The sequence below is a fragment of the Staphylococcus caprae genome, from assembly GCF_003966625.1.
In the GTDB taxonomy this organism is placed as follows: domain Bacteria; phylum Bacillota; class Bacilli; order Staphylococcales; family Staphylococcaceae; genus Staphylococcus; species Staphylococcus caprae.
Genome location: NZ_AP018587.1, coordinates 1,672,473 through 1,787,815 on the forward strand (window position 1 = coordinate 1,672,473; position 115,343 = coordinate 1,787,815).

Here is a 115,343-nt window from a genome sequence, read left to right on the forward strand (position 1 = left end):
TAGACATAACCGATTCTTCAATCGTAATATCATCCGATCCAAAGTAATATTCTCCTATTCGATTAAGGATTTCCTTCTTAATAGGTTGGATGAGTTTCTCACATTCTGTTTGCGTATCTGCGTTAGCTGTTAATCTAATGTATACTTCGTGTGTCCCTGCTAAAGGTGCGATAGTTGGGTTTGACTGATTGTCTATAAGATCCATCAATATCGTTTCAACTTTAGATTCACCAATACCTGCAAATCTTAATAATTCTGAAAAGATAACCCTGTCATCATCTAATAAGTAAGGCAATAGCTCATTTTTAGCCATGGGTTTCATTTCTTTAGGTGGACCAGGTAATAGCACAACTTTTTTCTCTTCTTTTTCTACTAACATACCTGGTGCCATACCTGTTTTATTAGGTAATACTTTAGAACCTTCAATGACTAAAGCTTGTTGTTTATTATTTGGAGTCATCTCCTGACCTTGTTCTCTAAAATAACTTTCAATGTAACTTAAAGATGATTCATCAGTAACTAATTCTCTGCCCAATACTTTCGCTACAGTATGTTTTGTTAAATCATCTTTTGTAGGACCTAATCCTCCAGTTAAAACAAGTGTATCAAAACGCTCTAGACCTTGTTTGATAACATATTCTAATCTTTTAGGATTATCACCAATAACTGTATGCTCAACAACACTTTTACCAATACTATTGAAAAGTTTAGAAAGATATTGACCATTTGTATTAGCAATTTGGCCTAAAAGTAATTCAGATCCTACAGCAATTATTGAAATTTTCATTGAACTTTTACCCCTTTATCTATCGATTTCCACAATAAATTCATTATATATTTTTTAGAGTTATAAATCTAAAATAAGCGTTTAAAAAGTGCACGTGCAATTCAGATATCTACTTCTAATATATTAAAAAAGGCTGAGATAACTAACGATATCTCAACCTCAAATCTAAACATATTAAATTATAATTATTTTGATTGTTTAAAGACGTCTCTACCTTTATAAAAATACTCAATACCAGAAAGAATAGTAAAGAATACACCAATATATAATAAAGTAACGCCTAATGGGAAATGAATAAAGTGTACAAGTGGATCACCTAATAATATCCAGATAATTGCAACCATTGTCACAGCAGTTTTAATCTTACCTAATTGACCTGCAGCACTTACAAATCCTTGTTCAATTTGTAACAAACGGAGTCCTGTCACAGCAAATTCACGTGCAATAATAATGATTGCAACTACTGAGTTTGTAAAACCTAATTGAACCATTACTATCAACGCACTTGCAACAAGTAATTTATCTGCAAGAGGGTCTAAAAATTTCCCCATATTCGTTACAAGTTGCCACTTACGTGCTAAATAACCATCCGCAAAATCACTCAACGAAGCAATAATAAAGATGATTGCACTGATTAAAATTTCAATTCTAATATGATAACCGCCAAGGAAGGAAACTTGTCCAAATCCGAAGTCTACTAACGCAAATAGAATAAAAACGGGTATCAATATAACTCTAAATACCGTAATCTGATTCGGTATGTTCATTTTAAATCCTCATTTCTAAAACTTTATTTATTTACAAAATTAATACTGCAAGTATCCAAATAATTAAAGATACAATAACAATCATACCTATTAACATGACAAGTTGAATGGTTTCTTTCGACTTGCTGCGATAAGAAGGTACTTGACCATTAGAAAAAGTTGTCATCAATTGATCCATTTGATGCTGATTGCTAGGTATTTCATCTCGATGTGCTTCAATCAGTTGATTAGGTTCAATATTAACAACATTGGCATATTTTCTAATAAATCCCTCTGTGTAATCTTTTTTGGCTAATAGGTCAAAATCATTATTTTCAATATGTATCAAAGTCTGACGCTTAAGCTGAGTTCGTTGCTCTAATTCATTTAACGTCATACCCAATCTTTCACGTCTACCTTTTAACGCTTCACCAACCGTTTTCACACAAAGTCCTCCTCACACTTATTCAAAGAAACCAAATCCCCCACCGAATGGGTCTCCAAATTCTAAACTATTTTTACTTTGAACCGTTTGTTTCTTCATTTCATCATAATGTATTTCTTGGTTCTCATTTTCTCTCAATTCTATAATATAGTCAAAATCATCCATACTGTAGTTACATGCTTCAACGAATAAATCCGGATGCTCTACGACCTTGATGGATGGCAATGTCATCACTTCTCTAACTAGGTCCTGATGTTTAGGGTTAGACTCACGAGCTGTCACAGCTCCATCAATAATATAGACATGGTTTGACTCATATTCACCCTTGATAAGTGAACTCCTTACCGTCTGTTTAATTAAAGTAGAACTTATGAATAACCATCTTTTATGTGCACAAACGCTTCCTGCTACAATAGATTCTGTTTTACCAACTCGAGGCATGCCTCGAATACCTATTAATTTGTGACCTTCCTCTTTGAAAAGTTCAGCCAAAAAGTCTACAAGTAAACCTAGGTCTTCTCTTTCAAATTTAAATGTTTTCTTGTCATCTGCATCTTGCTCTATGTATCTACCATGTCTAACCGCAAGTCGATCTCTAAGTTCAGGAATTCTTAATTTAGTAATATCAATTTCATTGATTTCTTTGACAATCTGTTCAAAACGTTCAACTTTCTCAAGTTTATCGGTTTTGATAAGTAGACCCCTTTTACCTTGATCAACACCATTGATTGTTACAATACTAATTCCTAGCATACCTAGTAAACTTGAAATATCACCGAGTAATCCAGCTCGATTGATAGTAATTTCATATTCTAAGTACCACTCTTTTCTTTCTGCAACTGTCATGATTCGACCACCCCTTGTTTACAATCACGCACTTGAAAGCTATTCAAAGTTTGATTTAATCACATTATAACATCGTTTATGAGAATCGCACTTAATAATTGTATTAATTTTCTTATAAAAATAAACAAGAATGATTAATCAAAGACAATAAATAGAAAGCTTCTATCCCGTAAGAGTAGCTAACTTATAAATACCAACCGCCATTAACTTTTTGAACGGTACCTGTAATGCTTCTAGACATTGGATGGCATAAATACGCACAAACGTGAGCAACTTCGTATGGTTCAATCATTCTGTTTTGAGGCAATTCTACTACAATAGATTCCATTTCTTCTTTAGACCACGCATTGCTCATGTTACCAGAGACAAAGCCAGGTGCAATTGCATTTACTGTCACTGAAGTGAGTGCCAATTCTTGGCTAAGTGCTTTAACGAAACCAATCTGAGCACTCTTCATTGCAGAATAAATTGATTCCATACTAGCACCTGTTTCTCCCCATATTGAAGAAATCACAATGATACGTCCATTATTACTTTTTCTTAAAGTATCAACAAAATATCTAGATAAACGAATAAATTGTCTTACATGAAGGGCATAACTATAGTCTATGTCTTCATCACTCATATCTTGCAACATACCATATAAGGCAGTTCCACTCGTATATATGAGGCAGTCTATATCATTGAGATGCCCGAAATATTCCGATAATGTTATATCTTGAGCTAAATCACATTGGATAAATTCTACATTATTATTTTTATACTTTTCTTTTAATGAAGTTAAATCCGCAGTGTTGTAATGAATAATCACTTCATAACCTTCATCTAATAAGCGGTCTACAATTGCAGTGCCGATACTACCTGAACCACCAATTACTAGCGCTTTCATTACTCTTTCAGCTCCAAACGACTATCAACAAGATGATCAAAGTCAAGGAATAGCTTAGATGTTTCATTTACACTTTCTAAAGTAATATTTTCAACAATCTCTAACATATCGAAGACACTCACGCCTTCGAAATATAACTTTGCATATTGATTCGCAATATACTCAGGGGAGTTTAAACTAGAAATAAATTCGCCGATAAATTGTTTTTTCAATAAATCAAACGCTTCTTGATCCGCTAAATGTCCTCTGTATTTCTTAAGTTCATTAATTAATAATTCTTTCAACTCGTCGGGGTGTTGTGTCGCACTCGTAATAATAGAAAAACTGTAACTTGGTTCTAATACAAATTGGTAACCAAACGTTTCATCGATAAGATCTTTGTTTAACAAATCTTGATAAAAATCTGTTTCCTCGCCGAAAATCAACTCATAGAAAAATGTCATTTCTAAGTCTCTTTGAACGTATTTTTCTGAGCTTTCATTGAGTGGTTGATTTTTAAATCCTAGCATGAGTCGTGGCGATTGTAATTTCATCTTTTCAGTTACAGTATGTGTATTGACTTCTTCCGGTTCTTTAATTTGTGCACGCTCTATCTGAGGTTGATTAGTCTTGTTGCGTTGCTTTTCATGATTATCGACTAAATCAACGATACTTTGAGGATCAACATCGCCTACGACGAAGAGAACCATATTGGATGGATGGTAAAACGTTTCGTAACATAAATATAAATCGTCTTTAGTTATGTCATAAATACTGTCTACACTTCCAGCAATATCAACTCGGATAGGATGTTTAGAGTACATAGCTCTAAGCGTATTAAACATCAATTTATAACCAGGTTGTTCTTGATACATTTTAATTTCTTCAGCGATAATGCCCTTTTCCTTATTTACAGTTTCTTCAGTAAAATACGGTGTTTCAACCATGGTTAATAAACGCTTAATATTACTTTCGAGGTGATTTGTAGCACTAAATAAGTAACTTGTACGATCAAAGCTAGTGAAAGCATTTGCCTGTGCATTTTCTTCAGCAAATGCTGTAAATAAATCTTCTTCTTCTTTTTCAAAAAGTTTATGTTCTAAAAAATGAGCTACGCCGTCTGGAACCTTTACAAATTCATTACTACCAAGAGGTTTAAAGTGATTATCTAACGAACCAAATTGTGTTGTATAAGTTACAAATGTTTTTTGAAATCCTGGCTTAGGTATAATAAACAGTTTTAGTCCATTATCAAGTTCATGTTCAAAAACCTTTTCATCAATAAGTTCATAATTATGTACTTTCATTATTCACTTTGACCTCCCTTCGTTAAAACATAAATGGTATCAAGGACAGCTTCGTTAGCTAACTCAATTACATCTTCTTTTGTAACCTGATTAATTGCTTTAATAAAGTCTTCATCAGATTGATATTCGTCTAATAATAGTTGATTATGTAGCAATTCAATCATGCTTTTAGGTCTATCAGTAGATTCATGTCTGTGTGAAATAATAATTTTTTTAGCTAATTCTAATTTAGTTTCATCAAATTCACCATTTTTTAATTTATCGAATTCTTCTAAAATGGTATCTTTCGCGCGTTCATATTTATCAGCAGATACGCCACTTAAGACAAATAAGAATCCATTTTTACCATCAATTTGAGAATGGATTGAATAAGCTAAACTTTGCTTTTCACGAACTTCATTGAACAATACTGAAGAGGGATCTCCACCAAACATCATATTAAACACGACAAACGCATAATAATTTTGTTTACCATAGTAGGTTGGGAATCGATAACCAAGATTAAGTTTTGCTTGGTCCACTTCATCTTCTTCAATAATAACCTTTGGCGAACCAATATGATTTATTTGTGTTAATGGTGAACCCTTTTCTAACTCAAACGGTTTGATTTCAAAGTTATTTTGGATTAAATTTCTCGTTTCTTGTTCGTTAACATTTCCTACTACGTAAATTGCACATTCATCATTATGTATCATGGATTTATATGTATCATACAAGTTTTGAGCAGTCACTTGTGGTATTTGTTCCAATTGACCCGTAGCAATATATTTATAAGGTTCATCTTTAAACATATAATTCATTAATTTTAAAAATGAATATTGCGCCTTATTATCTGTCATTGCTTCAATTTTCTTAGTAAGGAGAGATTTCTCTTGAGCCACATATTTTTCATTGAATTGTTCATCTTCAATTAAAGGGTTCCATATTAACTCTTTCAGCATTTCTAATCCCTTTTCAAATAGAGGCGTAGAATCCTTCAAGTAACGCTCATTCACAATTTCTAGAGAAATAGTAATGACATGTTTATCTTTAAATTTAGTTACAAAACTATTGATATAAGCCCCATATAAGTTTGACAAATGTCTATTTAACGCTTTGTCGTTAGGCCATTTTTGAGTAGCACGTACTAATACTTTACTTAGAATGGAACGAGATGTAATCGTTTCATAATCTAATGGTGCCATGAATTTAAATGTCACCATCGTTGTTTTAAATTTTTCAGTTGGTAAAACATTGATATGTATATTTGAATGGTCATGGTTCATTGTCTCCAAATGCCATACCTCCCTTTTCTGTAAAAACATTTACTATTTAATTTTTATTAACTTTAAACTTAACTAAACTACTTTTAAGATAGTTTAAAGAGTATAAGATGGGTTGTCCATTTTCATCATAATGTACAACTTTCAATAACATTAAACCTTCGTGTGGCGACGCGTTGAGCACTTCAGAAATGTGTGGTTCGTAACTAATCGCTTCTAAGTCCATTTCAGCATGAGTCACTTCGTGTCCTGTGGCATCTTTAATGGCTCTTAACATTGATCCGTTACTTTTCTGATAATCTAAACAAGTTAAGTATTGTTTCGCAATTTTATCTAAACAATAAACGACAGGTTTATGGTCAGCAGTTCTCAATCTCTCAATGATAGTGACTGGTTGCTTGGTTTCTATTCCTAAATGTTCTGCATCTAAGATTGTTGCTGGTTGTTCATCAAAATTTAGATACTCTATACCTGCTTTATACCCAGCTTCTTCAATCATAGTACTAATACTTATTAATTTGTCTAATGGATAAAAGAAGGGAGGTTGTGCTTTAACGCTTGTCCCCTCTTCAAAATTATCCGTGACTATTTGTTCTGTGATTAATTCACCAATGCCGTCATAAACATCATCAGTTTTAACATTTAATGCACGTGCAATTGATAAATTACTAGGTAACTTACCACCGTTTTCTAGCTCACCATTTTTAATCATATTTAAAATATATTGTTTTACTCTATATATAGCATTCATTTCCGACATTTTTACACCTCATCATTATCTAAATCAACTAGAATTTGTCTAGGCTTGCTCCCTTTTTGTGGGCCTATGACCTGATTACGTTCTAAATCGTCCATTAATCTTGAAGCACGATTATACCCAATTCTAAATTGTCTTTGTAATAAAGATGTACTAGCCTTCTGTTGTTCTATAACAAATAAATAGGCTTCATCGTATAAAGAATCTTCACTTTTCATCTCTGATTTATCGACTGGTGCATCTGGTTCCATTTCTTTCACATAATTCGCTTGTTGTTGTTCTACAACATAATTGACTACGTCTTGAACTTCTTTGTCACTCAAGAAAGCACCTTGAATACGTGTTTGCGTAGACTCTCCGTTACCTATATATAACATGTCACCTTTACCTAGTAATTTTTCAGCACCGCCAGAACCAATAATTGTTCTAGAGTCTGTTTGTGAACTTACCGCAAAGGCAATTCTTGATGGAATATTATTCTTGATAATACCTGTAATGACATCAACTGATGGTCTTTGAGTGGCTACAATTAAATGAATTCCAGCAGCTCGGGCCATTTGAGTAATACGTTGAATCGCATTTTCAACTTCTTTTCCTGCAACCATCATTAAATCTGCTAACTCATCTACAATTACAACAATGTAAGGTAATTCGGATTGTTTCTCTTCAAGTTCTTCATTTTGTTTACGAATATATTGGTTATAACCTTCAATATTACGTGTAGAAGAATGTTGGAAAAGATCGTAACGACGTTCCATTTCAGCAACTACTTTTTCTAGAGCCTGAGATGCTTTATGTGGGTTCGTAACAACTGGTATAAGTAAATGTGGTATACCATTATATACGTTTAATTCTACCATTTTAGGGTCAATTAACATAAGTTTTACTTCATGAGGCTTTGCGTTAAGTAAAATACTTGTGATGATACCGTTAATACAAACTGATTTACCACTACCTGTTGAACCTGCAACAAGTAAGTGTGGCATTTCATTTAATTGGATAGATACAGGTTCACCAGAAATATCTCGGCCTAAGCCGACTTCTAACTTATGTTGTGAAGGGAATTTCTCTTCTAACACTTCTTTTAAAGATACTAATGAAATCTTATCATTTGGTACTTCAATCCCCACTGCAGAACGACCGGGTATAGGCGCTTCAATACGTACATCTTTAGCAGCTAATGCTAAAGCAATGTCGTTGTGTAAGTTAACGATTTTACTTACTTTAACACCTTGGGCTGGTTGGATTTCATATTGAGTTACTGCAGGACCGATTTTAATTTGTGTGACTTTCGCATTGACACCAAAGTTTTTCATCGTTGACTCTAATACTTGACCTTTGCGCTGAACTTCAGCTTTAGAAGTTGATTGTTGTTTCACAGGTTGATTAAGTAAAGTTAAAGGTGGCACAGTATATTCGACATTAGCCACTTCTCCGGCTTCTGAAATAGAACTTTCCCCGTCGTTGTTATTATTGATTTCCTGTTCTGAATTCGTCGAAACATCTTTTTTATGATTATTTTCTTGTGAATTTGATGTTGTTTCGCTGCTTTTAGCTTCATTGTCAAAGATTCGTTTTTTACGCTTATTCGGTTGACTATTGACTTGATCCTCTTGTTCGTTATGTCCATATATAGGTATATCATTCGTTTGTCCTACTTCTGGTAAATCACTTACATCTTTAACTTGTTCGTGTTGTAATCTCTCTTGATTTTTAGTACGTTTCTTTTCTTCAGCACGTTTAGCTTTTAATTGTGCGCGTTCTTCTTTTTTAGCTTTATTTTGTTCCCTTTTTTCTTTAAAAGACTCTGAAGCATTTTCACTTGAAGACTTCATATTTTCAAATAAATTTTTAGTCACATCTCTATGTCTTAAGTTCATTAAAAGAATAATACTTGATGCCACTAATAAAATCGTAATAATAATAACTCCTACAATAGAGATGAGCGGAATAAACAACTTAAGTAAGTAAAAACCAATGAGTCCTCCACCAAAATTTGGAAAATGCGTATGTTCATATGATCGATATACATATGAAAGTACTGGTTCTCTTTCAGATGAGATACCTTTTGTAAAATGATAATAAAGTTGTGCTATAAATAATAAAGCTAATTGTAAGATAATTGCCCCAACACTACGACGCGTTTTAGGAATCTTTTTAGAGTATGTAATAAAACCTGTTGCTAGGATTACTAAAATATATGTTAAAAATCTACTCATTCCAAATAAATAATTAAAGAAACTATCAATCATTCGACCAACTATGCCTAATTGAAAAGCTCCTAAAACGACAAGAATGACAATGGAAATAGCAATTAAATAGCGTAACGGACTTTCATTTTGTTTTCTTCTCTTAGAGTTTTTACGCGTAGCATTACTTTTCTTTCTAGTCGTTGTTTTTTTCTTTGCTTGTGGCAAGATTTTACACCTTCTTTTTTAATCTTTCACAGTTCTCCATTAGGTCTTATGACACCTATTTCTTATGTATATATTTAATAAGATGAAAGAGGCAGGAACAATTTAAATGTTTAAAGTTAATTTTAATCGTCCATATCTTTTGTTTCGATATAAAGTGAACAAAATTAAAATAACCTAAATGTAGAACATCATCATCTTTATGTTACAAAGTGATTGTGTTTTACTAAATTGTCCCAACCTCTTTAAAATATTTTTTATTTGGATTATATCTCAGAAATAACTGGAATAATCATTGGACGTCGTTTCGTACTTTCGAATAATAGTTTACTAATTTGATCTCGCATATTTTGCTTTATTTCAGACCATTCAATACGTTTTTCTTGTAAACCTGCTTCTACAATTGTACGCACTTTTTCTTCCGCTTCATTTAATAATTCTTCGCTTTCTCTAACATAAACAAAGCCTCTTGATTGTATTTCAGGACCTGCTGCAATTCGTCTGTTTTTAGGATCTAACGTTACCACAGCAATGAATATTCCATCTTCTGCTAATAAATGACGGTCTCTTAATACGATGTTACCTACGTCGCCAACACCAATACCATCAATAAGTACATTTCCTGAATTTACTTTTTCATTTAGAATCATATCTTTACCGTCATAATTAATAACGTCGCCTTTTTCTACTAAAAAGATTTTTTCAGGAGCAACACCTGACTCAGCAGCTAATTTAGCGTGTGCAATTTGCATTTTAAATTCACCTTGCACAGGGATAAAATATTCCGGTTTCATGATATTTAACATCATTTTTAATTCTTCCATACAACCGTGACTTGAAGCATGAATCTTCTTATTGTTAGGAATGATGTGGGCACCGGCGCGTACCAATTCATTTAAAGTATCCGCAATGATGACTTCCATATTCGCTGAAGCTGTAATTGCTAAGAAGACAGAATCGCCATCTTCGATATTCATAATTTTATGTTTCTTTTGAGCCATTTGACTTAAAGCTTCGACAGGTTCTCCTTGCATGCCTGTGGCAATGATAATGACTTCATTCTTAGGATAATTATCAACTTCATTAATAGGTATTAATAAGTCTTTAGGTATATCGAAATATCCCATCTTGCGGGCGATATTAAATGAACTTTCAAGTGAACGACCTAAGAATGATACTTTACGATTCAATTGACTCGCAATATTTAATACTTGTTGGATACGTATAAAATTAGACGCATAGCAAGAGACGATAAGTCTTCCTTTTACTTTAGCAAATGCATCATACATATGGTGTTCGATGACATTTTCAGGTGTATTGTAGCCAGGCTTTTCAGCTTCAGTAGAATCACTGATTAATGCAAATACTCCTTCATCACCAATTTCAGCCATTCGTTTCATATCAGGTGCATACTGACCATGTAAACTTTGATCAAATTTAAATTCACCTGTATATACGATAGAACCATATGATGTGTGAATACAAATACCTAAACTATCAGGAATGCTATGTGTAGTATTAAAGAAACTCACGTTTACATTTTTAAATCTCATTACTGAATCATGATTAACTGTATAGTAACGCACTTTCTTTTTAATATTACGGGCCTTCATGTTTTCTTTAATAAGTGCGATTGTCAACTTAGAACCATACACTGGTGCATCAATTTGTTCTAACACATAACTCACTGCACCAATCGCGTGTTCATGACCATGAGAAAGGAAAATGCCTTTTAACTTATCTTTATTTTCAATGACATATTGAATGTCAGGAATAACAATATCTACGCCTAGCATTTCATCTTCGGGGAACATTAATCCCGCATCTAACATAAACATTTCATCGTCTACTTCAACGATGTACATATTTTTAGCGATTTCGCCTACACCACCGAGTGGTATGATGCGAATATCTTTATTTTTTTTCTTTATTAAACTCAAAATGTTACCTCCTATAAATAGTGACCCGTCCATATATAAACTCATCATTTATTATAAGTTAAAATAGGCGTGATGTACACTATTAAAGCACGGTTGACCATCTTGAAGATTTAAATTTTATTTTTCTTATACGCTTAATCAACCTTTGTAAATTGGCACGATTCATTTTTAATAGCCCAAAATATGTAAAATAAAAAGATTGAGTACTCCATTAAGAATACTCAATCTTAACCATTCACTTTATTCTTGTGTTAAAGCTTTATGAGAAGCATTTACTCTGCCTTGCTTGTCTATTTCAGTAATTTTTACTTCAATCGTATCACCAATATTTAATACATCTTCAACTTTATTGATTCTATCTTTAGAAATTTGAGAAATATGAAGTAACGCATCTTTACCTGGGAATAACTCTACGAAAGCACCATATTTTTCGATACGTTTAACTTTAGCATGATATACTTGGCCAACTTCAGCTTCACGTGTAATTTCTTCGATAATTTCTTTCGCACGATCAATCATTTCTTGGTCTACAGCACCGATAAAGATTGTTCCATCTTGCTCGATATCAAGTTTAACGCCTGTTTCATCAATAATTTCATTGATTTTTTTGCCGCCAGGTCCAATGACATCTCTGATTTTGTCAGGTTTGATGTGCATTGTAACAACTTTTGGAGCATAAGCACTTAATTCTTTACGTGGTGCATCGATTGTTTGAAGCATGTGATCCATAATAGCTAAGCGTCCTTGACGAGCTTGTTCAAGTGCTTCTTCAATTACTTCTCGTGTTAAACCATCAATTTTGATATCCATTTGAATAGCAGTAATACCTTCTTTAGTACCCGCTACTTTAAAGTCCATGTCACCAAGTGCATCTTCCATACCTTGAATGTCAGTTAAAATTGTATAGCTATCATCACGTGTAACGAGGCCCATGGCTATACCTGCTACAGGTGCTTTAATTGGTACACCAGCATCCATTAACGCAAGTGTAGAACCACAAATTGATGCTTGTGAAGAAGAACCGTTTGATTCTAATACTTCACTTACAATACGGATTGTATATGGAAAATCAGTTGTATCAGGGATGATATAGCGTAAAGCTCTTTCACCTAATGCACCATGACCAATTTCACGACGTCCAGGCGCACGAACAGGGCCTGTTTCACCAACAGAGAAGTTAGGGAAATTATAATGATGCATGAAGCGTTTTTCTACTTCTGGTCCTAGACCATCGATGAGTTGATAATCTCCTAATGCGCCTAATGTTAAAACAGATAGTGCTTGTGTTTGTCCACGTGTAAATAATCCTGAACCATGAGCTCTCGGTAAGAGTCCAACTTCTGAGTCAAGTGGACGTATTTCATCTACTTTACGACCATCCGGACGAATTTTTTCATCAGCAATTAAGCGTCTTACTTCTTCTTTTACGAGATCATTCAAGATTGAGTACACTTCATTGATAAGAGATTCATTGTCTGGATCTTCTTCATCTATAAAATGTTCTACGACTTCTTCTTTAAGTGCATCTAAATTTTCATCACGTTGTTGTTTATCAAATGTTAATACTGTATCTTTTAAACCTTTTTCTTCAGTTAATGCTTTTACTTTTTCAACTAGCGCTTCGTCACGTTCAACAGGAATAAATTCTTGTTTTACTGGTTGAATATGATCAATAATTTCTTGTTGGAATGCAACTAAACGTTTAATTTCTTCATGTCCGAAGAAGATTGCCTCAAGCATTTCGCTTTCAGTGATTTCACTAGCCCCTGCTTCTACCATGTTTACAGCATCTTTATGACCAGCCACTTCTAAGTCTAATCTAGAAACTTCCTTTTCAGAAACTGAAGGGTTGATGACATAATTACCGTCAACATAACCTACATTGACACCTGCAATAGGTCCTTGGAAAGGAATGTCTGACACACTTAAAGCCATTGAAGAACCAATCATTGCAGCCATTTCAGGTGAACAATCTGGATCAGCACTTAGAACAATGTTCATAATTTGAACATCATGTCTGTAACCTTTTGGGAATAATGGACGAATAGGTCTGTCGATTAATCGTGCAGTTAGTGTCGCTTCATCTCCAGGACGTCCTTCTCTTTTTTTGAATCCACCAGGAATTTTACCTGCCGCATACATTTTTTCTTCATAATTGACTGTTAATGGGAAAAAGTCACCATCTCTAGGTTCCTTTGAAGCAGTAGCAGTTGATAACACAACTGTATCTCCATAACGTACTAAAACAGCACCATTAGCTTGCTTTGCTAATTGACCTGTCTCAATAGTTAAAGAACGACCAGCCCATTCAGTTTTGAAAACTTTCTTCTCTTGAGACATTATGAATCTCCTCTCTTAATTCTATTATTTACATCATATCATTTATTTACTCAATTTTATATTTTTTATTATGTGTGATAATAAAAAAAGGAAAGTACCATCCAACTGGTGCTTTCCTCTGACTGTAGACAAACCCTTTCACTCTTTGTCGTCTTATGCATGCCTAGCTCATTTACTATTAGTAAAATCCCGTCGTTATGCATTTCGACTCCTCGATTGAAAAGGGCTTTCTATCAGTCATCTTAATTAAATTTATTTTGCCGTAAAATATACAAAAGTACCATCCAACTGGTGCTTTCCTAATTCTATATTAAGATTAACGACGGATACCTAATGATTTAATTAATTCACGGTAACGTTGAATATCTTTACTACGTAAGTAGTTTAATAAGTGTCTACGACGACCTACCATTTTTAATAATCCACGACGAGAATGGTGGTCTTTTTTGTGTTCACGTAAGTGTTCGTTTAACGCAGCGATTTCTGCAGTTAAAACAGCGATTTGTACTTCTGGTGAACCAGTATCTGTTTCGTGTACACGGTATTCTTTAATTAATTCATCTTTACGTTCTTGTGAAATTGCCATAATCAATTTCCTCCTTAAAATTTTTTACTCCTTAATCTGAGTTAGGCGTCGGAGACTCGACCTACTAAGAAAAAGGTATCTTAGAAGTGAGTTCGGGACAAAAGTGTTTAAGGTTTAAGCAGAACCGAACGATGAGCAAAATTGTTTCTCAAATTTTGCCGGGTTGTGAAAGTTACTGCCGAAAATCCTGCTTTTGGGACGCCGTTAATCGGTTCCCCAGAGCATAAACTTTAAATTCCCTACTCTTTTCTTCCTCAACTTTAAATATTATACGATATATCATCACCGAAATCAACAGATAATAAATATTTCGCTTTAGCTTTATCTTCATTCATCTGTTCAACTAATGGATCTATGCCCTCAAATTTAACTTCTGGTCTTAAGAAGTGATGCCAATAAACTGTAACCCTTTCACCATAAATATTTTCATCAAAGTCAAAAATATTTACTTCAATCACTACTTCAGCTTTAGCTGGATCATGGAATGTAGGTTTTACTCCCACATTGGCTACCCCTCTATACAATTTACTCTCTGGACCTATCTCCATACTCACGGCATAGACACCTTTTTTAGGTAGCACGTAATCATCGTTCGGTTGTACATTAGCTGTAGGGAAACCAATCGTTCTGCCACGTTTTTCTCCTTGCACAACTGTGCCTTTAATTCTATATAAGTAACCTAACGCTTCATTTGCTTTTCTTAAATTACCTTCAGTTAATGCCTCTCTAATAGCTGTTGTAGATATCTTTTCAGAACCCATTTCTTGCTTACCTACAATGGTAGTATTGAATTCTTCAGATTCTTGTAAAACAGTCATATTCCCTTTACCAAATTTACCAAAAGTAAAGTCGAAACCTGCAATCACTTCTTTAACATGATTATTAATCACATATTCTTGAATAAATGCTTCGGAAGTTACATTTGCAAATCTTGAAGAAAAGTTAATGACAATACAATAATCAATATCATGTTGCGCAATCATTTCCAATTTATCTGAAAGTGGTGTTAAATATGTTGTACGTTTACGCTCGGGATTTAGCACTACTGATGGATGAGGGTCAAACGTCATTACAGCTTTTTTCAAATTACTTTCTTTGGCTTTACGGTCTAAAGTTTGAAAAACTTTGTCATGACCTCTATGCATACCATCAAAGAAACCAAACGCCATCGCTACATCTTCATTGATTAACTGTTCCTTTTGAATAGGATGGGTTACTTCTATCACTTTCATAAATAAATTGCTCCTTTAGTTAAAAACTTTTTTCGGTTTAATTTCGTGCGCTTTTTCCGGATGAATCATATATATAGCAAGCGCTTTATTTGTGTGGTTATCGATAAACACAAATTGCTCCTCAAATTCATACTGAAATTCATGACTATTGAATTTCTGACCATTTAAGATCCGCTTCTTGAGTTCATCATCACTGACTTCAATGTGTTGTAATCCTTTCAAACCATATTCTATAGGAAACAACTTTTCTTGTAATGAATCATGCTCATGCAATACTTTAATTTGATCAAGTGTTAAACTGGCCTCTTGCTTAAAACCGCCTGAAGCGATGCGAGTTAAAAGTGACATATGCGCAGGAAAGCCAAGACTGGCACCAATATCAGTAGCTAAAGTTCTAATATACGTACCCTTACCACATGTAACTTCAATATCGAAATGACACTGTTCACCTTCGAAGGTTAGTTCAGAAATTCTTTGAATAGATTTGATATAGACGTGCCTGATTGGTCTTTCTACTTCCTCATTATTTCGAGCATATTCGTATAGCTTTTTACCTTTAACCTTCACTGAAGAATACATAGGGGGAATTTGTTTTATAAGACCTAAAAATTGCTCAAGCGTATGATCTATGTCTTGTTCTGAAACATCTTCTGCTTTAATACGCTTAGTTTCTAATATATCCCCTGTTTGATCTTCAGTAGTCGTACTCATGCCTAGTGTGACAGTTGCTTTATACGTTTTACCCATATCCATCACGTAATCACTGATCCTCGTAGCATGACCTAAACAAATTGGAAGTACACCATTTACTTCAGGATCAAGTGTACCCGTATGTCCAATTTTCTTCATTTTTAAAATCTTTCTTAGTTTAAAAACAACATCGTGGCTTGTTAAACCTCTTTCTTTAAATACAGGTAATATACCGTTATACATTTTGTCACACCTTTTACTCAACGTTACTTTAACCTTAATTATTATAACATCTCTTAAACTCTATTTGACTGAAAATAATACATAAAAATAGTAGGTAGTCATTCAACAATTTCTTTTGTGAATACGCGTACCTACTTTCATAAAAGATTATTTATCTTCTTTGTGTAAATCTTGAATCATACGTTCAATTTTATTACCGTATTCGATTGATTCATCATATTCAAATGTTAAATCAGGAATAATTCTTAAACGCATTCTTGAACCTAACTCGGATTTAATAAAGCCTTTCGCTTTTTCAAGTGCCTTAAATGTATTATCGACTTCTTTTTCGTTTCCTAATACAGTTAAATAAACTTTTGCTTGCGATAGGTCATTCGTTAATTCAACATCTGTAATCGTAAGAAATCCAACTCTAGGATCTTTTACTTTAGTGTTTACAATATCCATAATTTCTTGCTTCATTTGTTCGCCAACACGTTCAGCTCTCATATTACTCATCTTCATTTCACCTCTTTTAATATATTTATTTTTTAAAATTATCCACGCTCAAGTAGATTATATTTTATTAAATAATGCGCTTTTTAGCAATGTGATTGATTCAAAAATCTCCTCCCTATTTGTGTTTAATAGCGAGGAGATTGGAATGATATTCTAATTCATTATCTTTGGATTTCAACCATTTCAAATGCTTCGATAATGTCGCCTTCTTTAAGGTCGTTATATTTTTCGATGGTAATACCACATTCATAACCTTGAGCTACTTCTTTAGCGTCATCTTTGAAACGTTTAAGTGTATCTAACTCACCTTCGAATAAGACAATACCATCTCTTATAACACGTACACCTGCGTTACGTGTGATTTTACCTTCTGTTACATAACTACCTGCAATTGTACCAATTTTAGATACTTTGAATGTTTGACGTACCTCTGCTTGTCCGATAACTTGTTCTTCGTATTCTGGGTCAAGTAAACCTTTCATAGCAGATTCGATTTCTTCGATAACATTATAGATAACACGGTGTAATCTCATATCAACATTTTCCGCTTCAGCAGCACGTTTTGCACCTGCATCTGGACGAACGTTAAATCCGATAATAATACCGTTAGAAGCATTTGCCAATGTCACGTCAGATTCATTGATTGCACCGACAGCTGTATGAATAATGCGTACATTAACGCCTTCAACATCAATTTTCATTAATGAAGCTGCTAATGCTTCTACAGAACCTTGAACGTCACCTTTGATGATTACGTTAAGGTCTTTCATTTCGCCTTGTTTCATTTGTTCAAATAAGTTATCTAATGAAACATTTTTACTTTCTTGACGTTGCTGAATTACACTTGCTTCATGACGTGCTTCACCAATACGGCGTGCTTGTTTTTCATCACTAAATACAACGAAACGATCACCCGCAAGTGGCACATCATTGATACCAGTAATTTCGACCGGCGTAGATGGGCCAGCTGATTTAATACGTTTACCTAAATCATTTACCATAGCACGAATACGACCATACGTATTACCGACTACAATTGAATCTCCAACATTTAAAGTACCATTTTGTACTAATAATGATGCAGCAGGCCCACGTGATTTATCAAGTTCTGCTTCAATAACCGTACCGACAGCACGTTTTTCAGGATTTGCTTTTAATTCTTGAACTTCTGCTACTAAGCCAATCATTTCAAGTAAATCTTCAATACCGTCTCCACTTAAGGCTGAAAGTGGTACGAAAATTGTATCGCCACCCCAGTCTTCAGGGATTAAACCGTATTCAGTTAATTCTTGCATAACACGATCTGGATTAGCTGTCGGTTTATCAATTTTATTTACTGCAACGATTGTCGGTACTTCTGCTTCTTTCGCGTGATTAATCGCTTCGATAGTTTGTGGCATTACGCCATCATCTGCTGCTACAACTAGAATAGTAATATCAGTGACTTGTGCCCCACGTGCACGCATTGTTGTAAATGCAGCGTGTCCTGGTGTATCTAAGAAAGTAATTTTCTTACCAGCATTTTCAATTTGATAAGCACCGATATGTTGAGTAATACCGCCTGCTTCTCCTTCAGTTACTTTAGTATGACGAATAGAATCTAATAAAGTTGTTTTACCATGGTCAACGTGTCCCATGATTGTAACTACAGCTGGTCTTTCAATTGCATCTGGATCTTCGCTTTCATCATCGAAATAAATCGATAAATCTTCCTCATCAATGACAACTTCTTGTTCGATTTCTACACCATAGTCTTCAGCAATTAATTCTAATGTTTCTTCATCTAATGATTGGTTAATATTAGCCATGATACCTAGTAAGAATAATTTCTTAATAATGCCTGAAGATTCAACATTTAATTTTTCAGCTAATTCGCCAACTGTAATTCCTTCTTGGTAAGTGATTTTAGAAGGCATTTCTTTTGGTTCTGAAGTTTGGTTTTGTTGTTTATTATTCTTGTTGTTCTTATTATTTTTATTGTTTTTATTATTCTTATTTTGTTGCTTGCCTTTGTTGTTTTGTCCGTTTTTCTTGTTTTGATTAGATTGTTGGTTACCTTTTTGTTGTTGGTTATTTTTGTTTTGTTGTTTGCCTTTATTGTTTTGATTTTGTTTGCTATTAGATTTTTGGTGATTATCTTGAGTATTTTGTTTGTTGTCATTATTTTGTTCTTTTTTGAACTTTTTGTCTAAAGCTTTAATTTGGTCGTCTTCTAAAGCTTGCATATGGTTAGACACTTCAACATTCATACTTTTTAACTCATCTATAATCTCTTTACTCTTTAGATTCAATTCTTTCGCATATTCGTAAATTCTTTTTTTACTCATATAATCACTCCTTACGATATTCATCTATCATTGATAACAATTTTTTTGCAAAACCATTATCGGTTACACCAATATTTACTCTCTCGCCTTTACCAAGTGCTATCCCTAATTCAACTCTCGTTCCAAAACTTCTTAGTGGAATTTGATTGCTCTCGCTCTTATTTTTCATAACTTTTAATGTGTTATCAGAGGCATCAGTTGCAACAATGACGAGTTTAATTTTATTAGTTTTAATGTCGCTTAGAATTACAGATTCTCCACTTTTTATTTTGCCTGCTCTCATTGCTAAACCAAGAAAATTAAATATTTGATCTTTCGTCATTTAGGAATCTCTTCTCTATAGATTAAACGAATAATTTCTTTATATACTGGTTCAAGTGTTTCTTTAGAAGCATTGAAATATTTTTCAAGCAATTCTTTTTGTTGTGCCTTTTCAACTAAAGGAACATCTTTAGAAACATATGCGCCACGACCTTGTTTCTTACCAGTCGCATCGGCAAATATTTCACCTTCTTTATTGATGACTACACGAATCATATCTTTCTTAGGATGCATTTCGTTAGATATAATACATTTTCTCATTGGAATTTTTTTCTTCTTCATAAGTAGTCACTCCAATCTATTCTTCTGTATTCTTATCTTCTTCTGTTTCTTCATCCGTTTCTGCAGCTAATTCTGCCGTAGTTAAGTTAGATTCTTCTAAATTAACATCATCAAATTCTACATCTTCATCGCCAGTGTTAACAATTTCATCTGCTACTTCTTCTGACTCAATGATTGGGTAAATACCTGCTTCACGTGCATCTGTTTCAGATTTAATATCAATCTTCCAGCCTGTTAACTTAGCAGCTAAACGAGCATTTTGACCACGTTTACCAATTGCTAAAGATAATTGATAATCTGGAACTACAACAACTGTTGATTGATTGTCTTCGTCTACAATCACTTCTAAAACTTGTGATGGACTTAAAGCATTTCTTACGAATACTTTCGGATCTTCATTCCATTGCACAATGTCAATTTTCTCTCCACCAAGTTCTTCTACTACCGCTTCAACACGTGCACCTTTAGAACCTACACATGCGCCAACAGCATCAATGTCAGGATTTTCTGAATATACACTGATTTTAGAACGGTCACCTGCTTCACGAGCAACAGATTTAACAATCACTGTTCCATCATAAATTTCTGGAACTTCTTGTTCGAATAAACGTTTTAATAAACCTGGATGGCTTCTTGAAACATAAATTTGAGGACCTTTAGTCGTTTGTTCAACTTTGTTTACATAAACTTTAATTCGTTCATTAGGAATATAACTTTCATTAGGGCTTCTTTCCGCTTCTGATAATACCGCTTCAATACGACCTAAGTTTACGTATACATAACGGTGGTCAACACGGTCAATTACACCTGTTAAGATATCTTCCTCTTTATCAATAAATTCATCGTATAAGATTTCTCTTTCAGCATCTCTTAATCTTTGCATCACTGCCTGTTTAGCTGCTTGCGCACCTACACGACCAAAGTCTTTTGGTGTTACATCTTCTTCGTAAATATCTCCAACTTCATAAGCAGGATTTTTTACTAAAGCTGTACTTAAGTCTACTTCTTCTCTATCATCAAAAACTTCTTCTACTACTTCTTTACGTGCAATAACTCTAAATGAACCTTCGTCCATATTTAATTCAACTCTAACATTTCTTGCACTGTCGTAATTTTTCTTATAAGCAGTAATTAATGCTGCTTCAATTGCATCGATAAGTACTTCTCTAGGAATTTTCTTTTCCTTTTCCAAATATTCAGTAGCTAATAATAATTCATTACTTGACACAGTTTTTCCTCCTCATCACGTTAAATCATAACAGCGTGACGTGCTTTTGCTATTTTATTTCTTGGTATTTCAATTTGTTTTGTTTTAGATTTTTCTTTTACTTCCATAACAATATTGTCATCATCAACAGATTGTAAAATGCCTAACCATTCTTTCTCGCCTTCAATTGGAGCATAAAGTGAGATAAACACCGGTTGAGTTACCGCATTGTGAAAATCTTTATCTTTTTTAATAGGTCTTTCTGCTCCTGGAGAAGCCACATCAAGATAATACATTTCAGGGATAGGGTCATTTTCATCCATAGCTTCACTAATTTTTTCAGAAGCTAGCGTACAATCGTTTAAATCTACACCGCCTTCTTTATCAATGGAAATTCTTAGAAAACGGTCTTTACCTTCTTTAACATATTCAATTTCAACAAGTTCAAATTTTAAGTCGTCTAAGATAGGTTGAATGATTGATTCTACTTGTTCAGTAACTTTACTCATACAGGCCTCCTTTTTTGGCAAATAGAAAAGAGCGGGTATATGCCCACTCTTCTGCCTGAGTTTAATCATTTTTTACGCAATTTAAGTATATCATAACTATTGATACTAAACAAATTTCATCAGATGTAAATAGATGTGTTGTACTTTATTTGTATTTGAAAAAATCTTTTTCATTAAATCATTACATATCAAAGATTGAAAGTTGTGCTTTATCTGGTAAGTCAGGTAATGAGCCCATTTCATCTAAGTAATCAATAACTTTTTGAGATAAACCGGCCTTCTTATTTAAATCTTCTTTAGATAAGAATGGTCCTTCCTCACGTGCTTCTACAATTCGTTTGGCAACATTTTCACCTAGTCCTGGAACTGCCACGAATGGTGGGATAAGCGTATCTCCTTCAATAATGAAGTCAAACGCCTGACTTTTTTCTAGACTGATGGGTTGCATACGATAACCACGATGTGCCATCTCATTCATAATCTCAAGTACAGTTAACACGTCTTTTTCTTTTTTACCTAAATCCATATATCTTGAATACATGTCTTTAACTGTATTACGAATACTTGTTTTATCTTTAATCATAGTAATGAGATCAAAGTCAGAGGCTCTGATCGTAAAGTATGCTGCATAGTAATATAATGGATGATGAACTTTGAAATAAGCAATTCTAACCGCCATAAGTACATAAGCAGCCGCGTGTGCTTTCGGGAACATGTATTTAATCTTACGACAAGAATCTAAATACCAGTCTGGCACATCATTTGCCTTCATCGCTTCAACCATTTCATCAGTTAAACCACGACCTTTACGCACAAATTCCATCGTTTTAAATGCCATTGATGGCTCTAAACCAGCATACATAAGATAAACCATGATATCGTCACGACAGCCTATAACGCTTGATAAGTCACAAATACCTTGTCTTATTAACTCTTGCGCATTTCCAAGCCATACGTCAGTACCGTGAGATAATCCTGATATTTGAACAAGTTCTGAAAATGTCGTTGGCTTTGTATCTTCCAACATTTGTCTAACAAACCCTGTACCAAATTCAGGAACACCAAAAGTTCCTGTCTTACATAAAATTTCATCTTCCGTAACACCTAGACTTTCAGGGCCACTGAAAATTTGCATCGTGTCTTTATCATCAACTGGAATTGTTTTAGGATCTATGCCAGACAAGTCTTGAAGCATACGAATCATCGTTGGATCATCGTGTCCAAGTATATCGAGTTTAAGTACATTATCATGGATAGAGTGGAAGTCAAAGTGTGTTGTCATCCAAGCCGCACTTTGGTCATCCGCCGGGAATTGAATCGGTGTGAAATCATAAATATCCATGTAATCTGGTACTACGATAATCCCCCCTGGATGCTGACCTGTTGTACGTTTTACGCCTGTACATCCTTTGACTAATCTATCAATTTCTGCACCACGCTTATGAATGCCTTGGTCGTTCAAGTAGCCTTTGACAAATCCGAATGCTGTTTTTTCTGCTACTGTACCTATCGTTCCAGCACGGAATACTTTGTCTTCACCAAATAGTACTTTCGTATAGTTATGTGCATTCGGTTGATATTCACCACTAAAGTTTAAGTCAATATCAGGTACTTTGTCCCCTTTGAATCCTAAGAATGTCTCGAAGGGAATATCCTGTCCTTCCTTAATTAAATCATTTCCACATGTTGGACATTTTTTATCGGGAAGGTCAAACCCTGAACCTACGGAACCATCATCGAAGAACTCACTTGTCTTACAATGAGAACAGATATAGTGCGGTGGCAATGGATTAACCTCAGTGATTTCAGTCATCGTTGCTACGAAACTTGAACCTACGGAACCACGAGAGCCTACTAAATATCCATCATCGAGTGATTTCTTAACCAAACGTTGGGAAATTAAATAGATAACTGAGAATCCGTTACCGATAATACTTGCCAATTCCTTCTCTAATCTATCTATAACAATTTGTGGTAAGTCTTCACCATATAATTTTTTAGCATTAGAATAGCTTAACTCACGAATTTCATCATTCGCGCCTTCCATTCTCGGAGTGAACAATTTATCTTTAATTGGCACGACTCTCTCAATACGATCAGCTAACTCGTTTGTATTTTTTACAACAATCTCGTGCGCTTTTTCCTCTCCTAAAAAGTGAAACTCATCTAACATTTCATCAGTTGTTCTAAAATGAGCTTCTGGTAATGTAGAACGATTCAATGGATTACCTGGTTGAGAAGCGATTAATATTTTTCTCGCTATCGCATCATGTTCATATAAATAATGCGCATTACCTGTTGCAATAACGGGGATGTTGGCACTTTCGCCAGCTTCAATTAATCGCTTATAAATCTCAATCAATGTTTCTTTATCTCTAATCAATTCTCTATCCATTAAATCTTGATAAAGGGCTGGCGGTTGAACTTCGATAAAGTCATAATACTTTGCAATTTTTTCAACTTCTGATTGATCTTTCTGCATTACTGCAGTAAATAACTCACCTTCGTCACATGCTGTTCCCACTAATATTCCTTCTCTATATTCATTTAAAAGTGAACGAGGAATTCGTGGAGTACGATAATAATATTGAACTAAAGAGGCACTAACAATCTTAAATAAGTTTTTAAGTCCTTCTTGGTTTTGAACGATTAATGTGACATGTGATGGTCGAGCTCTTTTATATGCATCTTCATTCGTAAGTTTTTTATTAATTTCGTTATGGTTGTTAACACCTAGCTCCTTCATTTGTTGAACCATTTTAATGAAAATGTAGGCCGTAGCCTCTGTATCATAAATGGCTCTATGGTGTTGTGTGAGTTCGACGCCATACTTTTTAGCAAGGAAATTCAAACCATGTTTACCATACTCTGTATTAATCGTACGAGAAAGTTCGAGTGTATCAATGACACCGTTTGTTGATGGACCGAAACCTAAACGTTCATAACCTGTATCGATGAAGCCCATATCGAATGACGCATTATGCGCTACAAAAATGGCGTCTCCAACCCATTCTTTAAATTCAGTTAATACTTCTTCAATTTCCGGCGCATCTGTCAGCATATCATCAGTAATATGCGTCAAATTAATGATTGTTTCTGACAAACGTTCATGTGGATTACTAAAACGTTCAAATTTATCAATAATTTCACCATCATGTACTTTAACTGCTGCTAATTCAATAATTTTATCGTACTGATTGGATAGACCCGTTGTTTCAACGTCGAACACGACATACGTCGCATCTTTTAAATTACGATCAGTTGGTTTGTATGCAATAGGAACGCCATCATCAACAAGCATGCCTTCCATACCATAAATCATTTTCAAGCCGTGTTTCTCAGCAGCATTATGCGCATCTGGAAAGGCTTGTACAACATTGTGATCCGTGACCGCAATCGCAGAATGTCCCCATTCCGCAGCTTGTTCTACATATGAACTTATATTTGGAATACCATCCATTTGACTCATCGCTGTATGTAAATGAAATTCAACACGTTTTTCGTCTGCTTTATCTCTTTTCGGAGTTTTCTTGATTTCCTCAATGTCAGACATCATCATCACTAAATCACGAACGAATGAATCTTCTTCAATTCGACCTTGAGCTCTTACCCATTTACCTACACTAAGTGCTTTGAAATGATCTAAATCATCTTTATTTTTACGTGTAAACATTTTTAAAACTAGAGAATCCGTATAGTCTGTAACTTTGAGTTCTACAATATGACGTCCGCTTTTTAATTCTTTTAAGTTAATATCGAAGATAACGCCCTCAATGGCTACTTTAAATTCTTCTTCAATGATAGACTCAATTGAACGCAGATTTTCAACTTGGATAGGCTTACCAATTTGACATTTATCAACAGTACTTTCGTTGTTGTCCTGTTGTTTGGCTTTTTCAGCTTTCATTTTTTCTAATTTCTCAGTTGCTTCTCTAGCGCTTTGTTCATCTTCTTGTTGAATATGCGCTTCTAAAGATGCTAAATCATCATCATGGTTTGACGTATCCGTTTCAAATACAACTTTATCGATATTGAAACCGCATTTTTGGAATGCTTTTACTAAGCTGCCGTTACACCCTTTATCGAAGTGATTACGTTCAATATCATTAGAAACTAAAACTTTAATGACGTTGCCAGACATAATCAACTTCTTCTGTTTAAGTTGACCTTTCACTTTAGGTGATAATCCAGTTTGATCAATACAATGGGCAAAATATTTTAATGCGTGTTCATCTTGGTTATGCGTGTCTTTAATTGAGAAATGTATTGTAACCGTGGCTATTTCTTTGAATTCTTCTTCAATTGCATGAGTAAATAAAAGATAATCTTCATGAGAGAGAAAGCGTGGTAATGAAATTTGAAACTCCCATGTTCTGTTTTTGTTGGAAACATCAATGCGAGTCAGCTCTCCTTCTTGAAGAATGTCAGACTCTAATTGATTTGATATTTTAATTTGATCGGCAAGTACTTTGAATTTTTCTTGATTTGTCATTGCCAAAATAATAACCACCTTAAATATTTAATACTTTTACTAAAAATAATTTAACGTATGCTTTGTTTGGAAATATTTCGATTTTTATGCAAAAGTGTTAAAGCAAATTTGATTCATATTATACTACTCATTGAGTTAATTTTCATGAGAAATTGATTGAAATTTAAACAATAAAGAAGAGCAGGTTAGAATCCTTATTTAAGAATTCGTCATCCTGCCCTATTTAAGTTATTACAATCATTTCATCATTGCTTATTTTAAATTTTCATATAAACTTTTTAAATAGTTTTCTAAATCATCAATATGGACGTCTTCACTTTCACCGTTTAAGCGTTGTTTAACTTCCACGATGCCTTCACCAGCTCTTTTACCGACAACAACACGGAGTGGTAGACCAATTAGATCGGCATCATTGAATTTCACGCCTGCTCTTTCTTGTCTGTCATCGTAAAGAACATCGTATCGTCCATTCAGTTGAGAATAGAGTTGATTACCTAATTCACGTTGCTCATCCTTTTTAGGATTAATCGTAATAAGGTGTAATTCAAAAGGTGTCACTGATTTAGGCCAAATAATACCATTCTCATCGTTATTTTGTTCAACAATTGCACTAAGTGTTCTAGAGATACCAATACCATAACAACCCATAATTAATGGTTGCGCTTTACCTTGGTTGTCTAAGAAAGTCGCATTCATAGCTTCTGAATATTTTGTTCCTAATTTGAACACTTGCCCTACTTCGATTCCTTCAGCAAATTGAGCTTCTCCAGAACCATCGCTTAGCATTTCGCCTTCTAAAATAAATCTAAAATCACCATATTGATCAATTTCAAAATCTCTTCCAACATTCGCATTCACATAATGATAACCGTCTTCATTAGCACCTACGACAAGATTATTTAAGTCTTGAACATAATTGTCTGCATAAATTTTAATTTCTTTATTATGGATAGGGCCAAGAGAACCTGGATTTGCGCCTACAAGATTTACAATTTCATCTTGAGTAGCCATTTCTACATGGTCTGTTCCAAAAAATGATTTTAATTTAACATCATTTAATTCATGATGGCCTCTAATAAGAACCATGATGAATTCGCCATCCACTTTGAATATCATTGTCTTAACAATTTCATCTAGCGGACGATTTAAGAAATCTGCTAATTCTTGTGCAGTTTTAACATGAGGTGTTTCAATTTTTGTTAGTTCTGCTGTTTCGGTATGTTTTTTAGAAGGATGATAAACGACTTCTGCCTTTTCAATATTAGCAGCGTATTCACTTTCATTACTATAAACAATCGTATCTTCACCGATTTCACTTAATGCCATAAATTCGTGTGTGTGATTCCCACCAATCGCTCCGGAATCAGCAACGACTGGACGTGCATTAATACCAACACGTTTAAAGATTCTGCTATATGCATTATACATGTCTTGATAAGTCGCATCTAAAGAAGCTTCATCTGCGTGGAAAGAATAAGCATCTTTCATAATGAACTCACGACCTCTAAGCAAACCAAAACGTGGTCTCTTTTCATCACGGAATTTAGATTGGATTTGGAATAATGTAAGAGGTAATCGTTTATATGATTTTAACTCATCTCTAACTAGAGATGTTACAACTTCTTCATGTGTAGGTCCTAATGCGAATTCTCGTCCATTTCTATCTTTTAAGCGCATCAATTCAGGACCGTATGCTCCCCAACGTCCAGATTCTTCCCATAATTCTGCTTGTTGTAATGCAGGCATCAGTATCTCTACCGCGTCTATACTTTCCATTTCTTCACGCACAATTTTAGAAATATTATTTAAAACGCGTGTTGCAAGTGGTAAATAACTATATATTCCACTTGTACTTTGTTTAATTAACCCTGCTTTAAGCAATAATCTATGGCTTAATGCTTCAGCTTCAGCAGGAACTTCTCTCATCGTTGGTATAAATACTTTAGATTGCTTCATTCTCTATTTTCCTCCCTAATTATAAGAAATACCGTTGTATGTCATTCCACGTCACTATTATCATAATGATAACTACAAATAGTGCACCTGTTGCAATAATTGCAGTTTCAGCTTTTTTATTTATTGGCTTTCTGAAAATGGCCTCATATAATACAAATAAGATTCGACCACCGTCTAACGCTGGTATAGGTAATAAATTCATGATACCTAGGTTTACACTCAATAGCGCTGTATAGCCTATTAAGTTTATAATACCAGACTTAACTACTGAGTCCACGTTATGGTAAATACCTACAGGTCCATTGAGCATGTCGAATGAGAATCCACCTGTAAAGATGCTCGCAATCATACCAACAACCGCTGTAAAAATTAATTTACCTTTATCAAAGAAATTATAAATTCCATAGCTAATTGGCTTGAATATGCTATGTTCCGTCTTAGGTGCAAAACCAATTTGATAGCTCGTTTGACTCTTATTCTTGCTAATTTTAGTATTTACTTTTTTAGGTTCCAGTTGCATCGTTTTTGTATGATGATCTCTTTGAACTTTAATTGTTGTTTTAGATGTTTTGTTTTCATCTAAAACTTTTTTGATTTCACTAAAATCTTTAATTTTATGGCTACCGATTTGAACTATTTTATCACCTTTATGTAGTCCAGCTTCATCGGCAGGTGAATGCTTCACTACTTCTCCAATTGTATTCGTAGGCGTCCCTTGATAATATGCTAAACCTATAAATAGAACCAATGCTAAGATAAAGTTGAATAGCGGTCCTGCAAATAATGTTAAAAACTTAGGGAGTGGTTTCTTATGTGCAAATTGTCTATCTCGTGGTGCAATTTGAATAAGACTACCATTCTCTACGAAATATGCTTTTTTAGCTATAGGATAGTGATGTCTTTCATCGTCGTACGACGTAATTCCTTCAATATATAAATCATCTTTGAAGTCACATTTTTTAACTTCTATTGCTTCGATTTGTTGGAATTTATGTTGGTCATCTAAGATGATATGCGTAATTTCATCATTATCGTTTAATTTTATCTTCACGTTCATACCTGGTTGAACGGGTGGTTCTTCTAGACCATCACCAGCCATTCTGACATAACCACCTACAGGTAATAATCGTATCGTATATAATGTTTCATCTTTTCTAAAACTAAAAATTTTAGGCCCCATGCCGATAGCAAATTCGGGACACATGATACCTGATCTCTTCGCAAAGAACATATGACCGTATTCGTGTACAGTTACGAGCACGCCAAATACGATGATAAATGCAACTACTGTTATTAAAATGCTCATGCGCTACACCTCTATTGATATTGTGTTTTAATTTTTAAAAATAATCTAAGCATTGTAATAAATTGGCAATATAAAACATTATAATACGCTTAGATTCATTCTCAAATTGATATGTATAGTTGTCGTTTGAAATTTAAAAATGTGGTAGTGATTAAAAGGAGTTAAGAAATATTGATTACGCCTCAATATCTCAATAACTCCTTTATTATAACATCTATTTTATTTTATAGACTGTGCGATTTAAATTTGAATTAATAAAATATTTAACAGTGGTAAAACAAACATGAAACTATCAAATCTGTCTAGAATACCACCATGCCCTGGAAGAATACGACCTGAATCTTTCACACCAAAATGACGTTTAAATCCAGATTCAACTAAATCACCTAATTGGCCAAACATACTCAATATGACTGTGATAAGTAATAAAAGCCAAATATTTAATTGGAAATTAACGAAGAATTGCATAATTAAAGGGACTAGCAAACTACAAATAATTCCTCCGATAAATCCTTCGATTGTTTTGTTCGGACTAATGACTGGCCAAAGTTTATGTTTACCCATTAAACGACCAAAAATATATGCCCCTGTGTCAGTTAACCAAACGATTAAGAATGCAAATAATATGTAATGTAAACCTTCTGAACGAGTTTCATAGAAATACATAAATCCAATACCTACATATGCTACTGTCATTAAACAAAATGCTGAATCCATGAAACTAAATCTATTTTTAGATAATACAGTATAACTTAGCAGTATAAAACTCATAGCAATTAAACTTTTGAGTTGAATCGTTTGAACCCATTCTCCCGCATCTTGAGGTAACATGATAATAATCAATGCGAGTGCACTGATCAGTCCTGGTATAGATAAGAATTTGATCATATTCATGTTTAATAATTCTTTTAAAGCAATTAATGCTAACAAGTAAGCAAATAGCATTAATACCATGCCACCTTTAAGAAGGATAGGCAAGAATATTAATAAGGCTATAATTGCAGTTAATGTTCTTACTTTCATACTCTACTCCTCACTTAATCCCCCAAAACGTCTTTGGCGTGATTGATAAATTTTTATACATTCTTTCAATTCATTCTCATCGAAATCTGGCCATAACTTTTCATTGAATATAAATTCACTGTATGAAGCTTGCCAAATTAAAAAGTTACTAATTCTCTGCTCACCAGAGGTACGAATTAATAATTCTGGATCAGGATAATTGTGAGTCATTAAATGCTTATTAAATAATTCTTCATCTATAGCATTAGCACTTTGATTATTGGTTTGTAATTCTTCATAAATCTCTTTCATACTCTGAATAATTTCTGCACGTCCACCATAATTTATAGCAAAAACAAGTGTTAGGCCTGTATTATGTTTTGTCTTGTCTTTGGCATAATCAATTGCTTCAATTGTGGATTTAGGTAATCCATTATTAAACCCAATCGTTTCGACTTTAACATTTTTCTCAATTAATTCTGGTAAAAATGTCTTAAGGAAATTAACAGGCAAATTCATAATATAATTAACTTCGCTTTCAGGTCTAGACCAATTCTCAGTAGAGAAAGCATAAAGTGTTAAGTACTTAATACCAATATTACTCGCTTCTCGAGTAATTTTCTTGATTGTTTGCATCCCTTCATAATGGCCTTTAATACGTGGCATTTTACGTTTTTTAGCCCATCGACCATTTCCATCCATAATGATAGCAACATGTTCAGGTATATTATGTAAATCTAAATCATTGTCTAGATTATTCTCAGTTTTATTTTTATTTTTTAGCTTTTTAAACATGGTCTTTCCTCCGAGCCTGATCATCTCTGTTTTATTCTATACGTTAATTAAACAATCATCTATCATTTTATCATACTCATTTATTCCATTGAATAAGCAAATAAAAAAACTGTACCAAAGTCCTACTCGGTACAGTTTAGACTAAAAAGATTATTGGTGTCTAGAGGAATAGTTATAAAAACAACTATACATTTAAATCAATTGATATGATTTTATTATTATGACCATATAAGGTGTCCTATGACATCAATATCTTAAATATTTTATTTTTGAAATTATGTGATTAAACAGACATAATATCTTTTTCTTTGTCATCTACTAATTGGTCAATTTCTTTAATTGAATTATCAGTAGCTTTTTGAACATCATCAGTTTGACTTCTTAAATCATCTTCAGTGATGTCTCCATTTTTCTCTTGTTTTTTAAGATGATCATTGATGTCGCGACGAATGTTTCTAATTGAAACTTTTGCATCCTCACCAATTTTTTTAACATCTTTAACTAATTCTTTACGTCTTTCTTCAGTAAGAGCAGGAACTGAAATACGAATTACTTCGCCATCACTAGTTGGATTGACACCTAAATTTGCTGCGATAATCGCTTTTTCGATGTCATCTACAGAAGTTTTATCGTATGGTGAAATCACTAACAAACGTGCTTCTGGCACACTAATACTTGCTAGTTGTTGAACAGGCGTTGGCGCGCCATAGTAATCAACAGTTACACCGTTTAATAAGTTTGAATTTGCTCTACCTGCACTAATATTAGCTAATTCACGTGATAAGTTGTCGATAGATTTTTGCATTCTAGCTTTTGTATCTTTAATTATGTCACTCATTTTTTACACCTCTAGATTATTTTGTAATCAACGTTCCGATTTTTTCACCCATTACGGCACGTTTAATATTTCCTTCTTCCATAATTGAGAATACATTTAATGGAATATTATTGTCCATACAGAATGATGAAGCTGTTGAATCCATTACTTGTAATCCTTCTTGTAACATTTGTATATGTGTTAAATGTTCATATTTAACGGCATTTTCATCAACTTTAGGATCTGCTGAATATACGCCATCTACATTATTTTTACCCATTAAAATTACATCTGCTTCTACTTCAGCCGCACGTAAAGCTGCTGTTGTATCTGTTGAGAAGTAAGGGTTGCCAATACCAGCTGCAAAGATAACAACGCGTTTTTTCTCTAAGTGTCGAATTGCACGACGACGAATATATGGTTCAGCAACTTGTTTCATTTCAATAGAAGTTAAAACACGTGTATCACAATCTAACTGTTCTAAGCTATCTTGTAAAGCTAAAGCATTCATCACAGTCGCTAACATACCCATATAGTCAGCTGTACCGCGATCCATACCTAAGTCACTACCTGTTTTACCTCTCCAAATATTTCCGCCACCAACGATGACTGCGATTTCACAGTCCATTTTAGCAACTTCAGCAACTTGTTTTGCTACACTTTTAATGATGATTGGATTAATACCAAATCCTTTATCACCTGCTAATGCTTCACCACTCAATTTCAAGACTACACGTTTATATTTAGAAGTTTGAGCCATTTTCTTATCCTCTCTATAGTAAAAATATGTAAAAATATATAAGTAAAGAAGACACGGATGGCTTCTTTCTATAGCTATGCAACTAATAGAAAGGAAACGTAATAGGTGTCTTCTTCCTTGTTAAACTTTATGACAGATTATTTCATTTGTCCTTTAACTTCTTCAGCGAAGTTTTCTTCGCGTTTTTCCATTCCTTCGCCTACTTCATAGCGAACGAAGTCAGCAAGTTGACCACCTTTTGATTTTAAGAATGCTTCAACTGTTTCATCTGGGTTTTTAACGAAGTTTTGATCTACAGCACAAATTTCTTGTAAATATTTACGTAAACGACCTTCAACCATTTTTTCAACGATATTTTCTGGTTTACCTTCGTTTAATGCTTGTTGTTTTAATACTTCTCTTTCGTGGTTGATTTCTTCTTCGCTTACTTGATCAGAAGAAACATATTTAGGGTTGATTGCAGCAATGTGCATAGCTACATCTTTAGCAGCTTCTTCATCAGTAGAACCTTCAACAACAGTTAATACACCGATGCGTCCACCCATGTGTAAGTATGCACCAAATGCATCATTGTCAGTTTTAGTTCTGATAGCAAAACGACGAATGCTTAATTTTTCACCAATTGTAGAGATAGCCTCTTTCATTCTTTCATCAACAGTTTTACCATTAGATAATTTAGTTTCCATTAAAGCATCAACTGTTTCAGCTTTACTATCAAGAATTTGGTTAGCAATTTCTTTAACTAATTCTTGGAAACCTTCATTACGAGCAACGAAGTCAGTTTCAGAGTTGATTTCAACGATTGCTGCTTCGTTTCCTTTAACTTCTACGTGTACAAGACCTTCAGCTGCGATACGGTCAGCTTTTTTAGCTGCTTTAGCAATACCTTTTTCACGTAAGTAGTCGATTGCTTTATCGATGTCTCCATCAGTTTCAGTTAGCGCTTTTTTACAATCCATCATACCTGCGCCTGTTTTTTCACGTAATTCTTTAACAAGTTTTGCTGAAATTGCCATTAATTATTCCTCCAATGTATATAATTGTATTTATTGATATACCCAAATTTTACCATTATTTTAGGTTATATTTCCAATACTCTATAATTATTTATTTTACTTTTAAAAAAAGGTGATAAGCATTAGTATCTTATCACCCATTTAAACTATATCTTAGTTTGACTCAACAGAAGTGTTGTCTTCAGTTGTTTCTGCTTGTTCAGATTCTTCTTTTTCATCTAAATTGATGTTTTGTTCTGCAGCTACTTCTTCATTAGATACACCTTGTTGACCTTCTAAGATAGCATCTGCCATTTTACCAGTTAATAATTTAACGGCACGGATAGCATCATCGTTTGCTGGGATAACGTAATCGATTTCATCTGGATCACAGTTAGTGTCAACAATACCTACGATAGGAATATTTAATTTACGTGCTTCAGCAATAGCGTTGCGCTCTTTACGAGGGTCAACAACGAATAATGCTTGAGGCATTGATTTCATATCACGAATACCGCCTAAGAATTTAATTAAACGGTCATATTCTTTTTTAAGTTCAACAACTTCTTTTTTAGGTAATACTTCGAATAAACCGTCTTCTTCCATTTTCTCGATTTCAGAAATACGTTTAATTCGTTTAGAGATTGTTTTGTAGTTAGTTAAGATTCCACCTAACCATCTTTGGTTAACGTAGAATTGACCAGCACGTTCTGCTTCAGCTTTAACTGATTCTTGTGCTTGTTTTTTAGTACCTACGAATAAGACTTTACCGCCATCTTCAGATACTTGTTTGATGAAGTTATAAGCTTCTTCAACTTTTTTCACTGTTTTTTGTAAATCAATGATATAGATACCATTTCTTTCAGTGAAGATATATTTTTTCATTTTTGGGTTCCAACGGCGTGTTTGGTGACCGAAGTGAACACCGGCTTCTAGTAATTGTTTCATTGAAATTACTGCCATTTTAAAATTCCTCCTATTGGTTATTTACCTCCATAACTAACTCATATAAAGACAAATAGATTGATTTGCACCCTCTATATTTTAATTAATTATGTGTGTATTGGCTTTATAGCCGTCATTTAATATATCATAACTCACCTTGAAACGCAATGACTTTCTAACAAGATCATCACAATGAATTTATGAACAAATTAAAAGAGTATCGCTTTTCAATTGCTGACACTCTTTTAAACTTCTCATATCTAATTCGCTTATTTTGTTCTTTCTAATTCATCAAGGAATTTTTCTTTTTTAACTTTAATGAAAGTACCTTTCATACCTAGTGAGCGTGATTCGATGACGCCGGCACTTTCTAATTTACGTAATGCATTGACAATAACAGATCTAGTGATTCCAACACGATCAGCTACTTTAGATGCAATAAGCAATCCTTCATTTCCACCTAATTCTTCAAAGATATGTTCGATTGCTTCTTTCTCAGAATAAGAAAGCGAATTAATCGCCATTGTGATTGCAGCTTTATCACGAGCTTCTTTTTCAACTTCATTATGTTTCTCACGTAAGATTTCCATACCTATTACAGTTGCAGCGTATTCACCTAAAACTAGGTCGTTCTCATTGAAATCGTCTTGAACGCGACCTAAAACTAATGTTCCAAGTCTTTCTCCTCCACCTAAAATTGGGAAGATTGTTGTTCTACTATTTTCAAATACGTCTCTATTTTCAGGAGGGAAAACAGTTAACACATTATCAATATCAATGTTAGATTGCGTTTGTTTTACGTCCATAAGTTGTTCAGTATATTCAGTTGGAATATGTCTTTCTTCTAACATATTTATGATTCGGTCACTCTTTAATAATTCGTTAAGACTCGACCCTAAAATTTTACCTCTTCTCGAAACGATAAATACATTTGTTACGGTAACACTACTAATAGTTTGGGCAACATCCTTGAAATCTACTGCAATGCCTTTATGTTTTTGTAATAACGTGTTTAATTCTCTAGTTTTAGATAATAAGCTCATAATTTTTCTCCTTCTATTTATATTATAAAATAAATGCACTTAAATCCTTATTCGTTGAGATTGTTTTTAGTTTATCGTCAACATATTGTGGTGTTATGTCTACAACAGCATGTGGCATGTTTGGTGCTTCAAATGATAAATCTTCAAGCATTTTCTCTAAAATTGTGTGTAATCTACGCGCACCGATGTTGTCAGTATCTTGATTGACTTGGTACGCAATTTCAGCTAATCGTTTAACAGCTTCTTCAGAGAAGTTGACTGTCACTTCTTCTGTTTGAAGCAATGCTTCATACTGCTTGATTAAAGACAATTTAGGTTCAGTTAGAATTCGAACAAAGTCATCAACTGAAAGGCTTTCCAGTTCCACTCTAATTGGGAAACGACCTTGCAATTCTGGAATCAAATCACTAGGTTTTGATACGTGGAATGCACCAGCGCCAATAAATAGCATGTGTTCAGTATTTACAGTACCATACTTCGTTTGTATCATGCTACCTTCAAGAATTGGTAAAATATCACGTTGAACCCCTTGTCTAGAAACATCTTGACCACTATTTTGATTATTTGTCGCAACTTTATCGATTTCATCAATGAAAATGATACCCATCTGTTCTGCAAGCTCTAGTGCCTCTTGATTTGCAGTTTCTTGATCAATAAGTTCGTCAGCATAGTCATCAGCAAGTATTTTTCTAGCAGTTTCAACTGAAACTTCACGTTCTACCTTTTTCTTAGGCATCAATTGGTTCATCATATCTTGCATTTGTTGATTTTGATTCGTGCCTAACATGCCCATAGCTGCTGGATCTTGTTCTACTTTAATTCTTACTTTTTCTTTTTCAAGTTTACCTTCATCTAATTGCTTTTTAATTTCAGAACGTTTAGTTTTAATCTCTTCAGTAGGTGGTTCTTCCTCTTCTTCATTATTTTGTCCGAAGTTTGGAATCGCACCTCCAAAAAGATTCTCTAGAGGGTTATTACCTTGAGAAGCTTTTTTCTTCATACTTGGAACTAATAATTTAACAAGTTTGTCGTTAGCTTTTGAAATAGCTTCATCTTTAACTAAAGCTTTCTTCTCTTCTTTAACCAAGCGCACTGCTACGTCTACTAAATCTCTGACCATACTTTCAACATCTCGACCTACATAGCCTACTTCAGTAAATTTAGTGGCTTCAACTTTGATGAATGGTGCACCAACAATTTTCGCCATACGACGAGCTATTTCGGTTTTACCTACACCTGTTGGCCCTATCATCAGAATATTTTTCGGAGCAATTTCTTGTTTAGCTTCTTCGTCTAATAAACTTCTTCTATAACGATTTCTTAACGCAATTGCAACTTTTCTTTTAGCATCATCTTGTCCTACTATATATTCATTTAATTTAGATACGATATCTTTTGGAGTTAATTTAATTCCATTAGTATCCATGTTTTACATTCCTCCATCTTGCTACTTTGTATCAGTCATTCATTTCCATTAGTTCTTAAAATTAAACTACAACATTAACCGATACTACAACGTTTCAACAATAATGTTATCATTCGTAAACACACAAATGTCGGCTGCGACTTTTAAACTTTCATAAGCCATTTCCTTAGCAGAAAGTTGTGACGCATGACGTTTAAGTGCACGGCCTGCACTCAACGCATAATTACCTCCTGAACCGATTGCGATTAAGTCATCATCTGGTGCAATCACTTCGCCTGTACCACTTACAACGAGAATAGCGTCTTTATTCATTACGATAAGCATCGCTTCTAATTGACGTAATTGTTTATCTCCACGCCATTCTTGTGCTAATTCAACTGCTGCTCTTTCAAGATTACCGCTAAATTGTTGAAGTTTTGTTTCAAACTTTTCGAATAACGTAAATGCATCAGCAACGCTTCCAGCAAAGCCAGCTAACACTTTACCTTCATAGAGGCGTCTCACCTTTCTAGCAGTTTGTTTCATAATAACTTGCTGACCTAATGTGACTTGACCATCACCTGCCATAGCCGCTTCACCATTATGACGGACAGCATATATTGTTGTTGCATGTAAAGAATTACTCATAAATTACTCTCCTTTTTTTGCTCGAGGATGTGCGTTTAAATATACCTTACGAAGTTGTTGGTTTGAAACATGGGTATAACGTCCAGTTGTTGATAAGTTTACGTGTCCTAAGAGGGATTGTACTGTTCTTAAATCAGCACCTTGATTTAACAAATGCGTCGCGAATGTGTGTCTAAGCTTATGTGGATGAATATCAGTCACTCCCGCAGTACGTTTGACAACATCGTTGAGTACGTATCTCACACCACGTTCAGTTATCGGTTCGCCTTTCATATTAACAATTAAATATTCATGATCTACCGCTTTTCGTGGCTGAAATTCATCTAAGTATCTCTCAATACTTTGCTTACAAAATTCGCCAAATGGGATAAAACGTTCTTTATTACCTTTACCTAATACCTTGACACCAGGCAAATTCATATCTATATCTTTAATTTTTATATTAACTAATTCAGACACACGTATACCTGTTGCATATAACAACTCGATAATAACCCTGTCTCGCATGCCCTTAGTACGATCTTGCTCTACAGTTCGAAATAGTGCTTCCATTTCCTCTTCGTAAAAGAATTGAGGAAGATACTGTTCTTTCTTAGGGTGTACAAGTTGAACAAAGGGGTTTACTACAGATTCATCTTGAGTCATCCAATATTCATAGAAAGTACGTAATGTTGAAATTTTTCTTGAAACAGTAGTCCTTTTTAAATTATTTGAATATAAATAAGACAAATAATTTCTAGCATCTTTATATTCAAAAGTAGTTAACTCTAAATGTTCACTATTTAAAAATTCATTAAACTGAACTAAATCATCATGATATGATTTCAAAGTATATTCAGAAAAATTTCTTTCTACCTTTAACATATATAAAAATGTTTTTTGGATTTCATTCAATATAATTCCCCTCCATCATATTGCATTGTAGCATATGAATGATAGGGCATACAGTAATTTGATAACCAATTCAAAATCTTTAGAGAATTAATGTCAAAAATTTTATAAATCTTTCAAATATACAGTAAAATAGCATTATTTATTTTTTTGATAAAAACCTATGCTTTTTCGACAAAACAACAAAAAAACTAGGTAGCAAATTTAATCTACTACCCAGTCTGTCTATTCTACTTTTAAAGTGTTTGCTTATAGTTGTCGAGATATTCTAAAGCTCTGTTCGCTTGAGCCTCATATCTTTCCTTTTTGTCTTTAATACGTTTTTCTAATGATGGTAATAAACCGAAGTTTGCATTCATTGGTTGGAAGTTTTTCTCGTTCTTAGCATGAGAAATATAATAAGCCATACTACCTATCATCGTTTCTCTTGGGAAAATGACTTCACCTTTACCTGCAAGTTTGTGAGCAAGGTTAATCCCAGCAACTAAACCACTTGCGGCACTCTCTACATAACCTTCTACACCAGTCATTTGACCTGCAAAGTACAAGTTTTCATGCCCTTCAAGTTCGTATTTTTCATTTAATACATCCGGTGAGTTAATAAATGTATTACGATGCATTACACCATATCTAACTATATCCACATTCTCTAATCCCGGGATAAGGCGAATAACTTCTTTTTGAGCTCCCCATTTTAAATGTGTTTGAAAGCCAACAATATTATAAAGTGTGCCAGCTGCATCATCTTGTCTTAATTGTACAACTGCATAAGGACGTTTACCTGTTTTAGGATCTTCTAATCCAACCGGTTTCATTGGACCAAATAACAACGTTTTACGTCCTCTTTCTGCCATAACTTCAAATGGCATACATCCTTCAAAATATTTTTCTTTTTCAAACTCATTGACTGGTGCTACTTCTGCTTCTAAAACAGCATCATAAAATCTATTAAATTCTTCTTCAGTCATAGGACAGTTTAAATATGCCGCTTCACCTTTGTCATAACGAGATTTAAGATACACTTTATTCATATCAATTGTTTCTTTTTCAACAATTGGAGCAGCAGCATCATAAAAATAAAGTTGATCTTTACCAGTAATATCAACAATTTCTTGCGCTAAATGTTCTGTAGTGAGTGGACCCGTAGCAATAATAGTATAACCTTCAGGTATACTATTAACCTCTTCATTTAAAACAGTAACATTCGGATGATTTCTGAGTGTATCAGTTATATAACCAGCAAAATCATGTCTATCTACTGCTAAAGCTCCTCCAGCAGGAACACGCGCCTTGTCTGCAGCTTGTATAATTAGAGAGTCTAGACGTCTCATTTCTTCTTTAAGTACACCAACCGCATTTGTAAGAGAATTCCCTCTCAATGAGTTTGAACATACAAGCTCAGCAAATTTATCAGTATGGTGTGCAGGTGTTTGTTTAACTGGTCGCATTTCAATTAAGTTAACTTTTATTCCACGTTGCGCTAATTGATACGCAGCTTCCGAACCAGCTAAACCAGCCCCAACGACATTAACCGTTTGAGTCATCATTTTCCTCCTAATTTTAAATTTATCTATTTTTGAACTTCTTCTTGATAGTCACAATTTGAACATACAACTTGACTACTTCTACCTTTTTTCTTATCAACTAAGTAATGGTTACATTTTGGACAATCTCTGCCAACTGGTTTGTCCCAAGAAATAAAGTCACAATCAGGATATCTGGAACAACCATAAAAGACTCTGTTCTTTTTGGATTTACGTTCTACAACGTCTCCTTCATTACATTTTGGACATTTCACGCCTATAGATTTAACAATAGCCTTTGTATTTCGGCAATCAGGGAAATTCGAACAAGCCATAAATTTACCATAGCGTCCCATTTTGATTACCATCGGAGCACCACATACTTCACAATCTTCTCCAGCAGGCTCATCTTTAATTTCTATTTTCTCCATTTCTTCTTCAGCGCGCTCAACATCTTGTTTGAAACTATTGTAGAAATCACCAACAACCTTACGCCAATTCATGTCGCCTTCCGCAATTTTATCTAGTAATGTTTCCATATTAACTGTAAACTCTACATCAATAATTTCTGGGAAGTATTCTTTCACTTGCTCATAAACGATTTCTCCTAACTCGGTAGGAACAAAACGTTTACTTTCTAATTTAACGTAATTTCGTTTTTGAATGGTATCTATTGTTGGTGCATAAGTAGAAGGTCTACCAATTTTCAACTCTTCTAAAGTTTTAACTAAACGTGCTTCAGTATAACGAGGAGGTGGTTGAGTAAAGTGTTGAGCAGGTTCGATTTGAGTAGCTGTAACTTTATCTCCTTCCTCAAGTTTCGGAAGTTTGTTCTCTTTCTCATTATCTTTGTCATCTTTAGCTTCCACGTACAACGTCATGAAACCTTTAAATTTAATAGTTTGTCCATTAGCTCTGAATTTAATGTCATTCTGAGTGACGTCTAACGCGATAGTATCTAGTATAGCTGGAGCCATTTGACTTGCTACAAATCGTTCCCATATCAATTTATACAAACGATGTTGATCTCTAGTCAAATATGGTTTCATATCATCTGGTGTTCTTAAAGCACTTGTAGGTCTAATTGCTTCGTGAGCATCTTGATCACCTTGTTTACCAGTTGCCTTACGTTTTGAAATATACTCTTTACCGTATTTATCAGTAATATAATTCTTCGCCTCAGCTTTTGCTGAGTCAGATATACGAGTAGAATCCGTACGCATATAAGTGATTAAACCAATAGTACCTTGACGTTTTAAATCAATACCTTCATATAATTGTTGTGCTAACATCATTGTTTTACGTGCTTTAAAGTTTAATTTACGTGCAGCTTCTTGTTGAAGCGTTGAAGTAGTAAATGGATTTGCTGGATTACGTGTTTTTTCTTTCTTATTTACATTCGTAATTTCGAATTGATCTCCATCCAGTGCTGCAGTAATCTTTTCAACATCTTCTTTTTTATTTAATTTATATGGCTTATTTTTATAATGAAGGAATTTGGCATTAAATTTAGATTTTTTATATCTGAATTCGCCTTCAATTGTCCAATATTCTTCAGGTTTGAAATTTCTAATTTCATTTTCTCGATCGATAACCAAACGAAGTGCTACTGATTGGACACGTCCTGCAGATAATCCCTTCTTCACTTTCTTCCATAGAACAGGAGAAATATTATAGCCTACTAATCTATCTAAAATACGACGGGCTTGTTGTGCATCCACGAGTTCCATTTCAATTTCTCTCGGATGTTTAAAACTATCTTTAACCGCATCTTTAGTAATTTCATTAAATACGACTCTGTTTTCTTTTGAATCTTCTAATTCTAAGATTTTTGATAAATGCCAGGCAATCGCTTCACCTTCACGGTCAGGGTCACTTGCAAGAAAAACTTTTTTTGCCTTCTTCGCATGTTTCTTTAAATCTTTGACGACCGGCCCTTTACCGCGAATTGTAATATATTTTGGTTCATAGTTATCTTCAGTGTCCACACCCATTTGACTTCTAGGTAAGTCACGAACGTGTCCCATTGAAGCAATAACTTTATATCTTTTTCCTAAATATTTTTCAATGGTTTTAGCTTTTGCAGGCGATTCAACTATGACTAAATTATCTGCCAAAGTGATTTCCCCCTTGCAAATTGAATTACTAAAGATAAATGATAAACGCTTAATTTTGTGTTTGTCAACGTTTTAATTTTTAATTTCCAATTTTGTTTGAAATATTATTAATTTTGTCACATAAATCTTTAACTAATTTAATACATGTCTACACTGATTAATCGCAAGTAACTCAATGTCTGTTTAGAATGTATAGTCTGTTAAAATGCTGCTTTCATCTAATACGACTTGAGCACCTTCTTCTAATCTAAGTAAATTTCCCTTTGTCATTTGATTAAACATGGATCCAGGTAACACATACACATTTCGATTTTGTTCTAAAGCACAATCAACAGTAATTTGACTGCCACTTTTTTCTTCAGCTTCCGTAATAAGTAAGCCACGTGAAAGCCCACTTATCAATCTATTTCTTTCTGGAAATTTATACTTACTGATTGCTGAATGAGGAGGATATTCACTTAATACTAATCCACTTTTTTCAATCTTATCTCTTAATTGATATGTGGATTGAGGATAGTGATAATCATGACCGAATCCCAGAACTCCTATGGTGGGTAAATGGTATTTGAGAGCGACTTGATGCGCTACACTATCTGCGCCGTATGCTAAACCAGAAATTATAGTCATTTGAATTTGTTGAAATGAAGGAAAAAGATACTCTAAAGCTTGTGTCGTATATGAAGTAGATTTACGAGAGCCGATTACAGCTAATGTATGAGGTTGATTAAACAATTGTTTGGTTCCTTTATAAAAAATTACGTATGGAAAATGATAGATTTCTTTGAGAAGTAAAGGATAATCTTTGTCATAGTAAGTCACATATTTTAGTTTTATACGTTTCATATAGTTGTATAAATACTCAGTTTTTAGCATTTTAAATTGATCAAGTTTTCTTTGCAATGCGTGGGAATTTTGTTTTAATACCCAATCTTTTATAATATCCATTCTTGTTTGTTCATTTTCCAAGGAAAAGTCAGGATAGAAATCAATGATTTGATGTACTTGCGTTGTAGTGAAATTAGCCCAATAAAGTTTTAATAAAGTGTGTTGAATCAATGGCATTACTCCTTTAAGAGTATTATAGCTGATGATTCAAGAATGTGTTGTTACTGTTTAAATACATTTAGCTCTTATTATTTAATGGAATTGTAAGGAGTAATTTTCAAATATGTTAATTTCTAATCAAATGACTTAAATTCTAGATGATAAGACGAGTTTCTACTATTATATATAGTCCTTATAACTTTTAAGATATGCCCATATAACTTAAAAAGCCCGAACCCTAATAAGAGTTCGAGCTATCAATCATAACTTTTTAGTTATTTATCAACTGTTAATAATTCATCATAGATTCCAGCTTTTTTAGCTGCTTCAATTAATGTTGTACCAATTTCTGATGGAGTATCTGCAGTTTCTACACCACAATCATTAAGTGTTTTAATTTTTTCATCTGCAGTACCTTTACCGCCAGAAATAATCGCACCAGCATGACCCATACGTTTACCTGGAGGTGCTGTTTGACCACCGATGAAGCCTACAACTGGTTTATTCATGTTTTCTTTAATCCATTGTGCAGCTTCTTCTTCAGCAGTACCGCCGATTTCACCAATCATAACTACTGCTTTAGTTTCAGGATCTTCATTAAATTCTTTTAATACATCGATAAAGTTAGTACCGTTAACTGGGTCACCACCGATACCAACAGCTGTTGTTTGACCGATACCTTCTTCAGTTAATTGATGTACTGCTTCATAAGTTAATGTACCTGAACGAGATACAACGCCTACGTGACCTTTTTTGTGGATGTAACCAGGCATGATACCGATTTTACATTCATCTGCTGTGATAACACCTGGGCAGTTTGGTCCTACTAGACGTGTTTTACGACCTTGTAAGTAACGTTTAACTTTAACCATGTCTACAACAGGAATATGTTCAGTAATACAAATTACCATATCTAAATCAGCTTCAGCTGCTTCTAAAATTGAGTCAGCAGCGAATGGTGCTGGAACATAAACTACAGATACGTTAGCGCCAGTTTCATTTTTAGCTTCTTGAACTGTATTATATACTGGAACACCTTCTACAACTTGTCCACCTTTACCAGGTGTTACCCCTGCGACAATTTGTGTTCCATAATCAAGCATTTGTTTTGTATGGAAAAGGGCAGTAGACCCTGTGATACCTTGTACCATTACTTTCGTATTTTTATCAATAAATACACTCATCTTAGTGCTCCCATCCTTTCCTTACGCTTCTTTGACAAGTTTAACAATTTTTTGTGCGCCTTCAGCCATTGTAGCTGCTGGTTCGATTGCTAAACCTGAATCGTTTAAGATTTCTTTACCACGTTCAACATTTGTTCCTTCTAAACGTACTACTAAAGGTAAAGTTAATTCTACTTCTTTAACTGCTGCTACGATACCTTCTGCGATAACGTCACATTTCATGATTCCACCAAAGATATTTACAAAGATACCTTTAACATTGTCATCACCTAAGATGATTTTAAATGCTTCAGTAACTTTTTCTTTAGTAGCACCGCCACCAACGTCTAAGAAGTTAGCTGGATTTCCACCAAAATGATTAATAGTATCCATTGTTGCCATAGCTAAACCTGCACCGTTAACCATACAACCAATGTCGCCATCTAAAGCGATATATGATAAATCATATTTAGATGCTTCAATTTCTTTTGGATCTTCTTCTTCTAAATCACGTAATTCAACGATATCTTTATGTCTGAATAAAGCGTTGTCGTCGAAGTTTAATTTAGCGTCTAGAGCTAATACTTGTCCATCACCAGTAGTTACTAGTGGGTTAATTTCTACGATAGAGCAATCTTTTTCGATGAACACATTGTATAGTGCGAGTAAGAATTTAGTTGCTTTACCAATAGATTCTTTAGGAATATTAATGTTGAAAGCAATACGACGTGCTTGATAAGGTGATAAACCTACAACTGGGTCGATTGTTTCTTTGAAGATTTTTTCAGGTGTGTTAGCTGCAACCTCTTCGATTTCAGTTCCACCTTCTTCAGATGCCATTAATGTAACTTTGTCTGTTGCACGATCAATTACAAAACCAACGTAATATTCTTTTTGAATATCGCAACCTTGTTCGATATATAAGCGTTTAACTTCTTTACCTTCAGGTCCTGTTTGGTGAGTAACTAATTGTTTCCCTAATAATTCGTTAGCGTAAGTTTCAACTTCAGATAGTGATTTAGCAATTTTTACACCGCCTGCTTTACCTCTACCCCCAGCGTGTATTTGTGCTTTAACCACATATACATCTGAATCTAATTCTTTCGCTTTTTCCACCGCTTCTTCAGCAGTGAATGCTACTCGTCCTTCTGGAACTGCTACGCCCATAGAACGAAATATTTCTTTACCTTGATACTCGTGGATATTCATCTTCCATCCTCCTGTTTCTTAGGTTAAGTTCCTTTTTAATTATAAAAAATGAAAGCGCTATTGTAAACTGAAAGACCATATTTTTTGCAATTAAATCAAAATTCAAATTATTTAAACAAAGATTTGATAGGTTCAAAGGATTTACGATGTTCATTTATTACACCATACGTGTCAATTGCTTCTAAATGTTGTTTTGTACCATAACCTACATTCTTCTCAAATCCATAATCCGGAAAATGGTTAGCCAATGCTTTCATGTAATCATCTCGATATTCTTTAGCCATAATACTTGCTGCAGCAATTGAAACACTTTTAGCATCACCTTTAATTATTGACGTTTGCGGAATATCATTATCAAGTTTCATTGCATCAATAAGCAAATGCGTAGGTTGTTCATCTAATTGAGCGATTGCACGTTGCATTGCTACTTGCGTCGCTCGATAAATATTTAATTCGTCAATCTCTTCTGAACTCGCAATTCCATATGCATAGCTTAAAACGCCAGCTTTTAAGTCATTGTTCAAGGCTACCCGCTGTTTTGCTGGCACCTTTTTCGAATCATTTAAACCTAAATAATGATGGTCTTTATTAAGAATTACAGCGCAGGCAACAACGGGACCAGCCAAAGGTCCCCGCCCCACTTCATCAATACCACAAATAAGTGCATTGCTATCATGATTTAAAATATTATTTTCATATTGAGTCATTTTTTTGTAATTTTCTTCAAGAGTTTGTTGTTTAATCAATTGCTTCTTGCGAGAATCTAAAGCTTTTTGTACACCTTTTCGGGAATCTTGATGTGCTGAATGTGCTTCTAATTCTTCTAAAGTATAAACTAAAGCAAGCTGTTCCTTTATTTCTTTAATTGTTTGAGTCATTGTCAACGTCACGCTTCATTTCTTTTAAAATATCGAAACAATAAGTTCCTATTTTAGCATTTCTCGTATCGTTAATAATTAATTCTATGACTGATTCATAGTCTACTTCATTCCCTTTTTGAAGAAGGCCTCTACGACGTCCAATTGCATCGAACCATTCTAATATTTCCGCTTCTTTATCAACGTCAATATTATAATGTTGCTTTAATCCCTCTAAATCATGCTCGATCATAAAATTTAGACCGTAAATCGCAACTTCATCCAAATGAACAATACTATCTTTAATTGCACCCGTTAAACTTAGTTTCTTCCCAACTTTTTCATCTTCAAATTTAGGCCATAATATACCTGGAGTGTCTAAGAGTTGGAGAGATTTACCAACTTTAATCCATTGTTGTTGCTTTGTAACACCAGGCTTATTACCTGTTTGTGCAATACTACGATTTGCCAATTTATTAATAAGTGTTGATTTACCAACGTTTGGAATCCCTACTATCATTGCACGAATTGCACGGGGTTTAAGTCCTTTTTCTTTTTCACGATCAAATTTTTCTTTCGTAGCTTTAATCGCTTCTGCTTCTACATTTTTTAAATTTTTACCGTGTTTAGCGTCTACAGCAACAGGATAAAACCCTTGATCTTTAAAATAACTTTCCCATTTCTCTAATTCTTTCAAGTTAGTCATATCTTTTTTATTTAAAATTACTACTCTCGGTTTTTGTTTTATGACTTCATCAATCATAGGATTTCGTGAACTATATGGTATACGTGCATCTACTAATTCAAATACAACATCTACTTTTTTTAATTGTTCACTTACCTCTCTTTTAGCTTTCGCCATGTGTCCTGGGTACCATTGAATTGCCATGTTTGTCACCTTACTTTCTAATTCTTCTTCAAATATGTAATTCATTTCAACTTAATAATTATACTTTAATTTCAACTCTCGAACCACTTTTAGTGTAACATGCGTTCTTCCCACTTTTTAAAATAAATTGCAATATCAATCAACCAAAATTTAAGGTTATGTTAAAAATGAAGAGTCTAAGATACAATCACTTTCATTCACTCAAACAATAACCTACAATTTAATTGAAGATTAAGAATAAATGTGTATTGGAAACATCGTATTTAGGAGAAAATAATGAAGAGAATTTTAAGCTATAGTATATTATTTATAATTTTATCTATTATTGGACATAGTTACATTATTTTCCGTTTTTATCATGACGGAATATTATCTACTGGACCCAATGATGGCATGGAACAAATGGTACCAATACAAATGTATCTGTTTAATCAATGGAGTCAAGGTAATATATTTTATTCTACTAATTTTGGCTTAGGTGGAGACTTTTTTACGGACTTAAGCTATTATTTTTCAACAAATATTTTATTTATTATTAATGTTTTAGTCATTCTCTTCTTAAAATTATTTATATCCCTTGATACACACCAAATTATGTTTTGGATGAACAATGCACTAATAATATCTGTAATTAAAGGTGCAATCGCTATGTATTGTACTTATCTTTATGGGAAACATATCACTAAACATAAAGTTTTAAGTATCTTTATTGCGTTTATATTTGTCGTTTCACCGCTTTACTTTAGATTCTCAGCCTACTGGCCATTCTTTAGTGATGTATTTATTTGGCTGCCATTATTTTTATACGCTATAGAACGTGTATTACAACAACGTAAACAAGGATTATTAATAGTCACAATTACACTCATCCTCGTTAATAATTTCTATTTCGCTTATTACTTTTTTATTATTGGCACAGTTTATTCGTTTATTCGAATTATCTTTCGACATCCTAATGATATTTCAACGCGCACACAAACTTTTCGGGTGTTACTAATATCTGCACTGCTCGCTTTAGGCAATAGTTTGTTTATATTCTTTCATGGGGTTCAAAGTTTTATGAATAATAGACGCGTCTCTTTTTCAGGTCATGTTCCTTTATTTGAAAAATTAAATATAAACACAAATATATTTTTCGATAATTATCTTATCGTTATACTTTTCATAACAATTCAAGGGATTTTAACATTTAGATTATATAGACATTTCTATTATCGTTTGTTTGCAATTATAACAGTCATCCTTATCATTTTTACATTTATACCTTTTATTGACCAAGTGTTTAATGGTTTTTCAGCACCACAAAAAAGATGGCATTTTATTTTAGCTTTTTCATCGTCCATCTTAGTTGGATTATTTATTAAATACTTTCGAACTGTCAGTATTAAATCATATATTCTAACAAGTTTGATATCTCAGTTTGTCATATATGTGAGCGCCTACTGCTATCATAAATATTTACCATGGTTAATTCTTGTTCCTATTGTTTCAATGATTGGATTGTTAATTTTACTTTTAAAGGAAAGAAAGGTACGCATTCAACTTACATACATTTATATGATTTCTATTATCGCGTTAAGTATGATGGTGAGCTTTGTTTTCATTAAAAATCAAATTTACTTTGAAGACCATCAAAATCGCGCAAATACATTTTATGCAAATTCTAGTCTATATAGTTCTGAATTACAGAGGGCTTTAGTAAAAGAAATGAAAGATAATAAAAAAGAAGATGAACGTATAGATTGGCGCGTAAACGAACAAGATAATACACCTATGTATCAAAATTTCAAAGGGTTGAGCCTTTACTCAAGTATATTTCATCATAATATTTTAGATTATTACTACGATAGTCTAAAAATTAACTTGGCTGAAGAATCGTTAAGTCGCTATCAATCAACGAATGGTAGACAAAATATTGATAGTTTATTCTCTATAAAATATCTTATGTTAAAAAATTACCAAAATAACGTACCTAGTTATTTCAAAAGGATTAAAACGAGTGGACAGTACAACATTTATGAAAATCAACTCAATTTACCAAGTGTAAAAGTGACAAATCGTCTTTATAATAGTAAAAATCTTAAAACGCCTCTTGATCGTGAGCATGCGATGCTTAAAGGTGCAGTCGTTGATTCAAAAGGTGAAAACTTTGAATCTCACACGCCAAATTTACTAAATGATGCACATATAACAACTAAAAATATAACTAAAGTGAGTCGCAACACCATTAAAGTAAATCGTGAGATGGGTTCAATCAATATTCATTTGCCTAAAAAGCTTCGTAAACAATATAAAGATTTCTATTTAACTGCTTATATTAAAAGAGGCAATCCAGATAGTAATTACACAGTAAATGTTAATCAGTACTTGAATAATCGTCTTTATAATGATTCCGTTTATCGAATTGGTGTGGATACTCAACTTTATAGAACGCAACCTGATAAAAACAGTGATATTAATATTCAATTATCTCCTAAAGGGGCATTTAACTTTAAACTGTTAAATCTAACTGGTGAAAATTATAAAACACTCAAAGACATACACCATAAAGCAAATTTCGATATGAATTATAAGGACATTAAAAATGGCATCAAAGTCCAACTCGGCAATCATCCTAAAGGGCTAGCTACGATTAATATTCCTTACCGAGATGGTATGCGTGCATATATCAATGGTCACAAAGTAGATGTCAAAAAAGTAAATTATATGATGACTGGTGTTCCAGTAAATAAAAATGATAAAACAATTATCATTAAATACGAGCCACCGTTTTTGAAAATAATGATATTCATTTCATTTATAAGTATCATTTTTAGTATGATATATGTAAGAAAATCGAATTCACCAAAAAGAAAGATGAGGATTCGCCGTGATTAAAAAATTATGGGAAACACCAATAAAACAATTTTGTTCAATATTAATACTCAGTTGTATACTTTCTCTTATACTATACCTACCATTTATTTATGAATATATAACTAAGGGCGTCATATTTAGTGGTAATGGTGATGGCTTTAGACAAATGATGCCCTTTCAAATGTATCTTTATGAACATTTCACTTCTCTTAAAGGCTTTTATGATGCATCTTTTGGTTTAGGTGGAGATTATGTTAAATCACTGGCATATTATTATTCCATGTCACCACTCATGTGGATTAATTTCGGATGTATTTGGGTGCTAGAACATTCATTACACCTTAATCCTCATGACATTAGTTTCTGGCCTACTAACCAACTCGTTATGGCATACATACGCACAGTTGTAGCACTTATTTTTAGTTTTTATTTATTTAATTATTTAAAATTCAAACCCACATCAATGTGTATTGCTACAATTCTATATGGTATGTCCACAGTTATGACTTATTATAATTTTACATGGTCATTTTACGGCAACTTACTGATTATGTTACCTATGTCAATTTGGGCTATGGAACGTTTCTTTAAAGAACGCAAAATAGGATGGTTTATTTTTGCGATTGCATATACTCTATTTACCAACTTCTATTTTAGTTATTACGAAGCGGTCGTATTAGGATTTTATTTCATTTATCGACTTATTGCAGTACATCCAAAAGATATTGTTAATCGTTGGCAGAAATTTTACATATTAGTTGTAGCTACTGTATTAAGTGTGTTAACAAGTATTTTTGGTTTATATACTGGCGTTTCTTCATTTTTAAATAATGATAGATCTCAGAATCCTAAATTTGGTATTACCTTTCTAACCAATTTATTTGAAAAAAATTACAATATATTTACTGATGGTTTCTACATCACCATTTCAATTATTACTATAATAGCTTTATTCTCATTTAAGTTATATCAACACTATTACTATAAACTCTTTGCAATAGCGACTTGGATCCTTTTAATCGGCTCTTTATCACAATGGTTTGATAGTGCTTTTAATGGCTTTTCATTACCGCAAAGACGATGGGTTTACTTTTTAGCATTATCATCAGGCGCTTTAATTGCACTTTTCATACAACATTTAAGCGAATTATCTATTAAAAAATATTTAATCATAGCCCTACCATTGTTTATTTATAGTTGCATTTACATAATTATTACTGAGCGTTCGGTCAACTGGATGTATATCGCACTAATGATAATGATACTTCTTGGATTATTAATTAAACGAAAATCTTTATTAAGGAGAAAATCTATTTCAATAATATTAGTGCTATTATTTTTAGCACAACAAATTACCATGGTACATGATGCTAAAAAAATAACTATTGAACCTTATCAATCAGAGTTTAAAACAATTAGTGATTCATCATATAGAAGTAAAGTATTGAATCGTAAAATTAATCAAATGACAAAAAGTAGTCATGACCCTTCAAAAAGATTAGATTACTTTTCATATTATGCTTTGAATTCCCCGTTTATTTATCACTACAACGGAACATCTTTATATTCAAGCATATTTGACGGTAGTATTTTAAATTATTACGATAACACGATGCAAATCAATATGCCTGCTGATAAAAACAGTACGTATCGTTATTTAGGTAATCGAGCTAATTTAATGGCATTATGGGACGTACAAGATAGACTTAGACATCCTAATGATTTAAATATGCCTTTTGGCTTTAAAAAGAAAGCGCTTATCAAAGATGGGAAAGATCAATGGATTCATTCAAAGAATACAATTCAATATCCTAGCGCTCACATAACCAATAAAATTTATAATGCTAATGATTTAAAATCACCATTAGACAGAGAACAAGCCATGCTTCAAGGTGTGGTATTCAATAATAATAAGCGCGCAAATACCACGTTTAGTCCTAACAAAAATCTATTAAATGATGCTCAACTACAACTCAAAGATTCCAAATGGGAGAAGAAAAATCAGCTAAACGTAGATAAAAATAATGGTGGCGTTCAACTCATTTTGCCTCAATCCTTAACTAAAAAATATAAAGACATGTATATCGAAATGGATGTTGAACTACTCACTCCTGATAAAGAACATAGTATCGGTGTAAATGAATATACACAAAATAGAAATGCACTTTCATATAAATATCGACGCTTCATCACACCTGTAACAATGCGGGTTAAAGCTTCAGACAAACTTAACATTCATATGTCTAAAGGCATTTACAGATTTAAAGTTAAAGGTATTTATGGTGAAAATTATCAAACGCTTAGAAAGGCCTCACATGATTTAAAACGTGTTAAGGTGAAAAAAGAAAGAAATGGCTATACGATGACTAAAAATAAAAATGATAGTGGATATATCGTTCTTCCGATTGCTTACGCAAAAGGTATGAAAGCGAAAGCAGGAAATCAATCTATAACGGTAAAACAAGCGAACGGTATCATGACTGCTATTCCAGCTAAAGCTGGTCAATCAACAATAAGATTGACTTACACACCGCCACATTTTTATTTATTAATTATCTTAAGCATAATTGGAATTCTATTAAGTATCATTTTTGCTCGAATAATAAAGAAAGATAAAATTTAATAATTATGATTAACACTGCGTTGACTTTAAAAAGTCGACGTTGTGTTTTATTTATAAAACTTTGTCAGCAATTAACATTCAAACGAAACAAAAAAGCTTTCAAACACCTTTGATTAAGATGTTTGAAAGCTTTATCTTTATTACAAGTTACAGATAACTTGTGTTGAAAATGTCGAGTTTGCTGATTAACGAATTTCTTGGATTCTAGCAGCTTTACCACGTAAACTACGTAAGTAGTATAATTTAGCACGACGTACTTTACCGCGACGTTTAACTTCGATTTTTTCGATTTTTGGAGTGTGTAATGGGAATGTTCTTTCCACACCTACACCTGAAGAAATTTTACGAACTGTGAAAGTTTCAGAAATTCCTCCACCACGGCGTTTAATTACAACACCTTCGAAGACTTGGATACGTTCACGTGAACCCTCTACGATACGAACGTGTACACGTAAAGTGTCACCAGAACGGAAAGTAGGTAAGTCAGTACGTAATTGTGATTTAGTTACTGCTTCGATTAACTTATGATTACTCATTATAAATTCTCTCCTTCAACCTATGTTCTTGCCTAGACAAATGTATAGCAGCGGATCATAGTGATTTTAGTGTTTTTTCACACTTAAATTATGTTAGCATAACGCTAATTGTTTTTCAATTGCTTTTTATATGTTTCTAAAATTTCTTTATCATTATTAGTAAGCTCATATTTTTCTAATAAATCTGGACGTTTCTCATAAGTACGAATTAATTTCTGTTTATGTCGCCACTCCTCAATATGTGCATGATTTCCGGATAATAAGACATCCGGCACTTTCATTTCTTTATATTCTCTTGGTCTTGTATATTGTGGAAATTCTAATAATCCATCTGAAAATGAATCATCTTGATGAGAAGCTTCATTACCTAAAACCCCTGGAATAAGACGAACAATCGCATCAGTCATAGTCATTGCAGGCAATTCTCCACCTGTAAGCACATAATCTCCCATAGAAATTTCATCAGTAACAAGATGCTCTCTAATACGTTCATCGTACCCTTCATAATGACCACAAATAAATACAATATGTTGGGCTTCACTCAACTCCTGCGCGATCTCTTGAGTGAAAGGCCGACCTTGAGGACACATCAATATCACACGTGTATTTTCATCTCTTTTCAAATCTTGCATAGCATTAAAAACAGGTTCAGGTTTTAACACCATTCCTTGACCTCCACCAAATGGATAGTCATCAACCTGATTATGTTTGTTAACTGAATAATCTCGAAAATTAATAGCATTTACGTCAATAATCTCTTTATCTTGAGCTCGCTTTAAAATTGAATGGTTTAAAACGCCCTCAAACATCTCTGGAAACAACGTTAAATAATCGATTTTCATTAATCTAGCAATCCTTCCATAGGCGTAATTCTAATTGATTTCCCTTCCACATCAATGTCTTTTACAACATCTTCAATATAAGGAATGAGATATTCTTTATCACCTTTAACGACCCACACATCATTTGCGCCTGTTTCGAAAATATTAATTACTCGTCCAATTGGCGTGTTGTTATCATCAAAAACTGTGCAACCGATAATATCAGAATAGTAATATTCATGTTCATCTAATTCGATATCCTCATGGTCACGTTCTTGATACAAATAATCCCCTTTTAGATGTTCAATGTCGTTAATATTATTAATTCCTTCAAACTTCAACATGTGAAATCCCTTATGTATACGGTAAGAAGCTATAGTATATTGGATATCGTTATTATTATGTTTAACAATTAAATTTTCGCCAGGTTGAAATCGCGTTGCAGTGAAATCTGAGTTTGATTTTACTTTAACTTCGCCTTTAATACCATGCGTATTTACGATTTGGCCTACTTCTACTTCCATCTAACGCCCCTCCTAGTCGATTGATCTCTAGTTTTTTCGAAAATGAATCAAATATATTCTAACATGTTAGTGTTGATTTATTAAAAAAGGACGCCATCATTGGCGTCCACAAACATAAGCTAATTATTTAGCATTTTTTTGTTCATCGAATTTTTTCAAAATACCTTCTCTTGATAAGATATTGTGAACTGTATCAGTTGGTTTAGCACCGTCATGTAACCATTTTAAAGCTAACTCTTCATCGATTTTAACTTCTGGTGCATTAACGTGTGCTGGATTATAAGTACCTAATTGCTCGATGATACGACCATCACGTGGTGAACGTGCATCTGCAACTACGATACGATAGAATGGGTTTCTTTTAGAACCTAAACGTGTTAAACGAATTTTAACTGCCATTTAAATTACTCTCCTTTATGTTTTATCATTTTATTTTCTACAAGAATAAATAATAACAGTTACACAAATGTTTGTAAAGACTTTTTTCTTTACCAAATCTAGATTTATGAAATAAATCGTAGATTTGGTTATGCATGAGCTTTAGCTCAGGCGTTCAACACCAAAACAAAGCATCGAACAGCCACTACAGCCGTTCGATGCTTTATCAAATAATATTAAAATGGTAAGTTCATACCTTTAAGCATATTTTGCATTTGGTTGCGTTTGGCTTTCTTACCTTTACCGCCACCAGTAAATTGTTTCATCATTTTCTTCATATCATTAAATTGTTTCATTAAACGATTCACTTCTTGTAATGAACGACCTGAACCTTTAGCAATACGTTTCTTACGAGAAACATTTAATGTTTCAGGATTTGAACGTTCTTTCGGTGTCATTGATTGAATAATAGCTTTAATATGATCGATTTGTTTATCACTCATATTTAGCTTATCCAATCCTTTCATTTTGTTCATTCCAGGAATCATTTTCATAATATCATCTAATGGACCTAAATTTTTAACTTGGTCTAATTGCTCTAAGAAATCATCCAATGTGAATGAAGAGTCACGCATTTTCTTCTCTAAATCTTTAGCTTTTTCTTGGTCTACGTCTTGTTGAGCCTTTTCAATTAAGCTTAAAACGTCACCCATACCAAGGATACGAGAAGCCATACGTTCAGGATGGAATAACTCAAGGCCATCCAATTTCTCACTCATACCAACAAATTTAATCGGTTTCTGAGTTACAGAACGAATAGATAATGCTGCACCACCACGTGTATCGCCATCGAGTTTAGTTAATGTCACGCCTGATACATCTAATTGATCATCGAATGATTGCGCAACGTTCACAGCATCCTGACCAGTCATCGCGTCAACAACTAACATGATTTCATCAGGTTTAGAGATTTCTTTTACCTCTTGTAATTCGTTCATCAATGCTTCATCAATATGAAGACGACCAGCAGTATCGATAATAACAAAATCTAAATGTTCCTCTTTTGCATGTTTTAATGCATTTTCAACAATTTGTTGAGGTGGTACTTGGTCACCTTCACTATAAACAGGTATGTCTATTTGTTTACCAACTGTTTGTAACTGATCAATCGCTGCTGGACGATAAATATCTCCTGCAACTAACATCGGCTTTTTGTTATATTTTTTACGCATTAATAAAGCTAATTTACCTGCAGTTGTTGTTTTACCTGCACCTTGTAAACCAACCATCATTACAACAGTTGGCGGTTTATTAGCCATTTTGATTGATGTATTTTCGCCACCCATCAAACTTGTAAGTTCTTCTTGTACAATTTTGATGACTTGTTGGCCAGGAGTTAAAGATTGCATTACATCAGAACCTAATGCACGATCTGACACTGTTTTCACAAATTCTTTAACTACTTTGAAGTTAACATCGGCTTCTAATAATGCAAGTCTTACTTCTCGCATCATTGTTTTGATATCCGCTTCAGTGACTTTCCCTTTACCACGCATCTTTTGCATCGTGGATTGCAAGCGTTCGGATAATCCTTCAAATGCCATAACTATTGCCCTCCTTTTTGAAAAATAATGACTACTCTAACTCTTCTAATTGTTTAATATATTGTTTAAGCAAATCAGGTTGATTAAGCGATTGTTTCATTAAGTTATAAATTTCTTGACGTTTTTCAAATCGTCGATATAAGCCTAATTTAGATTCATAGTCTTCTACTAAATCGCCAGTTCTTCTTATATTATCATAAACTGCCTGTCTACTCACTTCAAATGTATCAGCAATTTCACTTAGTGAATAATCTTGTAAATAGAATAATTCTAAGTAGTTTCTTTGCTTTTGAGTTAATAATGATTGATAAAAATCAAACAAATAATTCATTCTAAGTGTTTTAACTAAATCATTTTGGCCCATCTTGTGTACCTTCTTCAGTTTCGTTAGATGTTTCCACTAATTCATCTGGAATATCTTCATTTTGTTCAATCATATCGGCAAATAAGCCATAAACGTAACTTTCAGGATTAAATGGTTGTAAGTCGTCTAATTTTTCTCCTAAACCAACGTATTTAACAGGAATGTGTAATTCGTTTCGAATGGCAAGAACGATACCACCTTTAGCAGTACCATCTAATTTAGTTAATACAATACCCGATACATTTGTAACTTCTTTAAATGAACGTGCTTGTGATAATGCGTTTTGTCCAGTAGTCGCATCTAAGCATAATAATGCCTCGTGAGGTGCATCTGGAATGGCTCTGCTAATCACACGTTTCATTTTATCTAACTCTTGCATTAAGTTAGATTTATTTTGTAAACGGCCAGCAGTATCACAAATTAAGATGTCTACACCTTTATTCTTCGCAGCATTAATAGCGTCATAAACGACAGCAGCAGGGTCAGAACCTTCGCTTTGACTCACAACTTCTACGCCTACACGTTCTCCCCAAACTTGTAACTGTTGAATTGCACCAGCTCTAAATGTATCACCAGCAGCTAACATAACTTTCTTACCTTCTTGTTGGTAACGATATGCTAATTTACCAATCGTCGTTGTTTTACCTACACCATTGACGCCTACCATTAAGATAACGTTTAATCTGCCATCTTCAATATTCATCGCTTCAGAATGTTCATCTTCTTGATGATAAATTTCTACGATTTTTTCAACAATAACTTCACGTAAGTCTTCAGTTTCTTGAATATTACGTCTTTGAGCTTCAGTACGTAATTCATCTGTTAATTTCATTACAGTATTAAATCCAACGTCTGCAGTAATTAACATTTCCTCTAGTGCTTCGAAGAAATCTTCATCGACCTTTCTGTAACGCGCAATTAAATTGTTTAATTGTTCTTGGAAATTTTGTCGAGATTTTTCTAAACCAGCTTTGAACTTGGCACCAATTTTTTGTGCTTCTATTTCTTCAAAGTCTTCAATAGATATTAAGCCATCTTCATCGAAATCTGCTTCACTCAGCTTTTTCGGCTTTTTCTTAGGTTTAGAATCTTCAGCTGTTTCATTCAAATTCAAGTCATCTGACTCAGTGGATGTATCAGAGTCACTAGATGCGTCTGATTCCACATCTTCGGTTAACTCTTTTTGAATATCGTCTTCACTTTTACCAGAAAATTTATCCTTTAAGCGTTTAAAAAAGCTCATGCTTGTTCCTCCTTCATAACCTCATCTATAGTATTTAGGTTAACGCTAACCAGTTTAGACACACCTGATTCTTGCATTGTCACACCATATAAACGATCTGAAAATTCCATCGTTCCTTTGCGATGCGTAATTACTATAAATTGTGTCTGCTCTGATAATTCATTTAAGTATTGTGCATAGCGAATAACATTTGCCTCATCAAGCGCAGCTTCTACCTCATCTAGTATAACAAATGGAGCAGAACGAACCTTTAGAATTGCAAATAATAATGCTATAGCACTTAAGGCGCGTTCCCCACCACTTAATAGAGAAAGGTGTTGAAGCTTCTTACCTGGAGGTTGAACAATGATATCCACTCCAGCAGCTAAGTAATCATCTTCAGTCAAACGTAACTCGGCTTGACCTCCACCAAACAACTGCTTAAATACGGTTGTGAAGTGCGACTGAACTGCATGGAATGTTTCTTTGAATCGCCCTTCTACCTCTCTATCCATTTCGTTTATAATTTGCTCTAATGTTTCTTTCGCTTCTCTTAAATCAGTACGTTGTTCATTTAGGAACGTATATCGTTCATTTAATTCCTCAAATTGTTCAATCGCATTTAAATTGACTGGTCCTAATTCATCAATCGACATTTTAGTCAATTTCACTTTTTTACGCAGGCTCTCAATCGGTTCGTCAGATTCATATAAAGTGCGTGCTCTTTCTACTGTAAGTTGATAAACGTCGTTGAGATGGTCAATTGCATGGTTAATAAGTACATCTAACTTCGATTGTTTCGCTTTAATATCTTGGTAATGATTTTCAATTGATAGAATATCTTGGTGACATTCTTGAAGTTGACTTTCATTACGCTCAATCGTCTCATTCAGTTCGATACGTTGTTGTTTAATGTCTGTAAGTTGATGGTTAAGACGATCTCGTTCTTCTTCTTGTTCTTGAATTTGAGATTTCAAGTTCTCAAAGGCTTGTTCGCCCATCATTTCATCCGAATTGAATAGTCTGATTTTCTCTTGAACATCTTTAATTTGCAGTTGTGTTGATTCATATTGTTTATCTAATCGCTCAATTGCTTGTTTTTGCGATTTAATTCTTTCTTTGACTACTGCTAAATCAGATTGCTTTTGATGGAGTTGTTGTTGAGTTTGCGTCGTTGATTCTTTTCCTTCTTTAGATAATTGAGTGTAACGCTCAATGTCACTTTCCAATTCACTCAATTGTTGCTGTATCTCTGAAAGTCGAGTTTGTTTTTGCGTTAACGTTTCTTTACTCTTATCACTTTGGTAACCATCATTTTTCTCGAATTCAAACTCTTCATGTTCATTTTTAAGGTGCGTTTCTTGCGTTCTTAATCGATCTAACTCAAGTTCATGATGGTGCACTTTTTCTTTTAATGTATTATATTGTTGACTCGCATCGAAATATTGTTCACTTAATTTTTCGGCTTTGTCTTTTTGCTCTTTAAAATGACGTTCAAATTCGGCAGTTTGTCGTTGATACGCTTCAAGTTGATGACGCATTGTCGATAATTCATCTTTTTGTGAGAGAATACTCTTCGTTTTACGAGCGCCACCACCTGTCATTGATCCTCCTGGATTCACGACATCTCCTTCTAACGTAACAATTCGAGTTCGATAGCGAATCGCTCTAGCTAAATCATTTGCATGTTTCAAATCATCCACAATAATAGTATTTCCTAATAAATTTTCAACGATACTTTGGTATTTAGATGAAACCTTCACAGCATCTGAAGCAATATTGATGAAACCATCTGTATTACGAGCAATATCTTTAATATCTGAAGCAATTTGACGTGGTTTGATAACATTCAATGGTAAAAATGTTGCTCTACCTAATCCACGTTGTTTTAAGTATTGGATGGCTTGTCGGCCATCTTTTTCACTATCCACAATCACGTGTTGGAGAGAGGCGCCTAAAGCTGTTTCAATTGCTTGTGTCATTTGCGATGGCACGTCGATAACCTCTGCTACCGCACCATGAATACCATTTAATTCATTATTTTTTGCTTTTAAAATATGTTTAACACCATTAAAGAAATACGTATAGTCTTCTTCTTGGGTAGCTAAACTGTCAATTCTAGATTTTAATTTTTCATTATAACGATACGCCTGATAAAGTTTATCTTCATATTCTGATTGAAGCTTTTTAGAAGCTGTTAATTCTTTTTCTAGACGATTGATTTGTTGTTCTGCTTCAGACATCTCTTTTTTAGACGCTTTGTAATTCTTTTCAGTTTCAGTGATATTATTCTGAATTTCTTTTAACTGATTAAATGCTTCAACTAATCTTGAATCTAATCGAGATTTCTTCGCTTCATTCTCATTTATCGTATGTTCCAAGAAACGAATATCATTATTAACGTCAGATTGCTCAGACATTAATGTATAATAATTATTTTTAATTTCTTCTAGCTTTTCATCATGTTGTTCATCAGAAACATAAAGGAGTGACTCTAAATCTTGTACTTCTTTATTTAATTGCTTTTGTTTATCCTTTAACTCACTAAGTATCTCTTCATTTTGACGTTTTTCTTCATCAATGGATTTAATATGTTCATTTAGATTCTCTAATTCTTCTTCATATCTTGCATTCGTTTCTGATTGGTTCTTTTTACGTTCTTCTAATACGTTCAACTTACCAGCAAGTTGTTCATATGTTTCTGTTGTCTTAACCAACTCATAGTTTAACTTTTCAATATCATGGTCAATCTGTTGACGTTCGCCTTTAAACTTTTGCAATAACTGGTTAATTTGCGCTTGTTGTGCCTCTTTATCCGCTTGTTGACTCTTTAACTCGTTCAAACGATTGTCTAATTGGCGATTATCTTCATTATATTGATCAATGTCGTGCACTGTGACAATAACATCGCTTTGTTCCATTTGTTTAGAAAGTTGTTGATACTCTTTTGCAATGGCAGCTTCTTCTTTTAATGGTTCTACACGACCTTCCAAATCATACAAAATATCTTCTACACGAGTTAAATTGTCCTCTGTGTGATCCAATTTATTGATTGATTCAGCTTTACGTTTTTTATATTTTAAAACCCCTGCTGATTCTTCAATAATTTGACGACGGTCAATCGGTTTCGCATTTAATATTTCGTCTACTCTGCCTTGAGAAATAATACTAAACGCTTCTTTTCCTAAACCTGAATCTAAAAATATTTCAATAATATCTTTCAAACGAGCACGGTCGTTATTCAAATAGTACTCACTTTCGCCACTTCTATATAAACGACGCGTAACCACTAACTCATCTGAATCAATCTGCAATTTCTTAGATTGGTTATCTAATTTTAATTTTACTTCAGCATAATTTTGAGCTTTTCTATGTTCTGCACCAGAAAATATAATATCTTCCATCTTAGCGCCACGTAATGATTTCGCAGATTGTTCACCTAGTACCCATTTAATTGCATCAGTAATATTACTTTTACCACTACCATTAGGTCCAACAATAGCTGTGACGCCCTTATCAAATTGGACATTCGTATGGTCGGCAAAAGACTTAAATCCTATGGCATCTATCGATTTCAAATAAACCATCTTATTCTCCTTATCCCGTTCCTGTTGAGTTTATCAGCACGACACACGTCATCTCTTCTTCTTTTCACTTATTATTTATTAAACGAAAGTTGAGATAATTAATGATGTCTCAGCTTCTCATTCTTTTTCATTGACTTATATGCTTGTTCTGCTGCCTTCTGTTCGGATTCTTTCTTCGTCTTTCCTTTACCTTCCGCAACTGCTTTATTTTCCAAAATAACTTCTGACGTAAATAATCTATGATGCGCCGGACCTTCTTCTTTAATTAAACGATAGGTTACATCGCCTTTATTCTGACGGTGCACAAACTCTTGAAATTGTGTTTTAAAGTCCACTACACCAACTAATTCATTATCTTCGACATATGGGAAAATGACTTTCTCAGCAAATGCCCATACAGTCTCTAAACCTTGATCTAAATATAAAGCACCTACAAATGCTTCGAAAGCATCTGAAATGAGTGAAGGTCTTGTTCTACCACCTGTTTTCTCTTCACCCTTACCTAATAAAATGAGCTCATTCAAATCAATTTTATTCGCAAATATTACAAGTGAGGGCTCACAAACAATTGTTGCACGCATCTTTGTCAGATTACCTTCTGGCAAATGAGGATGCTTATCAAACAAATAGCGTGAAACCGTCAATTCTAATACCGCATCACCTAAAAATTCTAAACGTTCATTATGATCTAATCTATTCATATTAAAATCATTAATAAAGCTCGAGTGTGAGAACGCTTGTTGATACAAATCGATATTATTAAAACTGAAACCCCACTCATTCATTTTATTAGTAAATGTTTGTTGGAAATCTTTGACCATGTCTATCTTTTTCTGGTTAGCCACTGTCTAACCTCCTTGTCCAAAAAATTAAATTTCAATATACCTTAATTTTACGTGAAAATAAAATAAAACTAAAGAAAAAATCTGAGCCGACGTGAGTGACGACTCAGATGTAAGTTTTATTATTTTTCCAAGCTATTGATGTACTTAACAGCATCACCAACAGTGTTGATTTTTTCAGCTTCTTCATCAGGAATTTCAGTACCAAATTCGTCTTCTAATTCCATTACTAATTCAGCGATATCAAGTGAGTCAGCGCCTAAATCATCTTTGAAAGATGCATCTTCAGTTACTTTATCAGCATCTACACCTAAACGGTCAACGATGATGTCTTTTACTTTATCGAAGTTTTCCACGTCGATTCACCTCCTTTAAAAGCGTCTATCCATAGACTACTATATTTTCCCATTTTAGATTCTAAAATACAAGTACAATTTTTAGAAACACTTAGCACTTTAGTGCTTAGTGTTTCTTATGCATGAGCTTTAGCTCAGGCGTTCCTTTTTATTGCGCTTTAGCGCTTATAAAGTATCACTTTCATTTCAATGATTAGTGATACTTACACAATGGTACAACCATTGTGTTCATTTTAAAAAGGATTACAATAGACGAAGCCTATTGCACAAGAACTACAAATTGTTTTCTATAGAAAACAAAGTAGTGTTTTACATATACATTCCGCCATTAACGTGAATAGTTTGACCCGTAATATATTTCGCTTTATCTGAAGCTAAGAATGCGACAGTATTCGCAATATCAGTATCTTCACCGAAACGTGCCAAAGGAATTTGTTCTAACATTTGATCTTTAAGCTCATCACTAAGCGCATCTGTCATATCAGAAACAATAAATCCAGGCGCTACGGCATTAACAGTTATACCACGTGACGCAAGTTCTCGAGCAGCTGATTTAGTTAAACCAACAACACCTGCTTTAGTAGCTACGTAGTTTGCTTGACCAGGGTTTCCTACTGCGCCAACAACACTTGATAAGTTAATAATTGAGCCACCACGTTGACGTAACATTTGAGGTGTGACTTTTTGAATGCAATTGAATACACCTTTCAAGTTTGTATCAATCACGTCGTCCCATTCTTGTTCTTTCATACGCATTAAGAGATTATCTCTTGTAATACCAGCGTTATTAACTAACACATCAACAGAACCAAATTGACTTACGACCTCTTTAATCATCGCCTTAACTTCATCGCCGTTTGCAACGTTAGCTTGGATGGCAAAGCTGTCTACACCTTTAGCTTTAATTTCTTCAACCACAGCTTCTGCTTTGTCTTTACTACCTGCATAATTGACAGCAACGTTGTATCCTTCTTCAGCTAATTGTAATGCAATACTACGTCCGATACCACGTGAAGCACCTGTTACTAAAGCACTTTTACTCATTTTCATTCCATCCTTTCACATCTTCAAGTGTTTGAATTGAAGTAATTTTAACGTCTCTATTAATTTTCTTGATTAATCCTGAAAGTACCTTTCCTGGACCAATTTCAATAAAGTGATCTACGCCTTGCTCAATGAGCCACTCAGTAGATTTAATAAATTGAACGGGAGAATATAATTGTTTAACCATATTATGTTTAATTACTTCTGCATCTGTTTCACCTTGAGCATTATAATTCTGCACAACAGGAAACTGAGCATCATTCCAATTAAATTGATTGATATAAGAAGCAAAGTCTTCTTCTATCACGCTCATCATTGATGAATGAAATGGACCGGAAACTGCTAAAGGAAGTACACGTTTTGCCCCTAAAGATTTTCCTTCTTCCACTAACTTATCAATAAGTGTTTTGTGACCTGAGACCACAATTTGTCCTGGTGAATTAATATTAGCTGGTTCAATTAATTCATCCTCATTTGATAAATCCTTACAAATCTTGTCTACTTCTTCATAATCTAAACCTAACACAGCAGCCATGCTACCTACACCATTAGGAAACGCTTGTGCCATTAATTGACCACGTTTACGTACAATTTTCACTGCATCTTCAAATGAAAGTACACCACTTGCTACTAAACTTGAATACTCTCCTAAACTATGCCCCATAGTATAATCAGCATTTAAATCTTTTAAAGCTGTTAATAACGCTACACTATGAGTGAGTAACGCTGGTTGAGTATTTTCAGTTTCACCTAATTTACCTTCTTCATCAGTAAACATTGTTTCTAGTAAATCGAAGTCTAGTGACGTTTGTGCTTGATTTAAAATTTCAGTCGAACGTGTTTCTTCATTATATAAGTCGCTCGCCATTCCAACTTTTTGAGCACCTTGTCCTGGAAAAATAATTGCTGTTTTACTCACTTTTTCCACCTACCGTTTCCCTCATTGTTTGTACTATATTTTCTTCACCAGCGATTTTAGCTTGTCTAATCGCTGAATAAAATGCTTTAGCATTAGAACTACCATGCGCTTTGACAACAGTACCATCTAAACCTAATAGCACTGAACCACCATATTCAGAGTAATCCATTTTCTTAGCAAATGTTTCTAAATCTTTTTTAAGTACAGCACCTGCTAATTTATTTTTTAAACTGCCCATAATCGTTTCTTTTAACATTTTACCAATAGATTTTGCCGTACCTTCTAAGTTTTTCAACACCATGTTTCCAGTATAGCCGTCAGTAACAACGACATCTGTATTACCATCCATCAATGTTTTTGCTTCTATATTGCCTTGGAAGTTGAAAGAATTATTTTTTTCGAATAATTCATAGGCTTTTTTCGTCAATGAATTACCTTTCGCAGCTTCAGTCCCAATGTTAAGAAGTGAGACTGATGGATTGTTAATACCGCGAATCTTCTGAGCATAAATATTACCTAATTGTGCGTATTGTAATAAATGTTCAGCTTTAGCGTCAGCATTGGCACCAACATCTAAGAAGACAAATCCTTTACCGTCTGTAGTAGGTAATGTGACAACAAGTGCTGGTCTCGCTACGCCTTTAATACGACCAACAATAAATAGTCCTGCTGACATTAATGCCCCAGTATTACCCGCAGAAACACAACCATCCGCTTCACCAGATTTGACTGCTTCTGCCATTTTAACCATCGAACTATCTTTCTTACGTTTAATTGCACGAACTGGCTCATCTTCCATTTCAATTTTTTCAGAACAATGTCTGAAATCAATACGATCATGATTTAAATTATATTGTTCTTTATCACCGAAAAGAATAATCTCTAAATCTTTAAAGTCTTCTACAGCTTTTTTAACTGCATCGAGTACGATACCTGGCGCGTCATCTCCGCCCATCATATCAACTGCAATTTTAACCATTGAATTCATCCTCACTTATATAGAACATTTTAAATTTCCCTTTAAAAACTAACTTGTCTTTAACAAATGAATTTACTTCTATTACATAATGTTTACTTGTTTTATTTATTACTTGAGCTTCTGCTCTTACCGTATCATTTAATTTTACTTTTTCGACAAATTCAACCTGACTTTCTTGAGTCAATACTGTTGGATTATGTATAAGTGCTACGCATAGAGAGTTTGACTGAGCAAAGAGAATATGTCCCCTTGCGATTTGTGTTTTTGCAAAAACGTAGTCTTCAGTAATTTCTATGAGAGACTGTGCTTTTACATCTGGCTCTACTTGAATTAAATCACCAATAATTTCATTGGCTTCAATAGACTTAATTTGTCCATAATTCTGTTCAGCCACAAGTTTAATTCTCTTGCGCAACTCTGGAATATTTAAATGCGTACGGTCTAAGCGAATCGTCTGAATACTAACATCAAACTTTTCACAAAGTTCATTATCTGTAATAAAGGGGTTGGCTTCAATTGCATTTCGAATTGCTATTCTGCGTTCGTCTTTCTTTAGCTTCAAACTCTCACCCCTCAATTTAGTACCAAGTCTTAAATATTCCTCACATATCATAACACTTTCTTATTCAATTCCTCAACAAATAACTGCACTGTGGTCATCTTTTCTACTATAAAAAAATTCTATCATTTAAATATGCACTATAGCCTGTGCCCTGTGGTTTCAATCCTCGGCTTGCACTGTCCGTTGACTTTCGTTTACGAAAGTCTCTTTGCTGGGGTCCCGCTAGTCAAAGTTTGTATCTAAGAGGTTGTTTTGGATGAAGTTTCTGAGTTGTGTGTAGTTATTTTGGAAGAATTGACCGGTTTGTATGAGTTGGGCCGCTTCGTCTCTAGCGACTTCGAGCATGCGATAGTCTTCAACGATATTAGCTACAAGGAAGTCTGGAAGTCCGCTTTGTTTTACGCCAAAGAAGTCTCCTGGTCCACGCATTTCTAGATCTCGTTCGCTTAGTTCGAATCCATCTGTAGTTTGAGTCATAATCGTCATTCTCTCAATACCTGTTTCAGTTTTAGGAGAGGCAATGAGCACACAATAACTTTGGTGTTCACTTCTACCCACACGACCACGTAATTGATGAAGTGTTGATAATCCAAAGCGATCAGCATCGTAAATCATCATAAATGTTGCGTTAGGTACGTTAACACCCACTTCAACAACAGTGGTTGAAACTAAAATATCTATTTCATGATTACTGAACCTCTGCATCACGTCATCTTTTTCTTCAGCAGTTAATTTCCCGTGTAACAATCCAACTTTTTCAGTTCCATAGTATTGTTGCAACGATTCATACAGGGCCACCACATTCTGAACATCTTCTAAATGTTCTGAGCTCTCAATCAATGGACATATCACATAGGCTTGTCTACCCTTTCGCAATTCACTTGTCATTTGTGTTAGCACTTGATCATATCGTTCATGTTTAGCCCAACTTGTGATAATAGGCTTTCGCCCTTTAGGCAATTGTTTAATCGAAGAAACATCCATTTCTCCGAAAACAGAAATCGCCAAAGTACGTGGTATTGGCGTTGCTGTCATGAAGAGTACATTGGTCATCGCGCCTTTTTCTCTTAATGATTGACGTTGATTCACACCAAATCGATGTTGCTCATCCGTAATAACTAGGCCTACATTTTCAAAAATAACATCGTCTTGAATAAGCGCATGTGTACCTATTAAACAATCAATTGAGCCGTTCTCCAACTGCTCTAAAAGAATACGACGCTTCTTACCCTTAACCGAACCAGTTAAAAGTGCAACATTCATCGTATCTCTAAATAACTCTATTAAACTTTCCGCGTGTTGCTCTGCCAAAATTTCAGTCGGTACCATTAATGCGGATTGATAGCCAGCTGTCTTTAAGGCATACATACAAATAGCTGCTACGACTGTTTTACCAGAGCCGACGTCACCTTGAAGTAAACGATGCATTCGAATTGGCGCCTTTAAATCTCTAAATATTTCATTAACACTCGTCTTTTGAGCGTCTGTTAACTCGAAAGGTAAATGGTCTATGAATTCCTTAACTTTATTGATATCATAATCAATTTCAATTGCCTCGTCTGAAGTTTTCTCCAATCGATTCAACCATTGCATACGCAATTCAAACATAAAGAGTTCCGTAAAAGCATATGTACGTCTTGCTCTTAATAAACTTTGTTTATCTTTAGGATGATGTAATGTGCGGAGGGTGTATTCTAATGTTTCTAATTTGTACTTTTCTCTTAAATCATCGGATAACCATTCATGTATCGTTACGTCCTCTAACGCTTGTCTGATATTATCTCGAATTTGTTTCTGCTTAATTCCCTCTTTAATACGATACACAGGTTCTAATTGAACGTCATCTTGAGTCGTTTGTTCATTAAAGAACATGCGATTTCCGTTGATTTCTTGCTTAGCACGATTCCATTTACCTTTGACGGTAACAGTACCATGTAATTCGATTTTCTTTTTTAAATAGGGTTGATTGAAAAAGACACACTTCACAGCAATATTGTTTACCATGATGTGAACAGTTAATTTGGATTTATTTCTACCAAAAAAAGCTACAGCAGGCGTTGAATAGACTTCACCTTGTACTGTAACAGTGGATTGATCTTCAGCTTGATTTAAATCAATGACTGTATTGTCCTCGTAACGAGTAGGTAAATACAATACAAGATCTTCGACGGTATGTATATTTAATTCTTCTAATAGTGTTAATCGTTTGGGACCGATGCCCTTAATTTTATCTAGAGTGTAAGGACTCTCGATTAAATGCACTTTTGTCATGATCCATCACCTAATACTTTTTGTCGTTTTCATTAGTACTTAAATTATATTCTATCATGTTCATCGTAATAATTTGATTGACACGTATTATATTTTTCTTCACTCACTTGGAATATAAAAAGGCGCCCGAAAAGTTAGAATTTTGAGCCAACTTTTTGGGCGCTTTCATAATGGAAATATTATCATCAGTCCATCATCACTGATTTGATAAATTTGAAATGATTATCTTACCTCACATGCATAATTATCTTTATCTCTATCTAGTTTTGGTTGATATGCTGGATGTCCTTTTCTAACACCATGAGGATATTTTTTTCTTAAAGCAGTACAATTTTTAAAATATTCTTTTTTAGCTTTAGCTCTTGAAGATTTTTTTGATTTTTTAGAAGAATAATGCGTTATTGATTTTTTGGTAGTAGCAGTGTGCTTAGCTGTTTTAATATTTTTCGCTGAAGTTAAAGACGTGTTGACTGCGTTTTCTTCACTCCAAATATTTAATTTTTCAGTCTTCGCTTTTGCTTCACTTTCTCTAATCATTTTTTCATAAGTATTGTTTGGTGGGTAAACGTATTTAACCCTAGCAAGACCATCTCTTACAAGTGCATTGTTTACCATTACGCCGTCAGCATAGACATAAGCCAAATATCTTCCGTATTTATCAGTTTTTTGACCTTTGTCAAATTCTACTTCAATTTTTTTGGCGTTCGTCATCATTTTAGTAGTAAACGCACTTGCCTCAGGACCATATTTTTGAACTGGTTTTCTTGGGTCTTTCGTCTCTGGTGTGTCAATAAGTAATAATCTAAATGTTGCCACTTTACCTTTATAATTCAACTTTACTGTATCGCCATCAACCACTTTTACTAATGTAGCTTTCTCTTTATGTAATCCATTTGCTGCTTGTGCTTGGTTGAGGTTTAAAGATTGTCCTAACGTAGATAACAGAATAGTGAATATAAGAATAAGTGAGAAAAAGTGTGTAGATTTTACATTATACTTTCGAGTGACATACTTTTGAACAGAAATAACTACAGAACACAAAGTTAAAAGTAACAATAAAAAAATTATCTTTTCCATTTTACACCTCTATTATTTGTAATATACATTCATTTTATAACATTTTAACCATAATTAGTGTATATTTTTTGTAAAAAAAGTATTTAGAACTTAAATGCGACACTATATATGTATTTTGATTTTTTATTTTCTATAGTGGATTTAAAAATATGGTAATATATCTTAAATTTCAAGATATAAAATTAAATAAGCTCTTAAAATGAATTACGTTAAAAATTCATTTTAAGAGCTTTTATATAAGTGTTATGCCTTGTATTTATTTATGCTTTTATTCAATTTATTTTCTAATGTCATGAATATGAGACATTTGTTCCATTCTTTTTTCTGCAAAATGTTGTGACGCTTCAAGTGGTGTTTCGTTTTGTTCTTTAGAAATATCAAAGATGTGTTTTAATATTTGATCTATACCTTCAATACTTTCTTTTGCACGGTCTTCATTGTAGCCATTTAATTCATCCGCAGTATTGATAACCCCACCACTATTAACAATATAGTCTGGCGCATATAAAATACCTTTATCTTCTAACATTTTACTATGTGCATCTTCATCTTTTAATTGGTTATTCGCAGAGCCACAAACTGCTTTTACTTTTAATTGAGGTATCGTATCATCGTTTAAGATACCGCCGAGTGCACAAGGGGCAAATATATCTGCATCAACTGAGAATATATCATCAGGTTCTACAAATTGAGCATTGAAATCATCTACAGCACGTTGTGCATTATCTTTATTAATATCAGTGACAATTAAATTCACACCATCTTCATTTAATAAGCGACATAACTCATAAGAAACATGGCCAACACCTTGCACGGCAACAGTTTTACCTTCTAATGATTCATTTTCAAATTTTTCTTTCGCTGTACGTTTCATAGCAATATAAATACCATACGCAGTCATTGGACTTGGGTTACCTGCAGAACCAAATGATTTACTTGTACCGCAAACATATGGCGTTTCTTTATAAATTAAGTTCATTACATGTTCTGAAGTACCAACATCCTCAGCTGTATAATAACGACCATTTAATGTATTAACATAACGTCCTAAAGCTCTATAAAATGCTTCTTCATTTTCCTTATCAGGAGCTCCCATCACTACTGTCTTACCTCCGCCTAGGTCTAAGCCAGCAGCAGCATTCTTATAAGTCATTCCTCTAGCTAAATTCATAGCATCTTCAATGGCTTCTTGTTCTGATGCATAGTCATTTCTGACACGACAACCACCTAATGCCGGACCAAGCGTTGTATCATGAATACAAATTATTGCTTTTAGTCCTGTAGCTTTATCTTGGCAAAAGACGATTTGTTCATAATCTTTTTGCTCCATTGTTTCAAAAATCATTAAGAATACCCCTCTCTTATAATTAATATCCATCAATTCTCTACCCTGACATCTCGCTATTAATCTCAATTTAAAACACACACAATATTAGTTATATTAAGAATTATAAGAAAATTTTAAAATCAATATAAATGTTATTGTTCAAAATTAAAAACGGTAACTTCTATTTCATTTAAAAATAGAAATTACCGTTAAATATTAATCATTCAATTTTATTTTAAATACCAAATAATTAACTACTCGACTGCAAAGAAATATTGATAAATCGGTTGTCCGCCCTCATGTTGTTCAATTTCAACATCTGGATACGTAGACTCAATCCATTCAATCAGTTGATCAGTTACACTTTGATTAGAATCTTCTCCAATAATCATAGTTAAAATTTCACTATCTTCAGATAAAAGTTTTTCAAGTAATCCTTTAACTGCCGTAAATTGATCCGCATCACTTGTCACAATTTTATCTTCTGCAAGACCCATAAATTCGTCTTTTTTAATTTCAATTCCATCAATTTTAGTGTCTCTCACAGCGAAAGTTACTGAACCAGATTGTACTGTTTCTAAAGCTGTTTCCATATGATTTTTATTTTCATCAAGAGATGAAGCTTCATCATACTGGAATAAAGCTGTGATACCCTGTGGTATAGATTTAGTAGGAATAACAACTGTTTCTGCATCTACGATACTTGCAGCTTGTTCACTAGCCATTAAGATATTTTTATTATTCGGTAAAATAATCGCACGTTTACATTTCGACTGTTCTATTACTTTAACAATGTCTTCAGTTGAAGGATTCATGGTTTGACCGCCACTTATAATGTGTGTTGCTCCCATTGATTTGAATAATTCAGAGATCCCTTCGCCCATAGAAATAGTAATAACTGCCGTTTCCACAGTTTGAGGTGCATCTTGATCTTTACGATCTTGACCGTTTTGTTCTTTTCGAATAACTTCTCTATGCTGTTCTCTCATATTCTCAACTTTAAGTTTAATTAATTCACCGTATTGTTGGCCATAATTAAAAACATCTCCAGGATGTTCGGTATGAACATGGACTTTAACTATTTCATCATCGTTAATAACAAGTAATGAATCTCCGAATTCGCTCATATCATTACGAAATTCTTGTTCTTCAAATGGTTTTTTATTTTTACCGAAACGTACCATCATTTCCGTACAATAACCATAAACAATATCTTCAGTATTAATTACACCGTGAAAATCATGATCCTCATTAACAAGTGTTTCAGTATCTAATTTTGGAGTTTTAGCTTCAACTTTTTCTCCTTTTAGACCTTTTAAGAAACCTTCATAAACGCATAATAATCCTTTACCACCACTATCAACGACGCCTACTTCTTTTAGAACAGCTAATAAATTAGGTGTATTATCTAAAGATTCTTTTGCAGCACTAATCGTATGTTCCATTAATTCAACACAATCTTCAGTATCTTGAGCTTTTTCAACTGCTGCTTGTGCAGCGTCTTTAGCTACTGTTAAAATTGTGCCTTCAACAGGTTTCATGACTGCCTTATATGCAGTTTCTACGCCCGCTTGAAAACTGTCAGCGAGTTGTTGCGCGTTAATTTCCTTTTCATTTTCAATATTTTTACAAAAACCTCTAAATAATTGAGAGAGAATGACGCCTGAATTACCGCGTGCGCCCATAAGTAGTCCTTTAGAAAACGTTTTTCCTAATTCTCCGATATTTTGAGATAAATTATTTTCAACTTCTTCTCGTCCTGAAGTAATGGTTAAATTCATATTCGTCCCTGTATCTCCGTCTGGAACAGGATACACGTTTAATGAATCTACTAAATCTGCATTATTTGATAAATTTTGAGCCCCTTGTATAATCATATCGGCAAATAATTTACCATTTATTTTGCTAATCATTTCACGTTGTCCTCCTAAAGCTTTTTGCCTGTATCGTTTACACGTACACCTTGTACGAAAATATTAATAGAATTTACTTTTACGTTTAGTGTCTTTTCTAAGGTATATTTAACTGTCGATTGCAGATTGCTAGCTACTTCTGATATTTTCACACCATAACTCACAATAATGTACATATCGACATCTATTGTTCCATTTTCTTCTCTTACTTTGATACCTTTAGCATAATTTTCATGACCTAGAATTTCAGCAATACCATCCCTTACTTGCTGTCTAGAAGCCATACCAACTATGCCATAACTTTCAACGGCCTTTCCACCTACCACTGATGCTATCACTTCATTTGAAATATCAATTTTACCGTAGTCGTTTGAGATTTCTAATGTCATTTTCATTTCCTCCTGAAAATTACAAGGTTTATGTTATATGTTAAAGGTATTTAAATTTCAATTTAGGTCTTTCACATATGATTTCAATTAAAATTCTTGAAAATTAAAAAATTACCGATGTTCAAAATATCATTGAACTTGTTTTAATTACGATATCATTAATTACTATTTATAAATTCATTGTATAAATTTAACTATATCTTTACAATATCATACTATATAACTCCACAGCTTACAATTATACCATAAATAATGGTTGAATAACGTTGTGATTTGTATTTATTTTAACTAAATATTGCTCTAAAGACGTATATGTGTTATCTTATTAAAGTATATAAGTAGTAATGTGTATTTATATTTATTAAAGGAGGTACTTTCATGGGTAAACAATGTTACGTAACAGGTCGTAAAGCTTCGACTGGTAATAATCGTTCACACGCTTTAAATGCGAACAAACGCAGATGGAACGCTAACCTTCAAAAAGTTAGAATCCTTGTAGACGGAAAACCTAAAAAAGTTTGGGTTTCTGCACGTGCTTTAAAATCTGGTAAAGTTACTAGAGTTTAATAGCTTGTCGACAAAGTAAAAATGATTAAGCAGACTTATAGAAAACCCTTCTCAATCGAGGAGTCGAAATGCATAACGACGGGATTTTACTATTAGTAAATGAGCTAGGCATGCATAAGACAACGATGAGTGAAAGAGTTTGTCTACAGTCTGGTTTAATAAATATAATGCACAAAAAATGACCTTATGTGGAGGATCACATTTTTAAGACCTTAAAGGCGCTCAGCCTCTAAGGTCTTTTTTAGTTTATATTAACTTTTCCATTAAAACTTCAATCTGTACTACGCATCTGTAAAACTTGACCTTTTTCAACACGAACTGTAGCAACATTATCTACAATTTCATTTGAAATGGTTAATGTCGAACCAACTTCTAGCTGTTCATGATAAAGATTATACTTAAACCCATCTAATGATAATATAACCTCACCATTTAATGGAATGAATGAAATATATGGATAAGAAGTATCTCTCTTGATTCGATGCTCCCCTACATCTATGAGTGTTATATCATTTTGTATATCAATCACTCTAAGTTGAATGTGTCGTTCGAGATATTGTGATTTCTGTAAAATTTGAACCACGCCCATGAAATGATCTAATCTTCCACCAGTTGCTCCGTATATAATAATCTCAGAATACCCTTGTTCAACTGCTTTTTCTACGCCTAAAGCTAAATCGGTATCATCTTTTTCTGCTTTAACAGGATGGATATTCAATTGATTCTTTAATATTTGACGTTCCTCATCATTTACAGAATCGAAGTCACCTACTGAGAATACAGGTTCAATACCATTTTCAATGAGTACAAGCGCACCTCTATCGACACCTGCCCACTTTGCACTCTTTTTCATTTTAAAAAGAGATTGAGGCAATAGTCGCTGAGAACATAGTAAATTGATTTCCATAACATCAACCTTTCAATGTTTCAGTTACTTGTGCATAATTGTCTTGTTTAAAGAAATATGACCCAGTTACTAACATTGTAGCACCCTGTTCAATACAAACTTTGCTCGTTTGATCGTTGATACCACCGTCAACTTCAATATCAAAAGTTAAATTATTCTCATGTTTAAGTTGATTAAGTTGTTCAATTTTATTAATACATTGTTCGATGAAAGACTGTCCTCCAAATCCAGGATTAACAGTCATAACCAAAACATAGTCCACATTACTTAATACTGGTAAAATTGTTTCAACTGGCGTGCCAGGGTTAATCACTACACCTGCTTTTTTATTCAATTGTTTAATTTCTTCAATTGCACTATGAATATGTGGCGTAGCTTCAACATGTACCGAAATCATATCAGCACCATGTTCTGCAAACAGCTTTATATATTTTTCTGGTTGTTCAATCATTAAGTGAACATCTATAGGTAAATTCGAATAGCTTTTGACAGCGTCTAAAAGTGGTATACCTATAGAAATATTAGGAACAAATTGGCCATCCATCACATCAAAATGTAACCCATCAACATTCGCTTTTTCTAATTGGTCTAATTCTTCTTTTAAATTTAAAAAATCAACTGATAAAAGTGAAGGTAAAACTTTAACCATTTAATATCGTACCTTTCTATTAGAGATTTCATTAAATAACTGTAAATAATGATCATATCTAAACTGAGCAATGTTTCCCTCTTCTACTTGATTTTTCACATTGCATTTTGGTTCCTTAATATGATTACAATTTCTAAATTTACAACTTTGTCCTGATTCTTTAATATCCACAAAATAATTCTTTAAATCATCTTTCTCTATATGATCAAAGTCGAGAGCACTAAATCCAGGTGTATCGGCAATAAATCCATGACTTCTTTCATATAATTCGACATGTCTTGTCGTATGTTTACCTCTATTGAGAGACTTTGAAATATCATTTGTTTCAAGGTTTAACTCAGGTTGATAGTGATTAAGAAAAGTTGTTTTACCGACACCGGATTGACCACTTAATACGATTAAACCTTTACGCCATTTTTCCACAATTTTTATTTTATCATCTTTTTTTCCAATAAATTGCGTAGAATAACCTATATCTTCATATATCTTCAACATATCTTCAATGTATTCTATTTCATCAGATGAAGCCAAATCTCTCTTAGTAATGAGTATTCTTGGTTCTAGATGATATGAATGAGCAATAACTAAGAAACGATCAAGTAATTGTGTTGAAAATTGAGGTTCTACAGCACTCATCACTATGACAAGTTCATCAATGTTACTAACAGGCGGTCGCTTAAGTTCATTTTCCCTGTCATGTACATGATGGATATAACCTTCTTGTTGATTCTGAACTTCAAAATCTACGATATCTCCTACTATTGGAGAAAACTTCTTCTTTCGAAATAAGCCACGTGGTTTAGTGTCAAAACGAACACCTTCTACATCTACTTGATAAACACCACTTATTAATTTAACGATACGTCCAGTCTTCAAGTTGACACCTCTCTCATTTATTTTACTCTCAATATTATATCAAAATCGCTATGAATATAATATGTAAAACCTTAGTTACCTTGATTCTTCCTATAGTAAAAATTCGAAAATATATCTTGTCACTGTTCATTTCAAGTGCTAAGATTTGTACATCTGTCAAAAAGGAGCGTCAATCATGCCTTATTACAAAACAAATAGGCACATTAATATAATATTATTTATTGGCATTATGCTAGTTGCAGCAAATTTGCGAGCGCCAATAACATCTGTGGGCGTAGCTTTGCCATCAATTAAAGACACATTACATACAACAAATAGCGCACTTAGCTTTATGACTGTTGTTCCTCTCATTGCATTCGGCATCGTCTCTTTTTTCGCATCTAAAATTGGAAATGCTTTCGGTTTAGAAAGAACCATCTTTGTTGCTTTACTATTTATATTTATTGGAATTATTATAAGATCTATCGTTGGACTGAGTTGGTTATATGTTGGAACAATTTTCATTGGTGTGGGTATCGCATTTGGTAACGTCCTTGCCCCAGCAATTATTAAAACTCGCTTTCCAGTATATATGGGGACGATGATGGGCTTATACACTGTCGTTATGAATGTTGTCGGTAGTTTAAGTTCTTCAATTATTAGCCCATTAACAACACATTTTAATTATTCTATTGCTTTAGGAATTATTGCAATCATCACCGCAGTGACTATAATGATTTGGGCATTTCAGTTGAAACAACAACCTCCCGAAGCTGTTAGTAACGTACATAGTCAAATCAATGTATGGAAGTCATTACTTGCATGGAGAGTAACAGTATTCATGGGCGCACAGTCACTCGTTTTTTATACAATCATTAACTGGTTACCAGAATTACTTACAGATCATGGTATTCCATTACAAACATCAGGTATCTATGTTTCATTATTGCAAATCGCAATTATACCTCTAACTTTTGTAACGCCAATTGTTGCTACGAAAATGAAATCCCAAGTACCTTTAACTTTATTAACAAGCATACTCTTTACGATTGGTGTATTATGCTTCATCTTTGTTGATTACAAGTTCGTCTTGGTTGGCATTATACTCATTGGCGTAGCAAGCGGTTTAGCATTTGGATTAGCCAACACATTATTTGTAGTAAGAACCGAAAGTGGTCAAACGGCTGCTAAACTATCAGGTATGGCGCAATCAGTTGGCTATCTACTTGCAGCAATCGGTCCTTTCTTATTCGGAATTTTTCACGATTGGACGCATCAATGGACACTTTCACTCTGCGTTTTATTAATTGTATCCTTACTTATATTAGTATTCGGTACAAAGGCAGGTAGCCAGACTACAATTGAACAGACCAAAGTGAAATAAAAATTATTTAAATTATAATAAAAAGCATCCCTTTATACGTTAATTTTTAAAATTACATACAAAGGGATGCTTTTATTTTTAGTCATCATAGTCGACATCTTTGTCTGCGACAATTTTATCGTCTACGCGCACTGTATAGCCTGCTGTTTTACCTTTTTGAATTTTTAAAGGTATGCTAATTGTCTTATCTTTATTAATTTTATAAGTTTGAGATACAGAACTACCGCTATGATCTTTATCTCTAATGTATACTTCTACTGTTTGACTCTTACCTTTACTACCTGAATATGGTACTTTTACGGTTTCGTTGGTTGTTTTAACATCTTCATCATCACTATCGTCTTCTTGTTCACCTTTTGATACAGTTAAATGGATAACAGATCCTTCATCGATAGACTTATTTTTAGGTGATTGTGAAATAACTTTATCTTTCTTAACTTTATCATCATATTCTTGAGTTGCTTGTACTCTAAATCCTTTAGATTCGAGTTCTTTCTTAGCAGTTGAGTAGTCCTTATTTTCATAATCACTGACGTAGACTTGTCGTACACCTAATGATTCATAAATCTTAATATGATGATCGTTTAATGCAACTTCACTGTTAGCAGAGATATTTTGTTCTGAAATCAGTCCTTTTTCAACAGAACGACTGTAAGCTTGTTCAACATCAATATCTTTTAATCCTAAATCTTTTAATTTACTGAGTGCTTTCTCTTTTGGCAAACCAACAAGATTAGGCATTTTTACTTTTTTAGGTCCTTTAGATAAAACGATATCAATGGTATCTCCTTCTTCTACACGTTCACCACTATTTGGATCAGATTTGATGATTTGGTTTTCTGGGTATTTATCACTATAACTTCTTGATATGTCCCCTAAAGATAAATGATGATCTTTTAGAATTTGTTCCGCTTCTTTTTCAGTTTTTCCTGATAAATCTGGCATTTCTTGATATTTATTACCAAATAAACCCATTCCTATAAATCCAATTAGACTAGCAAGTAACAATACAAAAATTAAAGAAAGCACAATAATTTTCACTTTCGAACGTTTCTTTTTATTGTGAGAAGGATAATAGCGTTCTTCTGGTGATTGGAATTCTTGTTGACGTGCTGGCTCATTCACAATTGGAATTTGCATTGTTTGGTTTAAATCATGCTCTCTTTCCGAGCTTTTCATTTTCTTATTTAATTCATCTCTGGTTAAAGGAACCGTTTTCGTTTTATCTAGTTCATACTTACTTTCATTCACACGATTTTCGTGCAACGCGCTTGATAAATCATCATACATTTCTTGTATAGTATGATAACGATTATGTTTATCCTTTTCAGTAGCACGCAAAATAACATTACTGAGAGACTGCGGTACTTCTCCCCGCTTATCAGTCGTAATATTAGGGATAGAATCTTGAATATGCTTAATAGCTATGCTTACAGCAGTTTCTCCATTGAAAGGAGGCTCGCCCACAAGCATTTCATATAACACAATACCAATAGAATAGATATCTGTACCTTCGTCTGTAGACTCACCTTTCGCTTGTTCAGGCGAAAGATATTGAACAGTACCTAAAACATGATTCGTTTGTGTAAGTGATGTCTCACTGAGTGCCTTTGCGATACCAAAATCGAAAATTTTAAGTGTTTTATTTTTATCTATTAAAATATTTTGAGGTTTAATGTCACGATGCACAATCCTCATGTCATGGGCATGTTTAATACCGCTTAAGATTTGCTCTGTAAATTTAATAGCTGTTTCTACAGACAGTGGACCATGATTATGAATATATTCAGCTAGCGTTGGTCCTTCAATGTACTCCATTACTAAATAGAAACATTCATCTTCTTCATCAACATCAATCATACTTACAATATTGTCATGCGAAAGTAAAGATGAATTATGTACTTCCCTTTCGAATCGTTTTAAAGTTTCCTCTTTTTCACGAGGCGGGATAGAAATCGCTTTAATTGCGACTTTTCGATTAAGTATTGTATCCTCAGCTAAATATACAATACTCATTCCGCCGCCACCAAGTTTGTCAATCACTTTATAACGATCGCTAATCATCTTTCCAATCATACTTTATCACCTTCCATAGCAGAAAGTATAAAGCTGACATTATCTTTTGAATCATGAGACATAGCGAGTTGCATTAGCCTCTCACCATAGTCATCAATTGATCCTTCCTGATTGAGTTCTTCTTGAATTTCATAATCTCTTACATAGTCCGTTAGACCATCAGAATTAAGTAAAAGAAAATCATAGAAATGTGTTCGCTTTACAAATAAATCAGGAGATACACGTTTATCTGTACCCATGACTTTAGTAATAATGTTCCTTTGAGGATGATTGAATGCTTCATCTTCTGTGATTTGGCCAGTAATAAGAAGATGATTTACAAATGAATGATCACTTGTAATTTGTTCGATTTGTCTTTGATTAACGACATATGCACGAGAATCTCCAACGTTAGCTACAACTACCTTTTTATCATAAACAATCGCACATACTAGCGTTGTTCCCATGCCATTATATGCAGGATGCTCTTGAGCGTAGTTATACAATTGAAAATTGATATCTTTAATGTTTGAACGCAACCATGATTCAGCTTGATGGATTTCGATAAGGTTTTCTTCTTCAAAACGTTTTTGAAGTTCATTTGTAACGAATTGACTCGCAACTTCACCTGCTTTATGACCACCCATACCATCGCATAATACCAACAATTGTTGATGTGTTTGATTATAAAATATACCGCCAGCGTCTTCATTTTTTTCTCGATGTTGTCCAGTATCAGTGAAAAATTGTGCGTTTAACATATGTCTTTACCTCGTTTCTACTTGTCGTTCCTTTGCCCTTAATTGGCCACACGCTGCATCAATATCTGATCCTTGTTCACGTCTAATTGTAGCATTGATTCCTAATCTCTTTAATTCTTTTTCAAACTTGAAAATATCTTCTCTCGGTGTTTTAACGTAATTACGCTCTGGTACATGGTTCACAGGGATTAAATTCACATGACAGTTAAGATCTTTAATTAGATGTGCTAATTCTCTGGCATGTTCCAGTTGATCATTAACGCCACCAAATAACCCATATTCAAATGTGACACGTCGATTTGTTTTTTCTTGGTAATATTGAATAGCTTCCATTAACTTTTCAACATTATAAGCACGATTAATCGGCATTAATCTTGAGCGGATTTCGTCCTTAGCACCATGAAGGCTTACTGCAAAATTAATTTGAATATCTTCTTCCGCGAAATCATAAATACGAGGAATGATACCTGAAGTTGAAACAGTAATATGACGTGCTCCAATATTTAAACTGTTGTCATCGTTGACAATTCTTAAGAAATCCATCATTTCATCATAATTTTCAAATGGTTCACCAATACCCATTATAACAATTTGAGATACACGTTCATCTGTTTCATCTAAAGCTTTTTGTACGGTTAACACTTGAGATACTATCTCACCAGCTTCTAGGTTACGTTTTAAACCACCTAATGTTGAGGCACAAAATGTACATCCGATACGACAACCAACTTGCGTCGTAACGCAAACAGAATTGCCATATTCATGTCTCATCAACACTGTTTCGATTGTATAACCATCTTGTAACTCAAATAAAAACTTGATTGTGCCATCCTTACTTTCTTGTTTTACAACTGTAGTTAGTGTCGTCATTGCGAAATTATCTTTTAATACTTGACGCAAATCCTTTGATAGATTTGTCATTTCATCAATACTATTTACGCGTTTCTGGTATAACCACTCAAAAATTTGTTTCGCTCTAAATTTTTGCTGACCATGGTCAATGAGCCATTGCTGCATTTCATCATAACGCAAAGAGTAGATTGATTGCTTTTCGAAATCAGGTAAGAACTTGTTCTTTTTCTTTTTTTCTGCAGTAATCATCCTTAACTTTCCTTTCTTCTAATTTGAGTTATAAAGAATCCATCTGAGTCAAAATCTTGAGGGAGTATTTGTAGTGTATTGACTTCCTTTCCAGTAACAGGGTGTTGGAAAGGTTCAAATTCAAACTCTTCATTTTGCTTTAAAAATGTATAAATTACATTTTCATTTTCCATTTGTTCTATTGTACATGTAGAATACACAATTGTTCCACCAGGTTTGATATTACGTTTAATATTCTCTAATATTTGTAACTGCAATTCAACAAGTGATTGGATACTTTCTTTCGATTGTGTATATTTTATTTCAGGTTTATGTCTTAATACACCTAAACCACTACATGGTGCATCAACAAGTATCTTGTCATATGTCCGAGTATACGGTTCAGTTGCATCATGTTGAAATGCGCTAATATTATCTAATTTTAATTTTTTAATATTAAAGTTAATTAAATCGATTTTATGAGTGTGGATATCTGTAGCATCAACATGACCTTCAGGCGATAATATTTCCGCCATATGACACGCCTTACCACCGGGCGCACTGCATGCATCTAAAACAACATCATTTCTACCTAAATTCATGATATGAGCAACCATCATAGAACTTTTATCTTGAACAGAAACATAGCCATCTTTAAATGCTCTTGAATTGATAATAGGTTGACCAGTGATATGAAGACAGAACGGTAATATTTCATCTTTCTCTACTTTAAATCCTTCTTTTTCTAATTCAGCAACAATTGAATCAACTGAACCTCGAGAAATATTCACTCTAACAGTCGTCTTTACTGGTTCTAAAAATGATTGCGCAATCGCTTCTGTTGTTTCAATACCATGGTGTGTTACCCAATGATCAACTATCCATTTAGGAATACTATATTTAATAGCAATACGTTTCTTGTCGTCTTTAATTTCATCAAATTGAGGCAACTCACTTCTCATGATTGAACGTAATATCCCATTAACAACATTGCCGTTGTGATAGCCACCTCTATGTTTTGCAATATCTACTGCTTCATTGATAATGGCATGATCAGGAACTTTATCCAAATAAACATATTGATATATACTCATCCATAATAGTTGTCGCATCCAACCTTTAATTTTAGTTTTGACAAAAGGTTTCAAGATATAATCTAATGTATACTTTCTTTTAATAGTTCCATAAACAAGTTCTGTATATAAATTCCTATCCACTGTTGAAATCTCATTTGAAGAAAGGACTTCGTTAATTTTTAAATTACTATATGCGCCATCATTGAGAACCTGTTGAATGGTATCAAAGGCATATCCTCTTACTGTATTCATCATATCAGTTGCTTCCCTACTAAGGACTCTTGAACACCACTTAAATAGTTAGCAACAGGCATACGTTTTTTACCAGCAAGTTGAATTTCTGTCAAAGCAATCGCGTCATCTGTTCCTGTTCCAATGATCATTGCTTTCTTTGTTGTGTCAATAATAGTTCCAGGTGTCCCTTTTTTATTTTTTATTACGTGAGCTGCATAAAGTTTAAGATTTTTATCGTCCATCGTCGTATAAGCCACTGGCCATGGTGATAATCCACGAATATGATTGTGGATGGCTTGTGCACTTTGATTCCAATCAATTCGCTCGTCTTCCCTACTTATATTTGATGCAAATGTTGCTTGAGTTCCGTCTTGAGGGATGCTTTCATTTGTACCATTGATAATAGAAGGAAGCGTATCTTTAAGTAAATCGGCACCAAGAAAGCTTAATTTATCATGCATTGTTCCAACGTTATCTTCTTCTTCAATACTTATAGCTTTTTGAGAAATAATATTACCCGCGTCGAGTTTTTTTACCATATACATAATTGTGATACCTGTTTCCTTTTCACCATCAATAATAGCCTGATGAATAGGCGCCCCGCCACGATATTTAGGAAGAAGTGAGGCGTGGACATTAATCGCACCTAAACGTGGTGATTCAAGAAGTGATTCGGGAAGTAATTGGCCAAATGCAGCTGTGACAATTAAATCAGCCTCAAGATTTAATAATTCATCAAGTTCTGAAGACCCTTTTAATTTTTCAGGTTGATAAACTGGAATATTATGTTCAACAGCCACCTTTTTTACAGGGGATGGTGTTAGTAATTTTTTACGTCCTACTGGGCGGTCAGGTTGCGTCACTACTGCAATGACCTCATGTTCAGCAATTAACATTTCTAATACTTTAGTTGAAAAGTCAGGTGTTCCCATAAAGATAATCTTACTCATTTTCAAAATATGCCTCCACTTCATCTTCATTTAATAAACGATTTGCTTTCTCAGTAAAAAGGATACCATTCAAATGATCTATCATATGTAGAATCATACGAGCCACATCATCGTAAGCAGTCAGTTCAACTTGATTGCCATTAACATCAGAACTTTGTATCACAATCATTTTACTTCTATTAACTTCACCAAAAGTATTTGGTAGCGTAATTGAACCTTCTAAATCAGTAATCATTTCATCTGACTGACTTTGGACTACAGGATTTATCAATTGAAGAAGACCATCCATCTCCATATCAATTAATGCCACACGTTGATTAACATTAATTTGAGGCGCACATATAGCGGCTGCTTCTTCCGCATACAATGTATCCTCTAAATCCTTTAGTAACAGGCTTAAGTTTTCATCAAATTCGGTAACAGGTGCTATTTCTTTTTTTAATATTGGATGTGATGATTTAACCAATTTCTTTCTTGTCATGATTATGGCTCCTCATTAAAATTCATCATATCATTATAACTTACTTGTATTGAAATTGCGACCTTTCTTAGGAGTGTCTTTATAGATATTTTAAATTATGCAACTTTAGACTGAAATTTATTATTGTGAAAGTGAATTAATTGATTTTAATTTTGTAAATAATAGAATATTAAGTAAGGAAACAAGTTACTAAACATAGCAAACAGAGGTGAATATAATGGAAGTAAATAAAGTGATTTATATTTTATTAGCAGTATTTTTAGGTAGCTTTGGTATTCATAAATTTTACGCTGGCAAATCATTCCAAGGAATTATGCACATTTTATTCTGTTGGACAGCTATCCCTCATATCTTAGCTATAATTAGTGCAATATTAACACTATTTAGACCAGCAGATGAAAATGGTAATGTAACAATGTAAGAATATTAAACAAAGTGGCGTATCAATTTTTAAAGTTGGTACGTCACTTTTATATTATTATGAAATTATTTTAAAAATTGTAAGATTAAAGTGATTAAGCTTAATACAGATGGTATAGTTAGACCTAATAAAAACCTTGATGTTTTGATTTTATTTTGCTCAATTTCTTGTTTAAATAAATGAAGCGCATTTTCAATCTTAAAATCAATATTTACAGATTGGTTTTCTATTTCTTTTTTTAATTCTTTTGTAGTAAGTGTTAATCGTTCAAACTTTTTATTTCCAACCTCAAACTTTTGATTCATTTCCTGACGCAGTGATGTGAACTTCTGGTCCATTTTTTGGTCCATCATTGTGAACTTCTGGTCCACACCTTCAAACTTTTTATCCATTTTTTGGTCCATCATTATGAATTTCTGATTCACAGCTTCAAATTTTTTGTCCATTTTTTGATTCATCGAAGCGAACTTCTGGTCCACGGCTTCAAACTTTTTATCCATTTTTTGGTCCATCATTATGAATTTCTGATCCACAGCTTCAAATTTTTTGTCCATTTTTTGATTCATCGAAGCGAACTTCTGGTCCACGGCTTCAAACTTTTTATCCATTTTTTGGTCCATCATTGTGAATTTCTGGTCCACACCTTCAAACTTTTTGTCCATTTTTTGATTCAGCGAAGCGAACTTCTGATCCACAACTTCAAATTTTTGATCCATCAATGTGAACTTTCGATTATTAATTTCAAACTTTCGATTTAGGTCTTTATGTGCCAACCCGAAATTGTAATCCACAACTTCAAACCTTTTGTCCATTTTTCGGTCTAGATACGTGAATTTATTCTCCAATTTTTCAAGTTTGTTATCTATATTTTGATTCATAAACATAAACTTATTGTTCATCTCTTTATTAAGCCTATCAAAGCGAAATGTTATGTGGTTATTCATTTCCTTAAATCTTTGATCAACTTGATTAAATCTTTGATCAACATTTATGAATAATTGATTATCTATTCTATTTTCGAATTTCATTAATCGTTGATCAACATTTTTAACTTTCAGATTTACATTTTCAAATCTACTATTTAGATATTCTTTAAATTCTTCATAAGGATTTGGCAAAATTTGTGTTTTTTGCATGGTATTTACCTCCATTAATAAAATTTTAGATGCTGATGACTTGATGGTGGAGTAACTATTTATTTTATTAAGGGAATATTAAACATAGTGTTTTGGTGAAATCACACCCTATTAATATTCAAATTATACCACGTTGTAAAAATTTATAATAGTATATTTTTTTGTTTATATAAAAAACCTGCTCAATTAAGAGCAGGTTTGATTACTACATTACATCATCATTTGAGGATTAATATCGATTTTTAAAGATAATTTCTCTTTTACGTATTGTTCATGATAATAATCATCTAAATATTGTAGTGCATGATGTAACTGTGGTTCTCTTTTATACTTCACTAAAATTTGAAAACGATATTCGTTATTAATACGTGCTAATGCCGCAGGTGAAGGCCCTAGAACTAAAGCTTTATCAGTCAAATGTTGTAATAAAATCTGATGTATATGTTTGGAAGCTTCCATCACTTTTTTCATTTCTTTATGAGAAATTGTAAAATTAATTAAGAAATAATATGGTGGGTATTTACCTAATTTACGATAATTCATTTCTTTTTGATAAAAAGTAAGGTAATCATTTAATTTAACATCTTCAATCGCATAATGATCAGGATTATAAGTTTGTATAATTACCTGCCCTTCTTTCTCATGACGTCCAGCTCGACCTGAAACTTGTGTTAAAAGTTGATAAGTCCGCTCGCTAGCTCTAAAATCAGGTAAATTAAGCATTGTGTCTGCATTTAATACACCTACAAGTGTGATGTTAGGATAATCTAAACCTTTTGCAATCATTTGTGTTCCTAATAAAATATCTCCGTTTCCCGCTTCAAATTCATTTAATAATTTCTCATGTGCACCTTTTCTAGACGTTGTATCAACATCCATACGTATAATTCTTGATTCTGGAAATTCTTGTTGCAATAATTCCTCGACACGTTGCGTACCTGTCCCAACTTGTCTTATGTGGTCACCTTCACAGTTAGGGCAAATATTCGGAGGTGTTTCTTGGTATCCACAATAATGGCATTTTAGTTGATCCGTCGTTTTATGATAAGTCAAAGAAATATCACAGTTCGGGCATTGCGGTACATAACCACAATCCCTACATAACATAAAGGAAGCATAACCTCTTCGATTAAGAAACAAAACAATTTGTTCTTGTTTGTCTAAACGATCTTGAATTGCATTTCTAAGTTCATTAGAGAACATAGAGCGATTTCCTTCACTTAACTCTTCACGCATATCTACTATATCAATGTGTGGTAACGCTTGATTATTCACCCGATTTGGTAAAGATAATAATTCATAAACATTTTTCTCTGCTCTAGCATAAGATTCTAAGCTAGGCGTTGCACTTCCAAGTATTACCGGACATTGATGATATTGACTTCGCCACTGCGCTATATCTCTCGCATGATATCTTGGATAGTCTTCTTGTTTATATGTAGATTCGTGTTCTTCATCAATAATGATGATTCCTAAATTTTTAAAAGGTGCAAACACACTTGAACGCGCACCAACACTCACACGAGCACGACCATCTCGAATTTTCTGCCATTCATCATAACGTTCCCCGTTTGACAAACCTGAGTGAAGTACGGCGACATCATCTCCAAATCGGCGTTTAAACCTTAATACCATTTGAGGGGTTAAAGCAATTTCTGGTACTAACATCATTGCTTCTTTACCTTTATTCAAAACTGTTTCAATCGTTTGTAAATAGATTTCAGTTTTACCTGAACCTGTCACCCCATGTAGTAAAAATGTTCTCGCTTCTTCATTATCGATTTTATTTTTTACTGCATCATAAGCTTGTTGTTGATCTTGAGTTAAATCTCTTTTTTCTTCTTGTTCAAATATACGATTTGCAAAAGGATCACGATGGACTTCAGCATCGTATTTTTCTACATATCCTTTTTTAATCAGGGCATCTAAACTTGATTTAGAAAAACCCATCTCTTCTATCTCTTTCAGAAACACCGTACGATGAGATTCTTCTAATAAAAACGCATATAAATCATACTGTTTTGCATATTTCTCAAGTAAACTTAATACATCATCACCATTATAATCCTCTATAACCGCTACAGCTCTTTGCGTTTTCTTTTTAATATTTTGAGATAATATCGTTACTTCTTGAACAAGATTTTCTTTCATTAGCGTAAACATATCATTTAAATCATCATTTTGTTGTGCATCTTTATATAAATAGCGACCATCTTTATTAAACTTTTTTAATATTGATTCGGATATATCACTACCTTTTATCACTTCAAATGCTTTACTATACTTTGCTTTAATTGCACTCGGCAACATCGCTTCTAACACAGAAATACGTTTAGTAACGTGATAGTGGCTCATCCACTCACTCAACTTTATTAATTCAGCTGTAAGTTCAGGCTGAATGTCCTGAACTTCTTTAATCTCTTTAAGTTTTGAGATTTCAACACCTTGATCTGGTTCATTTTGAATGTCCATGACATAACCTTGAATTGTCCGAGGTCCAAATGGAACTATCACTCGTACACCGATTTGTATTCCATCTTCTAAGCGTTGCGGTACAATATAATCGAATTTGAAATCAACACTTTTGGATGGTATATCAACAATTACTTTTGCAATCATTATTGCCACCTAGTTTCTAATTCTTCTAATATTTGTTTCGCTAATTCTACTTTTTTACCTTTCTTAATATTTACCATATCTTTATTTTTAAAATGCATTGTTAATTCATTATCATCAGAACTGAATCCGATAGACTGGTCTCCTACATTATTTGAAATAATGACATCTGCATTTTTTCGTGCCAATTTATCTTGTGCGTAGGCTTCAATGTTTTGTGTCTCAGCGGCGAAACCGACCAAGTATTGATGTCGCTTATTGTCACCTAAATATTTTAAAATATCCTCTGTACGTTTGAATGTGACAGATAATTCTCCTTCTTGCTTTTTCATCTTATGTTGAAGCACATCTGTAGGAGTATAATCCGAAACAGCTGCTGCTTTAAAGACAATATCCTGTTCTGCATATCTTTCCTTAACAGCGTTAAACATATCTTCAGCGCTTTGAACGTGTATCACTTGCATGCCACTAGGATCTGACAATTGAGTAGGTCCAGTAATTAAGATTACATCCGCACCTTTATCTCTTAAGGCTTCAGCAATTGCAAAGCCCATTTTCCCTGAAGAACGATTTGACACATATCGTACCGGATCAATGACTTCAACCGTTGGTCCTGCTGTCACTAGTGCTTTTTTTCCTGAAAATGAACTCTTAGATTTCGCTTCTTTATTATCGAAAAATTGATGAATCACAGACACAATTTGTAAAGGTTCTTCCATTCTGCCTTTAGCTACATAGCCACATGCTAAATAACCATCTCCAGGTTCTATAAAGTGATAGCCATCTCCTTTTAAAACAGCAATGTTATTTTGCGTACGAGGATTCTCATACATATGAACGTTCATTGCTGGTGCTACAAATTTAGGAGTTTCTGTAGCTAATAAAGTAGAGGTAATCATATCATCAGCGATGCCTACACTTAATTTAGCAATAGTATTTGCAGTTGCAGGTGCAATAATGATTGCATCTGCCCAGTCTCCTAATGAGACATGTTGAATCTCTTGAGGTGTTTCTTCCTTGAACGTATTTGTATAAACAGGATTTCTACTAATTGCTTGGAAAGCAAGTGGTGTTACAAATTCTTGTGCATTATCAGAAAGCATGACTCTTACTTCGTAACCAGATTGAGTGAGCTTACTTGTTAAATCAATTGCTTTGTAGGCTGCGATACCCCCGGTTACAGCTAATAAAATATGTTTCATGTTTAAATCTCCCTTGATACTATACTTAAAAACATACATTTCACTACTTAGAATTTAAAATTCTTGTTCATTTAGTGCGTAATAACGTACTTTAAATTTAATTTAATTATACACAAATGCGTTTCATTATTAAAAAAACACACCTTATTCAATTTATGGATCACATATCTAAAACATGTGTCCTCAATAAGGTGTGTCAAAATAATAAGTTGAAAATATCAATCTTAACCTAAATACTCTTCAGGTATAACAGGAACGATTTTACCGTCAGCGATTTCTTCTAAAGCTCTACCTACAGGTTTAGCTGAATGATAGTTTTCTAAAAGTGCTGTTTCGTGTTTTTCATCTAATTCACGTGCTCTTTTAGCAGCAGTTGTCGCAATAAGATATTTAGAATTAATTTTAGCAGTAAGTTGATTTAACGGTGGATTTAACATTATTTTTTTGCCTCCAATAACATTTTTCTATATTTAGCTTCGATACGTTCTCTTTTCAAGTGTTCAGCTTCTACGATAGACTGAATTCGATTCTTTGCAAGTTCAACTTCATCGTTGACTACTACGTAATCGTAAAGATTCATCATTTCTACTTCTTTGCGCGCTTCATTAACACGGCTTTGAATCTTCTCATCTGATTCAGTACCTCTTCCAACTAAGCGCTCTCTTAAGTCGTCAAGACTTGGCGGAGCAAGGAAGATGAACAGTGCATCAGGGAATTTCTTTCTAACTTGCTTTGCGCCTTCAACTTCAATTTCTAGGAACACATCATGACCTTGATCCATAGTATCTTTCACATATTGAACTGGTGTACCATAATAGTTTCCAACGTACTCCGCAAATTCAATAAATTGATCGTCCTTAATTAACGCTTCAAATTCTTCTTTCGTTTTGAAAAAGTAATCTACACCATCAACTTCACCTTCGCGCATGTTACGAGTTGTCATTGATATAGAATACTTATATGAAGTAGTGGGATCATCAAAAATCTTTTTTCTTACAGTTCCTTTACCAACACCAGAAGGACCTGAAAGAACAATTAGCAATCCTTTTTCATTATCCATGCCTTACGACCTCTCTAAGCTATTCTTCTATTATTTAAATATAATATCATACCAAACTAATGAATGTATAGGAGTACTTTTATCTGAAAGATAATTAGTACTCCTTAATGCATTAACTTTAGTTAATGTAAACCTTAAAAATTGATGTTAATCATTTAGTGACTCTTAATGCATTAACTCCAGTTAATGTAATCCTTTTTATTTTCTGAAAGATAATTAGTACTCCTTAATGCATTAACTTTAGTTAATGTGATCCTTTTATTTTTAAAAACAGCATACTTATATCAATACTTTAACAATGACCATACTGTTTACGCATGTTACAATATGATGAATGAAAAATTTTAAGGTGGCAGATAGTTATGGCATACGATGGCTTATTTACTAAAAAGATGATCGAATCACTACAAGATTTAGTTTCAGGTCGCATTCATAAAATTAATCAACCAGAAAACGATACAATAATTATTGTAGTACGACAAAATCGTAAAAATCATCAGTTACTTTTATCTATACATCCAAGCTTTTCAAGATTACAAATTACTAATAAAAAATATGACAACCCATTTGACCCACCTATGTTTGCACGTGTGTTTCGTAAACATCTTGAAGGTGGCTTTATACAAAATATACGACAAGTCGGTAATGACCGTCGTGTAGAAATAGACGTTCAAAGTAAGGACGAAATTGGCGATACAATGTATCGAACAATTATTTTAGAAATCATGGGTAAACACAGTAATCTTATACTAGTGGATGAAAATCGCAAAATCATAGAAGGTTTTAAACATCTCACACCAAATACAAATCAATATCGTACTGTAATGCCCGGTTTTGAATATGAAGCTCCACCAAGCCAAAATAAATTAAATCCATATGAGGTTTCAGGTCAAGAAGCATTAAAATATATTGATTTTAATTCAGGTAAAATTTCAAAACAATTATTAAATACATTTGAAGGTTTTAGTCCGCTTATAACAAATGAAATAGTCAGTCGTCGACAATTTATGACACAAGACACATTGCCTGAAGCTTATGATGAAGTGATGGCAGAAACGCTATTAGCGCCAGTTCCCCTTTTCCATAAGAATCATGAAACAGGTAAAGAAGATTTCTATTTTATGAAACTCAATCAATTTTACGATGATATAGTACAGTATGACTCTCTTAATGATTTACTCGATCGTTATTATGATGCTCGAGGAGAGCGCGAACGTGTCAAACAACGTGCCAATGATTTAGTAAGATTTGTGCAACAGCAATTACAGAAACAGCAAAATAAATTGAGCAAACTAATAGACGAATACGAAAGCGCTAAAGATAAAGAAACCCAGCAACTTTATGGCGAACTCATTACAGCGAATATTTATCGAATTAAACAAGGCGATGAGTCGGTAACAGCATTAAATTACTACACGGGAGAAGAAGTTACAATTCCACTTAACCCAACTAAATCACCATCAGTCAACGCACAGTATTATTACAAACAATATAATCGTCTTAAAACACGTGAACACGAACTTGATCATCAAATTCAATTAACAAAAGAAAACATTGATTATTTTTCTAATATTGAACAACAACTAGATCATATTACTGTTGATGACATAGATGATATTCGTGACGAATTAGCTGATCAAGGCTTTATGAAACAACGTAAAAATCATAAAAAGAAGAAAAATGCTCAAATCAAATTACAAACTTATCGTTCAAGTGATGGCGACACAATTTTAGTAGGTAAAAATAATAAGCAAAATGATTATTTAACTAATAAAAAAGCTCAAAAATCTCACATTTGGTTCCATACTAAAGATATACCAGGTTCTCACGTTGTCATATTAAATAATCATCCGAGCGAAGAGACAATCAAAGAAGCCGCAATGATAGCGGGTTACTTTTCTAAAGCGGGAAATTCAGGTCAAATACCAGTTGACTATACAGAAATTAGAAATGTTCATAAACCTTCAGGTGCAAAACCAGGCTTTGTAACATATGATAATCAAAAAACGTTATACGCAACGCCTGATTATGACAAAATACAACAAATGAAAGAATCATAAAAAAATAAATTCCGTATGGCTCTGTCATAGTGTGCCATACGGAATTTTTTAAATTGCTGATTTATTCTGGTAATGCGAGTTGGAAACTTACGCCGAATTTATCTTGTACCCACGCAAATTCTCTAAATGGTGGCATCTCTGTTTTAGGCATTAAGATAGCGCCTTCCTTTTTCAAGCCACTAAATAAGCGTTCCATTTCCATCGCATCCTTAACAGTGACATATAATGACATCGCAGGATTCATAGGTAACTCTTCTCCATTATTAGCGTCAATCGCCATGAAAACTTGTCCATTCAATGTAAATATGGAATGTTGAACTGTTCCAGGTGTACCTGGACCATCTTCATCATATTTCACCATAGTTAATATTTCGCTATCTTCAAATAAACTTGTATATAGATGAATTGCTTCTTCAGCTTGATCATTAAACATTAGAAATGTAGTAATTTTAGGTATTTCCACTTTGTATCTCCCCTAGTTTATATATTTTAATTACTTTACCAATTTAAGTATCTCGTATATTATTTTAACATGATAACTCTTACAATGTAGAATATCGTAAAGCTACAACGCAAATTTTAAAATCTATAATAGAATCACTACATTTATATCAATTAATTTAATTCTTTCATCACATATTAAATTTAAATATAGAAACATTTCATAAGGAGGCATGATTTACTATGATTATTCACTATGGTTTACCTTTATTAATTTTATTAATTGTCTTACTCATTGGTTGGTTACTGATTAAAGTTTTTATCCGATGATTGTGAGTAGGACAGAAATATTATTTAGTAAAATTATTTTCATTGTTCTGCATCCAACTTGTATTATCTGCAGAATTTCTTAAAAAGTAACTCTCTATACTAGTGCCCAGACAGCAAGAATGTTTAGAACCGAGAGAATCTTGATATAAATTCACGTTCAATACAAGTATTTACTGCCAATATATCAAAGGAGACTGAGATATCATTTTTATCTCAGCCTCCTTTTTAATTTCTATTTACATTTATAATTGACCTTTATGACGTAAATTTTCTTTAGCACGTTTAAATATATCACCTGAGTGCGTAAAAGCATCGTCATCTATTGATTTAGATTCAGAAAAATTTTGGATGCTTTCATCCACACTTTTTACAGTTTTCGGGGTTCTATAATCATCTTGTCTCTCTAAAAATTCATTACAATGTTTCATAATGATGTACATGTGATTATTATCATTGTTATGAGCCATTTACTTTCCCCCTTTATATAAACATATATTATGCTAAATTGTCTCTCCAATCAACTAAAGTCTGAATATCTTCTTCAGAAATTTTCCCTTCTTCTCTAGCAACCTCAATCAATTCATTATAATTACTTAAAGTATAGAAAGGTATACCCGCTTCTTTAAATACATCGTCTGCCTTTTTCAATCCATATGTGAAAATGGCTACAACGCCTAATACATCAGCGCCTGCGTCTCTTAAAGCTTCAACAGCTGTAACTGAAGAACCACCTGTGGAAATTAAATCCTCAATGACAACGACTTTTTTACCTTCACTTTTTGCACCTTCAATTTGGTTTTGCTTACCATGGCTTTTACTTTTCGAACGTACATAGTTCATAGGTAATTCCATTTTTTCAGAAAGATACGCAGCATGAGGAATACCTGCAGTCGCTGTTCCTGAGACAATTTCCACTTCAGAAAAATGTTTCTCTATCAAGCGCGCTAATCCATCTCTAATCGCATTACGAACTAAAGGATAACCTAACGTGATACGATTATCACAATAAATTGGGGATTTAATCCCAGAACTCCATGTATATAAATCATTAGGAGATAATGAGACCGCTTCTATATCTAATAAAGCTTTTGCAATTTCTTTAGCCATTTAACCTAACCAACTTTCTTTGATATTTTGATAGCTTGATGCTGGATCATCACTTTGAGTAATAGGTCTGCCAACAACAATGTGTGTAGAACCTAAGACTTTAGCATCTTCCGGGGTTGTGATACGTTGTTGATCATTTTGCGCAGCACCTTTAGGTCTAATTCCGGGCGTTACTTTCATAAATTCAGGACCTAACTCCTGTGAAATTAATTCTGCTTCAAGCGGTGAGCACACGACACCATCCAACCCAGCTTTATGTGTAAGGCGTGCATAATGAAGTACTGCTTCTTCAATACTAGTTTGAATATTTTGTTCCTCACGTAATTGTGCTTCTGTGGTTGAAGTCAATTGTGTCACTGCAATAATTTTAGTATCAGGGTTATATTTTCTTAAACCTTTTTTAGCCTCTTCCATCATTTTCAATCCACCAGCAGCATGGACGTTGACCAAATCCACATCTAAACGTGCCAATCCTTCCATTGCTTTACTGACTGTATTGGGAATATCATGCAATTTTAAATCTAGAAAAATATCATGCCCTCTCTTCTTAAGAGATTGGATAAATTCAGGTCCAGTTTGATAAAACAATTCCATACCAATTTTGACACATAACTCTTCGTCGAATTGATCTAAAAATGTATTAACTTCTTCAGCAGATTTAAAATCTAACGCGATGATTGGTAAATTTCTCATTTAAATTGCTCCTTCAATCGCTCATTCTTTAACGTTACATGTTTCTCATTGTAAACGTCATACTTTCAATCACATTAGTTAATGCGCTTGCAGTATCTAATGAAGTTAAACAAGGCACCCCATTTTCAACAGTCGTACGACGAATTTGGAAGCCATCACGTTCAACTTCTTTACCTTTAGTCATTGTATTAATAACAATTTGAACTTCACCATTTTGTATTCGAGTGAGTAAGTCATCCTCGCCACCAATTTTTCCTACAACTTCAACAGGAATATCATTTGATTTAAGTTTGTCTGCAGTACCTTTAGTAGCTAAGATTTTATAACCTACTTCATTTAAGCGATGTGCAATTTTCACAATTTCATCTTTATCTTTGTCACTTACTGTCATCAATACAGTACCATGATCTTTAACTTCTACACCGCTACCTGTAAGCCCTTTGAATAGCGCCTTTTCAAGAGTAAGGTCTTTACCCATCACTTCACCAGTAGATTTCATTTCAGGTCCAAGCGTTATGTCCACATTCTTCAACTTATTAAAACTGAATACCGGAGCCTTAACAAAGACACCTTCTGAGTAAGGTTGGATACCTTGTTGATAGCCTAATTGGTCAAGTTTCTCACCCATGATTGAACGCATAGCAAGTTGTGCCATTTGAATGTCAGTAATCTTACTTAAGAATGGTACTGTACGACTCGAACGAGGATTAACCTCTAACACATATACACCATCATGTGCGATAACAAATTGGATGTTAATTAAACCAATAATGTTTAAACCTTTGGCTAATTTAATCGTGTAATCTTCAAGTGTTTCGATTTCTTCTTGTGTCAGTGTTTGTGGTGGATAAACGGCAATTGAGTCACCACTATGCACACCTGCACGTTCAATATGTTCCATGATACCAGGGATGATGACTGTGTCCCCATCGCAAATAGCGTCTACTTCTATTTCTTTACCAGTTAAATAACGGTCAACGAGAACTGGATGTTCAGGGCTTGCTTTTACCGCTTGCGTCATATAATTTTCCAATTCTTGGTCGTTATCAACGATTTCCATTGCACGTCCGCCTAATACGTATGATGGACGAACAACAACCGGATAACCGATCTCACGCGCATTTTCAAGTGCTTCTTTAGGTGATGTTGATGTTTTACCTTGTGGTTGTGGAACATAAATTTGTCGTAATAGTGCTTCAAATTCTTTTCTATCTTCAGCTCGATTTAAATCTTCTAATGATGTTCCTAAGATTTGAACGCCGTGTCTCGCAAGTTTATCAGCTAAATTAATCGCTGTTTGACCGCCGAATTGCACAACGACACCCTTAGGTTGTTCTAAATTAATGATATTCATGACATCTTCTTCAGTTAATGGTTCAAAGTATAATTTATCTGAGATTGAAAAGTCAGTTGAAACTGTCTCAGGGTTATTATTTACAATAATAGCTTCGTAGCCGGCCTCTTGTATCGCCCATACAGCATGTACAGTGGCATAGTCGAATTCTACCCCTTGTCCAATTCGAATTGGTCCAGAACCTAATACAAGTATTTTTTCTTTATCAGTCACGATTGATTCGTTTTCAGTTTCATAAGTTCCGTAATAATAAGGTGTTGTAGATTCAAATTCTGCCGCACATGTGTCAACCATTTTATACACTGGTTTAATGTCATTTTTCACACGTAATTGGTAAACCTCTTCTTCGTTCATATCCCAACGATGCGCGATGACTCTATCACTAAAGCCATAATCTTTCGTATATTTAAGATATTCTAAATCGCCTTGATGTTCTTTTAATTCATGTTCGATATTAATAATATTTTGGAATTTATTTAAGAAAAAGTAATCGATTTTAGTCATTTCATGAATTTCTTCTAAAGTCGTACCTCTACGAATGGCTTCGCCAATAAAGAATAAACGTTCATCATCTTGATGACCAATACGTTCTTTAATGTAATCTAAATCAAAGCTTTCTCCATTTGGTAAACCGAGGTGATGAACACCATACTCTAGAGAACGAATCGCTTTTAATAGTGACTCTTCATATGTACGTCCGATGGCCATAACTTCACCAGTAGCTTTCATTTGCGTACCCAACTCACGTTCACCCTTTTCAAATTTATCGAATGGGAAACGTGGAATCTTAGAGATTACATAATCTAACGTCGGCTCAAAGGCTGCATATGATGTACCAGTTATCGGATTCAACATCTCATCTAAAGTTAAACCTACAGCAATTTTAGCTGCTAATTTCGCAATAGGATAACCTGTGGCTTTAGAAGCTAAAGCTGAAGAACGTGACACACGAGGGTTTACTTCAATAATATAATAATTTAAAGAATGTGGATCTAACGCAAGTTGGACGTTACATCCTCCTTCAATACCTAAAGCACGAATCACTTTCAACGATACATCACGTAGCATTTGATATTCTACATCTGACAATGTTTGGCTTGGTGCAACTACAATCGAATCACCTGTATGTATACCAACTGGGTCAATATTTTCCATATTACATACGACTATTGCGTTATCATTTTTATCACGCATCACTTCATATTCAATTTCTTTAAATCCTGCGATAGATTTTTCAATTAAACATTGTGTGGCTGGACTATAATGTAATCCGTTACTTACTACTTCCTTTAAGTCAGCATCATTGTAACAGATACCGCCACCAGTACCACCCATAGTGAACGCAGGTCGTACGATTAATGGATATCCCACTTGTTCTTTAAATTCAAAGGCTTGTTCTACTGTATTAACAATATCACTTTCAGGTACTGGTACATTTAAATCATTCATTAATGTTCTGAACATTTCACGGTCTTCCGCTTGTTGAATTGATTCTAGTTCTGTTCCTAAAAGTTTGACATTATTAGCAGCGAGCACGCCACTATCATGTAGTTGTATCGCCATATTTAAGCCAGTTTGACCGCCTAATGTAGGTAGTAATGCGTCTGGTTGTTCTTTTCGAATGATTCGAGCGATAAAGTCATGTGTTAATGGTTCGATGTAGACTTTATCTGCGATTTCTTTGTCGGTCATAATGGTTGCAGGGTTGGAATTCACTAAGATAACTCGATACCCCTCTTCTTTTAAAGCAAGACATGCTTGTGTACCTGCATAGTCAAACTCTGCAGCTTGACCAATAATAATCGGTCCAGAACCTACTACTAAAATTGTTTGAATATCATCGCGTTTAGGCATTTAAATGACGCTCCTTTTCTTTGAATTCATTCATCATTGTTATAAACTCATCGAATAAATAGTTTGAATCACTTGGTCCCGGTCTTGCTTCAGGGTGATATTGAACTGAAAATGCAGGTAATTGTTTATGTCTTAATCCTTCAACAGTTCCATCATTAAGTGCAATGTGTGTCACTTCTAAATCAGTATCTTTAAGCGAATCACGGTCGATAGAGTAGCCGTGGTTTTGACTTGTAATATCAACTTTACCTGTTCGTAAATCTTTAACAGGATGATTAGCACCACGATGTCCGAACTTCATTTTGAAGGAAGTGGCGCCTTGAGATAATGCGAAAAGTTGATGTCCTAAACAAATACCGAAGAAAGGAATTTTGCCTAAAATACCATTAATCATTTCGATTGCGACTTCAACTTCATCGGGATCTCCAGGACCATTTGATAACATGACGCCATCTGGAGACATACCTAAAATTTCTTCTGCCGTCGTATTATAAGGCACAACCGTTACGTTACAACCACGCATATTTAACTCACGAACAATGTTTTGTTTCTTACCAAAGTCGAGCAATACGACGCTTAAATCTGAACCTGTTGAAACATAAGGTGTCTTCGTTGATACTGTTTGAACTTCATCTCTAGGTAGTTCAGCAGTTTTTAAATGTTCAACAAGTGCATGAATGTCATCTTTATTGTCTGTAAATCCAGCTCTTAACACACCATGTTGGCGAATCTTACGTGTGATACTTCTTGTATCCACTCCAGAAATGCCAGGAATATGATATTGAACAAGTACTTCGTGTAATGTTTTTTGATGTCTGAAATTGCTAGGATGTGTGCTTGCTTCTTTCACTACTACACCATTCAATGTCGGTGTTAAAGATTCGAAATCATCACGGTTAATACCGTAGTTTCCAATTAATGGATATGTAAATGTGATGATTTGACCTGTATATGAGGGGTCAGAAATTGTTTCCTGATACCCCGTCATTGCAGTATTAAATACGATTTCACCTATTGTTAAATCATCAGAACCTAGGCGATATCCTTCATAATAAGAGCCGTCTTCCAGTACAAGATAACGTTTTTCAAGCATCTATTTGTCCTCCTCAAATACTACTTCACCTTTAACCATTGTTAATATTGGATTGCCGTATACTTTACGACCAATAAATGGCGTATTATCAGCTTTAGATAAGAAATCTTCACTTTTGATTTCTTTTTCGCTATTTAAGTCAATAATTGTTAAATCTGCATAGCTATCTTTATGCAATTTACCGTAATTTAAATTGAAAATTGTCGCCGGTTTAATTGTGAAATAATCGACTAATTGTTGAAGTGACCAGTTACCTCTTCTTACAAAATGAGTGTAAAGTAATGGAAATGCTGTTTCACTTCCGACAATACCAAATGGCGCTTGTGTCATTGGTTGATCTTTTTCTTCTTTTGCGTGAGGCGCATGGTCAGTAGCAATACAATCAATTGTGCCATCTAATAAACCTTCTAATAATGCTTCTCTATCTTCTTTACTTCTTAAAGGTGGATTCATTTTATAATTCGCATCGTCACCTGGTACATCATTTTCAGTTAAAAGTAAGTGATGTGGAGTGACTTCGGCAGTTACATGGATGCCTGCTTTCTTAGCATCTCTAATCACACGAACACTTTCTTTAGTTGAAACATGACATACATGGTAATGGCAACCTGTCGCTTCAGCTAATAACACATCTCTTGCAATTTGAACTGACTCCGCAATGTTAGGAATACCTGGGATACCTAATTCTTCACTACGTTTACCTTTATGCATTGCTCCACCATAAATTAAACTATTATCTTCACAATGGGCTACAATTGGTTTTTTAACTCGAGCTGCTTGTTTCATAGCCGCGTACATCATACTTGCTTGTTGAACACCTACACCATCATCAGTAAATGCAAAGACGCCTTCAAGTGCTAACTCTTTAAAGTCTACAAGTTCTTTACCTGCTTGTCTTTTAGTGATAGACGCGTAAGGTAACACACGTACTTTAGCTGTCTCAGAAATTCGTTCTCTTAATTCTTTAACATGCTCAACTGAGTCTGGTACTGGTCTTGTATTAGGCATTGGGCATATAGTAGTAAACCCACCTCTAGCTGCTGCTTTCGTACCAGTTTCAATTGTTTCTTTGTGTTCCCCACCTGGTTCACGTAAATGAACATGCACGTCAACAAATCCTGGTGCGATTAAATTACCTTTAGCATCAATCACTTCAATATTTGGTGATGATGAATTGATTTTACTACTAATTGTTTTAATACGTTTACCATCAATTAAAATCTCAGTATCTTTTAAGATTCCATTTCTTAAGATCTTTCCATTTTTGATTAATTTCATATTAAAAATAACCCCTTCCTATTTTAAAAGCGCGCTAATGACTGCCATTCTTAAATACATACCATTTTCCATTTGTTTAAAAATACGAGATTTAGGAGCTTCTACTAAATCACTCTTTATTTCAACTCCCCGATTCACTGGAGCAGGATGCATAACAATGGCTTCCTCTTTTAATTTATCATATCTTGCCTGAGTTAACCCATATTGTTGATGATATTCTTCAGCAGCAAAATTTGCTTCACCTGCAATACCGTGTCTTTCATGTTGAACTCTAAGTAACATGACGATGTCCACTTGTTCAATCACATCATCAATATTAACGTATGGTGCCTCTAATGTATCATCTACCCATTCTTCAGGACTAGAGAACATCACATTTGCACCTAGTGCTCTCAAACTATGATAATTACTTCTTGCGACACGTGAATTCTTAATATCTCCACAAATTAAAATATTTAAATTATCAAAAGAACCATATTCTTCATAAATCGTCATAATATCTAGCAAACTTTGAGTAGGATGTTGTCCGCTTCCGTCTCCTCCATTTGCAACTGGAATGTTTAAATTTTCTAATTCCTCATAATACGCATTTTGTGAGTGACGAATGACTAATAAATCCACACCAATACTTTCTAAAGTTTTACAAGTATCGTATAAGGATTCTCCTTTTTTAACAGAAGAGGTACTAGTCTCGAAACTGATAAGGTTTAATCCTAGTTTTTTTTCAGCTACCTCGAAACTACATTTTGTTCTTGTTGAATTCTCGAAGAATAAGTTAGACACATACTTATCGTTGAATTGAGGTAATGCTTCTTCTCCTGATTTATATTTGCTAGCTGTAGTGATTAAATCATAAATTTCCTCTGTTGATAGGTGTTCCATTGATAATAAATTTTTCATAAAGCGCCCTCCTAATGGATTAAATCTTAATTTTCTTCTTTTTTATCTTTTGGCAAAATTAAATTTAAAATAATTCCAGAAAGTGCGGATAGTGCCATACCTTCAATTTGCAAATTAACGCCGATTCCTTTTAAATTAATCAGTAAATTTCCAATACCTACTACAAGAACTACGGAAGCGATAACTAAGTTACGGTTATTTGAAAAATCAACGTTACTTTCAACTATCATTCGTAAACCACTTGCTGCAATAATTCCAAAGAGTAAGATTGACACACCTCCCATGACAGGTGTAGGAATGGATGAAATCAATGCTGTAAATTTACCTATGAATGCAAGCACGATGGCGATAACTGCTGCACCACCAATGACATAGATGCTATAAATTTTAGTGATGGCGAGTACGCCGATATTTTCACCGTAAGTTGTACTTGGCGGTCCACCAATAATACTTGCGAACATAGTTGAAATACCATCACCAATAATTGATTTATCTAACCCAGGATCTTTGAAAAAGTTACGACCAACAATCTTATTAATCACCATCTGATGTCCGATATGTTCACTTACTGTAACGAATACTACCGGAATCATGACAAGTACTAATCCTAAATGGAAGGATGGCGTATAATCTTTAAATGGTAAATAAATATGTGGAAAATCTAACCACTTAGCTTGAGCGATGGGTGCGAATTTAACTAAGCCCATAAATATAGAGACGATATAACCTACAATGATTCCAATCAATACAGGTATGAGTGATAAAAATCCTTTAAAGAAGCCTTGTACCACGATTGTGACAATCAACGTAATCATTGCTACAAGTAAATAACTTAAATTATAACCTTTCATGTCTGCAGAATTCTCAAACATTGCCATATTGACAGCTGTCGGTGCCAAACTTAGTCCGATAACCATAATGACTGGTCCTACTACAACAGGTGGTAACAAATGCATTAACCAACCTGTGCCACTTAATCTAATAAATAATCCGATGATGACGTACATCAATCCACTCATAAATAACGCTACGAGCATGTCACCTAAACTATGCGTACTTAAACCTGTAATAATAGGTGTGATAAAGGCAAAACTTGAACCTAAATAAGCGGGTATCTTTGCTCTAGTTATCAATATGTAAATCAGCGTCCCAATACCTGACGCAAGTAATGCTGCTGATATAGGTAGATGCGTTAAGAATGGTACTAATACGGTTGAACCAAACATCGCAAATAAGTGTTGTAAACTTAAGAATGCCCATTGTGTTGGTTTTGGTTTGTCTCTGACATCAAGCACCGGTTTAACGGTACGCTCAAACATTTGTTCATTTTCCATGTTCTTCATTTCCTTTCATAAAAAAATCTCTTTACATCAGTGAATGCAAAGAGACTAAAGCGAAATGGATATATAGCGAATTGTTCATTCGCCCACCACATTTCTAATGAAGTATTCCGTTAAGCATGTATTAAATAACGTTTCATTTGTTGATGCTTACATCATTTATTTACCGTTACTTAACTTATTAACTTCACCTTTTTCAGTCTCTCGTACTGCTTTAAAAGGGATATTATTCAATTATGACTGCATTTTGATCATCAATTTCATCTAAATAAACTGAAACGGATTCATCTCGTGCAGTTGGTATATTCTTTCCTACAAAATCTGCTCGAATAGGTAGTTCTCGATGCCCTCGATCGACGAGTGTTGCAAGTCCAATTTTGACCGGCCGAGAATGTAAGAGTATAGCATCTAGTGAAGCTCTCACAGTACGACCCGTATATAACACATCATCAACAATGACCACAACTTTGTCTGTAATATCTATATCGATATCAAAAGCTTTGATGTCTGATTGCTGAGAGACATTGTCGATATCGTCACGAAAATGTGTGATATCAATTGTTCCAGTTGGCACAACTTGTTGCTCAATAGAATGTATCTTATCTTGGATACGATTTGCTAAAAATGCACCTCGCGTTTTTATACCTAAAAGCACTAAATTATCAGTGCCCTTGTTATACTCTAAAATCTCATGTGCGATTCGAGTGATAGTACGTTGTATTGCAGCTTCATCTAAAATGACTCGTTGTGACATCGTTTCACCTCTTTTAAAATGTGAAAAAACCCCATATCTTTAATAAAGACATGAGGTTAAGGTTACACTTAAAGAAATTAAATAACTTATCGTTAATGAAATTTCTTTATATATAGTTACAGAATTTCGTTGAGATTGAATACAGTTGGTTGCATTCTATAACGAAATCCCTTTAAATGTATACTTATTCCTAATTATCATGTCTTCGAAGCCTCTCTGGACTTTCAATTAAAGACTACGCTTTTCTATATTTAAACTGTTATAAGTTTAAAGCTTTTTAAGAAATAAGTCAATACATTCTCTAAAACGATTAGAATAAGCGCACATTAATTTATAAATTGTCGTCAAAATCTAAATATGTGTATCAATGGCGTTTCTAATGGCAAAAGAATACATGTGAATGAAAGTATACGATAAATAAAAATGGCTTAAGACAATTTCTAATTTGAAACCATCTTAAACCATTTATTTACATTTATGCATCTCTTCGTCGAATATCTTCTAATAAATCTTTAAATTCTTTTGGTAATTCTGAACTTCTTTCAATGTATTCATGAGTGACTGGATGTTCGAATCCAATTACACCTGCATGTAAGGCTTGTCCACCAATATCTAATGTTTTCTTAGGACCATATTTAGGGTCTCCAACAAGTGGGAAACCTATATATTTCATGTGCACACGAATTTGATGTGTACGGCCAGTTTCTAATTCACATTCAATTAATGTATAATCTTTAAAATGTTCTAATACATTAAAGTGTGTGACCGCATCTTTGCCATCGTCTACAATAGCCATTGCTTGACGATCATTTTTATTTCGACCTATTGGTGCATCTACAGTACCATAGTCATGCGGAATATTCCCATGTACTAAAGCTGTATATTTACGTTTAACAGTTTTATCCATGAGTTGCTCAACTAAACCACGATGCGCAATATCATTCTTAGCAACCATTAATAAACCTGATGTATCTTTATCAATTCGATGCACAATACCTGGACGAATTTCACCATTAATTCCTGATAAATCTTTAATTTGATACATCAAACCGTTTACCAATGTACCTGTGTAATGACCTGGTGAAGGATGAACTACCATCCCTTTAGGTTTATACACAATCGCCACGTCTTCGTCTTCATAATAGATATCTAAGTTTAAATCTTCTGGTTGAATATCCGCTTCTACGACTTCCTTTTCCGTGACAATAATATGATCATTCAATTTAACTTTATAATTGGATTTAATCACTTTATCATTTACTTTAACTAAATCTTCTTTAATCCAATCTTGAAGTTGACTACGTGACCACTCATCATTCATTTCAGATAATAGTTTATCTATACGTTGACCGACTTGACTTTCATCGGTAATCTTAAATTCATATGTTTCCAAGTGTGAACCTCCTTATCCCTTTTTAGTGGTATCTTTCAATAGTGCAATAATGACAAAAATCACACCTATCGTTAAACTAGAATCTGCTATATTAAAAATAGGAAAATCATATCCAAAAATATATGTATCTATAAAATCGACAACCTCACCATTAAAAACGCGATCGATAAAGTTACCTAATGCACCTGCAAATAATAAACTAATTGCAACTTGCATAAATAAATTATATTTAGCTTCTTTAATATAAAACAGCACGAGAACGACTAAAATAACTAAAGTGATAATGTAAAAAAATCCCATTTTACCACTCAAGATTCCCCAAGCAGCTCCGTTGTTTCTATGTGAAGTAATATTTAAAAAATGAGGAATAACTTCATAGGAATCACCTATTTTCATTGAAGTAGCTATGATCCATTTTGAAACCTGGTCAAAAATAATGATTAAAATTGCTATAAGAAGTGAGATTCCAATATAATATTTCTTTTTCATTCATGTGCCTCCATTCAATACAACGTCCCTTTTTGACAACACCTAATATTATATCCTACTCAATGGTATAAAAAAAGGTAATGGGCCAGAAATATAATTCAGAAAAATTAATTTTGTCGTCCCACCTTTTCATGGATAAAGTTATCAGGGAAGCCTATGATTTCAGTGCTTATATTCATTGTTCTGTGATGCGATTAAATCTGAAATATAAACCATCTGGCCCTTTTAAATCCTTGTGTGTAGTTTCTGGATAATGGAAATCTATCATCGCCAAACCGTAAGTATTCTCATTATCTACGCGTTTTGTCCCAGATAACCATTGATTCATTGCTAAGTGATTATAGTAATGATTTGAAGCTAAAAATAGAGAATAATCATCCATGTATGCTGATTCCTCTAAACCAAAATAATTAAGATAGTATGATTTAATTTCTGAAATTCTAATCGTCTTGAGATGCAAGGAGCCTAATTTGGCCTCATCTGGTATACCTTGCCATCCTTCGTCAGAAACTTCTTTTAATAATCTAGGCACATTGACAGGAATAATATCCATTTTCACTCTGTGGTCTTCATCATAATTCCAAAATTCAAAATCATGATCAACATAAAATTTTAATGAATTACCCTCTGGATCTTCAATAAACAATGCTGTACCTACACTTTGCTCCCCACCATTTACAGGTATTTCAAAATCACTTAATTGTACTAATAAATCAGCTAATGAAGATAGCTCTGGTAACAAGATTCCTATATGAAACAGCCCAGCTTCAGACATTAAAGGTTCTCTTCCATTATGAATTTCATTAAATGTAATATATTGATTCGCATGGCCAACTTCATATTGAACAGTCGTCATAGATTCGTTAACAAGATTAAATCCTAAAACTTCTTCATAAAATGCCTTAATCACTTGCTTATCTTTTATATTTATTGTTACACCATTAACAAAATGTGCATCTTTACTATGAAACATCCTACTATCCTCTCAATTTCCAATCACTCTTTATATGTAAAACAATGACTTCACTATTATCATATTTTTAATATTATGCCTAAAATTACACATAAATTCAAATTTTTGCTTTAAAATATTTTGTTTAAAAGATTTTTGAAATGTTAGAGAATTTGAAATTAAGAGATTCACTTAGATGACTTTGTATTGTCAATAAAATAGATCTAATATTCTTTGTCATAGAATCTTTGACCAACTATAAAAAAGAAGCCAATGAGCGTAGGACAAAAATACATTTTATCAAAAATTATTTTTGAAGTCCCAACCTCATCGGCTATTTGCATTTATTTTAACTCATATTCTTTTTTATAATGTTTCGGTTTTTTATCATATTTATCTTTTAAAACAGCATCTCCCGTCACTCTATTTCCTTCGTCAAGAGAATAAGTATATGTGTTATAAGGTTCATCTTTAAAAGTGACCTCTAAATCATTATATCCAGTATTAAATGTATGAATGTTTTCTTCTTTTTTAATTTTTTCTTCCCAACCTTTATGTTTAAAGATACGATGAACTCTTTGATTAAGCTTGTTTTCTTCGTGTTCTTCATGTTTTTTATACATATGTATTCCTATACCAACTAATATTACAACAATTATTAAAACAATTACTACAAGTCCTAAAATTTTAAATATTTTTTTCATTTTAACCTCCTTCAAACATTTTATTCTTTAATATTTAGTAAAATTAATTATTGGTTTTCTTTCACGATATAAGTATTAAAGAAAATGTTCAAATAATAAGAGGTTGCAAAGTATACAAAATAAAAAATTAATCATTCGTTTATTGTGAGGTTCAATTTTAATAACAGACTCTATAGACGCTCAAACGTAGGAGCCAACCCGAACTGATTCCTTGAAAAATTTCAATATATCAACTCATAAAAAAGACACAAACGCCTATATCACAGCGTTTGTGCCCTTATTTTTGAACAATAACCTATCAAATTAGGAATACTAAACTAACGTTTTAACTACTTCTTGGCAACGTGGGCAAAGGTGATCAAGTTCGCCTACGGAACCTAATTCTTCGCTATAGTTCCAACATCTTTCACATTTTTCACCTTCAGCATGTTCAATACGAATGTCACCATATTTGTATGAAGTGCCATTTTCAACTGTATCAACAACTTCTACTTGAGAGACAATGAATAATTGTTGAAGATCATTAAATTCTTGTAAGAATTCTGTAGCTTTAAAGGATTCGTTGTTACCGATAATAACTTTAGCTTCTAGTGATTTACCAATCACTTTCTCATTACGCGCTTGTTCTAGCGCACGGTTTACATCGTCACGTAAATCCATCAAAGTATTCCATTTATCAAGTAACGTTTTATCAACGTCAACCACTTCTGGCATGTCAGCTAAATGAACGCTTTCTTCTTTAACATGAGGCGTATGTGACCATACTTCCTCAGCAGTGTGTACTAAGATTGGAGCGAGTAATTTAGTCATATCAACTAAAATTTGATATAACACTGTTTGCATGCTGCGACGTTTGTGAGAATCTTTTTTCTCAATATAAAGGATGTCTTTACCATAATCTAAGTAGAAGTTACTTAATTCAACGTTAATGAAGTTTTGAACTTCTTGATAGATATTTAAGTAATCGAAATTCTCATAATTATTGATTGTACTTGCAGTAAATTCACGTAAACGATTAAGTAAATAACGGTCTACGTCTAATAAATCATTTTCAGGAATACGATCAGTTTCAGGGTTATAGTCATTAATATTACCTAGCATAAATCTTAATGTATTTCTGATTTTACGATATACGTCAGATGTTTGTTTTAAAATCTCATCAGAGATACGTACGTCAGCTAAATAATCTGTACTACTTACCCATAATCGCGCAATATCTGCACCTTTTTGTTTTACTACTTGGTCTGGAACGATAACGTTACCAAGTGATTTACTCATTTTCTTACCTTCTCCGTCCATTACGAAACCGTGAGATAATAAGAATTTATATGGTGCTTGACCTCTTGTTGCAACTGCAGTAGTGATTGAAGAGTTAAACCAACCACGATATTGGTCACTACCTTCAAAGTATAAGTCAGCTGGGAAGCTTAATTCAGGACGATTTTCTAGCACGCCACGGTGAGATGAACCAGAGTCAAACCATACGTCCATGATATCTGTTTCTTTAGTAAATTCACCATTTGGACTACCTGGATGCGTAAATCCTTCAGGTAATAAATCTTTTGCTTCTCTTTCAAACCAGATGTTTGAACCATGTTCTGCGAATAAATCAGCAATATGATTGACTGTTTCTTTCGTCATGATGATGTCTCCATTTTCAGCATAGAATACTGGTAATGGAACACCCCATACACGTTGACGAGAAATTACCCATTCACCACGGTCACGAATCATATTATAGATACGTGTTTTACCCCAATCGACTTTGAAATCAGTATCTTCAATCGCATCAAGAATATCTTGTCTTACTTTACTAATTGAAGCAAACCATTGTGGTGTTGCTCTAAAGATGACAGGTTTTTTAGTACGCCAATCATGTGGGTAACTATGAGTAATAAAGTTCAATTTAAGCAGTGCGCCCTTTTCAGTTAAAAGGTCAGTGACAGCTTTATTGGCTTTATCATAGAACATACCTTCAAATTGTCCGCCTTCTTCAGTAAATACTCCTTTGTCGTCTAATGGACTAATCACTGGCAATTCATATTTTTGACCAACAATGTAGTCATCTTCCCCGTGTCCAGGTGCAGTATGAACACAACCTGTACCTGCATCAGTTGTGACATGATCACCATTGATAACAAGTGACACACGATCTAAGAATGGATGTTGTGCTTCTACATATTCTAATTCTTTACCTGTAAATTCCTTTTCAAGTTGAATAGATTCTTTATCCCATTCTAAAGCTTCTGCTACTGTTTCAGATAATGCTTCCGCAATAATGTATTTTTGTCCATTAACATTGTATTGACCGTATTTAAGTTCTGGATGAACTGTAATGGCAACATTTGATGGAATTGTCCATGGCGTAGTTGTCCAAATAATGAACTTAGCATCTGGATCTACGACACCTTTATCATCTTTAACGTCAAACGCTACATAAATTGATGCAGAACGTTTATCATGATATTCAATCTCCGCTTCTGCTAATGAAGATTCACTTGAAGGTGACCAATATACAGGTTTTTTACCTTTATAAATTAAACCTTTATCTGCCATTTCACCGAATAATCTAATTTGTGCCGCTTCATATTCAGGAGTGAGTGTAATATAAGGATTATTAAAATCACCACGCACACCTAAGCGTTTGAAATCTTTCTTTTGAATATCAACTTGTTTAAGTGCGAATTCTTTACATTTTTCTCTGAATTCAGCAATAGACATTTTTTTACGATCTACACCCTTTTTAGTTAAGGCTTGTTCAATAGGTAAACCGTGTGTATCCCATCCTGGAACATATGGTGCATAAAAACCTTGCATCGTTTTATAACGCACGATAAAATCTTTAATAATTTTGTTAAGTGCATGTCCCATATGTAAACTACCATTAGCGTATGGTGGGCCATCATGTAGAATATAAGATTGATTTCCTTTGTTCTTTTCTAATGCTTTTTGATATTGATCTTCAGCATCCCATTTTTCCTGAATTTGAGGTTCTTTATTAGGCAAACCACCTCTCATTGGAAAGTCAGTTTTGGGCATTAATAAAGTATCTTTGTAATTCATTCTGTTCACTCCTTCTTATGATAAAAAAAGAACTCTAAGTTCAATCAACAGGGACGGCTTAACCGCGGTACCACCCTGTTTAACTCAACTTAGAGTTCTCTCTTAAAGCATATTAAAAATAAAAGCCAGTGATATAAGAAACAAACATGATGTTAGGCTCTCACCATTTCCTAACTCGCTGGAATATGTTAACTGCTTCTTACGCGTCTGTCTTTCTATATCATATCAATAAATTGTTATTTAGAAAATGCATTTTTATAACAAATAAGTTAACAAGGCAACTGAACATGCATCTTTTTTATAAAAACTATCCTGTTACCTATCAACCTTGCCTCAAATCCATTATTGGTTGTTTGAAGTTGAATTTGATGATGTTGATTGAGAATCTGAAGCATTTGCTGATTCAGATGTTGATTCATTATGATTAACTTGCGCATCTGATTGACTATTTTTCATTGCACGTTCTTCAGGTGTTAAATCATTATCATTTAAATGATGAATATCTTCTAAAGTCACTTGTTCAGCATCTAAATCATAATTTAATAAATAATCCCAATCTTCACTCTTAAGTAAATCAAGTTGTGCTTCCACTAACATGCGGAAACGAGATCTAAACACTTTAGATTGACGTTTCATGTCTTCCGTTTGGAATGAAAGACGACGTGCTTTTTCAATAGCTTCATTCACAATTTTATCAGCTTGAACTTGTGCTTTAGCTAGTGTTGCTTCAGCATCTTTAGTCGCTGCAAGTTTAGTTTCTTCTCCTACTTTTTGTGCTTGAATTAAAGCATCACTTACAGATTGGTGAACATCTTGATAAGATTTAATATTTGTATCTCTGTCTTCAACTACTTTTTCAAGTTGCTTTTTATCTTCTTTAAGGCGTTCAATTTCATTGCTTAATTGATCTAAGTAATTTGCCACTTCAGTAGGTTCTAAACCGTTCTTCACTCGTGTAAACTCTTTATTCTTAATCTCACTTGGTGTGAAAGGCATGTGATATCCTCCTTGTTTCATCACTATACTATTTAAATAATGTTTGATAGGTAATGTGTAATTTATCTTTTTTAGTTCTTCCACCAATTTCTGTGATTTGGGCTCTACCAAATCCTTGGATAGAAAGTAAATCATTCTTCTCTAATTGAAAGTCAGGTGTATCTACAATCGTGTGATTCACTTTGACTCTTTTCTTTTCGATTAATTGTTTCGCTATATTTCGAGATTTACGTATCATGTCTTTTAATACAACATCTAATCTCAACGCACTCACAGTAGCGCTTTGAATTTTCCAATTCTCTTCTGATTGTATCATATCTTTTATAGGAATAGAATTAAGTTTAACTGTGGCGCCTTTGATACGCGTTAGTTCAAACATGATATAAGATTCTAAACGCTTTGTCAAAATAAATTGTATCTCATCACCTATCATAATATCACCAAGTTGATCTCTTTCAATCCCCAATGACATTAATGTTCCAAGTACGTGTTGATGTTGTATATTCACAAACTTCTCTGGATAATCTATTTGAAGGAGCGAAATTTCATAATCTTCTTCTTGTGGTTCATAATAGGAAGGTGCAATGATAGCACGTTTTCTTTCAGCATGTGGTCCCCCGTTATAAGTCACATTTAAATCTTCATAACTTCCTACAATTACTTCTAATATATATTGCCCTCTCGGATCTAAAAATGCTGTAAGCACCGGTGCATAATGACTATCCGCTTGTTCGCATTTATCCATCAATTGATCAATTAATTCTTGCTCTTCATTTCTAAAGTGTTGATATATATCGATGACAAACACCTCCTACCGTTCTATTATTTTTCTGAAACGGATTGATTACATATATAATTTGAAATGTTCAAACATGTACATGATAAAAACGAGGTCAAAGTTGTTGTATACTTTGCCTCGTTTACTACATGTATATTATATTAGAAGACGCTTCAAGTTAAGCCATATGTGTAAGAATGATATTAAAGATCATTAATAATCCACGTTGGAATAAAACTAATACAATGATTGCCGCAATTGAAGAAATATCTATAAATCCAATGGGTGGAATAACTTTTCTGAAAGGTTCTAGGAAGGGTTCATAAATCTTCCCTAAAAATTCTCCAACTTTAGATTCTCTGATACTAGGAACCCAAGAAGTGAAGAAATAAACAATCATTCCTATATAATAAACTTGTACTAAGAATAAAATAAATCGGAATATTGTACTAAGCAAACCGATATCCATAATTTAACTCCTTATTCGTAATGTTGCTCCATGCTTTCGATATGATCAGTTATGCTTCCAGCAACTTCCACGTTATCAGGTGTACATAAGAAAATATCAGTACCTACGCGTTGGATATCTCCACCAATGGCATAGACTGTACCACTTAAGAAGTCAATAATACGTTTTGCAGATACTTTATCAATACGTTGTAAATTAACTAATGTAGCACGTCTATTTTTCAACTCATCAGCGATATCTTGAGTATCTGAAAAAACGCGTGGTTCAAATAAGCACATTTTTGAACTTTCCTGCGTTGAATAACTTTGAGACGATTGGTTCATAGTGACAACGTTACGAGAATTACTCTTTGAATTATTATTCATACGATAATTCCTTTCCTCAGATGTAGCATTTTGTCTGTTTGTACTCTTTTGTGGTACAGATTTAATCGCATTTTGTCTACTTATATTATTTTGTGTTTGTGCTGGTGTCGTATTTTCATTGCGCGACTCCACATCACGATCTTGAGCACGCTCGCGTGATCTAGCAGATTCACGTTCTTCTGGCGCTTCTACTTCTTCTTCATCTTCTACTACAAAAAATCCATTAAATAAATCCTTCAAAGCCAAGGGGCTCACTCCTCTTCTCCTACAAGTTTAGTCCCAATTCTGACAAAGGTTGCACCTTCTTCAACTGCGATTTGATAGTCATTACTCATTCCCATCGATAATTCAGTACATGGTGCATGTTCTAAATTGAATTGTTGAATTTCTTCTTTTTTATGTCTTAAATCGTGAAATATTGATTTAATGTACGAAGCATCATCTGTTAGTGGTGCCATAGTCATTAAACCAACAATTTTGATGTTCTCATAATCTTTTAATTCATTTAAAAATTCATTAACTTCGTCTAAAGCGATACCATGTTTTGATTCTTCCCCAGAAACATTCACTTGCACAAAGCAAGATATGACATGATTTGCTCTTTTATTAATCTCCTTAGCTAAACTTAGGCGATCCAATGCATGAAAATAATCAACTTCATTGATGACGTCTTTGACTTTCCTAGATTGTAAAGAGCCAATAAAGTGAAAAATAGCGTCATCAGGTAATGCTGCTTTCTTCTCTTTGAAGCCTTCTAATCTATTTTCACCAAAGTGTCTAATGCCTGCTTGATAAGCTTCTTTAGCTCGCTCTATTGTAACATACTTTGTCACAGCAATCACGTGAGGTTGTGCTGAAATGGAATTTTTTTCAATATGATTGCTAATTTCTTCTTCAATTTTGTTTAAATTCTGTTTGACACTCATTTGAGTTCCACCTCACTTTACTTTCGTCCTATAAATGCTAACATACGCCCAGTGTTTCCCTTTTCAACTCTATAAGAGAAAAATAGTTCTAAGTTCTCCGAAGTAGCATAATTGGTAATATAAATATTCTCAGAAGGCACACCAGCTTCTTCGAGTAACAATGCATTCGCTTTTTTCAAATCAATTCCATGTCTATTTTTATCACGAGTATCAATATATTTTGAGGTATCAATCGTTAGCGTTTCAAATTTACTTTTAATGTCATCATTAATTTCGTATGTATTAGACGTTGATGGTCCGATGACAACCTGTAAATCTTTAAGGTCAAAGTCGATTCTTTTTACCATCTCTTTGACAATTTCACCATACGTACCTCGCCATCCTGCATGAGCTAAACCCACATATCCATGACTTTCACTATAGAAATATACTGGCACACAATCTGCATAACACATCGTTAATAATATATTCGGTTCATAGGTATATATACCGTCTATACCATATAAGTTATCAGTTAACGCTTTAATATTTACCCCTTTATGATCTTGTGTGATTTTAGCGACTTTATTTTCATGAGTTTGTATAGGAAATACCCAGTTTTCTCTATCGAAACCAATGTCACTAGCTAGCATCTTTTGATGCTCGGTAATATTATCTTGATTGTCATCAACATATCTTGCCATATTAAACGCATATTCAGGATAAAGACTTAAACCATTCTCTCTTGTTGTGAAACCTAACTTAATATTTTGTGAATGTTTTACGTCATAATCTAAATAATGTTCTTTCTTTATAAATCTTTCCACCATCATGTTTCACCACCATACGAGAATGTAATTTAAAAGATTGCTAGTCATCATCACAATAAAGTATATTATAAAACTATTATATATCATCTATTCTTACATTTAA

99 protein-coding genes and 3 pseudogenes (1 of these 102 only partly in view) are annotated in these 115,343 nt (G+C 33.7%); 6 read left to right on the forward strand and 96 right to left on the reverse strand.

Annotated features, from left to right (window positions below):
* From JMUB898_RS07965 to ylqF, 41 genes and pseudogenes are all read right to left on the reverse strand, one after another.
* A protein-coding gene (locus JMUB898_RS07965; protein WP_002442605.1) for a CinA family nicotinamide mononucleotide deamidase-related protein crosses the window boundary here: on the reverse strand, positions 1–787 show its 5' portion. 365 nt of this gene lie to the left of the window's left edge; the window shows 787 of its 1,152 coding nt (coding positions 1–787); it begins with the start codon at positions 785–787; its stop codon lies off the left edge, out of view.
* A gap of 185 nt (positions 788–972) precedes the next feature.
* Positions 973–1,554, reverse strand: coding sequence for a CDP-diacylglycerol--glycerol-3-phosphate 3-phosphatidyltransferase (gene pgsA / locus JMUB898_RS07970; RefSeq protein WP_002442602.1), 582 nt, complete (start codon positions 1,552–1,554; stop codon positions 973–975).
* 31 nt (positions 1,555–1,585) lie between these two features.
* On the reverse strand, positions 1,586–1,978 hold the full coding sequence (locus tag JMUB898_RS07975; RefSeq protein ID WP_002442599.1) for a helix-turn-helix domain-containing protein: 393 nt from the start codon (positions 1,976–1,978) through the stop codon (positions 1,586–1,588).
* An 18-nt stretch (positions 1,979–1,996) separates the two neighbouring features.
* Entirely contained in the window at positions 1,997–2,824 is an 828-nt protein-coding gene (locus tag JMUB898_RS07980; protein ID WP_002442598.1) for a YmfK family protein, read from the reverse strand.
* 184 nt (positions 2,825–3,008) lie between these two features.
* Positions 3,009–3,713, reverse strand: coding sequence for an elongation factor P 5-aminopentanone reductase (gene ymfI, locus JMUB898_RS07985; protein WP_002442596.1), 705 nt, complete (start codon positions 3,711–3,713; stop codon positions 3,009–3,011).
* Entirely contained in the window at positions 3,713–4,999 is a 1,287-nt protein-coding gene (gene yfmH / locus JMUB898_RS07990; RefSeq protein WP_002442594.1) for an EF-P 5-aminopentanol modification-associated protein YfmH, read from the reverse strand. Before yfmH ends, ymfI begins: the two co-directional genes overlap by 1 nt.
* A complete protein-coding gene (yfmF, locus tag JMUB898_RS07995) occupies positions 4,999–6,264 on the reverse strand; it encodes an EF-P 5-aminopentanol modification-associated protein YfmF (protein WP_037541551.1) in 1,266 nt (421 codons plus the stop codon). Before yfmF ends, yfmH begins: the two co-directional genes overlap by 1 nt.
* A 46-nt stretch (positions 6,265–6,310) precedes the next feature.
* Positions 6,311–7,021, reverse strand: coding sequence for a GntR family transcriptional regulator (locus JMUB898_RS08000; RefSeq protein ID WP_002442591.1), 711 nt, complete (start codon positions 7,019–7,021; stop codon positions 6,311–6,313).
* 2 nt (positions 7,022–7,023) lie between these two features.
* Positions 7,024–8,475, reverse strand: a pseudogene (locus JMUB898_RS12875) (DNA translocase FtsK); the annotation flags it as partial.
* Between the two features lie 98 nt (positions 8,476–8,573).
* Positions 8,574–9,435, reverse strand: a pseudogene (locus JMUB898_RS12880) (DNA translocase FtsK 4TM domain-containing protein); the annotation flags it as partial.
* Between the two features lie 263 nt (positions 9,436–9,698).
* Positions 9,699–11,372, reverse strand: coding sequence for a ribonuclease J2 (gene rnjB / locus JMUB898_RS08010; protein ID WP_037541414.1), 1,674 nt, complete (start codon positions 11,370–11,372; stop codon positions 9,699–9,701).
* Positions 11,373–11,612: 240 nt separating this feature from the next.
* A complete protein-coding gene (pnp, locus tag JMUB898_RS08020) occupies positions 11,613–13,712 on the reverse strand; it encodes a polyribonucleotide nucleotidyltransferase (protein ID WP_049402112.1) in 2,100 nt (699 codons plus the stop codon).
* 316 nt (positions 13,713–14,028) lie between these two features.
* Positions 14,029–14,298 carry a 30S ribosomal protein S15 gene (rpsO, locus tag JMUB898_RS08025; protein WP_002442583.1) on the reverse strand — a complete coding sequence of 90 codons (270 nt, stop codon included), beginning with the start codon at positions 14,296–14,298 and terminating at the stop codon, positions 14,029–14,031.
* Positions 14,299–14,558: 260 nt separating this feature from the next.
* Complete coding sequence (ribF, locus tag JMUB898_RS08030; protein WP_002442581.1) at positions 14,559–15,530, reverse strand: riboflavin biosynthesis protein RibF; 972 nt, start codon at positions 15,528–15,530, stop codon at positions 14,559–14,561.
* Positions 15,531–15,545: 15 nt separating this feature from the next.
* Positions 15,546–16,463 (reverse strand): tRNA pseudouridine(55) synthase TruB, encoded by a 918-nt coding sequence (gene truB, locus JMUB898_RS08035; protein ID WP_002442577.1) that lies wholly within the window; start codon positions 16,461–16,463, stop codon positions 15,546–15,548.
* A gap of 147 nt (positions 16,464–16,610) precedes the next feature.
* Positions 16,611–16,961 (reverse strand): 30S ribosome-binding factor RbfA, encoded by a 351-nt coding sequence (gene rbfA, locus JMUB898_RS08040; RefSeq protein WP_037541413.1) that lies wholly within the window; start codon positions 16,959–16,961, stop codon positions 16,611–16,613.
* Positions 16,962–17,122: 161 nt separating this feature from the next.
* The gene (gene infB, locus JMUB898_RS08045; RefSeq protein ID WP_126501971.1) at positions 17,123–19,288 is read right to left on the reverse strand and encodes a translation initiation factor IF-2; all 2,166 of its coding nucleotides are present in this window, start codon (positions 19,286–19,288) and stop codon (positions 17,123–17,125) included.
* A gap of 4 nt (positions 19,289–19,292) precedes the next feature.
* Positions 19,293–19,610: a L7Ae/L30e/S12e/Gadd45 family ribosomal protein gene (locus JMUB898_RS08050; protein WP_002442572.1), complete on the reverse strand. Its 318-nt coding sequence runs from the start codon at positions 19,608–19,610 to the stop codon at positions 19,293–19,295.
* Positions 19,607–19,891: an RNase P modulator RnpM gene (gene rnpM / locus JMUB898_RS08055; protein ID WP_002442571.1), complete on the reverse strand. Its 285-nt coding sequence runs from the start codon at positions 19,889–19,891 to the stop codon at positions 19,607–19,609. The genes JMUB898_RS08050 and rnpM overlap by 4 nt, the downstream gene beginning before the upstream one ends.
* 16 nt (positions 19,892–19,907) lie before the next feature.
* Positions 19,908–21,119 (reverse strand): transcription termination factor NusA, encoded by a 1,212-nt coding sequence (gene nusA, locus JMUB898_RS08060; RefSeq protein WP_002442570.1) that lies wholly within the window; start codon positions 21,117–21,119, stop codon positions 19,908–19,910.
* A gap of 20 nt (positions 21,120–21,139) precedes the next feature.
* Positions 21,140–21,607 carry a ribosome maturation factor RimP gene (rimP, locus tag JMUB898_RS08065; RefSeq protein ID WP_037541410.1) on the reverse strand — a complete coding sequence of 156 codons (468 nt, stop codon included), beginning with the start codon at positions 21,605–21,607 and terminating at the stop codon, positions 21,140–21,142.
* 181 nt (positions 21,608–21,788) lie between these two features.
* Positions 21,789–26,099 carry a PolC-type DNA polymerase III gene (locus tag JMUB898_RS08070; RefSeq protein ID WP_095323372.1) on the reverse strand — a complete coding sequence of 1,437 codons (4,311 nt, stop codon included), beginning with the start codon at positions 26,097–26,099 and terminating at the stop codon, positions 21,789–21,791.
* A gap of 252 nt (positions 26,100–26,351) precedes the next feature.
* On the reverse strand, positions 26,352–28,055 hold the full coding sequence (locus JMUB898_RS08075) for a proline--tRNA ligase (protein WP_002442566.1): 1,704 nt from the start codon (positions 28,053–28,055) through the stop codon (positions 26,352–26,354).
* A 19-nt stretch (positions 28,056–28,074) separates the two neighbouring features.
* Positions 28,075–29,361, reverse strand: coding sequence for an RIP metalloprotease RseP (gene rseP, locus JMUB898_RS08080; RefSeq protein WP_002442564.1), 1,287 nt, complete (start codon positions 29,359–29,361; stop codon positions 28,075–28,077).
* Between the two features lie 240 nt (positions 29,362–29,601).
* Entirely contained in the window at positions 29,602–30,384 is a 783-nt protein-coding gene (locus JMUB898_RS08085; RefSeq protein WP_002442562.1) for a phosphatidate cytidylyltransferase, read from the reverse strand.
* A gap of 3 nt (positions 30,385–30,387) precedes the next feature.
* A complete protein-coding gene (locus JMUB898_RS08090; RefSeq protein WP_037541408.1) occupies positions 30,388–31,158 on the reverse strand; it encodes an undecaprenyl pyrophosphate synthase in 771 nt (256 codons plus the stop codon).
* A gap of 283 nt (positions 31,159–31,441) precedes the next feature.
* Positions 31,442–31,996, reverse strand: a complete 555-nt coding sequence (gene frr / locus JMUB898_RS08095; protein ID WP_002442559.1) for a ribosome recycling factor — start codon at positions 31,994–31,996, stop codon at positions 31,442–31,444.
* A 16-nt stretch (positions 31,997–32,012) separates the two neighbouring features.
* Complete coding sequence (pyrH, locus tag JMUB898_RS08100; protein ID WP_002436299.1) at positions 32,013–32,735, reverse strand: UMP kinase; 723 nt, start codon at positions 32,733–32,735, stop codon at positions 32,013–32,015.
* A gap of 137 nt (positions 32,736–32,872) precedes the next feature.
* Positions 32,873–33,751, reverse strand: a complete 879-nt coding sequence (gene tsf, locus JMUB898_RS08105; RefSeq protein ID WP_002442557.1) for a translation elongation factor Ts — start codon at positions 33,749–33,751, stop codon at positions 32,873–32,875.
* A 153-nt stretch (positions 33,752–33,904) separates the two neighbouring features.
* Complete coding sequence (rpsB, locus tag JMUB898_RS08110) at positions 33,905–34,693, reverse strand: 30S ribosomal protein S2 (RefSeq protein ID WP_002442555.1); 789 nt, start codon at positions 34,691–34,693, stop codon at positions 33,905–33,907.
* Positions 34,694–34,944: 251 nt separating this feature from the next.
* Entirely contained in the window at positions 34,945–35,718 is a 774-nt protein-coding gene (gene codY, locus JMUB898_RS08115) for a GTP-sensing pleiotropic transcriptional regulator CodY (RefSeq protein WP_037541406.1), read from the reverse strand.
* Between the two features lie 22 nt (positions 35,719–35,740).
* The gene (hslU, locus tag JMUB898_RS08120) at positions 35,741–37,144 is read right to left on the reverse strand and encodes an ATP-dependent protease ATPase subunit HslU (protein WP_002442550.1); all 1,404 of its coding nucleotides are present in this window, start codon (positions 37,142–37,144) and stop codon (positions 35,741–35,743) included.
* Positions 37,145–37,228: 84 nt separating this feature from the next.
* Positions 37,229–37,771: an ATP-dependent protease subunit HslV gene (gene hslV, locus JMUB898_RS08125; RefSeq protein ID WP_002442548.1), complete on the reverse strand. Its 543-nt coding sequence runs from the start codon at positions 37,769–37,771 to the stop codon at positions 37,229–37,231.
* Positions 37,772–37,774: 3 nt separating this feature from the next.
* Positions 37,775–38,665: a tyrosine recombinase XerC gene (gene xerC / locus JMUB898_RS08130; protein WP_037541405.1), complete on the reverse strand. Its 891-nt coding sequence runs from the start codon at positions 38,663–38,665 to the stop codon at positions 37,775–37,777.
* Between the two features lie 233 nt (positions 38,666–38,898).
* Positions 38,899–40,206, reverse strand: a complete 1,308-nt coding sequence (gene trmFO / locus JMUB898_RS08135; RefSeq protein ID WP_037541403.1) for an FADH(2)-oxidizing methylenetetrahydrofolate--tRNA-(uracil(54)-C(5))-methyltransferase TrmFO — start codon at positions 40,204–40,206, stop codon at positions 38,899–38,901.
* Positions 40,207–40,232: 26 nt separating this feature from the next.
* Entirely contained in the window at positions 40,233–42,308 is a 2,076-nt protein-coding gene (gene topA / locus JMUB898_RS08140; protein WP_167495587.1) for a type I DNA topoisomerase, read from the reverse strand.
* A 177-nt stretch (positions 42,309–42,485) separates the two neighbouring features.
* On the reverse strand, positions 42,486–43,358 hold the full coding sequence (gene dprA, locus JMUB898_RS08145) for a DNA-processing protein DprA (protein WP_037541402.1): 873 nt from the start codon (positions 43,356–43,358) through the stop codon (positions 42,486–42,488).
* A 263-nt stretch (positions 43,359–43,621) separates the two neighbouring features.
* A complete protein-coding gene (sucD, locus tag JMUB898_RS08150; protein ID WP_002442537.1) occupies positions 43,622–44,530 on the reverse strand; it encodes a succinate--CoA ligase subunit alpha in 909 nt (302 codons plus the stop codon).
* Positions 44,531–44,551: 21 nt separating this feature from the next.
* Positions 44,552–45,718, reverse strand: coding sequence for an ADP-forming succinate--CoA ligase subunit beta (gene sucC, locus JMUB898_RS08155; protein ID WP_002442536.1), 1,167 nt, complete (start codon positions 45,716–45,718; stop codon positions 44,552–44,554).
* 107 nt (positions 45,719–45,825) lie between these two features.
* The gene (locus JMUB898_RS08160; RefSeq protein ID WP_002442534.1) at positions 45,826–46,596 is read right to left on the reverse strand and encodes a ribonuclease HII; all 771 of its coding nucleotides are present in this window, start codon (positions 46,594–46,596) and stop codon (positions 45,826–45,828) included.
* Positions 46,580–47,464, reverse strand: a complete 885-nt coding sequence (gene ylqF / locus JMUB898_RS08165) for a ribosome biogenesis GTPase YlqF (protein ID WP_037541400.1) — start codon at positions 47,462–47,464, stop codon at positions 46,580–46,582. Before ylqF ends, JMUB898_RS08160 begins: the two co-directional genes overlap by 17 nt.
* Positions 47,465–47,740: 276 nt before the next feature.
* On the opposite strand from ylqF, the gene JMUB898_RS08170 reads away from it, so the two are divergent.
* Positions 47,741–50,341 carry a YfhO family protein gene (locus JMUB898_RS08170; RefSeq protein ID WP_002442530.1) on the forward strand — a complete coding sequence of 867 codons (2,601 nt, stop codon included), beginning with the start codon at positions 47,741–47,743 and terminating at the stop codon, positions 50,339–50,341.
* Positions 50,334–52,943, forward strand: a complete 2,610-nt coding sequence (locus JMUB898_RS08175) for a YfhO family protein (RefSeq protein WP_002442528.1) — start codon at positions 50,334–50,336, stop codon at positions 52,941–52,943. Before JMUB898_RS08170 ends, JMUB898_RS08175 begins: the two co-directional genes overlap by 8 nt.
* Positions 52,944–53,128: 185 nt before the next feature.
* On the opposite strand, the gene rplS is transcribed toward JMUB898_RS08175, so the two are convergent.
* The 20 genes and pseudogenes from rplS to JMUB898_RS08270 all read right to left on the reverse strand — a co-directional run bounded on the left by rplS (position 53,129) and on the right by JMUB898_RS08270 (position 73,658).
* Entirely contained in the window at positions 53,129–53,479 is a 351-nt protein-coding gene (rplS, locus tag JMUB898_RS08180; protein WP_002436293.1) for a 50S ribosomal protein L19, read from the reverse strand.
* Positions 53,480–53,583: 104 nt separating this feature from the next.
* Positions 53,584–54,321 carry a tRNA (guanosine(37)-N1)-methyltransferase TrmD gene (gene trmD, locus JMUB898_RS08185; RefSeq protein ID WP_002442526.1) on the reverse strand — a complete coding sequence of 246 codons (738 nt, stop codon included), beginning with the start codon at positions 54,319–54,321 and terminating at the stop codon, positions 53,584–53,586.
* Positions 54,321–54,824 (reverse strand): ribosome maturation factor RimM, encoded by a 504-nt coding sequence (gene rimM, locus JMUB898_RS08190; protein WP_002442524.1) that lies wholly within the window; start codon positions 54,822–54,824, stop codon positions 54,321–54,323. Before rimM ends, trmD begins: the two co-directional genes overlap by 1 nt.
* Positions 54,825–54,947: 123 nt before the next feature.
* Positions 54,948–55,223, reverse strand: a complete 276-nt coding sequence (rpsP, locus tag JMUB898_RS08195; protein ID WP_002439483.1) for a 30S ribosomal protein S16 — start codon at positions 55,221–55,223, stop codon at positions 54,948–54,950.
* 215 nt (positions 55,224–55,438) lie between these two features.
* Complete coding sequence (gene ffh / locus JMUB898_RS08200; RefSeq protein ID WP_002442522.1) at positions 55,439–56,806, reverse strand: signal recognition particle protein; 1,368 nt, start codon at positions 56,804–56,806, stop codon at positions 55,439–55,441.
* A gap of 31 nt (positions 56,807–56,837) precedes the next feature.
* Complete coding sequence (locus JMUB898_RS08205) at positions 56,838–57,170, reverse strand: putative DNA-binding protein (protein ID WP_002442519.1); 333 nt, start codon at positions 57,168–57,170, stop codon at positions 56,838–56,840.
* Positions 57,157–58,413, reverse strand: coding sequence for a signal recognition particle-docking protein FtsY (gene ftsY, locus JMUB898_RS08210; RefSeq protein WP_126501973.1), 1,257 nt, complete (start codon positions 58,411–58,413; stop codon positions 57,157–57,159). Before ftsY ends, JMUB898_RS08205 begins: the two co-directional genes overlap by 14 nt.
* Entirely contained in the window at positions 58,410–61,979 is a 3,570-nt protein-coding gene (gene smc / locus JMUB898_RS08215) for a chromosome segregation protein SMC (RefSeq protein WP_044466284.1), read from the reverse strand. Before smc ends, ftsY begins: the two co-directional genes overlap by 4 nt.
* A 98-nt stretch (positions 61,980–62,077) precedes the next feature.
* Positions 62,078–62,824, reverse strand: a complete 747-nt coding sequence (gene rnc, locus JMUB898_RS08220) for a ribonuclease III (RefSeq protein ID WP_002442511.1) — start codon at positions 62,822–62,824, stop codon at positions 62,078–62,080.
* 119 nt (positions 62,825–62,943) lie between these two features.
* Positions 62,944–63,177, reverse strand: coding sequence for an acyl carrier protein (locus tag JMUB898_RS08225; RefSeq protein ID WP_001830184.1), 234 nt, complete (start codon positions 63,175–63,177; stop codon positions 62,944–62,946).
* Between the two features lie 309 nt (positions 63,178–63,486).
* Positions 63,487–64,221, reverse strand: a complete 735-nt coding sequence (gene fabG, locus JMUB898_RS08230; RefSeq protein ID WP_037541397.1) for a 3-oxoacyl-[acyl-carrier-protein] reductase — start codon at positions 64,219–64,221, stop codon at positions 63,487–63,489.
* A complete protein-coding gene (fabD, locus tag JMUB898_RS08235) occupies positions 64,214–65,140 on the reverse strand; it encodes an ACP S-malonyltransferase (protein WP_037541396.1) in 927 nt (308 codons plus the stop codon). The genes fabG and fabD overlap by 8 nt, the downstream gene beginning before the upstream one ends.
* Positions 65,133–66,119, reverse strand: a complete 987-nt coding sequence (gene plsX / locus JMUB898_RS08240) for a phosphate acyltransferase PlsX (protein WP_037541395.1) — start codon at positions 66,117–66,119, stop codon at positions 65,133–65,135. Before plsX ends, fabD begins: the two co-directional genes overlap by 8 nt.
* Complete coding sequence (gene fapR / locus JMUB898_RS08245; protein WP_044466285.1) at positions 66,112–66,681, reverse strand: transcription factor FapR; 570 nt, start codon at positions 66,679–66,681, stop codon at positions 66,112–66,114. Before fapR ends, plsX begins: the two co-directional genes overlap by 8 nt.
* Positions 66,682–66,903: 222 nt before the next feature.
* On the reverse strand, positions 66,904–68,952 hold the full coding sequence (gene recG, locus JMUB898_RS08250) for an ATP-dependent DNA helicase RecG (RefSeq protein WP_002442500.1): 2,049 nt from the start codon (positions 68,950–68,952) through the stop codon (positions 66,904–66,906).
* A 222-nt stretch (positions 68,953–69,174) separates the two neighbouring features.
* Positions 69,175–69,444 (reverse strand): excalibur calcium-binding domain-containing protein, encoded by a 270-nt coding sequence (locus JMUB898_RS12785; protein ID WP_232019016.1) that lies wholly within the window; start codon positions 69,442–69,444, stop codon positions 69,175–69,177.
* Positions 69,424–70,029: pseudogene (locus tag JMUB898_RS08255) on the reverse strand (thermonuclease family protein); the annotation flags it as partial. The gene JMUB898_RS12785 and the pseudogene JMUB898_RS08255, both read right to left, overlap by 21 nt.
* 277 nt (positions 70,030–70,306) lie before the next feature.
* Positions 70,307–71,374, reverse strand: a complete 1,068-nt coding sequence (locus JMUB898_RS08260) for a Leu/Phe/Val dehydrogenase (RefSeq protein WP_037541391.1) — start codon at positions 71,372–71,374, stop codon at positions 70,307–70,309.
* 236 nt (positions 71,375–71,610) lie between these two features.
* On the reverse strand, positions 71,611–73,269 hold the full coding sequence (gene fakA, locus JMUB898_RS08265; RefSeq protein ID WP_002442495.1) for a fatty acid kinase catalytic subunit FakA: 1,659 nt from the start codon (positions 73,267–73,269) through the stop codon (positions 71,611–71,613).
* Positions 73,270–73,283: 14 nt separating this feature from the next.
* Positions 73,284–73,658: an Asp23/Gls24 family envelope stress response protein gene (locus JMUB898_RS08270; RefSeq protein WP_037541388.1), complete on the reverse strand. Its 375-nt coding sequence runs from the start codon at positions 73,656–73,658 to the stop codon at positions 73,284–73,286.
* Positions 73,659–74,036: 378 nt separating this feature from the next.
* On the opposite strand from JMUB898_RS08270, the gene rpmB reads away from it, so the two are divergent.
* Positions 74,037–74,225, forward strand: coding sequence for a 50S ribosomal protein L28 (gene rpmB / locus JMUB898_RS08275; RefSeq protein WP_002435210.1), 189 nt, complete (start codon positions 74,037–74,039; stop codon positions 74,223–74,225).
* Positions 74,226–74,496: 271 nt separating this feature from the next.
* Here the strand turns inward: rpmB and JMUB898_RS08280 are convergent, their stop codons facing one another.
* From JMUB898_RS08280 to rsgA, 3 genes are read right to left on the reverse strand one after another with little or no spacing between them, the layout of a single operon-like run.
* Entirely contained in the window at positions 74,497–75,132 is a 636-nt protein-coding gene (locus JMUB898_RS08280) for a thiamine diphosphokinase (RefSeq protein WP_002442491.1), read from the reverse strand.
* A gap of 4 nt (positions 75,133–75,136) precedes the next feature.
* Positions 75,137–75,781, reverse strand: a complete 645-nt coding sequence (rpe, locus tag JMUB898_RS08285) for a ribulose-phosphate 3-epimerase (protein WP_002442490.1) — start codon at positions 75,779–75,781, stop codon at positions 75,137–75,139.
* On the reverse strand, positions 75,782–76,657 hold the full coding sequence (gene rsgA / locus JMUB898_RS08290; protein ID WP_002442489.1) for a ribosome small subunit-dependent GTPase A: 876 nt from the start codon (positions 76,655–76,657) through the stop codon (positions 75,782–75,784). It abuts the gene before it with no gap.
* A 175-nt stretch (positions 76,658–76,832) separates the two neighbouring features.
* Between rsgA and JMUB898_RS08295 the strand changes: the two genes are divergently transcribed.
* On the forward strand, positions 76,833–78,020 hold the full coding sequence (locus JMUB898_RS08295) for a CynX/NimT family MFS transporter (protein WP_002442488.1): 1,188 nt from the start codon (positions 76,833–76,835) through the stop codon (positions 78,018–78,020).
* 78 nt (positions 78,021–78,098) lie between these two features.
* Here JMUB898_RS08295 and pknB read toward each other — a convergent pair whose 3' ends face one another.
* The 6 genes from pknB to JMUB898_RS08325 are packed head-to-tail and all read right to left on the reverse strand — an operon-like array spanning position 78,099 to position 84,657.
* The gene (pknB, locus tag JMUB898_RS08300) at positions 78,099–80,096 is read right to left on the reverse strand and encodes a Stk1 family PASTA domain-containing Ser/Thr kinase (protein ID WP_002442487.1); all 1,998 of its coding nucleotides are present in this window, start codon (positions 80,094–80,096) and stop codon (positions 78,099–78,101) included.
* Positions 80,093–80,836: a Stp1/IreP family PP2C-type Ser/Thr phosphatase gene (locus JMUB898_RS08305; protein ID WP_002442486.1), complete on the reverse strand. Its 744-nt coding sequence runs from the start codon at positions 80,834–80,836 to the stop codon at positions 80,093–80,095. Before JMUB898_RS08305 ends, pknB begins: the two co-directional genes overlap by 4 nt.
* Positions 80,837–80,842: 6 nt before the next feature.
* Positions 80,843–81,937 carry a dual-specificity RNA methyltransferase RlmN gene (gene rlmN, locus JMUB898_RS08310; RefSeq protein WP_002442485.1) on the reverse strand — a complete coding sequence of 365 codons (1,095 nt, stop codon included), beginning with the start codon at positions 81,935–81,937 and terminating at the stop codon, positions 80,843–80,845.
* A gap of 2 nt (positions 81,938–81,939) precedes the next feature.
* On the reverse strand, positions 81,940–83,247 hold the full coding sequence (rsmB, locus tag JMUB898_RS08315) for a 16S rRNA (cytosine(967)-C(5))-methyltransferase RsmB (RefSeq protein WP_002442484.1): 1,308 nt from the start codon (positions 83,245–83,247) through the stop codon (positions 81,940–81,942).
* The gene (fmt, locus tag JMUB898_RS08320; RefSeq protein WP_002442483.1) at positions 83,244–84,176 is read right to left on the reverse strand and encodes a methionyl-tRNA formyltransferase; all 933 of its coding nucleotides are present in this window, start codon (positions 84,174–84,176) and stop codon (positions 83,244–83,246) included. Before fmt ends, rsmB begins: the two co-directional genes overlap by 4 nt.
* The gene (locus JMUB898_RS08325) at positions 84,169–84,657 is read right to left on the reverse strand and encodes a peptide deformylase (protein WP_002442482.1); all 489 of its coding nucleotides are present in this window, start codon (positions 84,655–84,657) and stop codon (positions 84,169–84,171) included. Before JMUB898_RS08325 ends, fmt begins: the two co-directional genes overlap by 8 nt.
* 217 nt (positions 84,658–84,874) lie before the next feature.
* On the opposite strand from JMUB898_RS08325, the gene JMUB898_RS08330 reads away from it, so the two are divergent.
* Positions 84,875–85,078 carry a TM2 domain-containing protein gene (locus JMUB898_RS08330; protein WP_002442481.1) on the forward strand — a complete coding sequence of 68 codons (204 nt, stop codon included), beginning with the start codon at positions 84,875–84,877 and terminating at the stop codon, positions 85,076–85,078.
* A gap of 65 nt (positions 85,079–85,143) precedes the next feature.
* Here the strand turns inward: JMUB898_RS08330 and JMUB898_RS08335 are convergent, their stop codons facing one another.
* From JMUB898_RS08335 to gmk, 5 genes are all read right to left on the reverse strand, one after another.
* Positions 85,144–86,214, reverse strand: a complete 1,071-nt coding sequence (locus JMUB898_RS08335) for a hypothetical protein (protein ID WP_052497322.1) — start codon at positions 86,212–86,214, stop codon at positions 85,144–85,146.
* Between the two features lie 210 nt (positions 86,215–86,424).
* On the reverse strand, positions 86,425–88,833 hold the full coding sequence (gene priA, locus JMUB898_RS08340; protein WP_002442477.1) for a primosomal protein N': 2,409 nt from the start codon (positions 88,831–88,833) through the stop codon (positions 86,425–86,427).
* Positions 88,833–90,032, reverse strand: coding sequence for a bifunctional phosphopantothenoylcysteine decarboxylase/phosphopantothenate--cysteine ligase CoaBC (gene coaBC / locus JMUB898_RS08345; RefSeq protein ID WP_037541383.1), 1,200 nt, complete (start codon positions 90,030–90,032; stop codon positions 88,833–88,835). The genes priA and coaBC overlap by 1 nt, the downstream gene beginning before the upstream one ends.
* A gap of 224 nt (positions 90,033–90,256) precedes the next feature.
* Positions 90,257–90,469 (reverse strand): DNA-directed RNA polymerase subunit omega, encoded by a 213-nt coding sequence (rpoZ, locus tag JMUB898_RS08350; protein ID WP_002442473.1) that lies wholly within the window; start codon positions 90,467–90,469, stop codon positions 90,257–90,259.
* Positions 90,469–91,092: a guanylate kinase gene (gene gmk / locus JMUB898_RS08355; RefSeq protein WP_002442471.1), complete on the reverse strand. Its 624-nt coding sequence runs from the start codon at positions 91,090–91,092 to the stop codon at positions 90,469–90,471. The genes rpoZ and gmk overlap by 1 nt, the downstream gene beginning before the upstream one ends.
* 362 nt (positions 91,093–91,454) lie before the next feature.
* Here gmk and JMUB898_RS08360 point away from each other — a divergent pair, with 362 nt between their 5' ends.
* The gene (locus tag JMUB898_RS08360) at positions 91,455–93,152 is read left to right on the forward strand and encodes an Rqc2 family fibronectin-binding protein (protein WP_002442469.1); all 1,698 of its coding nucleotides are present in this window, start codon (positions 91,455–91,457) and stop codon (positions 93,150–93,152) included.
* 61 nt (positions 93,153–93,213) lie between these two features.
* Here JMUB898_RS08360 and JMUB898_RS08365 read toward each other — a convergent pair whose 3' ends face one another.
* From JMUB898_RS08365 to pgeF, 21 genes are all read right to left on the reverse strand, one after another.
* On the reverse strand, positions 93,214–93,615 hold the full coding sequence (locus JMUB898_RS08365; protein WP_002442468.1) for a VOC family protein: 402 nt from the start codon (positions 93,613–93,615) through the stop codon (positions 93,214–93,216).
* Positions 93,616–94,165: 550 nt separating this feature from the next.
* Positions 94,166–94,390 carry a hypothetical protein gene (locus JMUB898_RS08370; RefSeq protein WP_044466288.1) on the reverse strand — a complete coding sequence of 75 codons (225 nt, stop codon included), beginning with the start codon at positions 94,388–94,390 and terminating at the stop codon, positions 94,166–94,168.
* A 28-nt stretch (positions 94,391–94,418) separates the two neighbouring features.
* Positions 94,419–95,030, reverse strand: coding sequence for an orotate phosphoribosyltransferase (gene pyrE / locus JMUB898_RS08375; protein WP_002442463.1), 612 nt, complete (start codon positions 95,028–95,030; stop codon positions 94,419–94,421).
* Entirely contained in the window at positions 95,031–95,723 is a 693-nt protein-coding gene (gene pyrF, locus JMUB898_RS08380; RefSeq protein WP_002442461.1) for an orotidine-5'-phosphate decarboxylase, read from the reverse strand. It abuts the gene before it with no gap.
* Positions 95,724–95,757: 34 nt separating this feature from the next.
* Positions 95,758–98,931 (reverse strand): carbamoyl-phosphate synthase large subunit, encoded by a 3,174-nt coding sequence (gene carB / locus JMUB898_RS08385; RefSeq protein ID WP_126501975.1) that lies wholly within the window; start codon positions 98,929–98,931, stop codon positions 95,758–95,760.
* Positions 98,924–100,024, reverse strand: a complete 1,101-nt coding sequence (locus JMUB898_RS08390) for a carbamoyl phosphate synthase small subunit (RefSeq protein WP_002442458.1) — start codon at positions 100,022–100,024, stop codon at positions 98,924–98,926. The genes carB and JMUB898_RS08390 overlap by 8 nt, the downstream gene beginning before the upstream one ends.
* Positions 100,025–101,302, reverse strand: a complete 1,278-nt coding sequence (locus tag JMUB898_RS08395) for a dihydroorotase (protein WP_002442456.1) — start codon at positions 101,300–101,302, stop codon at positions 100,025–100,027.
* Between the two features lie 18 nt (positions 101,303–101,320).
* On the reverse strand, positions 101,321–102,202 hold the full coding sequence (locus tag JMUB898_RS08400) for an aspartate carbamoyltransferase catalytic subunit (RefSeq protein ID WP_002442454.1): 882 nt from the start codon (positions 102,200–102,202) through the stop codon (positions 101,321–101,323).
* Between the two features lie 26 nt (positions 102,203–102,228).
* Positions 102,229–103,536 carry a uracil-xanthine permease family protein gene (locus JMUB898_RS08405; protein ID WP_002442452.1) on the reverse strand — a complete coding sequence of 436 codons (1,308 nt, stop codon included), beginning with the start codon at positions 103,534–103,536 and terminating at the stop codon, positions 102,229–102,231.
* 232 nt (positions 103,537–103,768) lie between these two features.
* On the reverse strand, positions 103,769–104,296 hold the full coding sequence (gene pyrR / locus JMUB898_RS08410; protein ID WP_002442450.1) for a bifunctional pyr operon transcriptional regulator/uracil phosphoribosyltransferase PyrR: 528 nt from the start codon (positions 104,294–104,296) through the stop codon (positions 103,769–103,771).
* Positions 104,297–104,771: 475 nt separating this feature from the next.
* Entirely contained in the window at positions 104,772–105,689 is a 918-nt protein-coding gene (locus JMUB898_RS08415) for an RluA family pseudouridine synthase (protein WP_002442448.1), read from the reverse strand.
* Between the two features lie 12 nt (positions 105,690–105,701).
* Positions 105,702–106,178: a signal peptidase II gene (gene lspA / locus JMUB898_RS08420; protein WP_002442446.1), complete on the reverse strand. Its 477-nt coding sequence runs from the start codon at positions 106,176–106,178 to the stop codon at positions 105,702–105,704.
* 175 nt (positions 106,179–106,353) lie between these two features.
* Complete coding sequence (locus tag JMUB898_RS08425) at positions 106,354–107,151, reverse strand: VOC family protein (protein WP_002442444.1); 798 nt, start codon at positions 107,149–107,151, stop codon at positions 106,354–106,356.
* Between the two features lie 323 nt (positions 107,152–107,474).
* Positions 107,475–107,834, reverse strand: a complete 360-nt coding sequence (locus JMUB898_RS08430) for a DUF3139 domain-containing protein (RefSeq protein WP_044466290.1) — start codon at positions 107,832–107,834, stop codon at positions 107,475–107,477.
* A gap of 312 nt (positions 107,835–108,146) precedes the next feature.
* Positions 108,147–110,897, reverse strand: coding sequence for an isoleucine--tRNA ligase (gene ileS / locus JMUB898_RS08435; protein ID WP_002442438.1), 2,751 nt, complete (start codon positions 110,895–110,897; stop codon positions 108,147–108,149).
* A 342-nt stretch (positions 110,898–111,239) separates the two neighbouring features.
* Positions 111,240–111,893: a DivIVA domain-containing protein gene (locus JMUB898_RS08440; RefSeq protein WP_037541381.1), complete on the reverse strand. Its 654-nt coding sequence runs from the start codon at positions 111,891–111,893 to the stop codon at positions 111,240–111,242.
* A gap of 28 nt (positions 111,894–111,921) precedes the next feature.
* Positions 111,922–112,701 (reverse strand): YlmH family RNA-binding protein, encoded by a 780-nt coding sequence (locus tag JMUB898_RS08445; RefSeq protein WP_002442434.1) that lies wholly within the window; start codon positions 112,699–112,701, stop codon positions 111,922–111,924.
* A 148-nt stretch (positions 112,702–112,849) separates the two neighbouring features.
* A complete protein-coding gene (locus JMUB898_RS08450; RefSeq protein WP_002442431.1) occupies positions 112,850–113,140 on the reverse strand; it encodes a YggT family protein in 291 nt (96 codons plus the stop codon).
* A gap of 11 nt (positions 113,141–113,151) precedes the next feature.
* A complete protein-coding gene (locus JMUB898_RS08455) occupies positions 113,152–113,760 on the reverse strand; it encodes a cell division protein SepF (RefSeq protein WP_002442429.1) in 609 nt (202 codons plus the stop codon).
* On the reverse strand, positions 113,757–114,431 hold the full coding sequence (locus JMUB898_RS08460) for a YggS family pyridoxal phosphate-dependent enzyme (protein WP_002442427.1): 675 nt from the start codon (positions 114,429–114,431) through the stop codon (positions 113,757–113,759). Before JMUB898_RS08460 ends, JMUB898_RS08455 begins: the two co-directional genes overlap by 4 nt.
* Before the next feature lie 17 nt (positions 114,432–114,448).
* On the reverse strand, positions 114,449–115,240 hold the full coding sequence (gene pgeF, locus JMUB898_RS08465; protein ID WP_037541550.1) for a peptidoglycan editing factor PgeF: 792 nt from the start codon (positions 115,238–115,240) through the stop codon (positions 114,449–114,451).
* Positions 115,241–115,343 lie beyond the last annotated feature (103 nt).

Coding starts and splice junctions, on each gene's coding strand:
- pgsA (WP_002442602.1), bottom strand. CDS start 1,554: ATGAACATACCGAATCAGATTACGGTATTTAGAGTTATATTGATACCC.
- JMUB898_RS07980 (WP_002442598.1), bottom strand. CDS start 2,824: ATGACAGTTGCAGAAAGAAAAGAGTGGTACTTAGAATATGAAATTACT.
- ymfI (WP_002442596.1), bottom strand. CDS start 3,713: ATGAAAGCGCTAGTAATTGGTGGTTCAGGTAGTATCGGCACTGCAATT.
- yfmH (WP_002442594.1), bottom strand. CDS start 4,999: ATGAAAGTACATAATTATGAACTTATTGATGAAAAGGTTTTTGAACAT.
- yfmF (WP_037541551.1), bottom strand. CDS start 6,264: ATGAACCATGACCATTCAAATATACATATCAATGTTTTACCAACTGAA.
- JMUB898_RS08000 (WP_002442591.1), bottom strand. CDS start 7,021: ATGTCGGAAATGAATGCTATATATAGAGTAAAACAATATATTTTAAAT.
- pnp (WP_049402112.1), bottom strand. CDS start 13,712: ATGTCTCAAGAGAAGAAAGTTTTCAAAACTGAATGGGCTGGTCGTTCT.
- rpsO (WP_002442583.1), bottom strand. CDS start 14,298: ATGGCAATTTCACAAGAACGTAAAGATGAATTAATTAAAGAATACCGT.
- ribF (WP_002442581.1), bottom strand. CDS start 15,530: ATGAAAGTGATAGAAGTAACCCATCCTATTCAAAAGGAACAGTTAATC.
- truB (WP_002442577.1), bottom strand. CDS start 16,463: ATGTATAACGGTATATTACCTGTATTTAAAGAAAGAGGTTTAACAAGC.
- rbfA (WP_037541413.1), bottom strand. CDS start 16,961: ATGAGTAATATGAGAGCTGAACGTGTTGGCGAACAAATGAAGCAAGAA.
- infB (WP_126501971.1), bottom strand. CDS start 19,288: ATGAGTAAAAAAAGAATTTACGAATATGCGAAAGAATTGAATCTAAAG.
- JMUB898_RS08050 (WP_002442572.1), bottom strand. CDS start 19,610: ATGACGAAAGATCAAATATTTAATTTTCTTGGTTTAGCAATGAGAGCA.
- rnpM (WP_002442571.1), bottom strand. CDS start 19,891: ATGAAGAAGAAAAAAATTCCAATGAGAAAATGTATTATATCTAACGAA.
- rimP (WP_037541410.1), bottom strand. CDS start 21,607: ATGAGTAAAGTTACTGAACAAGTAGAATCAATCATTCAACCTATCTTA.
- JMUB898_RS08070 (WP_095323372.1), bottom strand. CDS start 26,099: ATGACAAATCAAGAAAAATTCAAAGTACTTGCCGATCAAATTAAAATA.
- JMUB898_RS08075 (WP_002442566.1), bottom strand. CDS start 28,055: ATGAAGCAATCTAAAGTATTTATACCAACGATGAGAGAAGTTCCTGCT.
- rseP (WP_002442564.1), bottom strand. CDS start 29,361: ATGAGCATTTTAATAACAGTAGTTGCATTTATCATCGTATTTGGCGTG.
- JMUB898_RS08085 (WP_002442562.1), bottom strand. CDS start 30,384: ATGAAAGTAAGAACATTAACTGCAATTATAGCCTTATTAATATTCTTG.
- JMUB898_RS08090 (WP_037541408.1), bottom strand. CDS start 31,158: ATGTTTAAAAAGCTAAAAAATAAAAATAAAACTGAGAATAATCTAGAC.
- frr (WP_002442559.1), bottom strand. CDS start 31,996: ATGAGTGACATAATTAAAGATACAAAAGCTAGAATGCAAAAATCTATC.
- pyrH (WP_002436299.1), bottom strand. CDS start 32,735: ATGGCTCAAACTTCTAAATATAAACGTGTAGTCTTGAAATTGAGTGGT.
- tsf (WP_002442557.1), bottom strand. CDS start 33,751: ATGGCAATTTCAGCAAAACTTGTTAAAGAATTACGTGAAAAAACAGGC.
- rpsB (WP_002442555.1), bottom strand. CDS start 34,693: ATGGCAGTAATTTCAATGAAACAATTACTAGAAGCCGGTGTTCACTTC.
- codY (WP_037541406.1), bottom strand. CDS start 35,718: ATGAGCTTATTATCTAAAACTAGAGAATTAAACACGTTATTACAAAAA.
- hslU (WP_002442550.1), bottom strand. CDS start 37,144: ATGGATACTAATGGAATTAAATTAACTCCAAAAGATATCGTATCTAAA.
- hslV (WP_002442548.1), bottom strand. CDS start 37,771: ATGAGTAATTCTTTACATGCAACAACAATATATGCTGTCCGTCATAAT.
- trmFO (WP_037541403.1), bottom strand. CDS start 40,206: ATGACTCAAACGGTTAATGTCGTTGGGGCTGGTTTAGCTGGTTCGGAA.
- sucD (WP_002442537.1), bottom strand. CDS start 44,530: ATGAGTGTATTTATTGATAAAAATACGAAAGTAATGGTACAAGGTATC.
- sucC (WP_002442536.1), bottom strand. CDS start 45,718: ATGAATATCCACGAGTATCAAGGTAAAGAAATATTTCGTTCTATGGGC.
- JMUB898_RS08160 (WP_002442534.1), bottom strand. CDS start 46,596: ATGACTCAAACAATTAAAGAAATAAAGGAACAGCTTGCTTTAGTTTAT.
- ylqF (WP_037541400.1), bottom strand. CDS start 47,464: ATGGCAATTCAATGGTACCCAGGACACATGGCGAAAGCTAAAAGAGAG.
- JMUB898_RS08170 (WP_002442530.1), top strand. CDS start 47,741: ATGAAGAGAATTTTAAGCTATAGTATATTATTTATAATTTTATCTATT.
- rplS (WP_002436293.1), bottom strand. CDS start 53,479: ATGAGTAATCATAAGTTAATCGAAGCAGTAACTAAATCACAATTACGT.
- trmD (WP_002442526.1), bottom strand. CDS start 54,321: ATGAAAATCGATTATTTAACGTTGTTTCCAGAGATGTTTGAGGGCGTT.
- rimM (WP_002442524.1), bottom strand. CDS start 54,824: ATGGAAGTAGAAGTAGGCCAAATCGTAAATACGCATGGTATTAAAGGC.
- rpsP (WP_002439483.1), bottom strand. CDS start 55,223: ATGGCAGTTAAAATTCGTTTAACACGTTTAGGTTCTAAAAGAAACCCA.
- ffh (WP_002442522.1), bottom strand. CDS start 56,806: ATGGCATTTGAAGGATTATCCGAACGCTTGCAATCCACGATGCAAAAG.
- JMUB898_RS08205 (WP_002442519.1), bottom strand. CDS start 57,170: ATGGGCCAAAATGATTTAGTTAAAACACTTAGAATGAATTATTTGTTT.
- ftsY (WP_126501973.1), bottom strand. CDS start 58,413: ATGAGCTTTTTTAAACGCTTAAAGGATAAATTTTCTGGTAAAAGTGAA.
- smc (WP_044466284.1), bottom strand. CDS start 61,979: ATGGTTTATTTGAAATCGATAGATGCCATAGGATTTAAGTCTTTTGCC.
- fabG (WP_037541397.1), bottom strand. CDS start 64,221: ATGAGTAAAAGTGCTTTAGTAACAGGTGCTTCACGTGGTATCGGACGT.
- plsX (WP_037541395.1), bottom strand. CDS start 66,119: ATGGTTAAAATTGCAGTTGATATGATGGGCGGAGATGACGCGCCAGGT.
- recG (WP_002442500.1), bottom strand. CDS start 68,952: ATGACAAAAGTGCATTTAATCGAGAGTCCTTACACTCTAGATAAAATT.
- JMUB898_RS08260 (WP_037541391.1), bottom strand. CDS start 71,374: ATGATTTTTGAAACAATGGAGCAAAAAGATTATGAACAAATCGTCTTT.
- fakA (WP_002442495.1), bottom strand. CDS start 73,269: ATGATTAGCAAAATAAATGGTAAATTATTTGCCGATATGATTATACAA.
- JMUB898_RS08270 (WP_037541388.1), bottom strand. CDS start 73,658: ATGACATTAGAAATCTCAAACGACTACGGTAAAATTGATATTTCAAAT.
- rpmB (WP_002435210.1), top strand. CDS start 74,037: ATGGGTAAACAATGTTACGTAACAGGTCGTAAAGCTTCGACTGGTAAT.
- JMUB898_RS08280 (WP_002442491.1), bottom strand. CDS start 75,132: ATGGAAATCAATTTACTATGTTCTCAGCGACTATTGCCTCAATCTCTT.
- rpe (WP_002442490.1), bottom strand. CDS start 75,781: ATGGTTAAAGTTTTACCTTCACTTTTATCAGTTGATTTTTTAAATTTA.
- JMUB898_RS08295 (WP_002442488.1), top strand. CDS start 76,833: ATGCCTTATTACAAAACAAATAGGCACATTAATATAATATTATTTATT.
- pknB (WP_002442487.1), bottom strand. CDS start 80,096: ATGATTGGAAAGATGATTAGCGATCGTTATAAAGTGATTGACAAACTT.
- JMUB898_RS08305 (WP_002442486.1), bottom strand. CDS start 80,836: ATGTTAAACGCACAATTTTTCACTGATACTGGACAACATCGAGAAAAA.
- rlmN (WP_002442485.1), bottom strand. CDS start 81,937: ATGATTACTGCAGAAAAAAAGAAAAAGAACAAGTTCTTACCTGATTTC.
- rsmB (WP_002442484.1), bottom strand. CDS start 83,247: ATGATGAATACAGTAAGAGGATATGCCTTTGATACCATTCAACAGGTT.
- fmt (WP_002442483.1), bottom strand. CDS start 84,176: ATGAGTAAGATTATCTTTATGGGAACACCTGACTTTTCAACTAAAGTA.
- JMUB898_RS08325 (WP_002442482.1), bottom strand. CDS start 84,657: ATGACAAGAAAGAAATTGGTTAAATCATCACATCCAATATTAAAAAAA.
- JMUB898_RS08330 (WP_002442481.1), top strand. CDS start 84,875: ATGGAAGTAAATAAAGTGATTTATATTTTATTAGCAGTATTTTTAGGT.
- JMUB898_RS08335 (WP_052497322.1), bottom strand. CDS start 86,214: ATGCAAAAAACACAAATTTTGCCAAATCCTTATGAAGAATTTAAAGAA.
- priA (WP_002442477.1), bottom strand. CDS start 88,833: ATGATTGCAAAAGTAATTGTTGATATACCATCCAAAAGTGTTGATTTC.
- coaBC (WP_037541383.1), bottom strand. CDS start 90,032: ATGAAACATATTTTATTAGCTGTAACCGGGGGTATCGCAGCCTACAAA.
- rpoZ (WP_002442473.1), bottom strand. CDS start 90,469: ATGTTAAATCCACCGTTAAATCAACTTACTGCTAAAATTAATTCTAAA.
- gmk (WP_002442471.1), bottom strand. CDS start 91,092: ATGGATAATGAAAAAGGATTGCTAATTGTTCTTTCAGGTCCTTCTGGT.
- JMUB898_RS08360 (WP_002442469.1), top strand. CDS start 91,455: ATGGCATACGATGGCTTATTTACTAAAAAGATGATCGAATCACTACAA.
- JMUB898_RS08370 (WP_044466288.1), bottom strand. CDS start 94,390: ATGGCTCATAACAATGATAATAATCACATGTACATCATTATGAAACAT.
- pyrE (WP_002442463.1), bottom strand. CDS start 95,030: ATGGCTAAAGAAATTGCAAAAGCTTTATTAGATATAGAAGCGGTCTCA.
- pyrF (WP_002442461.1), bottom strand. CDS start 95,723: ATGAGAAATTTACCAATCATCGCGTTAGATTTTAAATCTGCTGAAGAA.
- carB (WP_126501975.1), bottom strand. CDS start 98,931: ATGCCTAAACGCGATGATATTCAAACAATTTTAGTAGTAGGTTCTGGA.
- JMUB898_RS08390 (WP_002442458.1), bottom strand. CDS start 100,024: ATGCTTGAAAAACGTTATCTTGTACTGGAAGACGGCTCTTATTATGAA.
- JMUB898_RS08395 (WP_002442456.1), bottom strand. CDS start 101,302: ATGAAATTAATCAAAAATGGAAAGATCTTAAGAAATGGAATCTTAAAA.
- JMUB898_RS08400 (WP_002442454.1), bottom strand. CDS start 102,202: ATGAAAAATTTATTATCAATGGAACACCTATCAACAGAGGAAATTTAT.
- JMUB898_RS08405 (WP_002442452.1), bottom strand. CDS start 103,536: ATGGAAAATGAACAAATGTTTGAGCGTACCGTTAAACCGGTGCTTGAT.
- pyrR (WP_002442450.1), bottom strand. CDS start 104,296: ATGTCACAACGAGTCATTTTAGATGAAGCTGCAATACAACGTACTATC.
- lspA (WP_002442446.1), bottom strand. CDS start 106,178: ATGAAAAAGAAATATTATATTGGAATCTCACTTCTTATAGCAATTTTA.
- JMUB898_RS08425 (WP_002442444.1), bottom strand. CDS start 107,151: ATGTTTCATAGTAAAGATGCACATTTTGTTAATGGTGTAACAATAAAT.
- JMUB898_RS08430 (WP_044466290.1), bottom strand. CDS start 107,834: ATGAAAAAAATATTTAAAATTTTAGGACTTGTAGTAATTGTTTTAATA.
- ileS (WP_002442438.1), bottom strand. CDS start 110,897: ATGAATTACAAAGATACTTTATTAATGCCCAAAACTGACTTTCCAATG.
- JMUB898_RS08440 (WP_037541381.1), bottom strand. CDS start 111,893: ATGCCTTTCACACCAAGTGAGATTAAGAATAAAGAGTTTACACGAGTG.
- JMUB898_RS08450 (WP_002442431.1), bottom strand. CDS start 113,140: ATGGATATCGGTTTGCTTAGTACAATATTCCGATTTATTTTATTCTTA.
- JMUB898_RS08460 (WP_002442427.1), bottom strand. CDS start 114,431: ATGAGTGTCAAACAGAATTTAAACAAAATTGAAGAAGAAATTAGCAAT.
- pgeF (WP_037541550.1), bottom strand. CDS start 115,240: ATGGTGGAAAGATTTATAAAGAAAGAACATTATTTAGATTATGACGTA.